This is a genomic window from Streptomyces diastatochromogenes, assembly GCF_002242805.1.
GTDB lineage: Bacteria > Actinomycetota > Actinomycetes > Streptomycetales > Streptomycetaceae > Streptomyces > Streptomyces diastatochromogenes.
The window spans coordinates 132,726-248,068 of record NZ_MCGQ01000010.1 but is presented as its reverse complement, the minus strand read 5'-3'; the positions used below and the strand labels follow the sequence as shown (position 1 = coordinate 248,068).

General features: G+C 69.9%; 91 protein-coding genes, 2 pseudogenes and 1 riboswitch (1 of these 94 only partly in view). Of the genes and pseudogenes, 57 read left to right on the top strand and 36 right to left on the bottom strand.

Features of this window, described 5'->3' with window-relative positions; translation table 11 throughout:
* Both BEK98_RS11895 and BEK98_RS11890 read left to right on the top strand, forming a co-directional pair.
* Window positions 1-418, top strand: partial view of a citrate synthase/methylcitrate synthase gene (locus BEK98_RS11895; RefSeq protein ID WP_094216417.1) — the 3' end only. It extends 746 nt beyond the left edge of the window; 418 of the gene's 1,164 nt are visible here — the last part of the coding sequence; its start codon lies off the left edge, out of view; it ends in the stop codon at window positions 416-418.
* A gap of 101 nt (window positions 419-519) precedes the next feature.
* On the top strand, window positions 520-1,602 hold the full coding sequence (locus BEK98_RS11890; RefSeq protein ID WP_094216416.1) for a CobW family GTP-binding protein: 1,083 nt from the start codon (window positions 520-522) through the stop codon (window positions 1,600-1,602).
* On the opposite strand, the gene BEK98_RS11885 is transcribed toward BEK98_RS11890, so the two are convergent.
* Window positions 1,599-4,058, bottom strand: coding sequence for a DNA gyrase/topoisomerase IV subunit A (locus BEK98_RS11885; RefSeq protein WP_094216415.1), 2,460 nt, complete (start codon window positions 4,056-4,058; stop codon window positions 1,599-1,601). The two genes, BEK98_RS11890 and BEK98_RS11885, sit on opposite strands and share 4 nt — an antisense overlap.
* 262 nt (window positions 4,059-4,320) lie before the next feature.
* Here BEK98_RS11885 and BEK98_RS11880 point away from each other — a divergent pair, with 262 nt between their 5' ends.
* The 4 genes from BEK98_RS11880 (at window position 4,321) to BEK98_RS11865 (ending at window position 9,159) form a co-directional block, all read left to right on the top strand.
* The gene (locus BEK98_RS11880; RefSeq protein WP_094216414.1) at window positions 4,321-5,715 is read left to right on the top strand and encodes a M16 family metallopeptidase; all 1,395 of its coding nucleotides are present in this window, start codon (window positions 4,321-4,323) and stop codon (window positions 5,713-5,715) included.
* Window positions 5,712-7,100 carry a M16 family metallopeptidase gene (locus tag BEK98_RS11875; RefSeq protein WP_094216413.1) on the top strand — a complete coding sequence of 463 codons (1,389 nt, stop codon included), beginning with the start codon at window positions 5,712-5,714 and terminating at the stop codon, window positions 7,098-7,100. The genes BEK98_RS11880 and BEK98_RS11875 overlap by 4 nt, the downstream gene beginning before the upstream one ends.
* Before the next feature lie 231 nt (window positions 7,101-7,331).
* Window positions 7,332-7,494: riboswitch (cyclic di-AMP (ydaO/yuaA leader) on the top strand.
* Between the two features lie 12 nt (window positions 7,495-7,506).
* A complete protein-coding gene (locus BEK98_RS11870) occupies window positions 7,507-8,265 on the top strand; it encodes a M23 family metallopeptidase (protein WP_094216412.1) in 759 nt (252 codons plus the stop codon).
* Window positions 8,266-8,463: 198 nt separating this feature from the next.
* A complete protein-coding gene (locus BEK98_RS11865) occupies window positions 8,464-9,159 on the top strand; it encodes a GntR family transcriptional regulator (protein WP_094216411.1) in 696 nt (231 codons plus the stop codon).
* A 181-nt stretch (window positions 9,160-9,340) separates the two neighbouring features.
* On the opposite strand, the gene BEK98_RS11860 is transcribed toward BEK98_RS11865, so the two are convergent.
* Entirely contained in the window at window positions 9,341-9,622 is a 282-nt protein-coding gene (locus BEK98_RS11860) for an HPr family phosphocarrier protein (protein ID WP_094216410.1), read from the bottom strand.
* A 178-nt stretch (window positions 9,623-9,800) separates the two neighbouring features.
* Here BEK98_RS11860 and BEK98_RS11850 point away from each other — a divergent pair, with 178 nt between their 5' ends.
* Genes BEK98_RS11850 through BEK98_RS11830 form a run of 5 tightly spaced genes read left to right on the top strand, consistent with a single transcriptional unit; the run spans window position 9,801 to window position 15,389 of the window.
* Window positions 9,801-12,647, top strand: coding sequence for a bifunctional acetate--CoA ligase family protein/GNAT family N-acetyltransferase (locus BEK98_RS11850; protein WP_208643082.1), 2,847 nt, complete (start codon window positions 9,801-9,803; stop codon window positions 12,645-12,647).
* Window positions 12,648-12,666: 19 nt separating this feature from the next.
* A complete protein-coding gene (locus BEK98_RS11845; RefSeq protein ID WP_094216409.1) occupies window positions 12,667-12,900 on the top strand; it encodes a hypothetical protein in 234 nt (77 codons plus the stop codon).
* 1 nt (window position 12,901) lies between these two features.
* Window positions 12,902-13,498, top strand: coding sequence for a DUF5998 family protein (locus BEK98_RS11840; RefSeq protein ID WP_094216408.1), 597 nt, complete (start codon window positions 12,902-12,904; stop codon window positions 13,496-13,498).
* On the top strand, window positions 13,498-14,688 hold the full coding sequence (locus BEK98_RS11835) for an alkaline phosphatase family protein (protein WP_094216407.1): 1,191 nt from the start codon (window positions 13,498-13,500) through the stop codon (window positions 14,686-14,688). Before BEK98_RS11840 ends, BEK98_RS11835 begins: the two co-directional genes overlap by 1 nt.
* A gap of 50 nt (window positions 14,689-14,738) precedes the next feature.
* Window positions 14,739-15,389 (top strand): thymidine kinase, encoded by a 651-nt coding sequence (locus BEK98_RS11830; protein WP_094216406.1) that lies wholly within the window; start codon window positions 14,739-14,741, stop codon window positions 15,387-15,389.
* 16 nt (window positions 15,390-15,405) lie between these two features.
* Here the strand turns inward: BEK98_RS11830 and BEK98_RS11825 are convergent, their stop codons facing one another.
* Window positions 15,406-16,197, bottom strand: a complete 792-nt coding sequence (locus tag BEK98_RS11825) for a VOC family protein (RefSeq protein WP_094216405.1) — start codon at window positions 16,195-16,197, stop codon at window positions 15,406-15,408.
* Between the two features lie 318 nt (window positions 16,198-16,515).
* Between BEK98_RS11825 and BEK98_RS11820 the strand changes: the two genes are divergently transcribed.
* Window positions 16,516-17,367, top strand: a complete 852-nt coding sequence (locus BEK98_RS11820) for a sulfurtransferase (RefSeq protein WP_094216404.1) — start codon at window positions 16,516-16,518, stop codon at window positions 17,365-17,367.
* 60 nt (window positions 17,368-17,427) lie between these two features.
* Here the strand turns inward: BEK98_RS11820 and sepH are convergent, their stop codons facing one another.
* From sepH to BEK98_RS11805, 3 genes are all read right to left on the bottom strand, one after another.
* Window positions 17,428-18,468: a septation protein SepH gene (gene sepH / locus BEK98_RS11815; RefSeq protein WP_094216403.1), complete on the bottom strand. Its 1,041-nt coding sequence runs from the start codon at window positions 18,466-18,468 to the stop codon at window positions 17,428-17,430.
* Between the two features lie 485 nt (window positions 18,469-18,953).
* Window positions 18,954-20,273: a D-arabinono-1,4-lactone oxidase gene (locus tag BEK98_RS11810; RefSeq protein ID WP_094216402.1), complete on the bottom strand. Its 1,320-nt coding sequence runs from the start codon at window positions 20,271-20,273 to the stop codon at window positions 18,954-18,956.
* Window positions 20,233-21,471 (bottom strand): MFS transporter, encoded by a 1,239-nt coding sequence (locus BEK98_RS11805; protein ID WP_094216401.1) that lies wholly within the window; start codon window positions 21,469-21,471, stop codon window positions 20,233-20,235. Before BEK98_RS11805 ends, BEK98_RS11810 begins: the two co-directional genes overlap by 41 nt.
* A gap of 171 nt (window positions 21,472-21,642) precedes the next feature.
* Between BEK98_RS11805 and BEK98_RS11800 the strand changes: the two genes are divergently transcribed.
* Both BEK98_RS11800 and BEK98_RS11795 read left to right on the top strand, forming a co-directional pair.
* Window positions 21,643-22,770: a ferrochelatase gene (locus BEK98_RS11800; RefSeq protein WP_094216400.1), complete on the top strand. Its 1,128-nt coding sequence runs from the start codon at window positions 21,643-21,645 to the stop codon at window positions 22,768-22,770.
* 8 nt (window positions 22,771-22,778) lie between these two features.
* Window positions 22,779-23,594 carry an inositol monophosphatase family protein gene (locus BEK98_RS11795; RefSeq protein WP_094216399.1) on the top strand — a complete coding sequence of 272 codons (816 nt, stop codon included), beginning with the start codon at window positions 22,779-22,781 and terminating at the stop codon, window positions 23,592-23,594.
* A gap of 76 nt (window positions 23,595-23,670) precedes the next feature.
* Here BEK98_RS11795 and BEK98_RS48950 read toward each other — a convergent pair whose 3' ends face one another.
* Complete coding sequence (locus BEK98_RS48950) at window positions 23,671-23,844, bottom strand: hypothetical protein (protein ID WP_167444141.1); 174 nt, start codon at window positions 23,842-23,844, stop codon at window positions 23,671-23,673.
* Window positions 23,845-24,257: 413 nt separating this feature from the next.
* On the opposite strand from BEK98_RS48950, the gene BEK98_RS11790 reads away from it, so the two are divergent.
* The 4 genes from BEK98_RS11790 (at window position 24,258) to BEK98_RS11775 (ending at window position 27,786) form a co-directional block, all read left to right on the top strand.
* A complete protein-coding gene (locus tag BEK98_RS11790) occupies window positions 24,258-24,911 on the top strand; it encodes a response regulator transcription factor (protein WP_094216398.1) in 654 nt (217 codons plus the stop codon).
* A 6-nt stretch (window positions 24,912-24,917) separates the two neighbouring features.
* Window positions 24,918-26,162 (top strand): sensor histidine kinase, encoded by a 1,245-nt coding sequence (locus BEK98_RS11785; protein ID WP_094216397.1) that lies wholly within the window; start codon window positions 24,918-24,920, stop codon window positions 26,160-26,162.
* A gap of 393 nt (window positions 26,163-26,555) precedes the next feature.
* Window positions 26,556-26,852 (top strand): DUF4193 domain-containing protein, encoded by a 297-nt coding sequence (locus tag BEK98_RS11780; protein WP_037654155.1) that lies wholly within the window; start codon window positions 26,556-26,558, stop codon window positions 26,850-26,852.
* A gap of 13 nt (window positions 26,853-26,865) precedes the next feature.
* The gene (locus BEK98_RS11775) at window positions 26,866-27,786 is read left to right on the top strand and encodes a hypothetical protein (RefSeq protein WP_208643081.1); all 921 of its coding nucleotides are present in this window, start codon (window positions 26,866-26,868) and stop codon (window positions 27,784-27,786) included.
* A 15-nt stretch (window positions 27,787-27,801) separates the two neighbouring features.
* Here BEK98_RS11775 and BEK98_RS11770 read toward each other — a convergent pair whose 3' ends face one another.
* Window positions 27,802-28,290: a DUF3093 domain-containing protein gene (locus BEK98_RS11770; RefSeq protein WP_094216396.1), complete on the bottom strand. Its 489-nt coding sequence runs from the start codon at window positions 28,288-28,290 to the stop codon at window positions 27,802-27,804.
* 58 nt (window positions 28,291-28,348) lie between these two features.
* On the opposite strand from BEK98_RS11770, the gene BEK98_RS11765 reads away from it, so the two are divergent.
* The 9 genes from BEK98_RS11765 (at window position 28,349) to BEK98_RS11725 (ending at window position 36,962) form a co-directional block, all read left to right on the top strand.
* A complete protein-coding gene (locus BEK98_RS11765) occupies window positions 28,349-28,933 on the top strand; it encodes a PaaI family thioesterase (RefSeq protein WP_094216395.1) in 585 nt (194 codons plus the stop codon).
* 23 nt (window positions 28,934-28,956) lie between these two features.
* Entirely contained in the window at window positions 28,957-29,508 is a 552-nt protein-coding gene (dut, locus tag BEK98_RS11760) for a dUTP diphosphatase (protein WP_094216526.1), read from the top strand.
* Between the two features lies 1 nt (window position 29,509).
* Window positions 29,510-30,271 carry a DUF3710 domain-containing protein gene (locus BEK98_RS11755; RefSeq protein ID WP_094216394.1) on the top strand — a complete coding sequence of 254 codons (762 nt, stop codon included), beginning with the start codon at window positions 29,510-29,512 and terminating at the stop codon, window positions 30,269-30,271.
* Between the two features lie 157 nt (window positions 30,272-30,428).
* Window positions 30,429-31,598 (top strand): alginate lyase family protein, encoded by a 1,170-nt coding sequence (locus tag BEK98_RS11750; RefSeq protein WP_094216393.1) that lies wholly within the window; start codon window positions 30,429-30,431, stop codon window positions 31,596-31,598.
* 77 nt (window positions 31,599-31,675) lie between these two features.
* On the top strand, window positions 31,676-32,368 hold the full coding sequence (locus tag BEK98_RS11745) for an ABC transporter ATP-binding protein (RefSeq protein ID WP_094216392.1): 693 nt from the start codon (window positions 31,676-31,678) through the stop codon (window positions 32,366-32,368).
* Window positions 32,369-32,492: 124 nt separating this feature from the next.
* Window positions 32,493-35,051 carry a sensor histidine kinase gene (locus BEK98_RS11740; RefSeq protein ID WP_094216391.1) on the top strand — a complete coding sequence of 853 codons (2,559 nt, stop codon included), beginning with the start codon at window positions 32,493-32,495 and terminating at the stop codon, window positions 35,049-35,051.
* A complete protein-coding gene (locus tag BEK98_RS11735; protein WP_094216390.1) occupies window positions 35,045-35,764 on the top strand; it encodes a response regulator in 720 nt (239 codons plus the stop codon). Before BEK98_RS11740 ends, BEK98_RS11735 begins: the two co-directional genes overlap by 7 nt.
* Before the next feature lie 43 nt (window positions 35,765-35,807).
* Entirely contained in the window at window positions 35,808-36,206 is a 399-nt protein-coding gene (locus tag BEK98_RS11730; RefSeq protein ID WP_094216389.1) for an OB-fold nucleic acid binding domain-containing protein, read from the top strand.
* 3 nt (window positions 36,207-36,209) lie between these two features.
* On the top strand, window positions 36,210-36,962 hold the full coding sequence (locus BEK98_RS11725) for a DUF3159 domain-containing protein (protein WP_094216388.1): 753 nt from the start codon (window positions 36,210-36,212) through the stop codon (window positions 36,960-36,962).
* A gap of 152 nt (window positions 36,963-37,114) precedes the next feature.
* Here BEK98_RS11725 and BEK98_RS11720 read toward each other — a convergent pair whose 3' ends face one another.
* On the bottom strand, window positions 37,115-37,783 hold the full coding sequence (locus tag BEK98_RS11720) for a potassium channel family protein (protein ID WP_094216387.1): 669 nt from the start codon (window positions 37,781-37,783) through the stop codon (window positions 37,115-37,117).
* The gene (locus BEK98_RS11715; protein WP_014675526.1) at window positions 37,783-38,454 is read right to left on the bottom strand and encodes a potassium channel family protein; all 672 of its coding nucleotides are present in this window, start codon (window positions 38,452-38,454) and stop codon (window positions 37,783-37,785) included. The genes BEK98_RS11720 and BEK98_RS11715 overlap by 1 nt, the downstream gene beginning before the upstream one ends.
* Before the next feature lie 436 nt (window positions 38,455-38,890).
* On the opposite strand from BEK98_RS11715, the gene BEK98_RS11710 reads away from it, so the two are divergent.
* The 6 genes and pseudogenes from BEK98_RS11710 to BEK98_RS48545 all read left to right on the top strand — a co-directional run bounded on the left by BEK98_RS11710 (window position 38,891) and on the right by BEK98_RS48545 (window position 47,382).
* Window positions 38,891-40,939: an APC family permease gene (locus tag BEK98_RS11710; RefSeq protein ID WP_094216386.1), complete on the top strand. Its 2,049-nt coding sequence runs from the start codon at window positions 38,891-38,893 to the stop codon at window positions 40,937-40,939.
* A gap of 186 nt (window positions 40,940-41,125) precedes the next feature.
* A complete protein-coding gene (locus tag BEK98_RS11705) occupies window positions 41,126-42,454 on the top strand; it encodes a class I SAM-dependent RNA methyltransferase (RefSeq protein ID WP_094216385.1) in 1,329 nt (442 codons plus the stop codon).
* A gap of 1,073 nt (window positions 42,455-43,527) precedes the next feature.
* Window positions 43,528-43,650, top strand: a pseudogene (locus tag BEK98_RS11700) (winged helix-turn-helix domain-containing protein); the annotation flags it as partial.
* Between the two features lie 819 nt (window positions 43,651-44,469).
* Window positions 44,470-44,634, top strand: coding sequence for a hypothetical protein (locus BEK98_RS48945; RefSeq protein ID WP_167444140.1), 165 nt, complete (start codon window positions 44,470-44,472; stop codon window positions 44,632-44,634).
* Window positions 44,635-44,967: 333 nt separating this feature from the next.
* Window positions 44,968-46,149: a hypothetical protein gene (locus BEK98_RS11690; RefSeq protein ID WP_244201838.1), complete on the top strand. Its 1,182-nt coding sequence runs from the start codon at window positions 44,968-44,970 to the stop codon at window positions 46,147-46,149.
* A gap of 747 nt (window positions 46,150-46,896) precedes the next feature.
* Complete coding sequence (locus BEK98_RS48545; protein ID WP_143684109.1) at window positions 46,897-47,382, top strand: hypothetical protein; 486 nt, start codon at window positions 46,897-46,899, stop codon at window positions 47,380-47,382.
* Between the two features lie 352 nt (window positions 47,383-47,734).
* Here the strand turns inward: BEK98_RS48545 and BEK98_RS11685 are convergent, their stop codons facing one another.
* On the bottom strand, window positions 47,735-49,042 hold the full coding sequence (locus BEK98_RS11685; RefSeq protein ID WP_094216383.1) for a hypothetical protein: 1,308 nt from the start codon (window positions 49,040-49,042) through the stop codon (window positions 47,735-47,737).
* 228 nt (window positions 49,043-49,270) lie between these two features.
* Here BEK98_RS11685 and BEK98_RS11680 point away from each other — a divergent pair, with 228 nt between their 5' ends.
* The 3 genes from BEK98_RS11680 to BEK98_RS11670 all read left to right on the top strand — a co-directional run bounded on the left by BEK98_RS11680 (window position 49,271) and on the right by BEK98_RS11670 (window position 55,623).
* Window positions 49,271-50,371 carry a hypothetical protein gene (locus BEK98_RS11680; protein ID WP_143684108.1) on the top strand — a complete coding sequence of 367 codons (1,101 nt, stop codon included), beginning with the start codon at window positions 49,271-49,273 and terminating at the stop codon, window positions 50,369-50,371.
* 427 nt (window positions 50,372-50,798) lie between these two features.
* Entirely contained in the window at window positions 50,799-54,227 is a 3,429-nt protein-coding gene (locus BEK98_RS11675; RefSeq protein WP_094216382.1) for a serine/threonine-protein kinase, read from the top strand.
* A 148-nt stretch (window positions 54,228-54,375) separates the two neighbouring features.
* Window positions 54,376-55,623 carry a phospholipase D-like domain-containing protein gene (locus BEK98_RS11670; protein ID WP_244201837.1) on the top strand — a complete coding sequence of 416 codons (1,248 nt, stop codon included), beginning with the start codon at window positions 54,376-54,378 and terminating at the stop codon, window positions 55,621-55,623.
* 62 nt (window positions 55,624-55,685) lie between these two features.
* Here BEK98_RS11670 and BEK98_RS11665 read toward each other — a convergent pair whose 3' ends face one another.
* Both BEK98_RS11665 and BEK98_RS11660 read right to left on the bottom strand, forming a co-directional pair.
* Window positions 55,686-56,225, bottom strand: coding sequence for a GNAT family N-acetyltransferase (locus BEK98_RS11665; protein WP_033308375.1), 540 nt, complete (start codon window positions 56,223-56,225; stop codon window positions 55,686-55,688).
* A complete protein-coding gene (locus tag BEK98_RS11660) occupies window positions 56,222-57,469 on the bottom strand; it encodes an NsdA family TPR-like regulatory protein (protein WP_483027324.1) in 1,248 nt (415 codons plus the stop codon). Before BEK98_RS11660 ends, BEK98_RS11665 begins: the two co-directional genes overlap by 4 nt.
* 277 nt (window positions 57,470-57,746) lie before the next feature.
* Between BEK98_RS11660 and BEK98_RS11655 the strand changes: the two genes are divergently transcribed.
* The 7 genes and pseudogenes from BEK98_RS11655 (at window position 57,747) to BEK98_RS11625 (ending at window position 66,743) form a co-directional block, all read left to right on the top strand.
* Window positions 57,747-58,193: an ATP-binding protein gene (locus BEK98_RS11655; RefSeq protein ID WP_094216380.1), complete on the top strand. Its 447-nt coding sequence runs from the start codon at window positions 57,747-57,749 to the stop codon at window positions 58,191-58,193.
* A 226-nt stretch (window positions 58,194-58,419) separates the two neighbouring features.
* Window positions 58,420-58,608, top strand: coding sequence for a hypothetical protein (locus BEK98_RS11650; protein WP_033308377.1), 189 nt, complete (start codon window positions 58,420-58,422; stop codon window positions 58,606-58,608).
* A gap of 188 nt (window positions 58,609-58,796) precedes the next feature.
* The gene (locus BEK98_RS11645) at window positions 58,797-58,976 is read left to right on the top strand and encodes an FxLD family lanthipeptide (protein WP_016825826.1); all 180 of its coding nucleotides are present in this window, start codon (window positions 58,797-58,799) and stop codon (window positions 58,974-58,976) included.
* A gap of 157 nt (window positions 58,977-59,133) precedes the next feature.
* A complete protein-coding gene (locus BEK98_RS11640) occupies window positions 59,134-62,148 on the top strand; it encodes a lantibiotic dehydratase (RefSeq protein ID WP_094216525.1) in 3,015 nt (1,004 codons plus the stop codon).
* Complete coding sequence (locus BEK98_RS11635; RefSeq protein ID WP_094216379.1) at window positions 62,145-63,419, top strand: lanthionine synthetase C family protein; 1,275 nt, start codon at window positions 62,145-62,147, stop codon at window positions 63,417-63,419. Before BEK98_RS11640 ends, BEK98_RS11635 begins: the two co-directional genes overlap by 4 nt.
* 21 nt (window positions 63,420-63,440) lie before the next feature.
* A pseudogene (gene fxlM, locus BEK98_RS11630) lies at window positions 63,441-65,521 on the top strand (methyltransferase, FxLD system).
* A gap of 88 nt (window positions 65,522-65,609) precedes the next feature.
* Window positions 65,610-66,743, top strand: coding sequence for a hypothetical protein (locus BEK98_RS11625; protein ID WP_094216378.1), 1,134 nt, complete (start codon window positions 65,610-65,612; stop codon window positions 66,741-66,743).
* Window positions 66,744-66,750: 7 nt separating this feature from the next.
* Here BEK98_RS11625 and BEK98_RS11620 read toward each other — a convergent pair whose 3' ends face one another.
* The 5 genes from BEK98_RS11620 to BEK98_RS11600 all read right to left on the bottom strand — a co-directional run bounded on the left by BEK98_RS11620 (window position 66,751) and on the right by BEK98_RS11600 (window position 72,185).
* Window positions 66,751-68,457, bottom strand: coding sequence for a relaxase/mobilization nuclease domain-containing protein (locus BEK98_RS11620; protein WP_094216377.1), 1,707 nt, complete (start codon window positions 68,455-68,457; stop codon window positions 66,751-66,753).
* Window positions 68,454-69,101 carry a MobC family plasmid mobilization relaxosome protein gene (locus BEK98_RS11615; protein ID WP_078625265.1) on the bottom strand — a complete coding sequence of 216 codons (648 nt, stop codon included), beginning with the start codon at window positions 69,099-69,101 and terminating at the stop codon, window positions 68,454-68,456. Before BEK98_RS11615 ends, BEK98_RS11620 begins: the two co-directional genes overlap by 4 nt.
* A 37-nt stretch (window positions 69,102-69,138) precedes the next feature.
* Complete coding sequence (locus tag BEK98_RS11610; RefSeq protein WP_208643080.1) at window positions 69,139-70,470, bottom strand: hypothetical protein; 1,332 nt, start codon at window positions 70,468-70,470, stop codon at window positions 69,139-69,141.
* 93 nt (window positions 70,471-70,563) lie between these two features.
* Window positions 70,564-71,262 (bottom strand): ATP-binding protein, encoded by a 699-nt coding sequence (locus BEK98_RS11605; RefSeq protein WP_094216376.1) that lies wholly within the window; start codon window positions 71,260-71,262, stop codon window positions 70,564-70,566.
* Complete coding sequence (locus BEK98_RS11600) at window positions 71,259-72,185, bottom strand: hypothetical protein (protein WP_094216375.1); 927 nt, start codon at window positions 72,183-72,185, stop codon at window positions 71,259-71,261. The genes BEK98_RS11605 and BEK98_RS11600 overlap by 4 nt, the downstream gene beginning before the upstream one ends.
* A gap of 513 nt (window positions 72,186-72,698) precedes the next feature.
* Here BEK98_RS11600 and BEK98_RS11595 point away from each other — a divergent pair.
* From BEK98_RS11595 to BEK98_RS11585, 3 genes are all read left to right on the top strand, one after another.
* Entirely contained in the window at window positions 72,699-72,941 is a 243-nt protein-coding gene (locus tag BEK98_RS11595; protein ID WP_094216374.1) for a helix-turn-helix domain-containing protein, read from the top strand.
* Window positions 72,942-73,480: 539 nt separating this feature from the next.
* The gene (locus tag BEK98_RS11590; protein WP_094216373.1) at window positions 73,481-73,687 is read left to right on the top strand and encodes a helix-turn-helix domain-containing protein; all 207 of its coding nucleotides are present in this window, start codon (window positions 73,481-73,483) and stop codon (window positions 73,685-73,687) included.
* A gap of 165 nt (window positions 73,688-73,852) precedes the next feature.
* Window positions 73,853-74,839, top strand: coding sequence for a tyrosine-type recombinase/integrase (locus tag BEK98_RS11585; RefSeq protein WP_244201836.1), 987 nt, complete (start codon window positions 73,853-73,855; stop codon window positions 74,837-74,839).
* Window positions 74,840-74,901: 62 nt separating this feature from the next.
* Here the strand turns inward: BEK98_RS11585 and BEK98_RS48540 are convergent, their stop codons facing one another.
* From BEK98_RS48540 to BEK98_RS11555, 7 genes are all read right to left on the bottom strand, one after another.
* Window positions 74,902-75,150, bottom strand: a complete 249-nt coding sequence (locus tag BEK98_RS48540; RefSeq protein WP_143684107.1) for a hypothetical protein — start codon at window positions 75,148-75,150, stop codon at window positions 74,902-74,904.
* Window positions 75,147-75,710: a hypothetical protein gene (locus BEK98_RS11580; RefSeq protein ID WP_244201835.1), complete on the bottom strand. Its 564-nt coding sequence runs from the start codon at window positions 75,708-75,710 to the stop codon at window positions 75,147-75,149. The genes BEK98_RS48540 and BEK98_RS11580 overlap by 4 nt, the downstream gene beginning before the upstream one ends.
* Before the next feature lie 134 nt (window positions 75,711-75,844).
* Window positions 75,845-78,091 carry a hypothetical protein gene (locus BEK98_RS11575; RefSeq protein WP_244201834.1) on the bottom strand — a complete coding sequence of 749 codons (2,247 nt, stop codon included), beginning with the start codon at window positions 78,089-78,091 and terminating at the stop codon, window positions 75,845-75,847.
* A 54-nt stretch (window positions 78,092-78,145) separates the two neighbouring features.
* The gene (locus tag BEK98_RS11570) at window positions 78,146-78,961 is read right to left on the bottom strand and encodes a hypothetical protein (RefSeq protein ID WP_094216369.1); all 816 of its coding nucleotides are present in this window, start codon (window positions 78,959-78,961) and stop codon (window positions 78,146-78,148) included.
* Window positions 78,962-79,063: 102 nt separating this feature from the next.
* Window positions 79,064-79,633: a Crp/Fnr family transcriptional regulator gene (locus BEK98_RS11565; protein ID WP_279635462.1), complete on the bottom strand. Its 570-nt coding sequence runs from the start codon at window positions 79,631-79,633 to the stop codon at window positions 79,064-79,066.
* Between the two features lie 133 nt (window positions 79,634-79,766).
* On the bottom strand, window positions 79,767-80,258 hold the full coding sequence (locus BEK98_RS11560; protein WP_128430942.1) for a Pycsar system effector family protein: 492 nt from the start codon (window positions 80,256-80,258) through the stop codon (window positions 79,767-79,769).
* 414 nt (window positions 80,259-80,672) lie between these two features.
* Window positions 80,673-81,608, bottom strand: coding sequence for a LysR family transcriptional regulator (locus tag BEK98_RS11555; RefSeq protein WP_094216366.1), 936 nt, complete (start codon window positions 81,606-81,608; stop codon window positions 80,673-80,675).
* A 133-nt stretch (window positions 81,609-81,741) separates the two neighbouring features.
* Between BEK98_RS11555 and BEK98_RS11550 the strand changes: the two genes are divergently transcribed.
* A complete protein-coding gene (locus BEK98_RS11550; RefSeq protein WP_094216365.1) occupies window positions 81,742-83,007 on the top strand; it encodes an MFS transporter in 1,266 nt (421 codons plus the stop codon).
* A gap of 57 nt (window positions 83,008-83,064) precedes the next feature.
* On the opposite strand, the gene BEK98_RS11545 is transcribed toward BEK98_RS11550, so the two are convergent.
* From BEK98_RS11545 to BEK98_RS11530, 4 genes are read right to left on the bottom strand one after another with little or no spacing between them, the layout of a single operon-like run.
* A complete protein-coding gene (locus BEK98_RS11545; RefSeq protein ID WP_094216364.1) occupies window positions 83,065-83,733 on the bottom strand; it encodes a response regulator in 669 nt (222 codons plus the stop codon).
* Complete coding sequence (locus BEK98_RS11540; RefSeq protein ID WP_094216523.1) at window positions 83,730-85,094, bottom strand: sensor histidine kinase; 1,365 nt, start codon at window positions 85,092-85,094, stop codon at window positions 83,730-83,732. Before BEK98_RS11540 ends, BEK98_RS11545 begins: the two co-directional genes overlap by 4 nt.
* Window positions 85,095-85,119: 25 nt before the next feature.
* A complete protein-coding gene (locus BEK98_RS11535) occupies window positions 85,120-86,004 on the bottom strand; it encodes an ABC-2 transporter permease (protein ID WP_094216363.1) in 885 nt (294 codons plus the stop codon).
* A complete protein-coding gene (locus BEK98_RS11530) occupies window positions 86,004-86,957 on the bottom strand; it encodes an ABC transporter ATP-binding protein (protein ID WP_094216362.1) in 954 nt (317 codons plus the stop codon). Before BEK98_RS11530 ends, BEK98_RS11535 begins: the two co-directional genes overlap by 1 nt.
* A 256-nt stretch (window positions 86,958-87,213) precedes the next feature.
* Between BEK98_RS11530 and BEK98_RS48535 the strand changes: the two genes are divergently transcribed.
* From BEK98_RS48535 to BEK98_RS11515, 3 genes are all read left to right on the top strand, one after another.
* Window positions 87,214-88,407 (top strand): M48 family metallopeptidase, encoded by a 1,194-nt coding sequence (locus BEK98_RS48535; RefSeq protein ID WP_143684106.1) that lies wholly within the window; start codon window positions 87,214-87,216, stop codon window positions 88,405-88,407.
* 84 nt (window positions 88,408-88,491) lie between these two features.
* On the top strand, window positions 88,492-89,190 hold the full coding sequence (locus tag BEK98_RS11520) for a hypothetical protein (protein WP_143684105.1): 699 nt from the start codon (window positions 88,492-88,494) through the stop codon (window positions 89,188-89,190).
* 191 nt (window positions 89,191-89,381) lie between these two features.
* A complete protein-coding gene (locus tag BEK98_RS11515; RefSeq protein WP_279635460.1) occupies window positions 89,382-89,738 on the top strand; it encodes a hypothetical protein in 357 nt (118 codons plus the stop codon).
* Between the two features lie 10 nt (window positions 89,739-89,748).
* On the opposite strand, the gene BEK98_RS11510 is transcribed toward BEK98_RS11515, so the two are convergent.
* Entirely contained in the window at window positions 89,749-91,518 is a 1,770-nt protein-coding gene (locus BEK98_RS11510; protein WP_094216358.1) for a non-ribosomal peptide synthetase, read from the bottom strand.
* Window positions 91,519-91,707: 189 nt separating this feature from the next.
* Between BEK98_RS11510 and BEK98_RS11505 the strand changes: the two genes are divergently transcribed.
* Entirely contained in the window at window positions 91,708-92,454 is a 747-nt protein-coding gene (locus BEK98_RS11505; protein WP_094216522.1) for a tryptophan 2,3-dioxygenase, read from the top strand.
* A 22-nt stretch (window positions 92,455-92,476) separates the two neighbouring features.
* On the opposite strand, the gene BEK98_RS11500 is transcribed toward BEK98_RS11505, so the two are convergent.
* Together BEK98_RS11500 and BEK98_RS11495 are read right to left on the bottom strand one after the other, a co-directional pair.
* Window positions 92,477-94,060, bottom strand: coding sequence for a (2,3-dihydroxybenzoyl)adenylate synthase (locus tag BEK98_RS11500; protein WP_094216357.1), 1,584 nt, complete (start codon window positions 94,058-94,060; stop codon window positions 92,477-92,479).
* A gap of 13 nt (window positions 94,061-94,073) precedes the next feature.
* Complete coding sequence (locus BEK98_RS11495; RefSeq protein ID WP_094216356.1) at window positions 94,074-95,279, bottom strand: cytochrome P450; 1,206 nt, start codon at window positions 95,277-95,279, stop codon at window positions 94,074-94,076.
* Between the two features lie 153 nt (window positions 95,280-95,432).
* On the opposite strand from BEK98_RS11495, the gene BEK98_RS11490 reads away from it, so the two are divergent.
* The 4 genes from BEK98_RS11490 to BEK98_RS11475 are packed head-to-tail and all read left to right on the top strand — an operon-like array spanning window position 95,433 to window position 98,950.
* On the top strand, window positions 95,433-96,179 hold the full coding sequence (locus tag BEK98_RS11490) for a thioesterase II family protein (protein ID WP_094216355.1): 747 nt from the start codon (window positions 95,433-95,435) through the stop codon (window positions 96,177-96,179).
* On the top strand, window positions 96,176-97,264 hold the full coding sequence (locus BEK98_RS11485; RefSeq protein ID WP_094216354.1) for an isocitrate/isopropylmalate dehydrogenase family protein: 1,089 nt from the start codon (window positions 96,176-96,178) through the stop codon (window positions 97,262-97,264). The genes BEK98_RS11490 and BEK98_RS11485 overlap by 4 nt, the downstream gene beginning before the upstream one ends.
* Window positions 97,251-98,630, top strand: a complete 1,380-nt coding sequence (locus tag BEK98_RS11480; protein WP_094216353.1) for an FAD-dependent oxidoreductase — start codon at window positions 97,251-97,253, stop codon at window positions 98,628-98,630. The genes BEK98_RS11485 and BEK98_RS11480 overlap by 14 nt, the downstream gene beginning before the upstream one ends.
* The gene (locus BEK98_RS11475; RefSeq protein WP_094216352.1) at window positions 98,621-98,950 is read left to right on the top strand and encodes an antibiotic biosynthesis monooxygenase family protein; all 330 of its coding nucleotides are present in this window, start codon (window positions 98,621-98,623) and stop codon (window positions 98,948-98,950) included. Before BEK98_RS11480 ends, BEK98_RS11475 begins: the two co-directional genes overlap by 10 nt.
* A 52-nt stretch (window positions 98,951-99,002) precedes the next feature.
* Here the strand turns inward: BEK98_RS11475 and BEK98_RS11470 are convergent, their stop codons facing one another.
* From BEK98_RS11470 to BEK98_RS11455, 4 genes are all read right to left on the bottom strand, one after another.
* A complete protein-coding gene (locus BEK98_RS11470; RefSeq protein WP_094216351.1) occupies window positions 99,003-99,959 on the bottom strand; it encodes an FAD-dependent oxidoreductase in 957 nt (318 codons plus the stop codon).
* An 81-nt stretch (window positions 99,960-100,040) separates the two neighbouring features.
* Window positions 100,041-102,419, bottom strand: a complete 2,379-nt coding sequence (locus tag BEK98_RS11465; RefSeq protein ID WP_094216350.1) for an ATP-binding cassette domain-containing protein — start codon at window positions 102,417-102,419, stop codon at window positions 100,041-100,043.
* 40 nt (window positions 102,420-102,459) lie between these two features.
* Window positions 102,460-103,776 (bottom strand): hypothetical protein, encoded by a 1,317-nt coding sequence (locus tag BEK98_RS11460; protein ID WP_094216349.1) that lies wholly within the window; start codon window positions 103,774-103,776, stop codon window positions 102,460-102,462.
* Window positions 103,777-103,909: 133 nt separating this feature from the next.
* Window positions 103,910-104,608, bottom strand: a complete 699-nt coding sequence (locus BEK98_RS11455; protein ID WP_208643079.1) for a class I SAM-dependent methyltransferase — start codon at window positions 104,606-104,608, stop codon at window positions 103,910-103,912.
* Between the two features lie 268 nt (window positions 104,609-104,876).
* Here BEK98_RS11455 and BEK98_RS11450 point away from each other — a divergent pair, with 268 nt between their 5' ends.
* Window positions 104,877-112,631, top strand: a complete 7,755-nt coding sequence (locus tag BEK98_RS11450) for a non-ribosomal peptide synthetase (RefSeq protein WP_094216347.1) — start codon at window positions 104,877-104,879, stop codon at window positions 112,629-112,631.
* Window positions 112,632-112,638: 7 nt separating this feature from the next.
* Window positions 112,639-115,343 (top strand): non-ribosomal peptide synthetase (locus BEK98_RS11445; protein ID WP_143684104.1); only part of this gene is annotated, 2,705 nt, incomplete at its 3' end.

The following is a 115,343-nucleotide window of genomic DNA, read 5'->3' as shown; positions in this document are numbered from 1 at the left end:
GCCCGACCGCATCGACTCCTGGATCCGGGAGCGGGTGCTCGCCGGCGACCGCATCATGGGCTTCGGGCACGCCATCTACCGCACGGAGGATCCCCGTTCGCGGATGCTGCGCGAGATCGCCGAGGGCTTCGGGGGCTCGCGCGTCGCCTTCGCCGTCGAGGTCGAGCGACAGGTCGAGGCGATCCTCGCCGAGCTGAAGCCCGGCCGCGAACTGCACACGAACGTCGAGTTCTACGCGGGCGTGGTCATGGAACTGTGCGGCCTGCCCCGGGAGATGTTCACCCCCACCTTCGCGGCGGCCCGGGTGGTCGGCTGGAGCGCCAACATCCTGGAACAGGCGGAGGACCCGAAGATCATCCGGCCGGTCGCCAGGTACGTCGGCCCGGAGCCGCCGGTGGCGGTGCCGGCACAGCGCTGAGGGACCCCGGAAGCCCCAGGCGGGCCCCGGCGGCGCCCCGCCCCGGGGCGCCCCGCTCTTATCCTGGTCCGGCAGTCGGTCCACATGAGAGAGGGCGCCCGTTGGGCAACAGCCGCACCCCGCAGCAGATCCCCGTCATCGTGCTCGCCGGATTCCTCGGCTCAGGGAAGACCACGCTCCTCAACCACCTGCTGCACCGCAGCGGAGGCAGCCGCATCGGGGCGATCGTCAACGACTTCGGCGCCATCGAGATCGACGCCATGGCCGTCGCCGGCGCCCTCGGCGACTCGACCGTCTCGCTCGGCAACGGCTGCCTGTGCTGCGCCGTCGACGCGAGCGAACTCGACGTCTATCTGGACCGCCTGGCCGCGCCCGCCGCCGGCATCGACGTCATCGTCATCGAGGCCAGCGGACTCGCCGAGCCGCAGGAACTCGTGCGGATGGTGCTCGCCAGCGAGCATCCCGGCATCGTCTACGGCGGCCTCGTCGAGGTCGTCGACGCCGCCGAGTTCGACGGCACCCGAGCCCGGCACCCCGAGATCGACCGGCACCTCGCCCTCGCCGACCTCGTCGTGGTCAACAAGCTCGACCGGGCGCCGGACGCCGATCGCGTCCTTCGCCTGGTCCGCTCGCTGACCGACCGGGCCGTCGTCGTCCCCGCCACCTACGCCCGCGTCGACCCGGAGTTCCTCTTCGACTGCAGGCCGAGCGAGGAGCGCATCGGGCAGCTGTCCTTCGACGACCTGCACGACCTGCACGACCCGCATGAGCCCGACGACGACCACCATGGCCACCTGCACACGGGCTACGACAGCCTGTCCTTCACCTCCGACGTACCGATGGAGCCCCGTCGGCTGATCCGGTTCCTGGACAGCCGGCCGGAGGGGCTGTACCGGATCAAGGGATACGTGGACTTCGGGCCGTACGACGCCGTCAACCGCTACGCCGTCCACGCCGTCGGCCCGTTCCTGCGCTTCTACCCCGAACCGTGGCCGCCCGCCGACGCCCGCCTCACCCAGCTCGTGCTGATCGGCTCCGGCATCGAGGCGGACGCGCTCGGGGAGGAACTGGAGGGGTGCAAGAGCGACGACGCCCCACACGCCGACGAGCACGGCATGTGGGGCGTCCTGCGGTACGTACAGGGCTCCGAGGAGGAGCCCGACGCGGCGGCGTACGCGGTCTAGAACACCGGTCCCGCGACCACCGACACCGTCTTCGCCAGCGACGTGCCCGAGCCGTCCCGGCGCGGGTCCAGCTCCGGCAGCTCGGCCGGGGTGCCGTTCTTCTGCGCCGCCCGGGCCGGGACGGGGCCCGCCCAGCCCAGCGACAGGCAGTCCTCGCCCTTCAGGAACCGCTGGCAGCGCACGCCGCCGGTGGCCCGGCCCTTGCGCGGGTACTGGTCGAACGGGGTCAGCTTGGCCGTCGTCTGCACGGAGTCGTCCAGCGTGCCCCGCGAGCCCGCCACCGTGAAGACCACCGCCTCGGCGGCCGGGTCGACCGCCGTGAACGAGATGACCTTGGCGCCCTCGGTGAGCTTGATGCCCGCCATACCGCCGGCCGGGCGGCCCTGCGGACGGACGATGGAGGCCTGGAAGCGCAGCAGCTGCGCGTCGTCCGTGATGAACACCAGGTCCTCCTCGCCGGTGCGCAGCTCCACCGCGCCGACGATCCGGTCGCCCTCCTTGAGGGTGATGACCTCCAACTCGTCCTTGTTGGACGGGTAGTCGGGCACCACACGCTTGACGACACCCTGCTCGGTGCCCAGCGCCAGACCCGGGGACGACTCGTCCAGCGTCATCAGGCAGACCACCGTCTCGTCGTCCTCCAGGGAGACGAACTCCGCGAGCGGCGCCCCTCCGGCGAGGTTCGGCGCAGCCGCCGTCCCGGGCAGCTGCGGCAGGTCGACCACGTTGATCCGCAGCAGACGGCCCGCCGAGGTCACCGCGCCGACCTCGCCGCGCGTGGTCGCCGGGACCGCCGAGACGATCACGTCGTGCTTGGCGCGCCTCGCGTCGGTGTCCTCCGAGAACGGCTCGTTGTCCGCCGTGCGGGCCAGCAGGCCCGTGGAGGACATCAGCACCCGGCACGGGTCGTCGGCGACCTGGAGCGGCACGGCGGCCACCGGGGCTCCCGCCGACTCCAGCAGGACCGTACGCCGGTCGGTGCCGAACTTCTTGGCCACGTCGGCCAGTTCGGCCGAGACCAGCTTGCGCAGCTCCGCGTCCGAGTCCAGGATCCGGGTCAGCTCCGCGATCTCCGCGGTGAGCTTCTCCTTCTCCGCCTCCAGCTCGATGCGGTCGTACTTGGTGAGCCGGCGCAGCGGCGTGTCGAGGATGTACTGCGTCTGGATCTCGCTCAGCGAGAAGCGCTCCATCAGGCGCTCCTTGGCCTGCGCGGAGTTCTCGCTGGCCCGGATCAGCCGGATGACCTCGTCGATGTCGATGAGCGCGGTCAGCAGGCCCTCGACCAGGTGCAGCCGGTCACGGCGCCGGCCGCGGCGGTACTCGCTGCGGCGCCGTACGACGTCGAAGCGGTGGTCGAGGTAGACCTCCAGCAGCTCCTTCAGGCCCAGGGTGAGCGGCTGACCGTCCACCAGGGCCACGTTGTTGATGCCGAAGGACTCCTCCATCGGGGTCAGCTTGTACAGCTGCTCCAGGATCGCCTCCGGCACGAAGCCGTTCTTGATCTCGATGACCAGACGCAGGCCGTGCTCGCGGTCGGTGAGGTCCTTGACGTCGGCGATGCCCTGGACCTTCTTCGAGTTGACCAGGTCCTTGATCTTGGCGATCACCTTCTCCGGACCGACCGTGAAGGGCAGTTCGGTGACGATCAAGCCCTTGCGGCGGGCGGTCACGCTCTCGATCGAGACCGTCGCGCGGATCTTGAAGGTGCCGCGGCCCGTCGCGTACGCGTCCCGGACGCCGTCCAGGCCGACGATCCGGCCGCCGGTGGGCAGGTCGGGGCCCGGGACGTGCCGCATCAGCGCGTCCAGGTCCGCGTTCGGGTACCTGATCAGGTGGCGGGCGGCCGCGATGACCTCGCGCAGGTTGTGCGGCGGCATGTTCGTCGCCATCCCGACCGCGATGCCCGAGGAGCCGTTGACCAGCAGGTTCGGGAAGGCGGCGGGCAGCGCCACCGGCTCCTGCTCCTGGCCGTCGTAGTTGGGCGTGAAGTCGACCGTGTCCTCGTCGATCGACTCGGTCATCAGGCTCGTCGCCTCGGCCATCCGGCACTCGGTGTACCGCATGGCGGCCGGCGGGTCGTCGTTGCCCAGCGAGCCGAAGTTGCCGTGGCCGTCGACCAGCGGGAGGCGCATCGAGAACGGCTGGGCCATGCGCACCAGGGCGTCGTAGATCGACGCGTCGCCGTGCGGGTGCAGCTTGCCCATGACCTCGCCGACGACCCGGGCGCACTTCACGTAGCCGCGGTCACGGCGCAGGCCCATCTCGTTCATCTGGTAGACGATCCGGCGGTGCACCGGCTTGAGGCCGTCACGGGCGTCCGGCAGGGCGCGCGAGTAGATGACCGAGTACGCGTACTCAAGGTAGGAGCCACGCATCTCGTCCACGACGTCGATGTCGAGGATCTTCTCCTCGTACGAATCGTCGGGCGGCGGGGTCTTCGTGCTGCGGCGGGCCATCGCTGCCGGCTCCTTGCTACTGAAGCGTTTGATGGATCTGACGCGGACCATTGTGGACCGAGGCACTGACAAGCCGTGCCACGACCCGGTCCCAGCGGGATTCCCGCGCCCGCGGAGCCGGGTCCGGCGCAGGCTACGCGATCCGCTCTGGGCGTACGTCCGGCGGGAACTTCGCCGAGGCCCCGCACGCTTTGCATACAGTGGCAGGACCGGCAGGAAAACAGCGGTTTCGACGACCGCCTCCGCTCTCGAAGGGACGTACATGCCCATGGGTCACACGACCACAGCCGAGGCAGGCTCCGGGGGCCTGACAGCGACCGAGCACCGCCTGGCCAACGGTCTGCGCGTGGTGCTCTCCGAGGACCACCTGACCCCGGTGGCGGCGGTGTGCCTCTGGTACGACGTCGGCTCCCGACACGAAGTCAAGGGACGTACCGGCCTGGCTCACCTTTTCGAGCACCTGATGTTCCAGGGGTCGGGGCAGGTCAAGGGCAACGGCCACTTCGAGCTGGTGCAGGGCGCCGGCGGCTCGCTGAACGGCACCACCAGCTTCGAGCGCACCAACTACTTCGAGACCATGCCCGCCCACCAGCTGGAGCTCGCCCTCTGGCTGGAGGCCGACCGCATGGGCTCCCTGCTCGCCGCCCTGGACGACGAGTCCATGGAGAACCAGCGGGACGTCGTCAAGAACGAGCGCCGTCAGCGCTACGACAACGTGCCCTACGGCACCGCCTTCGAGAAGCTGACCGCCCTCGCCTACCCGGAGGGCCACCCCTACCACCACACGCCGATCGGCTCGATGGCGGACCTGGACGCGGCCACCCTGGAGGACGCGCGCCAGTTCTTCCGCACCTACTACGCGCCCAACAACGCGGTGCTCTCCGTGGTCGGCGACATCGACCCCGTGCAGACCCTCGCCTGGGTCGAGAAGTACTTCGGGTCGATCGCCTCCCACGACGGCAAGCCCGAGCCCCGCGACGGCTCCCTGCCCAAGATCATCGGCGAGCAGCTGCGCGAGGTCGTCGAGGAGGAGGTCCCGGCGCGCGCCCTGATGGCCGCCTACCGGCTCCCGCAGGACGGCTCCCGCGAGTCGGACGCGGCCGACCTGGCCCTGACCGTCCTCGGTGGCGGCGAGTCCTCCCGCCTGTACAACCGGCTCGTGCGCCGCGACCGTACGGCCGTCGCGGCCGGCTTCGGCCTGCTGCGCCTGGCCGGCGCGCCCTCGCTCGGCTGGCTGGACGTGAAGGCCTCCGGTGACGTAGAGGTGCCGGTGATCGAGTCCGCGATCGACGAGGAGCTGGCCCGGTTCGCCGAGGAGGGCCCCACGGCCGAGGAGATGGAGCGCGCCCAGGCCCAGTTGGAGCGCGAGTGGCTGGACCGGCTCGGCACGGTCGCCGGCCGCGCCGACGAACTGTGCCGGTTCGCGGTCCTGTTCGGCGACCCGCAGCTCGCCCTCACCGCCGTCCAGCGCGTCCTGGAGGTGACCCCCGAGGAGGTCCAGGAGGTCGCCAAGGCCCGCCTGCGCCCCGACAACCGCGCGGTCCTCGTCTACGAGCCGAAGCACCCGGAGACGGTCCAGGACGCCGACGTCCCCGAGGACCCGGAGCAGGAAGCGACCGTAGAGGCCGGTAACGACAACGAGGAGACGGCCAAGTGACCGAGCTCGCCACGATGGACTTCCACCCCCAGCCGCAGCCGGGCGAGGCCAAGCCCTGGGCGTTCCCGGCCCCCGAGCGCGGCACGCTGGACAACGGCCTGACCGTGCTGCGCTGCCACCGCCCCGGCCAGCAGGTCGTCGCCGTCGAGGTACTGCTGGACGCGCCCCTGGACGCCGAGCCGGCCGGCCTGGACGGCGTCGGCACGATCATGGCGCGGGCCTTCTCCGAGGGCACCGACAAGCACTCCGCCGAGGAGTTCGCCGCCGAGCTGGAGCGGGCCGGCGCCACGCTCGACGCGCACGCCGACCACCCCGGCGTCCGCCTCAGCCTGGAGGTCCCCGCCTCCCGCCTGGCCAAGGGCCTCGGCCTGCTCGCCGACGCCCTGCGCGCGCCCGCCTTCGCCGAGAGCGAGGTCGAGCGGCTGGTCCGCAACCGCCTGGACGAGATCCCGCACGAGCTGGCCAACCCCGCCCGCCGCGCCGCCAAGGAACTCTCCAAGGAGCTGTTCCCGGCGACCTCGCGCATGTCGCGCCCGCGCCAGGGCACCGAGGAGACGGTCGAGAAGATCGACGCGGCGGGCGTACGCGCCTTCTACGACCGCCATGTGCGGCCCGCCACGGCCACCGCGGTGGTGGTCGGCGACCTCACCGGCACCGACCTGGACGCGCTGCTCGCCGACACCCTGGGTGCCTGGACCGGCACCGCGGGCGCGCCGCGTCCCGTGCCGCCGGTGACGGCCGACGACACCGGCCGGGTGGTCATCGTCGACCGGCCGGGTGCCGTTCAGACGCAGCTGCTCATCGGCCGGATCGGACCGGACCGGCACGACCGCGTGTGGCCCGCCCAGGTGCTCGGCACCTACTGCCTCGGCGGCACCCTCACCTCCCGCCTGGACCGCGTCCTGCGCGAGGAGAAGGGCTACACCTACGGCGTGCGCGCCTTCGGACAGGTCCTGAGGTCCGCGCCGGACGACACCGGCGCCGCGATGCTCGCCATCAGCGGTTCCGTGGACACCCCCAACACCGGTCCCGCGCTGCAGGACCTGTGGACGGTGCTGCGCACGCTCGCGGCGGAGGGGCTGACCGACGCCGAGCGGGACGTCGCCGTGCAGAACCTGGTCGGTGTGGCGCCGCTGAAGTACGAGACCGCCGCGGCCGTCGCGGGCACGCTGGCGGACCAGGTCGAGCAGCACCTGCCCGACGACTTCCAGGCGACGCTGTATCAGCAGCTCGCCGGCACCGGCACCGTGGAGGCCACCGCGGCGGTCATCAACGCCTTCCCGGTGGACCGCCTGGTGACCGTCCTCGTCGGTGACGCGGCCGAGATCAAGGCGCCGGTCGAGGCGCTCGGCATCGGCGAAGTCACCGTCGTGGCCGCCGAGTAGCAGCCGGACGGCGCTCCGCGCGCGTGGGGCCCTGATGGCCGACGGGTCGTCAGGGCCCCTTGCTGTGCGCGACGCTGGAGCACCTTCCCCAGATGTCCGAATTGGGGCAGAGGTTGCCTGTCTGACCTGTGGGATGCGCTACAAAAGCCCGGATCCGTTTGGGGATCGAAAGTCGGGCCCTTTAGCGTCTTCCGGGCTGTTCGTCACGCAGTGCGCCGCGCCCGCGGCACCGGACAGTCATCGCCGAGTCCCCGTACGGCGCGAGCCAGGGGAGCCGGGGACCCACGCAGTCCCTGGGGTGAATCGGACGCCCGCGCGCGAGCGAGGGGGTCCGTAGGAGACCTTCCTGCTCCGAACCCGTCAGCTAACCCGGTAGGCGAGAGGGAAGGAAAGGACCAGCCACTTCATGGCGTTCATGTGCGCCACCGGGAAGCACCGCAAGCCCGGTCGGGTCAAGCGCACCACCGCTCAGGCGGCCGGTGTCGCGGCCCTCACCACCACCGGTGTCATCGGCACCCTGGCGGCCACCCCGGCGCTCGCCGCGGACAACTCCGTCGAGGACACCGGCCTCACCCCGGTCATCACCGTGAGCGACAAGGTCGCCGAGCAGATCGACGCGCAGGCCGAGGCCCAGCAGGAGGCCGCGCAGCAGAAGGCGGCCGAGGAGGCCGCGGCCAAGGCGGCCGCCGAGGAGGCGAAGAAGGAGCGCCGCGAGGCCCAGGCCCGCGCCGCGCGTGAGGCCGAGCGCAAGCGCCTGAACGCCTTCGTCGCCCCGATCGCGCACTCGTACGTCTCCACCGGCTACCGGGCCAGCAGCTCCCTGTGGTCCTCCGGCTCCCACACCGGCATCGACTTCCACGCGGCCAGCGGGACGTCCGTCCACGCGGTCGGCTCCGGCACGGTCGTCTCCACCGGCTGGGGCGGCGCGTACGGCAACCAGATCGTGATCCGGATGGCCGACGGCATGTACACCCAGTACGGCCACCTGTCGTCCATCGGCGTCACCGTGGGCCAGAAGGTCCTCCCGGGCCAGCAGATCGCCCTGTCCGGCGCGACCGGCAACGTCACCGGACCGCACCTGCACTTCGAGGCCCGTACGACCCCCGAGTACGGCTCGGACGTCGACCCGATCGCCTACCTCCGCCAGCACGGCGTGAACGTCTGACGCTCCGGCGCACGACATCCCGAAGCCCCGGCTCACGAGCCGGGGCTTTCGTCGTTTTTCGCAGTGCCTGCCGCATCTGCTGTCCAAAAAATATCCCTGGATTCCGGCCTGCCGTCGGAAATTCCGGCTCATTGCAATAGAGTCACGGAACACACGTCCATCGTCGACGTTTCACGGGGATTAAGGCGGAGGTCGGTCATGCGTATTCCGGCGCACTCGGTGTGCACGGCCATCCGGGACGACATCGTCGCGGGTGTCTACGAGCGCGGCAGCCGCCTCACCGAGGAAGTCCTGGCCCGTCGCTACGGCGTCTCGCGCGTCCCCGTCCGTGAGGCCCTGCGCACCCTGGAGGCGGAGGGCTTCGTGGTGACCCGGCGGCACGCGGGCGCGTGCGTGGCCGAGCCGACCGAGCAGGAGGCCGCCGACCTGCTGGAGATGCGCACGCTGCTGGAGCCGCTCGGTGCCTCCCGGGCCGCCCAGCGGCGCACCGAGGCCCATCTGAAGGTGCTGCGCGGTCTGGTGCGGCTGGGCCAGGAGCGGGCCAGGAGGGGCAACAGCGAGGATCTGCGCTCGCTGGGCGGCTGGTTCCACGAGACACTGGCGCAGGCCGCCGGCAGCGCCTCGCTGACCTCGACGCTGACCCAGCTGCGGCACAAGATCGCCTGGATGTACACGGTGGAGGCACCGCCGAGCCCGGTGGACTCCTGGGCGGAGCACGGCGCGATCGTGGACGCGGTGGCCCGCGGCGACAGTGAGCGCGCGCGGGGGATCACGGCGCTGCACACCGAGCGCTCGACGGGCGCGCACCGGTTGCGGTTCACCTCGGGCGGGGACCGCTCCGAGCGTGTGAGGAACTCGCAACATGCCGTAAACATGTCGAGCCTGCGGCATTAACACGGGCGCCGTATACAAAGAGGGGATATTCAGCGGAGCGATATTTCCGCTGCCCTTTTCCGGCGCGCCGTGAATTCACGGTCGCGTGCCTTTCGTGTGCCTGTGGTGAATTCCTCGAACCGGGTGCGAAAACGCGGAAGCCGCGCCACCCGGAAAGGGCGACGCGGCTTCCTGGCACACCTCAGACGGTCTCGGGAAGCTCTTCCAGACCCTCGGAGACCAGCTTGGCCAGACGGTCCAGGGCGACTTCGGCGCCCTCGGCGTCGGAGGCGAGGACGATCTCCTCGCCGCCCTGGGCGCCCAGGCCCAGGACAGCCAGCATGGAGGCCGCGTTGACGGGGTTGCCGTCAGCCTTGGCGATCGTCACCGGGACACCTGCGGCCGTGGCGGCCCGGACGAAGATGGAAGCGGGGCGGGCGTGGAGGCCCTCGGCCCAGCCGACGTTGACGCGGCGCTCAGCCATGTGTTGCTGCCCTTCAGTGTTCAGGGTTGTCTAGACCAGTTTCCCATATCGTGAAGCGTGCCCGGAGCTGGGTGTTCGTCCTGCTCCGGTGTGACATCGGACCGCGGCCTCGGTCCGACTTCCGTCCTCCACAGACTGCCTCGCGCCGTTGTCGGACGCGAGCCGTACTCTGGGGCCCATGCAGAGCCCGGCGGACCGGCAGGACCGGCACGAGTACCCCGCCCACTGGGAGGCGGACGTGGTGCTGCGCGACGGGGGTACCGCGCGCATCCGGCCCATCACCGTTGATGACGCCGACCGCCTGGTCAGCTTCTACGAGCAGGTCTCGGACGAGTCGAAGTACTACCGCTTCTTCGCGCCGTACCCGCGACTCTCCGCCAAGGACGTCCACCGCTTCACGCACCACGACTTTGTGGACCGGGTGGGACTCGCGGCCACCATCGGCGGCGAGTTCATCGCCACCGTACGCTATGACCGCATCGGTGCCGACGGTCTGCCCGCGTCCGCGCCCGCCGACGAGGCCGAGGTCGCCTTCCTGGTGCAGGACGCCCACCAGGGCCGCGGGGTCGCCTCGGCCCTCCTGGAGCACATCGCGGCCGTCGCCCGCGAGCGCGGCATCCGCCGCTTCGCCGCCGAGGTGCTGCCCGCCAACAGCAAGATGATCAAGGTGTTCACGGACGCCGGGTACACCCAGAAGCGCAGCTTCGAGGACGGCGTCGTACGCCTGGAGTTCGACCTCGAACCCACCGACCGCTCCCTCGCCGTGCAGCGCGCGCGGGAGCAGCGCGCCGAGGCCCACTCGGTACGGCGGCTGCTGGCACCCGGCTCCGTCGCGGTCGTCGGCGTCGGCCGCGCGCCCGGCGGGGTGGGCCGCAGCGTCCTCGGCAACATTCGGGACGCCGGCCATCCCGGCCGCCTGTACGCCGTGAACAAGGCCTTCCCCGAGGACCTCAAGGAGGTCGACGGGGTGCCCGCGTACCGCTCGGTGCGGGACATCGAGGGGCCGGTCGACCTCGCCGTCGTCGCCGTACCGGCCGAGCACGTGCCCGCCGTGGTCTCCGAGTGCGGCGAGCACGGGGTGCAGGGGCTGGTCGTGCTGTCCGCCGGGTACGCCGAGAGCGGGCCCGAGGGGCGCGAGCGGCAGCGCGCCCTGGTCCAGCTCGCGCGCGCGTACGGCATGCGGATCATCGGCCCGAACGCCTTCGGCGTCATCAACACCGCGCCCGACGTCCTGCTGAACGCCTCGCTCGCCCCCGAGATGCCCCGCCCGGGCCGCATCGGCCTGTTCACGCAGTCCGGGGCCATCGGCATCGCGCTGCTGTCCCGGCTGCACCGGCGCGGCGGAGGCGTCACCGGGGTCACCGGGGTGTCCACCTTCGTCTCCGCCGGGAACCGGGCCGACGTCTCCGGCAACGACGTCCTCCAGTACTGGTACGACGACCCGGAGACCGACGTCGCCCTGATGTACCTGGAGTCCCTCGGCAACCCGCGCAAGTTCACCCGCCTCGCCCGGCGCACGGCGGCGGCGAAGCCGCTGGTCGTGGTGCAGGGGGTCGGCTCCGCGCCGCAGGGGCACGCGGTACGGGCGACACGGCTGCCGCACGCGACCGTCTCCGCGCTGCTGCGGCAGGCCGGGGTGATCCGGGTCGACACGATCACCGAACTGGTCGACGCGGGGCTGCTGCTGGCCCGGCAGCCGCTGCCCGCGGGGCCGCGCGTGGCGATCCTCGGGAACTCGGAGTCGCTGGGGGTGCTGACGTACGACCGGTGTCTCGCGGAGGGGCTGCGGCCGTCGCCTCCGCTGGACCTGACGACCGGGGCGACGGCGGAGGACTTCCATCGGGCGTTGTCGCGGGCGCTGGCGGACGAGACGTGTGACGCCGTCGTCGTCACGGCGATTCCGGCGATCGGGGAGGGGTCGCCCGGGGACGCGGAGCTGGCGGAGGCGCTGCGCTCGGCTGCGGCTGCGGTTCCGGGGAAACCGGTGCTGGTGGTGCATGTGGAGCTCGGGGGGCTTGCGGAGGCGTTGTCGGCTGCGGCGAGTACGTCACCCCAGGCTCTTGCGAAGGCGCCCGGCGCTGAGGGCGATGCCCACCTGGTCCGCCCTGCGGAACCATTGCCCACCGCGGTACCGGAAGCACCCGAAGCCTCGCAAAGCTGCTCCCGTCTCATCCCCGCCTACCCCGCCGCAGAACGTGCCGTCCGGGCCCTCGCCGAAGCGGTCAAGTACGCGCAGTGGCGGCGTGAGGCCGCCGATCCGGGCAAGGTGCCGGAGTACGACGACATCGACGAGAAGGGGGCCGCCCAGCTGATCGGCGGGCTGCTGGAGCGCGGGCAGGGGCTCACGCTCGGGCAGGCGGAGACCTGCGAGCTGCTCGACCGGTACGGCATCCACGTGCGCCGGGCGCTCCCCGCGCCCACCCCGGACGCCGCCGCCGAGGCCGCCCGCACCCTCGGCTACCCCGTGGCCCTCAAGGCCACCGCCCCGCACCTCAGGCACCGGGCCGATCTGGGCGGCGTACGCCTCGACCTGGCGGACGAGGAACAACTGCGCCGGGCCTACACCGAGTTGACCGAGCTGTTCGGGCAGCCCGAGGAGCTGCGGCCGGTGGTGCAGGGGATGGCGCCCCGGGGAGTCGACACGGTCGTCCGGGCCGTGATCGACCCGGCCGCCGGGGCCGTGCTCTCCTTCGGCCTCGCCGGGGCCGCCTCACAGCTGCTCGGGGACATGGCGCACCGGCTGATCCCGGTCACTGACCGGGAGGCGACCTCGCTGGTGCGGTCGATCCGCACCGCCCCGCTGCTGTTCGGCTGGCGCGGCTCCACGCCCGTGGACACGCCCGCGCTCGAGGAGCTGCTGCTGCGGGTCTCCCGGCTCGTGGACGATCACCCCGAGGTCGTCGCCGTCACCCTGGAGCCGGTGGTCGTAGCCCAGCACGGCGTGAGCGTCCTCGGCGCCACCCTGCGGCTCGCACCGCCCCCCGCCCGCGACGACCTCGGCCCGCGCACGCTGCCGGCCTACTGAGCGGGGGAGGGGGGACCGGATGGAGATCGCCGGACGGGAACTGCCCGAGGGCAGTCGACAGGCCCTGGGCGAAGCACCGCCCCTCGTCGTCGCGTTCGAAGCGGACGCCGGCGGTCGCGAACCCGTCTCCTGTCTGGTCGGCGCCGAGCGGCTGGACATCCTGCCGGGGCTCGTGCCACGGCACCCGCGCACGGGTGCGAAGGCCGCCCCCGGTGCCCGCGACTGGCCCGGACCCCCCTTGCCCACGGATTAGGATGGACGCCATGGCCAAGACCAGTACGACGAACCAGGGGCTGCGCACGGCGATCGAGCGCAGCGGCTACTACCCGGCCCTCGTTTCCGAGGCGGTGGAGGCCGCTGTGGGCGGCGAGCCCGTCCGGTCGTACCTGGTCCACCAGGAGACCACGTTCGACCAGAACGAAGTGCGCCGGCACGTGACCGTCCTGGTCCTCACCGGCAACCGCTTCATCGTCAGCCACACCGACGAGCAGGCCGCCGACAGCACCTCCCCGACGCCGTACGCCACGACGTCCACGGAGTCCGTGAAGCTCGGCCGGATCTCGTCGGTCGTGGTCAGCCGGGTGGTCGCGAACCCGGAGCAGTACACGCCGGGCACACTGCCCCGTGAGGTCGTCCTGACCATCGGCTGGGGCGCGGTCAGCCGTATCGACCTGGAGCCCGCCGCCTGCGGCGACCCCAACTGCGAGGCCGACCACGGCTACACGGGCAACTCCACGGCGGACGACCTCAGCCTGCGCGTCAGCGAGGCAGGGGACGGCCCGGAGACGGTGCGCCAGGCGCTCGCCTTCGCGCAGGCCATCTCCGAGGCGACCGCGGACGTCACACGCTGATGGCCCTGCCTACCCCCTGGGACCACCCGGAACCGCTCGCCCTGGACACCGCACCGCTGCCCCAGTACGGCACCGGCTCCCTCGCCGACCTCCTGCCGACCCTGGCCGCCGGCCTCGGCGTCCCCGGTACGACCGCCACGATCACGGAGCTGACCCCGGCCGACCGGGTCTGTGTCTTCCTGATAGACGGGCTCGGCTGGGAGCAGCTGAGGGCGCACCCCGACGAGGCCCCGTTCCTCACCTCCCTGCTCGGCAGCTCGCGCGGCGGCACCGGACGCCCGCTCACCGCCGGCTACCCGGCGACCACCGCGACCTCCCTGGCCTCCGTCGGCACCGGCCTGCCCCCGGGCGCCCACGGCCTGCCCGGCTACACCGTCCGCAACCCGGCCACCGGCGAGCTGATGAACCAGCTCCGCTGGCAGCCGTACACCGACCCGCGCCCCTGGCAGCCGTACCCCACGGTCTTCCAGCTGGCCCACGAGGCCGGCGTGCACTCCGCCCAGGTGTCCTCGCCCGCCTTCGAGCACACCCCGCTGACCAAGATCGCGCTCAGCGGCGGCCGCTTCCACGGCCGGCTGACCGGCGAGGACCGCATGGACCTCGCCGCCGAACAACTGGCCGCCGGCGACCGCTCCCTGGTGTACACGTACTACGCCGAGCTGGACGGCGCCGGACACCGCTACGGAGTCGCCTCCGACACCTGGCGCGGACAGCTCATGTGCGTCGACCGGCTCGCCCAGCGCCTCGCCGAGCAGCTGCCCCCGCGCAGCGCCCTGTACGTCACCGCCGACCACGGCATGGTCGACGTTCCCTTCGACGAGCAGCACCGCATCGACTTCGACGAGGACTGGGAGCTGCGCGCCGGAGTCGCCCTGCTCGGCGGGGAGGGGCGGGCGCGGCACGTGTACGCGGTGCCGGGCGCCGAGAACGACGTACTGACCGTGTGGCGCGAGGTGCTCGGCGAGCAGTTCTGGGTGGCCTCGCGGGACGAGGCGATCGCGGCGGGCTGGTTCGGGCCGCAGGTGGACGACCGGGTGTACGCGCGCCTCGGGGACGTGGTCGCGGCGGCGCACGACGACGTGCTGATCATCGCCTCCGAGCGGGAGCCCAAGGAGTCGGCGCTGGTCGGCAACCACGGCTCGATGACCCCTGCCGAGCAGCTGGTCCCGTTGCTCGAAGTACGCTCCTGACGCCTCCCTGCTCCCTGCCCCATCTCTTGCCGAAAGGTGCTCAACTCCTCATGCCCGAGCTGGTGTTCTTCTCCGGAACGATGGACTGCGGGAAGTCGACGCTGGCTCTGCAGATCGAGCACAACCGCTCCGCGCGGGGCCTCGTCGGCATGATCTTCACCCGGGACGACCGGGCGGGCGAGGGCAAGCTCTCCTCCCGGCTGGGCCTGGTCACCGATGCGGTGGAGGTCGAGGACGGCCAGGACCTGTACGCCTACCTCGTCGAGCACCTCTCGCAGGGCGGGCGCGCGGACTATGTGATCGCGGACGAGGCGCAGTTCCTCGCGCCCGAGCAGATCGACCAGCTCGCGCGTGTGGTGGACGACCTCGGCATGGACGTCTTCGCCTTCGGGATCACCACCGACTTCCGCTCCAAGCTCTTCCCGGGCTCCCAGCGGCTGGTGGAACTGGCCGACCGCATAGAGGTGCTGCAGGTCGAGGCGCTGTGCTGGTGCGGCGCCCGCGCCACGCACAACGCCCGCACGATAGGCGGCGAGATGGTCGTGGAAGGCGCCCAGGTGGTCGTCGGCGACGTCAACCAGTCCGCGGGCGAGGTCGGCTACGAGGTGCTGTGCCGCCGTCACCACCGGCGCCGGATGACCGCCGCGTCGGCCCGCGCGGCGGCCCTGTCCCCGGACGTCCTGCCGGTGTCCGCGGTCTGAGGTCACCGCACACGGCTCAGCGCGGGCTCTGGACCACCGAGAAGACCGCTCCCTCCGGATCCGCCACCGTGGCGACCCGCCCGTGCTCGCTGTCGTGGGCCGGCCTGACCACCCGACCGCCCAGTTCGGCGACCTGCCGCAGCGTTCCGTCGGCGTCCGCGACCTCGAAGTACGTCAGCCAGTGCGGTCCACGGTCCCGGGGCAGACCGTGCCCGATGCCGTGGATGCCGGCCACCGGGCGGCCCCCGATGTGCAGGGTCACGTAGTCGAAGTCGGCGGACACCACCGGCTCCTCCGCGTACCCGAACACGGTCTCGTAGAACTTGGTGACGCTCTCCGTCTCGAAGGTGAGCAGCTCGTTCCAGGCGGGGGTGCCGGGGACGCCGCTGAGCGCCGTGCCGAGGAGGGCGGACGCCTGCCAGATCCCGAACACCGCCCCGGCGGGGTCGGACGCGATGGCCATCCGCCCGGCCTCGGCCGCGTCCAGCGGTCCGACGGCCACCGTGCCGCCGCACAGCCGCACCATTTCGGCCGTGTGGTCCACGTCGTCCGAGGCGAGGTACGGCGTCCAGGCGACCGGCAGCCGGCGGTCCGGCGGCAGCTGGCCGATGCCCGCCACCTCGTGCCCGTCCAGCAGCGCCCGCACATAGGGGCCGAGCTGCTGCGGGCCCGGCCGGAACTCCCAGCCGAACAGCTCCCCGTAGAACTCCTCGGTCGTGGCCAGCCCGTGCACCATCAGGCTCACCCAGCAGGGCGTGCCCGGCGTGCGCCGCGCGTGCGGACCGGCCGACTCCCGTGCCTCGGTCATCGATCACTCTCTCCCCGGCCCCTCGCGGTGGCCGTGTCGCTTCCGCTCCCCGGAAGGGGTGTGCCGCTGGCGCGCGCACGCCCATGCCAGGTATCCGCATCCTCCGGCGTGCCGCGTACCGTGCGCGCCGACGCCCGGGCGGTACGTCTGGGAGGATGTCCGATCTGCCGTCTTAGGACGCTTCCTGACGATGGCCGACGGGTGTCCGTCAGCTGTACAGCGTGTGCCCGATCCCGTACGCCTCGTGATCGAGCCTGTCCGGCGGGAGAGTAGCCGGACCTGGACGCCGCGGCCACCCCTGACGTAAGGATGGACGCCATGACAGCCATCATCACCGCAACCGAACTCGCCGCCGAGCTGACCGGGGAGCGCCCGCCCGTCCTGCTGGACGTCCGCTGGCAGCTGACCATGGCGAAGGCGGCGGGCGCCCCGGCCTTCGACGGCCGGGCCGAGTACGCGGCCGGGCACCTGCCCGGCGCGGTCTTCGTCGACCTGGACCGGGAGCTGGCCTCGGCCCCCGGATCACACGGTCGCCATCCGCTGCCCGACCTCGCGGAGTTCGGCGCGGCCATGCGCCGCGCGGGCGTGTCGGCCGGCCGGCCGGTCGTCGTCTACGACGGCGGACAGGGCTGGGCGGCCGCGCGCGCGTGGTGGCTGCTGCGCTGGACGGGTCACCCGGACGTGCGGGTTCTCGACGGCGGGTTGCCGGTCTGGCAGGGCCCGCTGTCGACGGACGTACCCGCCCCGTCGGAGGGCGACTTCGCACCGGCGCCGGACGCGGCCGGGCTGCTCGACGCGGACGGGGCCGCCGCCCTGGCCCGCGCGGGCGTGCTGCTCGACGCCCGCGCGGGGGAGCGGTACCGGGGTGAGGTGGAGCCGATCGACCGGGTCGGCGGGCACATCCCGGGTGCGGTGTCGGCGCCGACGAACGAGAACGTGGGCCCGGACGGCCGTTTCCTGCCCGCTGCGGACCTGAGGGACCGCTTCAAGGCCTTGGGCGTGTCCGAGGAGGCGCCGGTGGGCGTGTACTGCGGCTCGGGCGTCTCGGGCGCTCACGAGGTGCTGGCCCTCGCGGTCGCGGGCATTCCGGCGGCGCTGTACGTCGGCTCCTGGTCGGAGTGGTCCTCGGACCCGTCCCGTCCGGTCGCGGTGGGGCCGGACCCGCAGTAGGCAACAGGAAAAGTGGGGGCACGCGCGCGTGCCCCCACTTCATACGGCCGTACGGCCGGTTTACTCCTGCTTCTTGCGTCGGGTCCCGAACACGATCTCGTCCCAGCTCGGGACCGCGGCGCGGCGGCCGGGGCGGACGCCGTCGGCCTCGGCCTGGCGGTCGGTCGCGCCGGTGAGCCGGTCGCGGTGACTGCCCACCGAGCGCGGCATGAGGACGTCCGCGTAGGCGGAGCCGGCCGAGGCGGCGGGCGCCGGGGGCTCCTCCGCCGCGGGTTCCTCGGGGGGCTCCTCCGGGGACTCCGTGAGCCGTTCCGGGACCACCAGGTCGCCCCGGAAGCTCGGCACCGCCTCCAACAGGCTGGTGAGTGAGTCGCGTTCGCCCGTGCTCTCCTCGGCGGGCTCGGACGACTGGGCCGGCAGGCTCGGCCGCTCCCGGTCCCCGCGGTCGAGGGCGCGGTCCATCGAACGCTCGCGCGGCAGCCGGGCGATGCGCGGGACGAACGGGAAACTCGGTTCCGGTACGGCGAGGTCGTCGGACTCGCCGATCAGCGAGCGCGCCTCGTCGTCCACGGCCTGGACGAGCCGCCGGGGCGGGTCGTAGGTCCAGCTCGCCGAGTGCGGTTCGCCCGCTACCAGGTAGACGAGAAGGACCTCCCAGGTGCCGTCGTCGCGGCGCCAGGAGTCCCACTGCACGGTGTCCTTCTCGGCACCGCGCAGCAACAGCCGCTCCTGCACGGCCTCGCCGAGCAGCGGACCGGAGTTCTCGCCGGGGCGGCGGACCGGGGTCTTGCGGGCCCGCTCGGCCATGAAGGCGCGCTCGGCCAGCACCGGACCCTCGAAGCGCCGCACCCGGTCGACGGGGATGCCGGCGAGCTGGGCCACCTCTTCCGCGGTGGCACCCGCACGTATACGGGCCTGGATGTCTCGGGGGCGGAGATGGCTCTCCACCTCGATCTCGATCTGGCCGAGGCGGGGCCGGTCGCCCCGCACGGCGGCGCGCAGGCGTTCGTCGATCGGAAGCGTGTACTCCGTAGAGTCGGCAGCCTTGAGCACCAGCCGTGTGCCGTCATTCGAGACGGCCACGACACGCAGTTCGGGCATGGGGACCTCCCGGGTGGTGCCTGCCGACGTCACGTGCGTCGCTGCTTCCGCTAGTCGAGTGTGGCCTGCCCGGGTGCAGCCTGCCACAACCTTGCCGAGTTGCCCGGCGTGTCGGGCATGGGCCCTGGGTCGCCGTTATGGCACGGTTACCTATTCGCAACGCTAAGTGACGAACTTCATCACCCTGTGCAACTAGCCCCCTCCCAGCGGTCCTGCGAGGCCGCGGACACCCTGGTGGGAAACCGGACCCAGGGCTCGCAACAGTACTCCATTTGGACCATGTGCGTGGATGGGCGCGCCGCCCAACTTCTCGCAAGGGACGCGACTTGGCCGTACGCAACCGGGTTTGGTGATCGCGAACGTGGCGAACTTCACGCAATCCCCAGAAACGGAACTAATGGTTTCGTCCGTGCGTCCCTTTCTCGTGCAGCCGTGCGCACCGGCGGCGGCCGCGGCCGCCGAACCGGCTTCGTACTTGGGAGTGCCTATGCCCCCAGAACCCTCCGCAAGTAGTCGTTCTGGAACAGGCGTTCCGGGTCGAGGCGGTCCCGCAGTGCCGTGAACTCGCCGAAGCGCGGGTACGCCTCGGCGAAGTACTCCGCGTCCCGTGTGTGCACCTTGCCCCAGTGCGGCCGGCCCTCGTGCGCCGTGAAGATGCGCTCGGCGGCCGTGAAGTAGGCCTGGTACGGCGTGCCCCGGAACATGTGGACGGCGATGTACGCGCTGTCCCGTCCGGAGGCGGTGGACAGGGTGATGTCGTCGGCCGGGGCGGTGCGCACCTCGACCGGGAAGCTGATGCGCAGACCGGAGCGGTCGACCATGGCCTTCAGTTCGCGCAGCGTCTCGGTCAGGGCCGCGCGCGGGACGGCGTACTCCATCTCCACGAAGCGCACCCGGCGCGGCGAGGTGAAGACCTTGTAGGGGATGTCGGTGTACGTCCGCGCGGACAGGGCCTTGCTGGAGATCCGGGCGATCCCCGGGATGGTCGAGGGCGCGGCGCGTCCGACCCACTGGGCCACCTGGAAGACGCCGTTGGAGAGGAACTCGTCCTCGAACCAGCCAGCCAGCTGCCCCACCGGCTGCTCGGGGCCCGCGCTGCGGTTGTTGCGCTTGGTGTTGGTGTTGCCGGTGTGCGGGAACCAGTAGAACTCGAAGTGCTCGTTCTCGGCCCACAGTTGGTCGAACTCGGCCAGCGCCCGCTCGAAGGACATCGGCTCCTCGCGCGCGGTGAGCAGGAAGAGCGGTTCCACGGCGAAGGTGATCGCGGTGACGATGCCGAGCGCGCCGAGGCCTATTCGGGCGGCCGCGAAGACCTCGGGATTCTCCTTCTCGGAGCAGCTGAGCACCGAGCCGTCGGCCGTGACGAGTTCGAGTGCCTTGATCTGGGCGGCGATCGAGGCCGACTCCCGGCCGGTGCCGTGGGTGCCGGTGCTGGTCGCCCCGGAGACGGTCTGCTCCATGATGTCGCCCATGTTCGTGAGCGAGAGGCCCTCGCGCGCGAGGGCCGCATTGAGTCTCTTGAGCGGAGTGCCGGCCTCGACCGTGACGGTCATGGCATCCCGGTCGATGTCGCGGATGCCGGTCAACAGTTGAGGGCGGATCAACACACCGTCGGTGGCGGCGATGGACGTGAAGGAGTGCCCGGTGCCGACCGCCTTCACCTTCAGGCCGTCCTCCGCGGCCTTGCGCACGGCCGCGGCCAGTTCGTCCACCGAGGCCGGCTCGACCTGCCGGGCGGGGCGGGCGGCGACATTGCCGCCCCAGTTACGCCAGGTGCCGTTCTTCGCGCTCGCTGTGGTGCTCAACGGTGCCTCCCCGACCCGCGGCCGGCCTGCGGAGCCGGCGGTACCCGAGGAAACCGACCGCGACCGCGACGGCTCCGGACACGGCCGGAACCCCGTACCCGGCACGCGCGCCGGCTGCGTCGATCACCCAGCCGGCCACGGAGGAGCCGAGCGCGACGCCGACCGCGAGGCCGGTGCTCACCCAGGTCATGCCTTCGGTGAGCTTCGCGCGAGGTACGTGCTCTTCGATGAGGGACATCGTCGTGATCATCGTCGGTGCGATGGACAGCCCCGCAACGAACAGCGCAGCGGCCAGAAGCGGCAAGTTTCCGACCAGTAGGAGGGGGATCATACTCACGGCCATCGCCCCCACGCCCAGCAACCAGCGACGTTCCGGCGCTCCCGAGAACCGCAGTAGTCCGAAGACGGCGCCCGCGACGCAGGAACCGGCCGCGTACAGCGCCAGCACCACACTCGCCGCCGCCTTGTGGCCGCGCTCGTCGGCGAAGGCGACGGTGACCACGTCGACCGACCCGAAGATCGTCCCCGTCGCCACGAAGGTCGCCACCAGGACCTGGAGCCCGGCCGAGCGCAGCGCGCTGCCGCCGCCGTGCCGCTCGCGCGGGTGCGGCTCCGGCTCGGTGGCGCGCTGGGCGGTCAGCCAGAAGACGCCGACGGCCAGGAAGCAGGCCGCCAGCAGGGGGCCCGCCTCCGGGAACCAGGCCGTGGACAGGCCGATGGAGATGATCGGCCCGAAGATGAAGCACACCTCGTCCACCACCGACTCGAACGAGTAGGCGGTGTGCAGCTTCGGCGTGCCCCGGTACAGGGCCGCCCAGCGGGCCCGGATCATCGCGCCCAGGCTCGGCACCGTGCCGATGCCGGCCGCGCAGACGAACAGCGTCCAGTCCGGCCACTCCAGATGCGCGGCGAGCAGCAGGCCGGCGGCCGCCAGGAGCGTCACCAGGGTCGCGGGGCGCAGCACCCGGCGCTGGCCGTGCCGGTCCACCAGCCGGGATATCTGCGGCCCGACCGCGGCGGCGGACAGGGCGATGGTGGCCGACAGCGCGCCCGCGAGGCCGTAGCGCCCGGTGAGCTGGGAGATCATCGTGACCACGCCGATGCCCATCATCGACAGTGGCATCCGGCCGAGGAAGCCCGCGGCGGAGAAGCTCTTGGTGCCGGGCTCGGCGAACAGGGCGCGGTAGGGGCTGGGCACGTGGTCTCCGGGGCGGTCGGTAAGGCGCGAATGCAGCCGATACAGATTACGAGTGAGGTGACCCTAATTGCACCAGGAATCACAGCCGGAAATAACGGACTAAACCGTCTGGAACTCGACTCTTCACCCTGCTGTTGCCCGGCTGTCAGAGCCGGGTGGCAGGATCGAGTCATGCCAGACGCGCTCGATGCCACCCCCTACGACGCCCTGCTCCTGCTCTCGTTCGGCGGCCCCGAAGGCCCCGACGACGTGGTCCCGTTCCTGGAGAACGTCACGCGTGGGCGTGGCATCCCCAAGGAACGCCTCAAGGAAGTCGGGCAGCACTACTTCCTGTTCGGCGGGGTCAGCCCGATCAACGACCAGAACCGCGCCCTACTGGACGCCCTGCGCAAGGACTTCGCCGAGCACGCCCTGGACCTGCCGGTCTACTGGGGCAACCGCAACTGGGCGCCGTATCTGACGGACACCCTGCGGGAGATGGTCGCCGACGGCCGGCGCCGCATCCTGGTGCTCGCCACCAGCGCCTACGCCTCCTACTCCGGCTGCCGCCAGTACCGCGAGAACCTCGCCGACGCGCTGGCCGCCCTGGAGGCCGAGGGCCTCGAACTGCCGAAGATCGACAAGCTGCGGCACTACTTCAACCACCCCGGCTTCGTCGAGCCCATGGTCGACGGGGTGCTGCGTTCGCTCGCCGACCTCCCCGAGGACGTCCGCGACGGCGCCCACATCGCCTTCACCACCCACTCCATCCCGACCGCCGCGGCCGACTCCTCCGGCCCGGTCGAGGCCCAGGGCGAGGGCGGCGCGTACGTCGAGCAGCACCTGGACGTGGCCCAGCTGATCGCCGACGCGGTCCGCGAGCGCACCGGCGTCGACCACCCCTGGCGGCTCGTCTACCAGTCCCGCTCCGGCGCCCCGCACATCCCCTGGCTGGAGCCGGACATCTGTGACCACCTCGAGGAGCGGCACGCCGCCGGCGCCCCGGCCATGGTCATGGCGCCCATCGGCTTCGTCTCGGACCACATGGAGGTCCTCTACGACCTCGACACCGAGGCCACGGCCAAGGCCGAGGAGCTGGGCCTGCCGGTGCGCCGCTCGGCCACCGTGGGCGCCGACCCGCGGTTCGCCGCGGCCATCCGCGACCTGATCCTGGAGCGGTCCGCCGTGGAGCGCGGGCAGGAGGTCACCCCCTGTGCCCTGGGCGCGCTCGGCGCGAGCCACAACCTCTGCCCGGTCGGCTGCTGCCCGTCCCGTGCCCCCCGCCCGGCCGCGGCGGGCGCCGACAGCACCTACGCGTGAGGAGACCCGTGACCGACCCCCTGCACAGGGAACTGCTCGACCTGGCCCAGGAGGCCGCCCGCCGCGCCGGCGAGCTGCTGCGGGACGGCCGCCCCGCCGATCTGGCGGTGGCCAGGACCAAGTCGAGCCCGATCGACGTGGTCACCGAGATGGACATCGCCGCGGAGAAGCTGATCACCGATCTGATCTCCGGCCGGCGCCCGGGTGACGGCTTCCTCGGCGAGGAGGGCGCCGACACCGAGGGCACGAGCGGCATCCGCTGGGTGATCGACCCGCTCGACGGCACCGTCAACTACCTGTACGGGCTGCCGACCTGGGCCGTGTCCATCGCGGCCGAGCAGGACGGCGAGACCGTCGTCGGGGTCGTCGCGGCGCCGATGCGCGGCGAGACGTACCACTCGGTACGCGGCGGCGGTGCCTGGGCCACGGGCGCGTGGGAGGGCGAGCGGGCGCTGTCCTGTCGCCCCGCGCCCCCGCTGGACCAGGCGCTGGTCTCCACGGGCTTCAACTACGTCGCCGAGGTCCGCGCCCACCAGGCCGAGGTGGCCGGCCGGCTCATCCCGCTGCTGCGGGACATCCGGCGCAGCGGGTCGGCCGCGGTCGACCTGTGCGACGTGGCCTGCGGTCGGCTGGACGGGTACTACGAGCGCGGACTCAACGCCTGGGACTTCGCCGCCGGGGACCTGATCGCCCGGGAGGCGGGCGCCCTGACCGGTGGACGGCCCGGAGAGGGCCCGGCACGTGATCTGACGGTCGCCGGTACCCCCGGGGTCTTCGAGCCGCTCCAGCGGCTGCTGGAGGACTTCGGGGCGTGGCACGACTAGGCCTGCGCAGAGCGGACATGGACGGAACCCCCGGCGCTGGATTCGCCGGGGGTTCCGCTGTCGTGCCTCGGGCCGATCAGACGCGTGACGCGCTGACTTCCACACCGTGTTCGGCGGCCAGACGGCGCAGGTCGTCGAGCTCTCCCTGCTCCACCTCGGCGAGGAAGTCGTCGCCCTCGTCACGAGCCCGCGACAGGTCGGACTCGGTCGCCTTTATGCGCTGCAGAAGTCCTGCGGTGAATGCGTCCATGCTGCGCCCCCTCGTCCTGGGTCGTGGGTCGGTGGCACGGGGGTGTGCCGTTCGGAAGGGGTGATCACGTCTCTCGCGGGTGCCCAGCGCTGCCCTGCTGGGCGGCGACGGTGCCGGACACCCACGCCCGCTCTGCGGAAGCGGATCGCGACGTACCGCATGGTGTTGCGGCACATGCAGAGCGTGATCGCGGGGTGTAAAGCCGTCCTCCCCCCGCGCCCTTCCGTGGAAACCTCAACCGCCTGAGAAAATCCCGCATTCCCGCCCCAGGAGGCGGATCCCTGCGGCCGGGACCCCGTCTTACAGCCGACTTATGGCCGAAAAGGGCAGGATGGAGGTCACATCCCACGGACACCCCTGCCCGCACGCGCTCACGGAGCGCTACGCGGGTGGACACAGGAAGGACAAGCGACGTGCGCGTACTCGTCGTCGAGGACGAGCAGCTGCTCGCCGATGCGGTGGCCACCGGACTGCGCCGGGAGGCCATGGCCGTCGACGTCGTGTACGACGGTGCGGCCGCCCTGGAGCGCATCGGCGTCAACGACTACGACGTGGTCGTCCTCGACCGCGACCTCCCGCTCGTGCACGGCGACGACGTCTGCCGCAGGGTCGTGGAGCTGGGCATGCCCACGCGCGTGCTCATGCTCACCGCCTCCGGTGACGTCAGCGACCGTGTCGAGGGCCTGGAGATCGGCGCCGACGACTATCTCCCCAAGCCGTTCGCGTTCAGTGAGCTGATCGCGCGCGTGCGTGCCCTCGGACGCCGTACGAGCGTGCCTCTGCCCCCGGTCCTGGAGCGCGCCGGGATCAAGCTCGACCCCAACCGCCGCGAGGTCTTCCGCGACGGCAAGGAGGTCCAGCTCGCGCCCAAGGAGTTCGCGGTGCTGGAGGTGCTGATGCGCAGCGAGGGCGCGGTCGTCTCGGCCGAGCAGCTGCTGGAGAAGGCCTGGGACGAGAACACCGACCCGTTCACCAACGTGGTGCGTGTGACGGTCATGACGCTGCGCCGCAAACTCGGCGAGCCGCCCGTGATCGTCACCGTGCCCGGCTCCGGCTACCGGATCTGATCCGCCGTGGCCACGACACCGGCGCCGCCCCAGACGCCCCCGAAACCCACCTGGGACCCCCGGCGGCCGCAGCCCCCCTTCCCGTGGCTGCGCCCGACCATCCGGATACGCCTCACGCTGCTGTACGGCGGCATGTTCCTGATCGCCGGCATCCTGCTGCTGTCGATCATCTATCTGCTGGCCGCGCAGGCGATCAACACGGGCAACCAGCCGCTGTTCAAGATCGTCGGCTTCAACAGCCTGAACGTCGCCAGCCCCAGCTGCCACGCGATCACCAACGGCCTGTCGCTGCAGGCCTTCAACGACGCGGTCCGCGAGTGCATGGACAGCCAGCGCCAGGCGGCCCTGGACGACCTGCTCAGCCGCTCGCTGCTGGCCCTGCTGGGCCTCGCCGTGATCGCCTTCGCCTTCGGCTACGCGATGGCGGGCCGCGTGCTGTCCCCGCTCGGCCGGATCACCCGCACCGCCCGTCAGGTGGCCGGTTCCGACCTGTCCCGCCGGATCGAGCTGGACGGCCCGGACGACGAGCTGAAGGAGCTGGCCGACACCTTCGACGACATGCTGGAGCGCCTCCAGCGGGCCTTCACCGCCCAGCAGCGCTTCGTCGGCAACGCCTCCCACGAGCTGCGCACACCGCTCGCGATCAACCGCACGCTCCTGGAAGTGCACCTGTCCGATCCGAACGCCCCGGTGGAGCTGCAGCAGCTCGGCAAGACGCTGCTGGCCACCAACGAGCGCAGCGAGCAGCTGGTGGAGGGCCTGCTGCTGCTCGCCCGCAGCGACAACCAGATCGTCGAGCGCAAACCGGTCGACCTGGCCGAGGTGGCCTCCCAGGCCATCGACCAGGTGCACGCCGAGGCGGAGGCCAAGGGCGTCAAGATCCGCGGCGAGCGCAGACCGGCCGTGGTGCAGGGCAACGGTGTGCTGCTGGAGCGGATCGCGCTGAACCTCGTACAGAACGCCGTGCGCTACAACATGGCCGAGAATGGCTGGGTCGAGGTCACCACGGAGGTGGAGCACGGGCAGGCGGTGCTGACCGTCTCGAACACCGGGCCGGTCGTGCCGGCGTACGAGGTCGACAACCTCTTCGAGCCCTTCAGACGGCTCCGTACGGAGCGCACGGGCAGTGACAAGGGTGTGGGCCTCGGCCTGTCCATCGTCCGGTCCGTGGCCCGCGCGCACGGCGGCCACATCGTGGCGCAGCCCCGCGAGGGCGGCGGTCTGGTGATGCGCGTCACCATGCCGTTGTGACGAAGATCCGACACACGCGGAGGATGTTCGCTTTGCGCGGAATTTTCCGGGCGCTCGATCGGGTTTACCCTGTGTGATCGATCACATGGGCGGATTTCCGGCCATGTACTCTCCGTGATCATGACAGGAGTCGTAAAGCCGGGAAAATCCTGGTTTTCAGGGCACTTGATCACGGGAAGTACACGGTGAGGCGCCTTTGAGGTGCGGCATTCGAACCGTGTACGGTCCTCACCGCCATCCAAGCCGATCACTCTCGGGAGATCGGATTGGGTGTCGATTGAGTAACAGACCTTGATGTGAGGCAAAATCTCCGCCTCAGGTCGGGCACAAGTCCGGCCTCTCACGCGTTACGTGCGCTGGAGACACCGCAGACACCCAGAGGGGGAGAGCGACATGGCAACCGATTACGACACACCACGTAAGACCGACGACGACGTCGATTCCGACAGCCTCGAAGAGCTGAAGGCCCGCCGGAACGACAAGACCACCTCCGCGGTGGACGTCGACGAGTTCGAGGCCGCAGAGGGCCTCGAGCTGCCGGGCGCCGACCTCTCGAACGAGGAGCTGGCCGTCCGTGTGCTGCCCAAGCAGCAGGACGAGTTCACCTGCATGAGCTGCTTCCTGGTGCACCACCGCAGCCAGCTGGCCCGGGAGAAGAACGGTCAGCCGATCTGCCGCGACTGCGACTGAGGACGGGTCGGCCGTGACTGGCTCGACCCCTCCACGGAAGCGCCGCTTCCCCCTGCCGGGAGCGGACAAGGGGCCGTACGACGGCCCGCACGGCGCGCGTGACGGCGAGCGGGGCTCACCCGACGTGGGAGCCTCGCTCGAACCGGCGTCGGGCCCAGAAGGCCTGCCGACGCCGGTGCGGCGGCCCGCGCCCGTCGCCAGGCGACGGGCCGCGGTGATCCGTGACAAGGCCCGGGATCTGGCCCGGGAAGGCGCCCGTATGGGCGGCAGCCGCGCGCGGGCGGGGCTGGCGTACCTCACGGACCGGATCATCGAGATCGCCCCGCGTATCCCCGTGCGCGACCTCGCGACGCTGCGCAGGCAGTTCCCGGGTCTCGGGCCCGAGGAGATCGCCGACAAGCTCGTGGCGGGCGCGGCCGGCGCGACCTCGACGGTCGGGGCCGGGATCGGGGCGGCGGCGATGCTGCCGGTGCCGCCTGCCATGCCGACCGAGCTGGCCGCGGAGATCACCGGGGTCGCGGCGATCGAGCTGAAGCTGATCGCCGAGCTGCACGAGGTGTACGGCCTGCGACCGCCGGGGAACCTGATGGCCCGCAGTACCGCGTATCTGTCCTCCTGGTCAGGAGAGCGCGGGATCGACGTGATGAAGCCGTCGACGATCAACTCGGCCCTCGGGGGCCAGATGAAACGCGAGCTGCGTCAGCAGATCATGAAGCGGATGGTCCGGGACCTGCCCAACCTCATGCCGTTCATGGTGGGCGCGGCGGTGGGGGCGGTCATGAACCGCCGGGACACCAGAAAGCTCGCCGCGCGGATCCGGTCGGACCTGCGGAAGATCCAGGTGCCGTGGGACGCGCTGCCTGAGCTGCCGCCGCTGGAGAAGCCCGCGAAGCCCCTGAAACTGGCCGAGCCTCCCGAGGAGTGGGGGGACTGACGTCCCCGCACCCGGTTATGCCTGCTGGTCCCCGGCCTGGTCCTTGGCCTGGTGCTTGGCCGCCTCGATGGCCGCCGCCAACTGTTCCGGCTCGCGCGTCGAGAGGTACAGGTACGGCGTCGGGTCCTCCGGGTCCGTGACCTCCACCCGCAGGGCCCTGGGGATGTAGGCGCGCAGCAGCAGGAACGCGCGGGTGTCGGCCTTGTACGTGCGCCAGGCGCGGGCCTCCTCCGGGTCCAGGATCTCCGCGTCGCCGAGCGCCGAGACCGGGATCTTCGCCTCGCCCGCGATCAGCGAACCGCCCACGACACGGATGCGCAGGGAGCCGTAGGCGCTGGCCACCACCGCGGCCGCGGCCGTACCGCCGACCAGGCCGCCGAGCAGCGGCAGGGTGCCGAACGGGAGCAGGATCAGGGCGAACGAGACGCCCACGAGGAAGCTGATCAGCCACCACGAGCGGGGGGCGGTGAGGCGTTCTTCGTAGAGGGTGGCGGAGAGCTGCATGGGGGCAAGCTTGGCACGGTATCTGGATATGGCCGACGCGCGGGTAAGGTCTGCGGCTGTGAGTGGTAGTTCCGCAGCTCTTCAGCCCCCCGCCGACGCGGTGAAACCGGTACGGCACCCCGACGCTCCCGCACCCGGTGAGCTTCTCGGTGCCCACTACGAACACTGTTTCGGTTGCGGTCCCGCGCAGCCGCACGGTCTGCACCTGGAGGCGCGCGCCGGTGCGGGTGTCTCGCTGACCGCCGAGTTCACCGTCCAGGCCGCCCATCAGGGCGCCCCCGGCCTCGCGCACGGCGGAGTGCTGGCCAGCGCCCTCGACGAGACCCTCGGCTCGCTGAACTGGCTGCTGCGGACCATCGCCGTCACCGGCCGGCTGGAGACCGACTTCGTGCGGCCGGTCCCGGTGGGCACCGCGCTGCATCTGGAGGCGGAGGTCACCGCCGTGGCCGGGCGGAAGATCTACTCCACCGCCACCGGCCGGATCGGCGGCCCCGACGGACCTGTCGCCGTCCGCGCGGACGCCCTCTTCATCGAGGTGAAGGTCGACCACTTCATCGACCACGGCCGCGAGGAGGAGATCCAGGCCGCCATGAGCGACCCGGACCAGATCCGCCGGGCCCGCGCCTTCGAGGTGAACCCGTGACCTTCGAGCACTCCCTCGCCCCGCTGCGCCGCGACCCCCTGGACGTGCTGATCCGCCGCGTCGACCCGGACGTACCGCTTCCGGCGTACGAACACCCCGGGGACGCCGGAGCCGATCTGCGCACCACCGAGGCCTGCGAACTGAAGCCCGGTGAGCGGGCCGTGCTGCCCACGGGTGTGTCGATCGCCCTCCCGGAGGGGTACGCGGCCTTCGTGCACCCGCGGTCGGGCCTCGCCGCACGCTGCGGTGTCGCCCTCGTGAATGCCCCGGGGACGGTTGATGCCGGGTACCGTGGGGAGATCAAGGTGATCGTGGTGAATCTCGACCCGCGCGAGGCCGTGCGGTTCGAGCGCTTCGACCGGATTGCCCAACTGGTCGTCCAGCAGGTCGAGAAGGTCCGCTTCCAGGAGGTGGCGGAACTTCCCGGCTCGGCGCGGGCCGAAGGGGGCTTCGGGTCCACCGGTGGCCACGCCTCGGTGGGCGGCGAGAGCGGCACAAGCGGTCCGGCCGCCGTGAGCGGCGGGACGGGTGGGAATCGATACGCTTCGGTCGTATCCGACCGGGAAGGACAGTGACGTGTTCGGACGTCGCAAGAAGAAGGGTGCCGCCGAGGACGCGGCCGGCGAGGCCGAGCAGGTCGTCGACAGCGTCGACACCGAGGCGGACGAGGAAGAGGCCGGGCGCGAGCGCGTCCGGCTGGAGCCCGAGCCCCGGCCCGACGGGCCGTGGGACAGCACCGAGGTGCGCGAGCCGGGCGAGGGCCGCGTGGACCTCGGCGGTCTTCTGGTGCCGGGCGTCGACGGCATGGAACTGCGGGTCGAGGTCGCCGGTGACGCGATCGTCGCGGCGACCGTCGTGCTCCGCGACAGCGCCATTCAGCTCCAGGGCTTCGCGGCGCCCAAGCGCGAGGGCATCTGGGGCGAGGTCCGCGAGGAGATCGCGGGCGGCATCACGCAGCAGGGCGGCATCGTCGACGAGGTCGAGGGTCCGCTGGGCTGGGAGCTGCGCGCCCAGGTGCCGGTGCAGCTGCCGGACGGCACCGGCGGCTTCCAGGTCGTGCGGTTCGTCGGCGTCGACGGCCCGCGCTGGTTCCTGCGCGGTGTGATCTCCGGCCAGGCCGCCGTGCAGCCGCAGGCCGCAGGCCTGCTGGAGCAGATCTTCCGGGACACCGTCGTGGTCCGCGGTGAGGGCCCGATGGCGCCCCGCGACCCGATCGTCCTCAAGCTGCCGAACGACGCCCAGATGGTTCCCGAGGGCGTCCAGCAGGAGGAGGGCTCGCGCTTCTCCGGTGGCATGGGCCAGCTGCAGCGCGGACCGGAGATCACCGAGGTTCGCTGACAACGCTACGACGAAGGGCCGTACCCCACGGGGTGCGGCCCTTTCGCATGCGCGCGTGCGGGACCCCTTGACGGCGGATTGGTCTGTACCTACGGTCTCGGCTCAACGCCTGCGTTCACAAAGGCGCTCCACGTTCACATACAAGAACGGAGTCGCTATGCGCCGTACCGGCCTGCTCGCCGCCCTGGCCGCCCTGCTGCTGGGCGCCCTCACGGCACCCGCCGCCCACTCCGCCCCCACCGCCTTCGTCCACCCCGGAGTCACCGTCTCCCAGAGCCAGCTGGACTTCGCCCGCGGCAAGGTGCTGGCCGGCGCCCAGCCCTGGAAGGGCGCCTACGACCAGATGATGGCGAGCCCGTACGCCGACCTGAACCGCACACCCAAGCCGCGGGCCACCGTGGAGTGCGGCTCCTACTCCAACCCCAACTACGGCTGCACCGACGAGCGCGAGGACGCGATAGCCGCCTACACCGACGCGCTCGCCTGGTACGTCACCCGCGACCCGCGTTACGCCCAGAAGGCCATCCAGATCATGGACGCCTGGTCGGCCACCATCACCAGCCACACCAACAGCAACGCGCCCCTGCAGACCGGCTGGGCGGGCTCCTCCTGGCCCAAGGCCGCCGAGATCATCAAGTACACGTACACGGGAAGCTGGGCCAATTCCGGCCGCTTCGCGACCATGCTCCGCAACGTCTATCTGCCGGTCGTCATCAAGGGCTCCAACTCCAACGGCAACTGGGAACTGTCGATGACGGAGGCGGCCGTCGGCATCTCCGTCTTCCTCGACGACAAGGCGTCGTACGACACCGCCATGGCCAGGTTCCGCACTCGTGCGGCCGCCTACGTCTACCTCGCCTCCGACGGCGACCTGCCGAAGACCGTGCCCAGCCAGAACCTGGACACCCGCGACAAGATCGTCTCCTACTGGCAGGGCCAGTCCACCTTCGTCACCGGGCTCACCCAGGAGACCTGCCGGGACTTTGTGCACACCGGGTACGGCATCTCCGCGATCTCGCACGTCGCCGAGACCAGCCGGATCCAGGGCCAGGACCTGTACGGCACCGATGTCGGCGAGCGGCTGCGACAGGCGCTCGGCTTCCAGGCCAAGTATCAGCTCGGCGCGGCCGTTCCCAGCTGGCTGTGCGGAGGCTCCCTCAAGCTCGGGCTCGGCCCGGTCACCGAGGTCGGCTACAACGCCCTGCACAACCGCCTCGGCATCGCCATGACCAACACCCAGACGCTGACCCAGAACAACCGCCCGGCCGGCAGCAACAACCTCTTCGTCGCCTGGGAGACCCTCACCCACGGCGACAACCCGAACTGAACCGTTGAACGGCCGGGCGTCCCGCGGCGATACTGGCGCCCGGCCCACGGGGGACGCGGGGACACGGGGGAGGCGGAATGAGTCAGGTGCTCACCGAGACCATGGTGCGCGTCGAGGACGTCCACAAGTCGTACGGGCGCGGCGCCGCCGCCGTCCACGCCCTGCGCGGGGTCTCCTTCGAGGTCCCGCGCGGCGAACTCGTCGCCCTCAAGGGGCGCTCGGGCTCCGGCAAGACCACCCTGCTGAACATCGTCGGCGGGCTCGACACCCCCGACCGGGGGCGGGTCGAGGTCGGCGGGCAGGACCTGGCCGGGCTCGGCGAGAACGGGCTGCTGGAGCTGCGCCGGGACCGGATCGGCTTCGTCTTCCAGTCCTTCGGGCTGATCCCGATCCTCACCGCCGCCGAGAACGTCGGCGTACCGCTGCGGCTGCGCCGGGCCGACCCGAGCGAGCGCGAGGAGCGCGTCGAGCTGCTGCTCTCCCTCGTCGGGCTCGCCGACCACGCGGCCCAGCGGCCGGGCGAGCTGTCCGGCGGCCAGCAGCAGCGCGTCGCCATCGCCCGCGCCCTCGCCAACCGCCCCGCTCTGCTCATCGCCGACGAGCCCACCGGCCAGCTGGACGCCGAGACCGGCCACGCCGTCATGGAGCTGCTGCGGGCCGTCGTCCGCAGCGAGCGGGCCACCGCGCTGGTCGCCACGCACGACGCGACCCTGCTCGACCTCGCCGACCGGGTGCTGGAGCTGCGCGACGGGGAGATCGTGCAGCACTGAGGCCGTCCGGCCGTCAGAGTTGCGTCAAAGACCCCCGCTGACCGGGCCATCGTCCCTTTTGTCCGCATCGCTGGCCGTAAGGTCGACGCTGCGTACGCAACAGTCACCGGAAGACAATGGGGCCATGGCACGCGGCAAGCTTCGGATCTACCTCGGCGCGGCACCGGGCGTCGGTAAGACCTACGCCATGCTGTCCGAGGCGCACCGCCGGGTGGAGCGGGGCACCGACTGCGTCGTCGCCTACGTCGAGCACTACGGCCGGCCGCGCACCGAGGTGATGCTGCACGGCCTGGAGCAGATACCGCGCAAGGAGATCGAGTACCGGGACAGCGCCTTCACCGAGATGGACGTCGACGCGGTCCTCGCCCGCCGTCCCCAGGTGGCCCTCGTCGACGAGCTGGCGCACACCAACGTCCCCGGCTCCCGGAACACCAAGCGCTGGCAGGACGTCGAGGAGCTGCTGGCGGCCGGGATCGACGTGATCTCGACCGTCAACATCCAGCACCTGGAGTCGCTGGGTGACGTGGTGGAGTCGATCACCGGGGTGCGGCAGCGGGAGACGGTGCCCGACGAGGTCGTGCGGCGGGCCGACCAGATCGAGCTGGTCGACATGTCACCGGAGGCACTGCGCCGGCGTATGGCGCACGGCAACATCTACAAGCCGGACAAGGTCGACGCGGCCCTGTCGAACTACTTCCGGCCCGGCAACCTGACCGCCCTGCGCGAACTGGCGCTGCTGTGGGTGGCCGACCGGGTCGACGAGTACCTGAACGAGTACCGCACCGAGCACCAGGTGTCGACGATCTGGGGTTCGCGCGAGCGGATCGTGGTCGGTCTGACCGGCGGCCCCGAGGGACGCACCCTGATCCGGCGCGCCGCGCGGCTCGCCGAGAAGGGCGCCGGCGGAGAGGTGATGGCGGTCTACATAGCCCGCAGCGACGGGCTGACCTCGGCCTCCCCGAAGGAGCTGGCCGTCCAGCGCACCCTCGTGGAGGACCTCGGCGGCACCTTCCACCATGTGGTCGGCGACGACATACCGGCCGCGCTGCTGGACTTCGCGCGCGGCGTCAACGCCACCCAGATCGTGCTCGGCTCCTCGCGCCGCAAGGCCTGGCAGTACGTCTTCGGGCCCGGCGTCGGCGCCACGGTCGCCCGGGAGTCCGGCCCCGACCTCGACGTCCACATCGTCACCCACGAGGAGGTCGCCAAGGGCCGCGGACTGCCCGTGGCCAGGGGTGCGCGGCTCGGCCGGGCCCGGATCATCTGGGGCTGGCTGGTGGGTCTGGCCGGCCCGGCGATCCTCGCGGTACTGCTGAACACCGTCGACCTCGGCCTGGCCAACGACATGCTGCTGTTCCTGGCCGTCACCGTCGCCGCGGCCCTGGTCGGCGGTCTGCTGCCCGCCCTGGCCTCGGCGGCCTTCGGCTCCCTGCTGCTGAACTACTTCTACACCCCGCCCCTGCACCGGCTGACCATCGCCGACCCCAGGAACATCGTCGCCATCGCGATCTTCTTCGGGGTCGCCGTGTCGGTCGCGTCGGTGGTCGATCTGGCGGCTCGCCGCACCCATCAGGCGGCCCGGCTGCGCGCCGAGTCCGAGATCCTCTCCTTCCTCGCCGGCAACGTGCTGCGCGGCGAGACCGGCCTGGAGGAGCTGCTGGAGCGGGTCCGGGAGACCTTCGCCATGGAGTCGGCCGCCCTGCTGGAACGGGCGAGCGACGTCGAGCCGTGGACCTGCGCGGGCCGCGCCGGATTCGGGCCGTCCCTGGAGCGGCCCGAGGACGCCGACGTCGACATGCCGATAGGCGACCACATGGCGCTCGCGCTGACCGGCCGGGTACTGCCCGCCGAGGACCGCCGGGTGCTCGCCGCCTTCGCCGCGCAGGCCGCCGTCGTACTGGACCGCCGGCGCCTCCAGGAGGAGGCCGACCAGGCCCGGACGCTCGCCGAGGGCAACCGCATCCGCACCGCCCTGCTGGCCGCCGTCAGCCACGACCTGCGCACCCCGCTCGCCGCGATCAAGGCCGCCGTCTCCTCGCTGCGCTCCGACGACGTGGCCTGGTCCGAGGAGGACCAGGCGGAGCTGCTGGAGGGCATCGAGGAGGGCGCCGACCGGCTCGATCACCTGGTGGGCAACCTGCTCGACATGTCCCGGCTGCAGACCGGCACCGTCACCCCGCTCATCCGCGAGATCGACGTGGACGAGGTGGTCCCGATGGCCCTGGGTGGTGTGCCCGAGGACAGCGTCGACCTGGACGTCCCCGAGACGCTGCCCATGGTCGCCGTCGACCCCGGCCTGCTGGAGCGGTCGGTGGCCAACCTGGTGGAGAACGCGGTCAAGTACAGCCCGCCCGGACAGCGCGTCCTGGTGTCCGCCAGCGCCCTGGTCGACCGCGTCGAGGTGCGCGTCGTGGACCGCGGGCCCGGGGTGCCGGACGAGGCGAAGGATCGTATCTTCGAGCCCTTCCAGCGGTATGGCGACGCCCCGCGCGGCGCCGGGGTCGGCCTCGGCCTCGCGGTGGCCCGCGGCTTCGCCGAGGCGATCGGCGGCACCCTGAACGCCGAGGACACGCCGGGTGGCGGGCTCACCATGGTGCTCAGCCTGCGCGCGGCAGGATCGCGTCCCGAGCCCCTCCCCCTCGCGGAGGCCGGCACAGAACCAGAAAGGCAGACCCTATGGTGAGCACCACTGGGGGGACCCCCCAGACCTCCACGAGGGTGCTCGTGGTCGACGACGAGCCGCAGATCGTGCGCGCCCTCGTGATCAACCTCAAGGCGCGCAAGTACGAGGTGGACGCGGCCGCCGACGGCAGGACCGCCCTCGAACTCGCCGCCTCCCGCCACCCCGACGTGGTCGTCCTCGACCTGGGCCTGCCGGACATGGACGGCGTCGAGGTGATCAAGGGGCTGCGCGGCTGGACCCGGGTGCCGATCCTGGTGCTGTCCGCCCGTCACTCCTCCGACGAGAAGGTCGAGGCACTGGACGCGGGCGCCGACGACTACGTCACCAAGCCCTTCGGCATGGACGAGCTGCTGGCCCGGCTGCGGGCCGCGGTACGCCGGGCCGAGCCGGTCGGGCCGGGCGAGGACGACGTGACGACCGTGGAGACCGAGGGCTTCACCGTCGACCTGGCCGCCAAGAAGGTCAACCGCTCCGGCAAGGACGTCCGGCTCACCCCCACCGAGTGGCACCTGCTGGAGGTGCTGGTCCGCAACACCGGCCGCCTGGTCAGCCAGAAGCAGCTGCTGCAGGAGGTGTGGGGGCCGTCGTACGGGACGGAGACCAACTACCTGCGGGTGTACATGGCCCAGCTGCGGCGGAAGCTCGAGGCGGATCCGTCGCACCCGAAGCACTTCATCACGGAGCCCGGGATGGGGTACCGGTTCGAGAAGTGAGCTGCACTACGGCGCCGTCGGTGGGCCCCGGTACGCTTCAGATATGACTGCTGTTCCTCGTTCCGAAAAGCCGGCCGGCCGGTTCCGGCGCATGCTCGACCGGCTCTCCACCTCGCAGGAGGACCTGGAGTCCGAGGAGCTGCGGGAAGACGCCGAGACCGCGGGATGTACCCGGATCGGTGACTGCCTGGACCGGCAGATCGTCACCGTAACTGGTACCTTGCGCACGGTCACCCTGCGCCCGCGCGCCGGAGTGCCGGCCCTGGAGGCCGAGCTGTTCGACGGCTCGGCCGCGCTGGACGTGGTGTGGCTCGGCAGGCGCTCCATCGTGGGCATAGAACCGGGGCGCAAGCTGATCGCATCGGGCCGGATCTCGATGAGCCGGGGCCGCCGGGTGCTGTTCAATCCGAAATACGAACTGCGACCCCTCGGACGGGAGTAGCCGGTGACGTCCCTCGACAAGCCGACCGAAGACACCGAAAAGACTCAGTCGGACGACGCCCGCGCGGTCACCGAGGCCGCGCTGTTCGAGGCGTTCGGCGGTGTCCGAGGCATGGTCGAGACGGTCCTGCCCGGCCTTCTCTTCGTCGCGATCTTCACGGTCAACAAGGACCTGCACATCTCGGCGATCGCCGCGCTGGCGGTGTCCCTGGTGCTGGTCGTGGTCCGGCTGGTGCGCAAGGACACCGTCAAGCACGCCTTCAGCGGTGTCTTCGGCGTGGCCTTCGGCGTCCTGTTCGCGATGTTCACGGGCAATGCCAAGGACTTCTACCTCCCCGGCATGCTCTACACGCTGGGCCTGGCGCTGGCCTACATCATCACGACCCTCGCCGGTGTCCCTCTGATCGGTCTCATCCTCGGCCCGGTCTTCAAGGAGAACCTCTCCTGGCGCACCCGCAACCCCGGCCGCAAGAAGGCCTATGCGAAGGCCAGTTGGGCCTGGGGTCTGATCCTGCTCGCCAAGTGCGCGATCCTCTTCCCGCTGTACTGGTGGGCCAACACCGCCCAGCTCGGCTGGGTGCTGGTCGCCCTGAAGATCCCGCCGTTCCTGCTGGCGGTCTGGCTCACCTGGGTCTTCCTGGCGAAGGCGCCCGCGCCGATCGACGTGTTCGCGGAGATGGAGGCGGAGGAGAAGGCGGCCGAGGAGAAGAAGGCGGCAGCTGCGGAGGCGGCGGGTCGGCACCGTCGGCAGGGGTGACCGTCCCTGGGGGCTCCGCCCCCAGACCCCCGGGCCTATGCCCACCCTCCCCCACGCTCGGCTGCGCTCGCGCGGGGGGACCCCCATCCCGACTCGGTAGTTCAAAAGTGAAAGGGCGCCCTAGGGTTTCCAGGGCGCCCTTTCTCATGGGTTCAGCTCTCGCGTCGCACCGACAGCAGGTCCTCCAGCTGCTCCTCCCGGGCCTGCGCGGCCACGAAGAGGAGTTCGTCGCCCGGCTCCAGGGAGTCCTCCTTGGACGGGGTCAGAACGCGGGTGCCGCGGATGATCGTGACCAGCGTGGTGTCCTGCGGCCACTCCACGTCGCCGACCTGGGTGCCGGCCAGGGCCGACTCCTCCGGAAGGGTCAGCTCGACGAGGTTGGCGTCGCCGTGGCTGAAGCGGAGCAGGCGGACCAGGTCGCCGACGCTCACCGCCTCCTCGACCAGGGCGGACATCAGACGCGGCGTGGACACGGCCACGTCGACGCCCCAGGACTCGTTGAACAGCCACTCGTTCTTGGGGTTGTTCACCCGGGCGACGACGCGCGGAACGCCGTACTCCGTCTTCGCGAGCAGCGAGACGACCAGGTTGACCTTGTCGTCACCGGTCGCGGCGATCACCACGTTGCAGCGCTGCAGCGCCGCCTCGTCCAGGGACGTGATCTCACAGGCGTCGGCCAGCAGCCACTCCGCCTGCGGCACCCGCTCCACCGAGATGGCGGTCGGGGCCTTGTCGATGAGCAGGATCTCGTGGCCGTTCTCCAGCAGCTCGCCCGCGATCGAGCGGCCGACGGCGCCGGCTCCGGCAATGGCGACCCTCATCAGTGACCGCCCTCCTCTTCCGGGCCTCCGGCGAACGCCGCCTCGACCTTGTCGACGTCGTCCGTCCGCATCATCACATGAACGAGGTCGCCCTCCTGCAGCACCGTCTGCGAGGTGGGCAGGATGGCCTCGCCCAGGCGGGTCAGGAACGCCACGCGGACGCCCGTCTCCTCCTGCAGCTTGCTGATCTTGTGGCCGACCCACTTCGGGGAGGCGTGCACCTCGGCGAGCTGGACGCCACCGGTGGGGTCGCGCCACAGCGGCTCGGCACCCGAGGGCAGCAGGCGGCGCAGCATCTGGTCGGCCGTCCAGCGGACCGTGGCCACGGTGGGGATGCCCAGGCGCTGGTAGACCTCGGCACGGCGGGGGTCGTAGATACGGGCGGCCACGTTCTCCACGCCGAACATCTCGCGGGCCACGCGCGCGGAGATGATGTTGGAGTTGTCGCCGCTGGAGACGGCGGCGAAGGCGCCGGCCTCCTCGATGCCCGCCTCGCGCAGGGTGTCCTGGTCGAAGCCGACCCCGGTGACCCGGCGGCCACCGAATCCGGGGCCCAGCCGACGGAAGGCGGTGGGGTCCTGGTCGATCACGGCGACCGTGTGTCCCTGTTGCTCCAGGGTCTGGGCAAGAGCGGAACCCACTCTTCCGCAGCCCATGATGACGATGTGCACGACCGTCCTTCCGGTGTCCAAAAGTTACTGCTCAGCATCAGGGTCTCAGACCGACGCCCAAAGCTACACACGAGCGGTTCGGGGCGGGCACCCCTGTGTCAGGGTTTCCTGTGCTCACCTGCTGTGATCGCCCGGTGGCGATCACGGGGCACCGCTCACCGGCGCGTGCCCGACGGCGCCGACCGGCGAGTGATGCTGCGCACGCTGAACAGGGTCAGGATTCCGAGGCCGACCAGGGCGACCGTGGCCCCGATCAGCTCTGCGGGCGCGGGCATGGGACCTCCGAGGTGCGATGACTGGCGGGGTCTGCCATCTAGACACGGAGGGCGCGCGGACCACGGAATCCGCAGTTCCGTGCGCCCGCGATTTCACTCATGAGGCAGAACCGGGATGCCGGGTGGGCGGCTGCCAGTTCGAAGGCCTACCATCCTCTGTCGTGTCCAAACTGACCGACGTGCCCAAACGGATCCTGATCGGGCGCGCACTGCGCAGTGACCGGCTGGGCGAAACGCTCCTGCCGAAGCGCATCGCACTCCCCGTCTTCGCCTCCGACCCGCTGTCCTCCGTCGCCTATGCGCCGGGGGAGGTCCTGCTGGTCCTGTCCATCGCGGGCGTGTCGGCCTACCACTTCAGCCCCTGGATCGCGGTCGCGGTCGTCGTGCTGATGTTCACGGTCGTCGCCTCCTACCGGCAGAACGTCCACGCCTACCCGAGCGGCGGTGGCGACTACGAGGTCGCCACCACCAACCTCGGCCCCAAGGCCGGCCTCACCGTCGCGAGCGCGCTCCTCGTCGACTACGTTCTGACCGTCGCCGTCTCCATCGCCTCCGGCATCGAGAACCTCGGCTCCGCGATCCCCTTCGTGGTGCAGCACAAGGTGCTCTGCGCCGTCGCCGTGATCGTCCTGCTGACGCTGATGAACCTGCGTGGCGTGAAGGAGTCGGGCAAGCTCTTCGCGATCCCGACGTACGTGTTCGTCGGCGGCGTCTTCATCATGATCGCGTGGGGCGCGTTCCGGGGCCTGGTCCTCGGCGACACCATGCGGGCGCCCACGGCCGACTACCACATCAAGGCCGAGCACCAGGGCCTCGCGGGCTTCGCCCTGGTCTTCCTGCTGCTGCGCGCCTTCTCCTCCGGCTGTGCCGCGCTCACCGGCGTGGAGGCGATCTCCAACGGCGTCCCGGCCTTCCGCAAGCCCAAGTCCAAGAACGCCGCGACCACGCTGGCGGCCATGGGCCTGCTGGCCGTGACCATGTTCTGCGGCATCATCGCCCTCGCCATGGTGACCAAGGTCCGCATGGCCGAGAACCCGGCCACCGACCTGATCCACAACGGCATCGCGCTCGGCTCCGGCTACGTCCAGAACCCGGTGATCTCCCAGGTCGCCGAGGCGGTGTTCGGCAAGGGCAGCCTCCTGTTCATCGTGCTCGCGGCGGCCACCGCCCTGGTGCTGTTCCTGGCCGCGAACACGGCGTACAACGGCTTCCCGCTGCTCGGCTCGATCCTCGCCCAGGACCGCTACCTGCCGCGCCAGCTGCACACCCGCGGTGACCGCCTCGCCTTCTCCAACGGCATCGTGCTGCTCGCCGGCACGGCGGCCCTGCTGACGGTCATCTACGGCGCCGACTCCACCCGCCTGATCCAGCTGTACATCGTCGGCGTGTTCGTGTCCTTCACGCTCAGCCAGACCGGCATGGTCAAGCACTGGAACCGCCACCTGGCGACGGAGCGGGACCCGGCCAAGCGCCGCCACATGGTCCGCTCCCGCGCGATCAACGCGTTCGGCGCCTTCTTCACCGGCCTGGTGCTGGTCGTCGTCCTCGTCACGAAGTTCACGCACGGCGCCTGGGTGGCCCTGCTGGGCATGTGCATCTTCTACGCGACGATGACCGCGATCCGGAAGCACTACGACCGCGTCGCCGACGAGATCGCGGCCCCCGAGGGCCCGACCGACGACAGTGTCCGCCCCTCCCGCGTCCACTCGGTCGTCCTCATCTCCAAGATCCACCGCCCCACCCTGCGCGCCATGGCCTACGCCAAGCTGATGCGCTCGGACACCCTGGAGGCGCTCACCGTCAACGTCGACCCGGCGGAGACCAAGGTGCTGCAGGAGGAGTGGGAGCGGCGCGGCATCGACGTACCGCTGAAGGTCCTCGACTCGCCGTACCGCGAGATCACGCGGCCGATCATCGAGTACGTCAAGGGCCTGCGCAAGGAGTCCCCGCGCGACGCGGTCTCCGTGATCATCCCCGAGTACGTGGTCGGCCACTGGTACGAGCACCTGCTGCACAACCAGAGCGCCCTGCGCCTGAAGGGCCGCCTGCTCTTCACTCCCGGCGTGATGGTGACCTCCGTCCCCTACCAGCTGGCCTCTTCCGAGGCGGCCAAGCTGCGCGCCCGCAAGCGGCAGGAGTGGAGCGCGCCGGGTGCGGTGCGGCGCGGTCCGGCGGCGGAGCGGCCCAAGGAGGCGGCGGGCAAGGACTGAGGCGTGCGGGGCTGAGGCGCCGAGGACTGCGTCGCGTAGGACTCAGGCGCCGAGGACCGAGCCGTCCGGGGAAGGCCGTAGACTGGTGGGCTGTTGTCAGCCCCACCGGCCTGCGGCCTCTCTCTTTCCCGCAGCCCAGTCCCGCACCGTCCCCGCAGTCCCCTCCCGATCTGGAGTCACCCCACCATGCAGGCAGAACCGACCAAGTCTCTGGTGGGCGAGGAGTACGAGGTCGAGATCGGCCCCGTCGCCCACGGCGGCCACTGCATCGCCCGTACCTCCGAGGGCCAGGTGCTGTTCGTCCGGCACGCGCTGCCCGGCGAGCGGGTGGTGGCCCGGGTGACCGAGGGCGAGGAGGGCGCACGCTTCCTGCGGGCGGACGCCGTCGAGATCCTGGACGCCTCCAAGGACCGCGTCGAGGCCCCCTGCCCCTTCGCCGGCCCCGGCCGCTGCGGCGGCTGCGACTGGCAGCACGCCAAGCCGGGCGCCCAGCGGCGGCTGAAGGGCGAGGTGATCGCCGAGCAGCTCCGACGGCTCGCGGGCCTCACCCCGGAGGAGGCGGGCTGGGACGGCACCGTCATGCCGGCCGAGGGCGACAAGCTCCCGGCGGGTCAGGTCCCGCAGTGGCGGACGCGGGTGCAGTACGCGGTGGACGCCGACGGCAACGCCGGACTGCGCCGCCACCGCTCGCACGAGGTCGAACCGATCGATCACTGCATGATCGCCGCGCCCGGTGTCAGCGAACTCGGCATCGAGGACCGGGACTGGGCCGGCATGGCGTCCGTCGAGGCGATCGCCGCGACGGGATCCCAGGACCGCATGGTGATCCTGGAGCCACGGCCCGGTGCCCGGCTGCCCCTCGTCGAGCTGGACAGGCCCGTCTCCGTCATGCGCGTCGACGAGAAGGACGGCGGCATCCACCGTGTCCACGGCCGCGCGTTCGTCCGCGAGCGCGCCGACGGCCGCACCTACCGCGTCGGCAGCGGCGGCTTCTGGCAGGTCCACCCGCAGTCGGCTGACACCCTGGTGAAGGCGGTCATGCAGGGCCTGCTGCCCCGCAAGGGCGAGATGGCCCTGGACCTCTACTGCGGCGTGGGCCTCTTCGCCGGCGCCCTCGCCGACCGCCTCGGCGAGAAGGGCGCGGTCCTCGGCATCGAGTCGGGCAAGCGGGCGGTCGAGGACGCCCGTCACAACCTGGCCGACTTCCCGCGCGTCCGCATCGAACAGGGCAAGGTCGAGTCCGTCCTCCCGCGCACCGGCATCACCGAGGTCGACCTCATCGTCCTCGACCCGCCCCGCGCCGGCGCCGGCCGCAAGACGGTCGAACACCTCTCCTCCCTCGGCGCCCGCCGCATCGCCTACGTCGCCTGCGATCCCGCTGCGCTGGCTCGGGATCTGGGGTACTTCCGGGACGGTGGGTATCGGGTGCGGATGCTTCGGGCGTTCGATCTGTTTCCGATGACGCACCACGTGGAGTGTGTCGCCATCCTCGAACCGGCCGCGAAGGGCTCCTGACCTGCGGTTTTGTGCGTGCGCATTATGTGCGGTGTGGGCGTTACGGGCGATATCTTGACGCTGAAATGACGCTCGTGACGCTCATTTGACGCTCGTTCTGATGGGGTGTCAGGTGGCCTGTTGGGCAGGTCAGGTCTTGTCGGGATAGCGAATATCGATGCTGAACCGAGGGCCGGCGACGCTGCGCGCAGAGTTGCTGGATCCTGCTGGTCGGATGTCCCGGAAGAGACCAGGGAGCGCTGCGATTTGCCGCGTTGGGTGACCGTGTGTCGCTGACCCGCACATATGACCTTTCGGCTGTCTCGCGCTCGTGCCAGTTGATGGAGCTGGAGGAGGATGCCGCCCCGTGCCTGCGGAACGCCATCCTGGGCGAAGGCTCAACGCCCCTCGCAGCCATCAGCAGTTACGCTCCGCGCGACGGGTCAGGTAGGGTCGCGGCGACTGTCATAGGCGACATCGAATTGATGCTGGCCAGGCGGCTGCCAGAGCCCCGCCCGTCCCTCCGGGTGCGAGCCGTGGGCTTCTTCGGGGCGAAGGCTCTGGCCTTGATGGTGCGGCCTCAGCTTTCAGCTGAGGCCGCGGCCCTTAGGGTCACTTCCACCGGTCGTAGAAGTACGCGACGACCAGCAGAACCTCGCAGGCCGCGGACACGGTGTCTGGCCTGAAGCGGAGTGGGATGTCCCTCTTGAAGCGACTCCTCCACTTCCCCTTCGCTTTCGGCTGGCGGTCTTTCCCGGATCGACGGGACGGCATGAGAGCCGACCCCCCTTCGGCCGGACGGGGAAGCGCCCCGCGTCGCTGAAGGCAGTTCGTCACGCCCCCAGCTGGCCTGGGCGTGCTGAGCCCTTCCTGTTGAGCCTTTCTTGAGGAAGAAGGTAGACACCCCCTCCGACCTGCGTCATTACATCTGAGGGGAATCTGAGCATCACGATCCGATAGCAATCGCACACGCGTCGTGGCAGTTGCTGGAAGGCACGCATCGGCTGGATGACGGAAGCCATGAGCAGCCGGAACCCACTTGACGTCGCCCTCGTTTATCAGCGTGACTGCGTTGACACACACGCGCGTGCACGCAGATCATCCGCGAGGTGTGGCGCACCAGTTGGGAGGGGACTGGACGCAACCTGGAGGTGCATGTCGCGTCCCTGCGCGCCAAGTTGCGCATGCCGGCCCTGATCGAGACCGTACGCCGGTGAAGGAGACGCTTCGGCACTCCACCATCATGCTGACCTCGGACACGTTCACGAGCCCGCTCCCTGAGCTGGACCGTGAGCCGCCGAGAAGGCAGCCAAGCTGATCCCCCGGTCGCGTCCGGCAGCTGCTGATTCGTCCGCCCAAGCGGCACCGATCCGCAGGCCACATCCGCTCTCGCGCTGGCTCGAAACGACGCAGCGCCTGAGCCAACCGGAGCTGGCTCAGGCGCTGCGTAGCAGGTCAGAAGGCGTTTACCTCCCCGCCACCGGTAGGCCCTGTGGGACTCGATCCCCCAACCAATGGATTAAATGTCGTGGCCAAAGCTTGCTGGGTGGTTCCGGACGGTTCTTCGGTGTCCGGAACCACCAGGTCAGAGCGCATGCGCCGTAAGCGGCGATCCACCTACCGATGGGTCGTGCCACACCGTCCGCTCACGGATCGCTCACGCAGGGCACCCCGCATGAACTGCACGGAACACTCTGGGCGGGCCACGCTTGCGGATCCATCCAAGATCGAAAAAAGTGGGCTCGACCCTACAGACGCCAGCCCGTTCGACGGGCAGCCTGGGTGTATCGGCTCAGCCACGTTCCCGTGGCGTAGATCTTCAAGATCAGCAAAGGCATCAACTCTGATGCTGACCCGCGCCCTCACGGCGGCAAGTGTTGTACGTGGTGCCTCAAAGTGGCTCGGCTCGTTGAGTTCAGCCGCGTGTCCGTCCAATCGTGCGGGTGAAGCCGAGGGTGATCACGAAATGTACCCAGCGGGGTACAGACTTCGCGGTGTGAGACGGAGAGGCTGGTGCCCGAGGTGGGGAGCAGCCGATGAGCGGGCTCGCGGTGGAATTCGAAGTAGCTACTGCCATTTGTGCTGCGCGGGTTCTCATTCGCCAACTTCGAGGGCTGTTGATGGACATCGGTAACGCAATCCGCGCCTGGCGCTCCGTGCGCGACGCCTTGCGGGACGATCAGGAGGAAGACCAGGGCTGACCTCTGCCCTCGCACCGCCTGGGCGGCGGGCGGACGGCGCCAGTCCCAGGGCGCTCAGCAGCCGAGACCGCTGTCACCGCCGAGCTGAATCTCTGCGGCCGGCCTGGTGACGAAAGGGCGCGGCGTTCCGTTTCGGAACAGCCGCAGGTGCTGGTCAGTTCTGAACGGGCACTGCTGATCATTTGCTCCGCGTCTCCGTCGGCAGCGAGTGACGGCGCACGATCATCAAGGGCGTGCGGACGACGGCGACAGCTCGGACTCAACCCAAGCGTCGCCGGGACGCTCCAGAAAACCCGTGGGAGCAGCGCACGGAGCAATCTATGATCGTTCGTCATGGGCGTGTACATAAGCCGACATCGGACAGATGTGACACCGAAGCGAGCATCGGAGTCGGATGCCGAATTCTTCGAACGGATCGCCGGTCCGTTCTGGGACCAGGTTCGAGATGTGATCAACGAGTGGTGGTCACACCTGCCCCCCGATGCTCAGCCCGGCCTGCGCAGTCGGCTACGCGATCGCAATTCCGACGCGAACGTCTTCTCCGCGCTGTGGGAGCTGTACGTGCACGAGATGCTGCGCGGATCCGGTTGCACCGTGGAGATCGAGCAGCAAATAGGCACAGGGGGAAAGTACCCAGACTTCCTGGTCACCCGTGGCGACCAGCAATTCGTTGTCGAGGCGATCTGGACGGCCGAGAATCTGGACGCAACCGGGAGCCGCTCGCTCCCGCCTCAGGTGGTGGACGTGATTGACCGCGTTCCGAGCCCAAACTTCTACGTGGCGTACAAGGTTGACAGCGTTGGCTCGACCACACCGCAGCAACGGCGGTTGAAGAACGAGTTGACACGATGGCTGGCAAGCTTGGACCCCGACCAGGTCACTGCCGAGTATGAGCAGAAGGTGCCGCTACCCAGGCATACCTGGCAGGAGGCAGGTTGGCGCCTCAGCTTCGAGGCGATCCCCCGCAGCCCCGGCAGGCGAGGCGATCCGACGAGCAGGACAATCGGCTTCCATCCCTCGGTGTGGGTCGCCGATGACTCAGATCGGGTACTCAAAGCCGTGAGAAAGAAGGGCAGGAAGTACGGCGAATTGGGGCTGCCATTCATCGTGGCGGTTGGCAATTCAGCGGTCTTTCCCGAGGATGAGGACACCGAAAGCGCGTTGTACGGGACCTCGGTCGAGTACGCCCACCACACCGGATCGACCTTCGGTCGCAATGCCGACGGCTACTGGACTGCTGCGCAAGATCAGACCCATAGCCGGGTCAGCGGCGTACTGACCGTCGACAATCCGGCACCTTGGACATGGGCGAAGAAGGCCCCAGTCCTCTGGCAAAGCCCCGCACCTGACTCGCTCCCGGCCCCCGTTCTCCCCACCTGGGAAACAGTGCAATTGGTTGATATTCACGTCGAACGTCAGTCAGCGGCTCGCCCCATCCGCACGTCTCTTGGTCTGTCTGAGGATTGGCCGATCGGAGATGCTTTCCCCCGGCGTCGGCCAAGCGCCGAAAGCTGAGAGCTCGACGCAAACGGGCGGATGCCCCACGTATGTAGAGTGCCCGGGGACCAGAGCAGGTCCCCTCGTCATACCGAGCAAGGGTGTCTTCACAGCCCAGTAACCGGCTGCCCTGTGGGCGCCCGGGCGATCTGCCAGACGGCAGCATGCTCCTGCACTTCACGTGGGATCGCGGACTTGTCGGCCGGCTACTGCTCACCGTCGTAGGTGCCGACCGCATCTATACCAAGACAGGGGCCACCGTTCCCAATGCGTCGCTACAGGTCGCATCTCCTCCTGTATGCCCTACCTCGCACCCCCCAACTGCCCCACTGCAAAGTTCTGTTGTGCGCCCTCAGCAGGCTGACCTCGCTGCTCGGCGCGACCCAGGCACTGTTCGGCTCGTAAACTTCGCTGTCCACTACTACGGCACCAACTCCTCGTGCATCATGGCCTCTTGTGGATGAGGGAGTCGTCGCACTGATAGCGGCAGGTTGCGGGCTTCTCGGCTCGATACTGGGAGCTGCTTTCACGGCATGGGCCACCAAGGCCGGAGCAGACAAGAGCGCTGATGCTGTGCGTGGACAGGCACACGACCAGGCTGCGAACGAACACGCCCATTGGCTACGGCAACAACGTCTTTCCGCCTGCGAGGGATTCCTCGACGCTTGGGACGAGTGCACCCGCAGGCGAAAGGAGCTGGCCCGTCCAGCAGAGGAGGGCCAACATAGGTCCTATCGTACAGAACTGCATCAAGCTGCCACTCGCATGCTGGAACGTGCGCGTCGCATATCTATTCTTGGCCCTGAAGAAGTCGCTCAAGCCTCTCAGGCGATCTCTGACGCAACCATGGAGAATATCGAGAGAGAAGAAAAGTTCGGCCAATACATCGAGGCAGCTATCGCACGCCTACGGGAGCAGGAAAGACATATCCGCGAACTCTCGCCAGATCTCAAATTTGAGCAGCTGAATCAGGTACTCGCCCACGCTGGCGACCTAGAGACCTTGCAGGAACGCTATTCCATAGAGGATCTGGAGCGGATTCTTGAAAATGCGGAGCACTCCATGGGAGAGGGGGAAGAGTGGCTCAGCAGGATGACCGCATTCGGGGAACTAGGGGACGAAATAAACAACGAAGGAGCGCGCTTCCTGGAGGGCTTTAAACGCAACATTCAGGTGACCGAAGAGAATAGGGCGGTATTCGTTCGCACCGTGCGGAACTCAATCGCAAGTCCGCCGATGCGTAACGACTGATCAGCCTCGTTCTGCCGCAGGAGATGAGCGCATACCCATCTCCCTCAACTCGTCGAAGACCACGCGGGAGTCACCCGTGGTCTGTACACGGACACCAGGAACTGGCTCCTGCAGCCCAACGCGCGGCAGCTCGGCGAGGTCGCCGCCACCACGGTCTCCGACCACTGCGGAACACCGGTGTTGTCGAGTTCTCCATGTACGGCGCCGCCGGCAACCTCGCGCTGCACGAGCGCGGCGACTTCCCCGGTCATCAACACGCGCGAACGCATCAGGCACCATCACGACCGTTAGCGGGACTTCGTGATCATCGAGCACCGCATCCTTGCCATCAGCTAAACGGCGAAGACCGCGCTCAGGAAGCTTCGGCGGGCTGGGGATTCCAGAGCTCGGTGTATCGCTCCACTTCCTCGGAGCTCAGTTCATTGTCGCCCTCGGTGCGCAGCAAGGTGGTGTCCCATGGCCGGCTGCCATCGGTGCGCGGGGTAAGCAGCACGCCGAGGGTGGAGCTCTGTTCGGCCAGGCCGGTCTGCTGGTGGAGTTGGTGGTGGCGCAGCAGTACGTACGACTGGAAGGCGGCTTCCACCTCGGGACCGAAGCGCGTGGCACATCCGAAGATGAGCTGGCGGGTGCCGGACGGGTCGATGGAACGGCGCCAGCGCCACTTGGATTCGTCAGCGGGCACCTCACGCACGTCGGCCAGCATGTCCAGCAGCAGTTGTCCCCACTCAGCGCGCGCTCCGACCGGCAGCTTGTCCAGGTCGGAGAGGAGGAGCTGCTGGTTGGGCTCACTCATCTGTGAGCGGATGGCGCTGGTGGCGACGTCCTCCATGATGATTCGCATAACCCGGTGAGCATGATCTGACCCCACCGGAGCCTGCGGGAGCAAGGGGGTGGAGAAGTGGCTCCCGCCGAGTCCGGCGACATCTGGGTTGAGGGGGCCGGGGGGTGCCTCGGCGTCGGCCGCGGCGAACTCGTAGTACCGCACGGGCTCTTCGCCCAGGGCTACAGGAGGCTCGACGGCGGCGCGGAAGAGGTAGTCGAGGACAGCGGTGGTAGAGCGCAGCTGGTCGAAGAGGAAGTCCCAGTCCCTCCGTGTCAGGGCGATCGTGGGGATACCGATCGGCTCCAGCGAGCAGATCGTGCCCTCGGGTACTTGCTCGTGATCCAGCAGGAACACCCCGATCCACTCGTAGGCATTGCCGTCGACAGACAGCGTGCGATCGCGGCCGTTGGCCATGTCTGCGGGCAGCATCCGCAACTGACGCACGGTGCCCTTGGCCTGACGTACAGCCTTGGTCGCCACCTTCTGGATCCAGGCCACCTCGCTGTCCGCGTCCTTGGGCTGGATCGTGCGCGCCTTGACCTGGATCACCGCGCCACGCCCTCCGGCGAGCAACAGCCTGTCGCCGAGCTCGCGTCGACCGGAGCCCTTGCTGACGTAGGCGGACTGGAAGACGAAATCGGGCAGACCCCAGGTGGCGGCAGCGGTGTGTGCCGCCACCTCGGCACCCGGGCCATGCTCCACGCCGGACGGCAGCGGTAGCGCTGGACGTATGCGCCGCACGTACTGCCCGTTCGCGGTTTCCACAATGAGCGTGAACGCGTCGGGGTCGTCGTCCTGGATGAACCGCCACAGCGCGGGAGAAGCCTGATCAGTCACGCCCTCTATTAGACGCAACGCACGGCCGCCGACACCTACCCTTTTCTCGTAGTACGTGTCACTCGGCAGCTTTCCGGCCCGGCATGAAGATGAGGGCCGCCCTGCAGGGCGGTCGTGCGGGCGTCCCAGGCACGCCGAGCAAGGCCGGTGCCCACGGACCCGAAACACGATATGCCCCAGCTGGCGGCACCTCTATCCTGGTCCGTTGCCCACCTGGAGATAGACGCCATGACCGCCCTGACAGACCCGCTCACCGAGGAGCAACGGCTCCTCCTCGACATCGTGTGGACGACGTTCGTCGAACACGAGCGCTTCCCGAACTTTTTCCACGTCGCTTACCGCATGCGAAAGCACGGCCACGACGCCGCGAAGGTCCTCTACAGCTTCCCCGTGATTGGCCACGATCAGGTCTCAAACGGCTACCGGGCCGTCGGGTGGTGGGGGCACGGCTTCACCCCGCAGTCCGACGGGCCGGTGTACCTGACCATGGCGGGGCTCTACCACCTGCAGCATGATCAGATGGCCCGCGATCTTGCCCGTGGCCTGCTGGCGTATATGCAGCAGATGACCCGGGAGCAGGACAGGATCCTCGACAGCCCCTTCGACCTGCCCGATATCGACGTGAACCTCGGCGAAGTCCTGAAGGAGATCGACGGCACCAGTCCCCTGCTGGAGCGCATGGCGCAGATCGCCGACCGAGAGTGGCCGGGCATGCGCTTCAACAAGACATCCCTCACGGGCCGAATCGGCGCGCTGCCATCCGCCGACTGCGACACCCTCGACCACTACCTCGCCGATATCGCCGCCCACCTGTCGCCGCCTGCGCCGCCGGAGGCGCTGTCCTTCACCGAGCCGCGCTCCTTGTTGCGCGCGCTGAACTTCCTCGACGTCACCTACGAGCTGGTCTTCGGCGAAGCCCTGGTTGTCCCGCCGCCCATGGACCGATCCAGCCTCCTCGCCTTGGACGTCGACGACGAAGCGGCCTACAACTCCGGGCTGGTCGTCCTGACCGACATCCTGCGCGACTTCAAAGTGCCCGGCCGCAGTCCAGGCTCGGGCCTGCTGCGACTAGAGGAACATCTCGCCGACGAGCTACCCGCGCTCGACCGCAACGCGGTCCACCAAGCCGTGCAGCTCCTGGACCAGATCCGTGTCATCCGCAACTCCGCCGTCCACCCCAAGCCGCGGCCGGAACTCGCCGCCGCCCACCACGCGCTTGGGCTGGGCTTCCCGGTCCGCGACTTCACCGCTGCCTGGGACAGCGTCCGCGCGCACGCTGAGCGGGCCGTGAGCAACCTGCAGGAGGCAATCCAGTCCGCTAGGCCCTAAGACCAGTCGCCGCGGAGGGTGTTTCTATCTGTTCGGTCAAGGTCTGTGGGCTTGGTCAGGAGAAAAAAGGTAGCCAGAAGGGGCATGATCTTGATGGGTGGTTCCGGACGCTTCTTCGGTGTCCGGAACCACCTCGTCAGGTCAGGTTCGATGTGACCTTCGATCCGATCCCTCGCCGCCGCCGCTGCATCGTCCGCTCACGCATCACTCAAGCACCCAACGCGTTCTACCGTGGTCGAGGGGCCGACTCCGATCACGCCTCGCTGCTTGGGTCAAGGGGGGCGTCCTCTCGCAGAGCCACTCCGAAGGGACCATTACTCGCCAAGTCCGTATCGCCCTGGGCAAACTGCTGATCCGATGGGAAAGCCGCTGGCAAGATGGCCGCTTGGGTGGACTGCGCGGCAGTCGGGGGAGCAAGGAGCAGTGGGTGGGGACGACGATTAACGGCCGGTTTCTGTTGCTCCCTCAGGAGGCCCGCCCGGGGGGGTTGTCCGAGGTCCGCAAGGCCGTGGACATCAAGAGCGCTGGCGGTGACCACGTCGCCGTGAAGCTGCTCAAGCAGCGGGAGGACGACGCGATCACCCGGATCTTCCTGGAGCGGGAGACCTCGGCGCTCAAGGCACTGAACCACCCCCATATCGTGCGGATGCTCGACTCTGGCTGGGATCAAGGGCTGGAGCGGTACTTCATCGCCCTGGAGTGGATTGACCGCAGCCTCAAGGACGAGATGGCAGATGGCCGTCCCCTTGACTGGCCGGCCTACTTCACACGCATAGGCGGACCGTTGGCTTCCGCCCTCGCGTATGCCCACGAGAAGGAGATCGAGCACCGTGATCTGAAACCGGGAAATGTCCTGCTGACCGGCGACGGCACGGTCAAGCTCGCCGACTTCGGGATCGCCAAGATCTTGTCCAAGGCCGCAGCCGTGACCGACGAGACGGTCGCGGACTTCCGATCCGCTCTGTACTCGCCGCCCGAGCAGAGCGAGGCAGTCCCGTACGTCCGTGACGTGTACGCCTACGCGGTCCTGGCCATTCAGGTCCTCTCCCGCAGCCAGGCACGTGACTACCACGATCTGGCGACGGTACTCGACGGTCTGGAACTCGACACCGAGATCCGCAACGTCCTCAGAACCTGCATCGACCTTGACCCGAAGAAGCGGCCAGCCAACGCTATCGTCCTCGAACACCGGCTCCTGGAGGCCGAACGGGTCTGCGAAAACCGTGATGCTCGCCAACGCAACGCGCTCTGGCTGAAGATGACCCGTCGCGCGGCCGAAAGCTTGAGCACCACCCCGGCCGGAGAAGAGATCGACTGGGATGCGGTGAAGAACACGGTGCTCGCGGACATCTCCGGCACGGTTCATGTCGACTACGGCTACAACGCGCAGAGCGACGAAGTCGACACCGGCACGGTGCGGGTGTTCGGCCAGAGTCTGTTCCTGCGCCTGGTCAACGACGAGGATCAAAGCGACCGATGCGTCATCGTTTCGGCCGAGGAACGAGCAGAGGAATGGATGGCCAAGCGCCGTGCGTCCGCCCTCAAACTCGGCCCCATCCTCACCTGGACGTTCAACGATCCGGGCGAGGACCCGGCGTACGACGGCCTCAACCTGCTGCTGGACAGCCTCAACGAAGAACTTGACGCACGCGAGACACAGGCCAAGGAGGGTAAGCGCCAGCAGCTCGGCGACCTGTTCGACGGCTGGCGCCGCGTCCTGGAAGCCCGTGAGGAAGCGGCGGCCAACGGGCGGCAGCCGATCCAGTACGAACGGCTGGAAGGCGGCGGCCGCACCCGAGTCTTCCATCTCGCCGCGCCCGACACTACCGCCGAAATCGGTGAAGAGTGGTCCGTCGCGGAGTACCCCTACAGTCGGCCCATCGACCGTGGCGAGATCACCAACCGCACTGACGACACCGTCGTCCTGCGAATGACGCGTCCCCAGGCCGTCCTGCCCGCCCGGGGGGTACTGCTCCCCTTCCTCGGACCCAGCCAGAACGCGATCAACCGGCAGCGCGACGCACTTACCGCGGTCGCCGCCGGCCAGACCGCAAATCTCGACCTGCGGCAGATCATCGATAACCCCGGAGTCCTTGAGGTCGGCCCGCCCACCGAAGTCACCACCTGGGTCCGCGCCGACCTCGACCAGAGCAAACGGGACGTCGTCGCCCACGCCCTGGGCACCCAGGACCTACTGCTCGTCGAGGGACCACCCGGCACTGGCAAGACGACCGTGATCGCTGAGATCGTCGAGCAGACCCTCAGCCGGCATCCCACCGCCCGCATCCTCATCGTCAGCCAGACCCACATCGCCATCGACAATGCCCTCAAGCGCCTTGAAGACGCAGGCATCACCGAACTCGTCCGCCTCGGCCGCGTCGACGATCCACGCGTCGCTGAAAGCGCACAGCCGCTGCTGCTCGACCGGCAAGTCAAGAAGTGGACCCAGGGTGTCCGGACGCGCGCAGAACGGCATCTGGAGAGCGTGGCCGCCAACAGCGGCCAGCAGCCCAGCCACCTCAAAGCGGCCCTGGTGCTGGAAGAACTCGCCGCCGTGGCCGCCGACCTCGCCCATGTGACGGCCCGCCTCGACGAGCTGGCGAACCAGCCTGTGCCTGAGCGCACCACCTCCGCCAGAGAGCTCGGCGAGGAAGTCGTCACCACCCGAGCCCGTCGAGAACAGCTCCTCGAACAGCGGGCAGAGCTGTTCGCCGAAGTGCAGACCATGCTCGACGGCGAACTCACCCTCCGCGAGGAAATGAGCGCCGCAGACGCCCGCGACGTGGTCGAGGCGCTCCTCGGCCCGGCCGGGACCGGCAGGGAACTGATGCACCTGCTGCGCCTCCAGGGCGAATGGCTGCAGCGAATCGGCACCGACCAGAACCTGATCGCGGGCTTCCTGCGCACCCGGCGCGTCATCGGCGGCACCGCGCTCGGCTTCCTCGGCCACCCGGCGGCCCGGGATCTCGAATTCGACCTGTGCATCTTCGACGAGGCGTCCAAGGCGACCGCGACCGAGGCGTTGGTGCCAATGGCCAGGGCCAAGCGATGGGTGCTGGTCGGCGACACCAACCAGCTGCCTCCCATCGATGAGGATCTGCTGCGCGATGAAAAGATCATGGCCGATCACCAGCTCATCCCCGAGCTGGTGAAGACCACCCTGTTCCAGTACTTCGCCAACTCCACCAAGGCACCCGTCAAGCACCTGCTGCGCGAGCAGTACCGGATGACCCCGGCGATCGGCAACATGATCAGCAGCTGCTTCTACGACAACAAGCTAATCTCGCCCAACGACCATGTCCTTCCCGGCTACAGCACGGTCAACAAACCCGTCCTGTGGCTGGACACCAGCGCTCTGCCGAACCGCCGCGAGGACGAGCAGTCCGCCGCACAAACCAGCGTTTCAAACCGCCTTGAGGGCCAACTCGCGATGCGACGCCTGGAAGTCATCGACCGGGCCATCGACAAGGGGGTGATCAAGACTCCCGACGGCAAGCGCCTCGACGTCCTGCTGATCGCCCCCTACGGCCGCCAGGTCGAAGAACTCACCAAACGCCTAGCCTCCCTGAGACTCAAGCACATCGCTCCAGAAGTGCTCTCCGTCGACGCGGTACAGGGTCGAGAATGCGATCTCGTCGTGTTCTCCGTGACCCGAAGCAACATCAGCGGTCGCTTCGGATTCCTTGGCCAGCCCTACTGGCGCCGCATCAACGTCGCTCTCTCCCGCGCCCGCTACGGCTTGATCATCGTTGGCGACGCTGGCTTTTGCCGCAGCAAGCCCGGCGCCCTGCGCGACGTCCTCGACTACATGAGCGGCCACCCGGAAGACTGCGAGATCCGCAATGCCTACCTCTAGCCCCACCTTCGGCGACGACAGCCTCCTGGCCCTCCGCTTCCACAACACCCGTCCCGGACTCGAACTCATCCAGATCGCCGACGCCGCACTGCCTGTCGCCCGGATCACCGCCGAGGTCCTCGCCCAGGACAGCAAGGACCTCCCGCTTATGGAGGAATTCGTACTGCGGCTGGTCGACCACAACGTGAGCAACACGCGTGGTATCGCCGGCCTACTCGGCCTGCCCGAAAACATGGTCGACCGGACCGTCGCCGTGCTGTTCGGCTCAGACGACCTCAAATGGGCCCGCCCCACCCCCGCAGACGCAGGCCGGGCTCCCGGCCTGCGGCTCACAGACAAGGGCCACCTCACTGCCCAGAAGGCCGCCGCCGTAGCGCCCGTGCGGGTCAACCAGCCGCTCGTCTACGACCAAATGCTGTGGAAGGTAGCCCCCTACGACCGCCGCACCACCATCCCGCGCGGGCAGGCCGAGGAAAACGGCATGATCATGCTGCCCGCCGCAAGGTCCGGGCCCGTCAACGACGGAGACATCACCGCAGCGGAAATCACCGCTCTGCTCCGCGAGAACGGCAACAACAAACGCGAAGTCCTCCAGGTCAAAGGCATCTCCCAGGCCCCGGCCCGCCGTGTCCTGCCGGTCAAGCTCCTGGTGTATGCCGACGCAGACCGTACCGACGTCGAAGTCGGCATCGTCGTCGACGGCGAACTCAGTCAGGCCCACGAACTCGCTCTCATCGGCCACGGTGGTGCCAAGGCCCTCGGCATCTCTGTCGCGCCGCCCCCCGAACGCCCTCTTCTCGACCCCGACCTCGAAAAGGCCCGCGTACCGCTGCAAGAGGTCACCCAGCACCGTGCAGAACAGGCCGCATTCCAGCTCGGCGCTCACGCCCCCATGCCCGGTCCGCCGGCAGTTCAGCAGCCACAGGCAGACGAGATCCGAGCCATCGGAGTCTTCGAGCATCCGGACGTCCTCGACGACGCACTCACCAACGCCCGCCGCCGACTCTTGATCATCTCCCCGTGGATCAAGAACGCGATCATCACCACCGACTTCCTTAGCAAACTCGAACGCCGGGTCAAACAAGGCGTCAAAGTGGACATTGCCTACGGCTACGAGGAAAACGACACCAAGACCGACCCTGCCTCCGTCCGGAAACTCACCAACCTCGCCGACCGCTACCGCGACAAACTCAGCTTCACGCGTCTGAAGAGCACCCATGCCAAGGTCCTCGTCTACGACGACGTTTGGGTGACCACGTCCTTCAACTGGCTCTCTTTCAAAGGTGATCCCGAACGCACCTACCGCATGGAGGAAGGAAGCCTCGTCCGCAACCGCCAGATCGCCGACACCCAGTACGCCCGCTACCTTGAGCTGATCGCCGACCAGCGCCGATAACTGTCAGCGGTGGTGCCTCCCGCATGCCGCTGCACCTTTGCACCGGGTCTTGTGAGCGTCGGTCAGCCGCTGGCTCGGATCATTACGGTGAGGACCGGTGAGGCCGGTGACGGCTGGCTCTGTCCGATGTCCTGGTACCCCCACAACTTGTAGAGCGCGTGGACCTTTCCGTCGCCAGCGGCCGGGTTGACCATGAGCGTGACGTACGGCTCGTCGCGTGTGGCGAGGAGGGCGTCATGGATACGCCGGGCAGTACCGGTCTTCCGCCAGGTCGGTCGGACGCCGATCTCTTTCAGGGCCACGGCCGGACGCTCGGTGTACATCTCCGCCGGCGTCGGGCTGGTGCGCTGCCAGTAGCGGTCGCCGTGCTCGATGGTGTTGCCGTAGGCGTAGCCGACCGGGTGCCCGTCCGCGTACGCGAGGACGGCCGTGAACCCCGGCTCGGTGCCGTGCCGGTCCAGGCGTTCGCCGAACGCGGTGACCGCGTAATTCGGCAGGTGGAGGAGCGGGGCGCGCACGTCGGCGTACACGTCGAGGAGGTCGCCGCGGGCTGTGTCGAGGGTGGTGAAGGTGCGCAGTTCGATGGCGGGCGCCGTGGTCATGCGGCCATCCTCCAGGTGGCGGTGTGCTCGGTCCAGGTCTGCACGGTGGAGCTGGCCGGCGCGGTGGCGCGCAGTGCGGCCCCGAACTCCTGCAGCATGCGCGTGACCCGGGCGTGCTGGGTGGCAGCCTCAGCGGGGACCTTCATCGCGGTGGCCGTGGCGGCTTCGGGGGCGCCCTGGGCGAGCTGGGCGTGGGCGAGCCGGGTGGTGGTGATGGCCCGGGACCGGATCATGTGGGGCCGGAGGGCGGACAGGCAGCGGTGGGCGTGGTACTCGGCGGTCGAGTAGTCACCGAGAGCCAAGTGCGCGGAGAGGGCCAGGGAGTCCAGTTCGGCCTGGTCGTAGAAGGCGAGCATCCACACCGGGCGGTAGTCGGTGGGGTCGGCGCGCACCATGGCGTCCTGGGCCTGTTCGAAGGCACGGCGGGTGCCGGTGCGGTCCTGGGCTGCGCCGTGGATGGCGCCCTGGCGGGCCAGGCCGAGGGAGGCGAACAGGGGGTCACGGCGGGTGAGGTGCAGGTTGCGGGCGACGTCGTTGGCGGCGAACGCGTCCGCCGGTCGGCCCATGTGGCGGTACATGGTGCCGGCGTGGCTCCAGATGCGGAACTTGATGGCCTGGTCGCCGGACATCTCGGCGAGGGCCTGGGCCTCGCGCATGTGTGCCTTGGCGACGTCGTAGCGCCGGCCGTCGATGGCGGCCCACATCGCCGAGGAGCGGAAGGCGGCCGCTGAGGCGTAGAGGTTGCTTCGTACGCGCTGGGTGGCGCTGCCTGCGTTCTGGAGGTTGAGCGCCTCGTCGGCGAGGGCTGCGGCCCGCTGTTCGATGCCGAGCTGTCCGCCGTGGCGGTGGTCGCTGGCGATGATCTCGGCGAAGCGCTTGTTGAGGCGGTTGACGTCGCTCATGCCGATCCGGCGCGGCGATGCTGTACCGGGTGCGGCTGCTGCTGCGGCTACCGCCGCGATGCTGCCGACGAGGGTGCGGCGCTTCATGTCGGGGTCCTCCTGCTGTGGTGGGGCCGGGGTGGACGAAGGCCGGCTCCGTGGCACGAACCCTAAGGCGATGGCGGGTAGTCCGGTGACGTCCTCAAGTGCCTTGCGGGCGGCTGCCTTTGGCCAGGTGACCCGGCCCGATTTCCATGCCCGGACCGATGAGCCGTCGAGTCCTCCAGGGCGCCCGACCAACCGTTCAATGGCCCTGTTCACGGCCTCGGCGAGGTTGTTGGAGCTGTAGCCGTGTTCGGTCATCCACGCCTCAAGAACGGTGTTGCGGGTGGTGTCCATGCGGGCACGGTAGCCCTCGCTATCCCCGCCCGCCAGGTAAAGGGGAAGTCAAAACACCCTAGGTGAGTCCGTCGACTAAGTACCTGAATGTCCTAACCAGCTTGCTGGAAAAAAGAGTTGTCTGGGTGCTGGTCGCCCGCCACGCCCCACCGTGCGGGCGGCTGTTGACGGCCCGGTCCGCCCCTGAGGTTCCCTCGCGAGGGTGGGTCGGGCACCGAGACGACACGAAGGCTCCACCCCAATGACGAGTCTGAGAACACCAGTTGAGGCCCTCTCCACCGGCCACCCCACGTACAGCCAGACCTTCCCGTGCAAGCCGTCCACAGCCGAGCTCGGCCGCGAACTCGTCCGAGACATCCTCGGCGTGTGGCACCTCGACGGTCTCGCCGACCGTGCCGCGCTGATCATCACGGAACTCATCGCGAACGCCTCCAGGCACACGCCGTGTCCCGAGATTCGCCTCACGGTTGGACGGCCAAGCGCGACTCGACTGCGTGTCGGGGTCGTGGACCGGGAACCGTCGCGTCTTCCCATACTCAGCCAGGCGGCTGACGACGACGAGTCGGGGCGCGGGCTGCTCCTCGTCGATGCTGTCGCCGACCGCTGGGGCTACGACCTGCACGGCTCGGACAGACGCCCTTGGGGCAAAGAGGTCTGGGCGGAACTCCGTACCGAGGGCAGCAAGTGAGCATCCCGGCCACGGCATCCTCGCCCCTTCCGGATCTGGCCCGACTCCAGCCCGCCAGCAGATGGCCATGGACTGTGCCCTCTGCACCCGGCCACTGGGAGCGAGCGGTCGATGACTGGGCGAGATACGCCACCGGGGCCTGCCGTTCCAGCTCTGGGCCTGCGCTCCCAACTGCCAGGCCGCCAGATCGACTATCCCGACCAGTTGAGAAGGGGGACGTTCTTCCATGGAGTGGCCGTGGATCACCGGTGACTGCTGGCTCGGCTGCGGGCGTACCGGCGTCCTGGTGATCTGGCTCGGTCCGGTGCAGTGGGACGGGCAGCACGCTCCCTTCTACGCGTGCGAGTCGTGTCTCGATCGTCTCAAGGCCCAGGCGCTCGCCTACTTCATGGAGCGGCGACCGGCATCTGCTTGATCAGAATCCCGGCACATGACTTCCCGGCGTGAGGCAGGCACCCCGCGAGGACTTCTACGCGGAGTACGTCCCCTCCTGCCGGGCAGCCAGGGGCCGTCCGGTGAGCAGCCCTCTGGCAACGCTCCCGCGGCGGCACCTGGTGGGCGCTCCAGCCCAGTAACACCACAACGATTACGAGGAGTTGAAGCATGACTCGCAGCACCGTAGTTCCCAGCCGCACCGAAGTACGCCCGCAGATCCCTGGGGCATCGGACGGCTTCGACCTGGACGTCTCCCTCGTCGAGATCGCCGACCCGGCGGGCCTGGTGAACCTGACCGACGACAACTGCGGGTCCACCTGCGGCGCCTGCACCACCAACGTCGCCTGACCCGGTCCCGAGATCACCCCGGTCTGGTGCCGCCGCGTCTCCGCGCGGCGGCACCAGCCGCCGGCCCCCTCACCTACGGAGGTACTTGGTGATTGCTCCGACTGCAGCGTTCCGCACCGGTTCCACCGCTCTGGTGCGCGCCGTGGCCCGGCCCTCGTTGCCGTTCCCTCCGTGCCCTGACCTCGATGACCGCTCACCCAGCGGTTCGTCTGCCCGTTTAGCGTGGCTACGCACGGTATGGGCGGACAGTGACGTCGCCGAGGCACTCCACCACTCCAGCCCGGCCCTGGCCACGCAGGTACGGGCCCTGTGTACGGCCGAACGCCCCGCCCTCCGTGACGTGCAGCGCACAGCGCTGTCCGTGGCCCGCTACCTGCTGCGGGCCCAGCACCGGGCGACGCCCTTCGGCCTGTTCGCCGGCGTGGCCACCGCGGAGTTCGGCCCGCAGGCACGGGCCGACTGGGGCGAGGAACACGTGGCCGTCGGTCGCGCGGGGGCGGAGTGGCTAGCTGCCGTCGTCGAGCGGTTGGAGTTGTGTCCGGACCTGCTCGAACGGCTACCCGTAGTCGTCAACAACACCGTGACGTACCGGGGAGACCGGCTCGTCGTGCCGTTTCAGCCCGACGTCCACGACGACCGGACACGTGCGGTCGAGGCGTCTCTGGCCTTGACCGGACCGGTGCGCGCGGTCCTTGCCGCGGCCCGGCTGCCGATCCGGTTCGGAACCCTGGTGGACAAGCTCCAGGCGGAGTTCCCCGAGGCCGGTCCCGAGAAGGCACGTCAACTGCTGGCGGAGTTGGTCCAGCAGCGGGTGCTGATCACGGGCCTGCACGCTCCGAGCACCGAGACCGATGCCCTCAGGTATCTGGTGGGCCAACTCGACGCAGTCGACGCTGGAAGCCTCGCCCCGGTCGCGGAGACCGTACGCGAACTCCACGCGGTCCGGGCGGGCCTGAAGGAATGTGCCACGCATGGCGGCCGGAACAGCGTCGCGGCGCGGATGCGAGACCTCGTCCCCGGCCTGCGTCGCCACTCCGTCGCGCTCGACCTCCGCCTGGACGCACAGATCGTTCTGCCGCAAGCGGTCGCCCGAGAGATCGAGCGCGCCGCTCTCATCCTGACCCACTTGAGCAGCCGCCCGTACGGGACCGCCGCCTGGAACGAGTACCACCAGCGGTTCTACGAGCGGTACGGCATCGGCACGATGGTGCCGCTCGCGGAGGTCGTCGCGGACAGCGGCACCAGCTATCCCGACGGCTACCCAGGCGCTCCGGCCAGCCCACGCAGGCCCCGCGTCTCCGCTCGGGATGACGTCCTCGTACGGCTGGCCCAGGCCGCCGCACTCGACGGCCGTGACGAAGTGATCCTCACGGACGACCAGATCAAGGCCCTGGAAGTGGGCCCCGACGAGCCTCGGCTGCCGCCGCACTTGGAGATCGGGGTGCGGGTACACGCGGCCAGCCTGGAGGAGTTGCAGCGCGGGCGGTTCCGGCTGGAGGTCATGAGCGTGTCCCGAGGCGCCGGCGTCTCCACGGGCCGGTTCCTCAGCGTGCTGGCCCTCGCGGACCGGGAGGCACTGGTCGCAGAGCTTGCCGACCTCCCGGCCGCAGACGGGAACACCGTGCCCGCGCAGCTGTCTTTCCCGCCCCTGCTCCCGGAGAGCGCCCACGTCACCCGCTCCCCACAGGTTCTCCCCACCGTGATCAGTCTTCAGGAGCACCGCGCCCCGCAGGACACCGTCCTGTCCCCGGAGGACTTGGCTGTGGGGTGCGACGGCCGCCGCATGTACCTCGCTGTCCCCGAGCGAGGCCACCGTGTTGAGACCGTCGGGATGCACGCGCTGAACCTGCGCACCCACACCCCGCCGCTGGTGCGGTTCCTCACCGAACTGTCCCGCGCCCAGTGCGCGCAGGTCACCGTCTTCGACTGGGGCGCCGCAGCTGCGATGCCGTTCCTTCCACGTCTGCGGTACGGCCGGACCGTACTGGCCCCGGCGCGCTGGCGGCTGGAAGCGTCCGAACTGCCCGGCCATGCCCGCCCTCGGGCCGAGTGGGACACCGCGCTCAGCGACTGGCGTGCCCGGCGGAGGCTGCCGCACCGCGTCCATCTCGTTGAGGACGACCGACGCCTCTTCCTCGACCTCGACGAGGCCGGCCACCGTGCGCTCCTGCGCAGGCACCTCGACCATTCGCGCCTGGCCGTGCTCGTCGAGGCCCCGGAACCGGAGGCGTACGGCTGGTGCGGTGGGCGAGCCCACGAGGTCGTGGTACCCCTCAAAGCAACCAGGCCGTCGGCATGGCCGCCACTGCCAGCCCCCACCCGGGCTCGTGCCCTGTCGGTGACCCAGATGCAGACACCTGCCGCTTCCCCGGTTCTTCTGGCCGCCCTGTACGGTGACCCCCGCCGCCAAGACGTCTTACTCTCCCGGTACTTGCCCGGCCTACTCGAACAACTCGGCAACCCGCCATGGTGGTTCATCCGCTTCCGCGACCCGGACCAACACCTCCGCGTACGCATCGCCCTCCCCGCCCTGGAAGCCTTCGCCGACACGGCCCGAACGGTGAGCGCCTGGGCCGACGAGCTACGAAGCATCGGCCTGCTGGCCGACCTGCGCTATCCCACCTCCTACCGGGAGATGGGCCGCTGGGGCTCCGGCACCGCATGGGAGGCGGCCGAGGAGGTGTTCCGGGCGGACTCGCGCGCCGTCCTGGCCCAACTCGCGCAGCCACGGCGTCCGGGCCAGCGCACGCTGGTGGTGGCCCACACGGTCGCCATCGCCTCCGCTTTCCTGGGCACCACCGAGGCTGGGATGCAGTGGCTGATCGACCATGTCTCGCCGATCGCACCCGTGCCCGTTCCGCGCCCGCAGTTCACCGAGGCCGTACGGCTCGCCGACCCGAGCGACGACTGGTCGGCCTTGCGCAGGGTCCCGGGCGGAGACGCCATCGTGTCCGGATGGACTGACCGGGATACGGCGCTTGCCGCGTACCGGCCGCACCTTCCCGGCCCGGACACCCAGGGCATCGCCCTCGACGACGTTCTGACCTCCCTGTTGCACGTCCACTTCGTGCGCCACGTCGCCGTGAACTTCCTGGAGGAAGAGGTGTGCCTCTACCTGGCGCGCGCCGCCGCCCTGGCCTGGACGGCTCGCACTCGGGGGAGAACCTCGTGAACGCCCACCCTGCGCTCGGTCTGGTCGACACCATCGCCGCCCAGCTCGCCGACCCCGAGACCATGCCATGCGGCTCTAGGACGCTGTCCTTGGATCGGCAGCATCTTGCCTACGGGCCGCCCGGCATCGCGCTCCTGCACATTGAGTTGGCCGCGAACGGCCTCGGCCCGTGGCACCGCGCCCACGACTGGCTCACCGCCGCCTCCCGGCAGCCGCTCACCAGCGGCCCGGACAGCCACCCGTTCTACGGAGTGCCTGCCTTCGCCCACGCCCTGTCCTGTGCCGCCGACCACCTTCCCGGCTCCTACCACCGCGCCCTCGACGCGATGGACGCCCAGATCACGGTCGACGTCGGACGCCGTCTCGACGCGGCCCACCGCCGCATCGACGCCAGACGCCTGCCGCAGCTCGCCGAGTTCGACGCCATCCGGGGTCTCACCGGATACGGCGCCTACCTACTGCGCCGAAGCCCCGGCAGCTCCACGACGCGCGCCGTTCTCGACTACTGCGTGCGCCTCACCGAACCGATCACCCACCACGGCGAGACCCTTCCGGGCTGGTGGGCGGAGACCGGGCCCTCGGGCAGCCCGGACGACCGATTCCCCGGCGGGCACGCCAACACCGGTATGGCGCACGGCATCGGCGGCGTCCTCGCACTCCTAGCCCTTGCCGCTCGGGACGGCTCCGTCACCGATGGGCACCACGCAGCACTGCACACCATCCTGGCATGGCTGGACCGCTGGAAGGAGGAGGTCGACGGCGGACCGGTCTGGCCGTACTGGGTCACTCAGGGCGAGCTGCGAAGCTGGCATCTCGCCCCGTCCGCACCCCGGCGACCATCCTGGTGCTACGGCACCGCCGGCCTCGCCCGCGCCGAGCAACTTGCCGCGCTTGCCCTCGGCGACACCCGCCGCCAGATTGCCGCGGAGAAAGCACTCGTGGCCGCCCTTACCGCCCCCGAGCAGCTGAAGGCCACGACGGACAACGGCCTCTGCCACGGGTTCGCCGGCCTCGCCCACGTCGCCACGCGTACGGCCGACGACGCCCACCCCTCGACCGCGGAGAAACTCCGCGCCGCGATCCCGGCCCTCCTGGCTGCGGTCATGCCACCGGGCACCGACCCCGAACTCACGGCCACGGCGCTCATCCAGGACGAGGAAGGCGGCCCCGGCTTCCTCGACGGCGCCGCCGGCATAGCCCTGACCCTCCTCGCGTCCAGCACCGCCGCACCACCCCGGTCCGCCTGGGACGCATGCCTCCTCATCGCTTGATCCACCGACCGAAGGACCTCAATGCCTCCCGACCGCTGGCAGCAGCACAACATCGCCTTCGCCGACCGCGAGATTGCCCGACGCACCATCGCCGAACGCCTTGGCCCCGCCCTGATCGAGGCCGAGGCCGACGGCCAGCTGACCGGCTGGTGGTTCATGAACAAACGCCCTGGCCGCTGCGTTACCTCGCGGACAAGCCCTCAGCAGCCATCGAGTCGCTCCTGAGCGATCTCATCGGCGACGGCGTGGCCGTGTCGTGCCTGCCCTGCGTCTACGAGCCCGAGACCGACACCTTCGGCGGCCCGGAGGCCATGGACACAGCCCACGAACTGTTCCACAGCGACTCCCGCCACCTGCTCACCTACCAGCCGAGCCCGATGCACCTGGGACGCCGGGAATCCGCCGTCCTGCTGGCGAGCGTCATGATGCGCGGTGCCGGACTCGACTGGTTCGAACAGGGCGACGTATGGGCGAAGGTCGCGACCCTTCGACCAGCCACCGCTCCACAACCGTCCGAACGAGCCGCCGAACTGGCTCCGGCCATGCGCAAGCTCATGACCGCAGACGCCCACAGCCTCTGCCGCCCTGGTGGCCCACTCCACGCGCACGAGGAATGGGTGACCGCCTTCGAACGGGCCGGCGCCACGCTCGCCGACCTCGCAGGCCGCGGCGCCCTCACCCGCGGCCTGCGAGCCGTCATCGCCCACCACGTGATCTTCCACGCCAACCGCGCCGGTCTCCTCCGGTACGACCAGAGCGCCCTGTCCCACATCGCACGAGAGGTAGTCATGGGAACGAGTGACCACACCGAGTCGCCCACCGAGGCAACGGGCGACATCGATAGCGTCAGCGCGGTGAACACCGACGCGATCACCACCCCGAGGGCGGACGCCGAGCGCCTCCGCAACGCCCTGGTCGACCAGCTTCGGGCGGACGGACCCGCCCGCACGCCCGCCGTCGAGACCGCGTTGCGGACCGTTCCCCGCCACGTGTTCGTGCCCGACGCGTCACTCGAAGACGCCTACGCCAACGCACCGGTGCACATCAAGTACGACACCGACGGCACATCCATCTCCTGCGCCTCCCAGCCGGGCGTCGTCGCCCTCATGCTGGACCAGCTCGAAGCCCAGCCCGGCGAGCGCATCCTCGAACTCGGCGCAGGCACCGGCTACAACGCCGGTCTGCTCGCCCACCTGGTTGGCGAGAGCGGACACGTGACCACCCTCGACGTCGACGACGACCTCGTGGAGGGCGCCCGTGCGCACCTCGCCGCCGCCGGGATCACCAACGTCGAGGCCGTGACCCGCGACGGAGCACTCGGCTACGCCGAAGCAGCGCCGTACGACCGGATCATCGCCACTGTGGGCGCGCACGGCGTGCCGCACGCCTGGCTGCAGCAGCTCGCTCCCGGCGGTCGGCTCCTCGTCCCCCAGCGCCTGAAGGGCACGGTGTCCCGCTCCATCGCCTACGAGCAGCGCGACGGCCGGTGGGTCTCCCTCGGCAGCGAGATGAACACCTTCATGCCCCTTCGGCGGGGCATCGCCGATGACGACCGCCGAGTCATCCCGCTCAGCACGGACGGCACCGTACGACTCCAGGCCCCCGCCGGGCTCAGCATCGACGCCGATGCCCTCGCAGGTGTACTCGCCCAGCCGCGCACCGAGGAGTGGACCGGCATGACGGTCCGCGCCATGGAGTCGCCGGAGTGGATGGAACTGTTCGTCACCTGCTCCCTCCCCTCTGGTCTGATCCGGATGCTGTTCCCCCAGAGCGCCAAGGGCACGCTGCTCACCGAGGACCCCTACCCCTCGTCAACTGCGGTCGTTGACAAGGGTGCCGTTACCTACCTCGCCCGGCGCGTGTCCAATCAGAAGACCCCCGAGGGCGACAGGCTCTGGGAGTTCGGCGTCATCGGCCACGGCCCCGGCAGCGACGAGCTGGCCGCGAAGGTCGCCGACACCATCCGTACCTGGGACAGGGAGTACCGAGGTCGTGAGGCCACGTTCGAGATCCAGCCCCTCGACACCCCCGCCATCGAGCAGCGCCCCGGTCTCTTTGCCCTCGACACACCGCTGAACCGCATCGTCGTCGACTGGCGATGACGCCCCACGCGTAGCGGACGGTGCCCGTCGGCGTACAGCTGGCGGACACCGGCGCCTCATCAGTCTTCGCTCTCGACCTGGGGGATCCATGGACCCATACGGCCCCATAGCCCAGCGTTTCCCGCTCGTCGCCCGCTTCCGCCCCGCCTGCCTGCCCCTGCCTGAACGCGTACGCGCACTCGTCGACCTGGCCGACAACGCGGTGAAAAGGACCGACCAGGGGCTCGCCTCGGCCGTCTACAACCAGGCCGCGCTCATCGCCTCCGACCTCGACCTCCCCGAGCTCGCCCGCGAGATGTGCCACCAGCACGCCGCCGCCTACCTGTACGCCTGCCCCCTGCCCGGCATGAGCGCAATCCGCGGACTGGAACCGGCCGTCAACCTCGCTCGCCTCCAGATCCGCGCCGGCCACCCCGACGAGGGCCGTCAGCGACTCCTCAACCTGTACAAGGCCATCGAGACGGGCACAGCCGCCCGGTTCGAAGGCGTCAACGTACCTGCGAACCTCACTGCGACCGGCGAAGACCGCCAGGAGGTTCGCGCGTGGCTGTGGCGCGTCCTCCTCGCGGACGGCACGCGCACCCTCACCGCCGAGGGGCGATGGCCCGAGGCGCTGGCGCACATCGGAGCCCACCACGGCATCGGAAAGCGAATGCTCGACGGCCGACAGGTCGCCGTACTCGCCGCCCTCGTTGCGGGTGACACCGCGCGGGCCGCTGCCCTCCTTGCCGACACGATGCCCGGCGACCCGTGGGAACAAGCCGTCACGGCATGTCTGACCGTTCTATGCCGCCGCGACGCCGGGCAGCCGACCGACGGCCACCTGGCGGATCTGGTGACGGCCTACCTCGGACGGAAGGCCGAACCCGGGATGACCGTCTTCGACACCCGGCTCGGACTTACGGTCCTCGACGCATTCGGTTCCGCCGATGCGCTCGCCGCGCATCGCATCGTCGAGGGCCTCCATCGCAGGACGACGGACACCGAAGACGGCTATGCGGCCCGCGAGACCCTGGCTCACCCTCTGTTCACCGAGATCGCCACGGACCGGCAAATGCAGGACTGTCGCGTGCTGGTGCGCGCCTGCGCCCTCGGCTCAGGGACCCTTCCGAACGAGCTGCGAGGAGAACTGACGGCGGCTCTGCGCACCAGCGACCGCGTGATCCGGGAAAGCCTCGCACGTCCCTCAGATCCCGGAGGGACGCAGCCCCTGCGGCTCTGACGTCGTTTTACCGCCGCCGTCCTCGCGGTGCTTGCGGAACAACCGGGGCAGCCGTTGCCGTCGTCGGCAATGGCGCAGCGGACCGTTGTGTTGCGCTCCGGGCCTGCGCTGCCAGGGCTCGTGCAGTGGGCGCCGGCCTTGCGCTGAGGCGTTCGATTCGCCACGCCAGGGTCCTTGCGGGGGATCGGGCGTCCTCCAGGGTCCGCTGGTCGACAGCCTGCTGGAGAAGCTGCTCCGGGTTGTGGCCTGCTGCCTCGGCTTCGGCGAGGGCAGTGGTCAGGGCACCGAAGGCGGGATCTTCGGTGATCTGCTCGACGTGATCGGGCACGACTTGGTGCAGGTGGAGGATGTGCCTGTCCGCCGCCTGCTGAGGCGGTCGGCGCTGAGCGAGGGCGGCCAGTGGTGCGGCGGCTGCCTGGTCGTAGGCCGCCTGGAGGTGCAGCAGGGTCTGCTGGGCGGCGGCAACCTGCTGGTCGTGGTGGCGGAGCTGGTGCCAGCGAGCGGCGGCGATGACGACGAGGATCGCGGCGTCGAGGAACATCGCCAGGGCGGCGCCGTCCCTGGGTACCGGATCGCGGAGCATCGCCCGCACGGCACCACGCAGGGCGCGGGCGTGCTGGTGTTCGGCCTGGATGCGGGAGCGTGTGGCGCGCTCGAACGCCGTTGCCGCCTCTCGGAGCTGAGGCCGAAGAGCCTGGGGCGCGAGGAGAGGAAGGGCGTCGAGGGCTTCACCGAAGGCGGCGAGGTGGGCCTGGGAGGCTTCGTCGTCGGTCCGGTCGAGGTGGCGCGGGATGCGTTCTGCGGAAGCAGTGGCCTGGTGCCACGTGTTCGGCCTGCGCCGACCCGGCTGGGCGCCTGCCTGCGGTTCGGTGTTCTCCAGGCGTTCTCGGATCTTGGGGAAGGACAGGTCGGGGGCGAGTTCGGAGCCGGAGTACCAGACGGGCCTGTTGTCGGCGGTGGTGGTGTCTTCGGCAGCGACCTTGTAGCCGCGGACGTCGCCGGAGGGGAAGTGCACGATCTCGACGAGTACGCCGTCGATGTGGCTGAGCAGGTGGACGAACTCCTCCATAGTGGAAGCAGCGGCCACAGCGGTGCGCACGGTGGCACGCAGGCGCTCGCGAGCGGGCATTCGCTGGCCGGTACGGCGGGCCTTCTCCTGCTCGGCGCGGGTGGTCCGCTTGGCGGCGGTGCGGTCGCCGCGGGCGACGCGGAAGAGGCCGTATTCCTTCTCGATGGCGGCGAGTTCGCGGTCGGCGGTGAGGTAGTCGTTCCAGTGGCGTGCGGCGTGCAGATCTGCGCGGACCTTGGTGGCGGCGATGTGGATGTGGTCGGGGGCGTGGCGGACGGCGACCCAGCGGCAGCCGTCCGGATCACCGGCGGGCGCGATGCCGGTGGCCTCGACGACCCGGCGGGCGATGGCGGCCCACTCCTCGTCGCTGAGGTGGCGGTCGCTCTCGGCGGCCCGGATCGAGCAGTGCCACGTGTGCCGCTCCGGGGCACGGCCGAGCCGCCGGGCCTGCTTGACGTGCAGGTCGAGGTCGGCCACGAGGAGCCTCCTGGCCGCGTCAGGGTCCTCAGCGCGGCCGGGGTCGGGGGCGAAGCCGTCCCAGGAGGCGACCAGATGCGGGTCGGTGTGGTCCTTGGCCTTCTTCGTGTCGAACAGGTACCGGATCAGGCCCGCGGTCTCCTTGCCACCGCTGATCTTCGCGATCACCGGGCCGCCCGCTTGGCGACGGCCTGGTTCGCGGCGGCCGCGATGTGGCGGACGGCCGTGCCAACCGCGTCCAGGGTGCGCTCGGTCTGGGCCAGGACAGCGGTGTCCCCAGGGTGCGGGGGGCCGCCGGAGTTGAGCTTCTTGGTGATCTGGTTGAGGTTGCGGCCGATCCTGGCGACCTCGCTGCGCAGGGCGGTGAGCTCGTCGATGTAGTCGTCGAGCTCGGTGCGCTGGCCGGGCAGGGCGAGGTCGCCGTGGACGTGGGCCATGACGACGGCTCCAACGTAGTGGGCGCCGGCGATGTTCAGCGAGCGGGCCATGCGCTGGATGTCGGCCTTCTCCTCGACGCTGTAGCGGGCGTCGACTCGCTCCTTGCGTTGGCCGTTCGGATCGGGCTTGCGGCGTCGGGCGACGCGGTGCAGCGCGGCGGCTTCGGCGGCACGCGGCAGCGCGACGGCGGCGGTGTCGACGGGCTGTTCCTGCTCGGGCACCCCCTGGTGCCCGAGTGCCTCCGCCACCCCCGGGGCGGAGGCGTCCCCGCTGCGGCCGTCCCTGGACGGTCCAGCGGGATACCTTGCTCCCGCCGAGGTGGGGGTGGTCATCTCTGTTGGAGCGACCGGCAGTTCGTGGTGCGAGTCGTGCATTGATCGGTCTTCCATGAGGTTGGGGGCGGGGGCGGTCTCAGTGAGGGTGGTCGGCGCGCGCGGCCTGTTCCCTGGCCTTGACGGTGCGGACGACTTCTCCGGCGATGTCGCTGCCGACGCTGTAGCCGTTCGCGCGCACGGTCTCCTCCAGCAGGTCACGGGAGAGACGTCCGTGCTCGTCGTAGAGGTGATCTGCGTAGTCGATGAGGAGCTCGCGTGTGGCGCGCGGTTTGCGGCCCTGGCCATTCGGCTCCGCCCGCGAGGTCTTGCCCGGATCGTCGCCCTGCGGCTCCCCGCCCGGTTTCGATTCCGGGCTGGAGGTCGTGCGGGCGGGCTGCTGCGGGCGGTTCTCGGGCTGAGGGCGGGCTGCCCGGTCGGCAGTGTCACCGCCCGCGACCTTGGCGGGCGGGCGGCCCGGAGCCTCTGCCCGCTTCGCTGCCGTGGCCCGCGGGCGGGCGGTCACGGTGCCGCCCGTCGTGCGCTCGGCAAGATCGGGCCAACGGGCGGGCAACGGGACGGTGACCAGGGCGAGGGCCTGTTGGCGGGTGGCGAGCTTGCGCAGCAGCAGCTCGTCCTGGCGTTCGTCGCGGTCGACGTCGGCCTGCTCCAGGGCCTTGTGCAGGCGGCGGGTGAGGCGTCGGCCTCGCGGTTTGCTGCGTTTCTCGGGCTTCATGGTTTCTGCCCGGAGGATCAGGGTGACCGCCCGGTCGAGGGCGCGCTCGCGGATGATCCGGGCGGAGTCTGCGTCCCGGTCGGCGATCCCCAGGCGGGCCAGCAGCCGTTCGCGTGCCTGTCGGGTGAGGACGGCGGTCAGGCTGCGGGAGTCGGCGTGCGGGCTGCGGTTGCGTAGTTCGATGCCCATGGCCAGGTGCCACAGCACGGCCGCCAGCACCGGGCCGACGAAGGCGCGCACGGTTCCGCCGATCAGTCCGGACTCGGCGTAAGCGGGCACGATCTGCACGCCGGTGATCACCCAGGTGAGGGTGCCGGGCGCTCCGGGTGCCTGCTTGGGGCCGTTGAGGTTCTGCCGGGCCATCAGGGCGGTGGCGAACAGGGCGAGTTCGGCGGCGGCGAACATCGCGGCGCGCTCGACGGTGCCGCCCATGTCGAGGTAGTCGGCGGCGAACCGCCAGCTCGTGTCCGCGCTGTAGGCGGTGCAGCCGATCGCAGCGACGGCGGCGACCGGGACGGCGGCGGTGACACGTTGCTGCCTGTTGCCGCGCTTGCGGGCGCGCTGCCACAGCCATCCAGCGGCCAAGGCGAGGGCAACGAGTGGGGCTACGGCTGCTGTGGGTGAGGGGATCCAGTGCGCCAGGGACGCTGCCTGGGACTTTGCGGCGCTTGTGGCCACGATGCTGCCGGATGTCATGCAGGGGCTCTCCAAGGGCCCGCGCGATCGAGGGCATGCCTGTGCGCGGGCGGGTGAGGTGAAGGCAGGGGGGAGGGAGACGCGCGGCTGCCGTCAGGCGGCGGGCGCAGTACGGCGTCGGTCGGGGCCGGTGAGGATGACGCGTTCGGTCATCTCGGCGAGGCGGGAGGCGACGCGGTCGCCGAGCGCGGTGCGGAGCTCGGCGGTGGGGAGGTTGGTGGTGATGAGGGTGGGGAGCATGTGCTCGTACCGGTGGTTGATCAGCCGGTAGGTCAGCTCCTCGGTCCACTCGCTGGTCTTGGCCGCGCCGAGGTCGTCCAGGAGCAGAAGCGGGCAGCGGGCCAGCGTCTGCAGTTCCCGTTCTCCGTCGTGGCCGGCGCGGGGGCGGAGCCGCGCGTGGAGGTCGGCGGAGGTGGTGGCCTCCCAGCGCAGGCGGACGCCTCGGGTGAGGAGCGCGCGGACGGCGCCGTACGCCTGGTGGGTTTTGCCAGTGCCGGTGGGGCCGGCGATCAGCAGCGACGGGCCCTCGGCGATGCCGGGTCCGGTCGGGCCGGGGCGTCCGGCGCGGGCGATCTGGTCGGCCCAGGCGGTGATCTGGGGGTGGTTGGCCAGGGCGCGGCGGTAGCGGGCGGGGATGCGCGCGTCGGCCAGCTCCAGGGCGGTGACGCGCTCGGCAGGTGGTTCCTGGGCGGCAGCGGCGGTGGGGTCGATGCCGCGGCTGGCCAGGATGCCGTTGAGCCGGTCGGCGAGTGGGCCGAGCTGGCGAGGCTCTCGGCTGAGGGTGGCGGTCAGAGCTCATCTCCGTAGGCGGCGACGACGTCGGTGGGGTTCGTCCACGCCCGGTGGGCGGCGGGCGTGGCGGGGGAGGCGGCGTTCATGACCTCGTGGACGAGGCTGGGCAGGACGCTCGGGGACAGGCCCTTGACGCGATGGCGTTCGAGGGCGGCCCGGAGATGGGTGGGGGAGATGCCCTCGTCGAGCAGTTTGCGCACCTGTCCGCCGAGCTGGTTCAGAAAGGCATCCGGCGGGCGGTGGGTGCACGCAGCGACGTACTCGCCAAGGAGCTGCTTGGCCGAGACGGTGTCAGGCGCGAGGGCGCTTGCGCCCCCCGAAGGGGTATCTCCTAGATCCATGATCCTAGGTCCTAGATCCGGGCAGTGAGGCTTCACCGACGGCTCCGGGAGCTCTCCGTGAGTCCTCACTGAGGACGCCGTGAATCTGCCCTGACCTGCGACTTCGTCATCGGTGTCCGGATTCACTGCGGGCTCGCACATCTCCCCTGAGCCCTCACGGAGAGCTCCGCGAGGCGACAGTGAGGGCTCCGTGAAGCCGACCCCTGCGGCGCTTGGCATGGCTCCGGCGGCCGGGGTGTCGTGGTGCGGGCAGGAGGGGAGGCGGCTCTTGCTGGGCCGGTTGATCTTCTGGTGCCGGCTCCAGGTGACGATGTGCAGGTACCGCTTGTCGTCCGGCCCCGTGTAGCGGCAGATCAGCCCGGCGTCGGCGAGCTGGGCGAGGTCAGTCTCGACGTCCGAGGGCCCGTGTTCAGGGCGAAGCACCCACAGTTGTCCCGCGATGATCGCGGCGTGGTCGCGGTGGCGGCCCTGGTCGTCGGCCTGGGTGAGAAGGCCGAGGAAGGTGCGCTCGGCGGTCAGGGAGACGGCGGCCAAGGACTCGGAGACGAAGGCTTCGGGCTTGATGGTGCGGATTCGGGCCAAGAGGGGCGGTTCCTCACTCGGTTGCAGATGGGCGGGCACCCATTGCTCACCGTCGATGGGCGGTACGGGCTTCAGGGGTGGGGGAGTTGACTGGTTCTGCCGCGCGGGGCGCGTCGATGGCCACTCGCGCTTTCCGGGGGTGTCGTCAACATAGCCACACCCATGCGGCGCAAGTCCAGCCCTTTCCCGCGCAATCTCTCACGGCAGAAAGGCGCAGAGAAAGGAGTCGGGAAGGGGAGGTTGCAAAACTGTAGGGCACGATCGGCGGTTGACGAAATAGTTGCCTTGGTTGCCGAGCCAGAAGCATCACATAGAGAAGCCGTTGGCGCCCCGCCGAGAGGGAAGCTACAACACAACACCCCACGTCAGAGCACTCGCAGAGTGGCAGTAGATGTACCGGATTTCGATACATCCCGACCTTCCGCGGTCGCTTACCCGGCCAACCGCGCGAGCGCAACATAGACGACGATCGCCGGTTCACCAAACCGGCGAATGCGAGCTACAAATGGAGCCATGGCAGCACGACCCCTGGAAATCGGTCCGTACGGAATACGGGCCGCCCGCACCATCGAAATCCTCCGCACGGAACGCGGCCTCGCTCAACGCGAACTCGCCGCCCATGTCACCGCCCTCGGCCGCCCGATGTCCAACACGATGCTGTCCCGCATCGAACGCGCCCAACGCCGGCGCGACGTCGACGACCTAGTCGCTCTCGCCCAAGCCCTGGATGTCCCTCTCCTCACCCTGCTCCAGTGATCGGCTCGTGAGGCGAGAGGCAGCCGACTCCTGCGTGTCCGGCCCCCTGCCCTGTCGGCTCGTGAGCTGAGTCTGCCGGGGGCTTATAGCACCCGATCCCCGGTTACCGAAACCGGGGATTCTCCGGATGGTTTGAGGTGTCCAACGGGACCGACCCCTCTGTCCCACGTGGCTAGACGCGCCCCAACCCAACCAAGGGAGTACACGAAGTGCCTGCGCTTTCCCCGCGCTGCCGTACCGAAGAGTCGGCTGTCGCAGAGTTCCGCCCCCACTCCAGCGTCCTCCGACCGACCGTTTCGGCTCTTCCCCACGCCTTCAAGGCGTGAGATCAGCCCGAGGCCCCGCCTGACAACGGCGCGGTTGCCAGACGCCTGCCCCGCACATCGCCAGCCCTCGTGCCCACGACGCGTCACGCCGTAACCCCTGACGCCTCGATGCCCTGGCAAGGCTGATTGGCCTTCTGCTGAACCGGCCTACAGCCCGGCTGCCGAATCGCCGGGCCACTCATCCCACCCCACCTGCACCGCCAAGGACTCCCCATGCCTGCCCGCTTGCTCTCCATACCCGCTGTCGCCGCCGCTCTGGACGTCGACCGCCGCACCGTCTACCGCTTCATCGCCGCCGGCGACTTGCCCGTCGTCGATCTCCGTACCGGGCCCGGACGTTCCCGCGTGCGTGTACCCGCTGCCGGTCTGGAGGAGTTCATCAGCAGCAGGACCGTCACCCCGGCCATGGCCCGTCGCTGACCCACACCAGTTTCCGAATCCCTCGGCAGTCGAACAAGGAGTAGATCCACGTACCTCCGGAAACTGGCATCCGGCAAGTGGCAGGCGACCGTACGCAACAGAGCGGGAGACCGGTTCAGCGAGTCGTTCCCCCTCAAAGCACAGGCCCGAGCCTGGGGCGCCGACATGGAGACCCAGTTCTCTCGCGGCGCCCTGCGCGACCCGCGAGCGGGCGAGATCTCCTTCAGCGACTGGCACGACCGGTGGTGGAACGCCCGCATCGTCGAGCCCCACACCTTGCGCGGCGACGCCTCCTCCATCAAGAACCATGTCCTGCCCTACTGGGAGGGCTGGGAGATGCGGGCCATCACCCGCATGGACATCCAGAGCTGGATCCGCGCCCTGGTGGAGAAGGGCGCGGGAGCCTCCGCGATCAAGAGGGCGTACAACCTGACGTCCTCCATGATGCGCGCGGCGGTCGACGACGACATCCTCGCGGTGAGCCCTTGCCGCAACATCGACCTGCCGGCCATCGCGGTCAAGCCGCCGCAGTGGTTCGCGCTCGATCAGGCGCAGAGCATTCTGGACGAACTCCCCACGCCCTGGCGGACTATGTGCTTGCTCGGCTTCTACACCGGGCGGCGCTGGGGCGAGCTCTCCGGCCTTCACCGCCACCGCATCGACCAGCGCCGCTCGCGCCTCTTCGTCGTGGAGGTCAACACCAAGAGCGGCATCAAGGAGTATCCGAAGAGCTCCAAGAGCCGTCGCGAAGTCCCGCTCCCGCCCCACGTCCTGGAGACCCTCGAACGCCACATCCACCGGCTCGAACGGGACGCCGTGGTGTTCACCACCATCACCAAGGGTCGCGCCGGCCGCCTCCTCAGCGACAGCAACTGGCGCACACAGACGTGGTGGCCGGCCGTCGACGGCGCCCGCTACTTCGACGGCGACGGCGAGCAACAGCCTGTCCCGCACTACCCGCCGCACTCCATGCGCCACACCTGCGCCTCATGGCTGGTCCAGAAGGGAGTCTCGCTCTACGAGGTCCAGCACCTCCTCGGACACGAGAGCTTCCAAACCACCCAGCGCTACGCCCACCTGCAACCGGACGCGCACAAGGCCGTTCTCGGCGCCTGGGAGCGTTTGGACGCGCCCCTGACCATTGCCGCATGAACGTCCTTCGCCCTGTCCTCATGGACAGGGCGAAGGTGTTTGTGTGTTTGCAGAGACGTCGGTCAGGCGCGCCGGTCGGTCGGCTCGTCGTTTCTCGGCGCGGCCAAGCGCGACTGAGCACTGGATGCTTGGTCGGGTGCGGTGGCTCGGTGGCCGTGTAGTCGATAGACCATGTCGTCGGGACAACGGTCCAGGCGGGCCCGGCGCCAGGCGACGTCGTAGGACAGGGGTGTTGCGCTGCGCCGTTGAATGAACAGGGCTCGGAGGCTGGTCAGGGGTGCCAGCAGCATCCGCCACAGGGCGAGCTTCATGGGTGCGCCCTTCGGGGTGCTCCGTCAGACCCGGACATGTCCACTGCTGCGATGCCGCTGGGGAGACTGCCGCCGTTGAGAGCCTTAAGGGAGTCGGACAGCACGAGCATGGCCTGCTGTCGCTTCTCAATGTTCGTGAACCCTTGGCCGACCTGCTCCCATTGCTGCAGGAGCGGGAACCACCAGCGGTCGCAGGAGCAGATCAGGCGCGCAAGGCGCTGGAGTTCGGCAACATGCTCGTCGCCCAGGGCGCCGGGGGCGTGGTGTTCGAGTTGGTCCAGGACGACGAGGTCCGGGTGGTCGTAGAGGTTGTCCTTCAAGAAGCGCAGGCGGCGGACGCGTTGCTCGTCCGCTGCCCGCTGCGCCAGCAGCTCCTGTGCTGCGCTGGGCAGACCGAGAGTCGCCTTGACGTTCAGCAGGCAGTAGTTCAGGGCACGGCGGGGCAGAGTGCCGAGAGCCGCGTTGACGACGTCCTGTGCGGCGGGCACGTCCGAGGCGCGCAGACGTACAGCTGTCTCGGTCGCCGTGGCATGCACGGTGGCGCGTACCGTCTCCTCCACGCTGGGAGGCACCCGCCATAGTGGTCGCCAGGTGATTGTGTATAGGGCCTCGAAGGCGATGCCATCGGTGGCACTGGGCAGCAATCGTGGCTGGGCAGACCTGCTTGTACGGACGGCGCGGCGCCATGGCCACCTCATACGAGGTTCTCTTCGAGCGGGAAGACCGTGCGCACACGGCTGTCGACGAGGTGGTTGTAGAAGTCGTCGGCCACGCTGAAACCCTCAACGGTGGAGATGCCGCGCAGCCCGCTCATGAACCTCCAGCCGGCCTCGAACATGTTGTGGCCCCGCAGCGCCGGCAGAAGCTGGTCGCGCAACTGCATATAGGCGCTGGGATCGTCGGCACAAGCACGGATCCAGTCCGTCAGACGCGAGGTGACCTCGGCGGCGGTCTCCGAAGAGGACAGCAGGTCGTGGACGCCGCGCTGTACGTCGATGTCCGTGGGAGGGGTGTCCACGAGCCACGGCGTGCCGTCGTGGCCGAGGGTCATCAATGCTAGGAAGGCCAGGGCGCCGCTGCGAGCGGAGGAGACCTTGCCCCGCTGCCAGCTCACGACTTCACCGGCCAGTCGCAGGGCGACGGTGGGGTGAAGGACCAGAGAGTCGAAGGCAGCCTGGACTTGGCCGATCACGGTGCCGGAGGTGTTCTTGTGCGTGACCCGGCGCAGGCGCACCATTGCCCGCTTGGCCAGAGAAGTGGCGACGGAGGAGTCCTCCAGGATGCGTCGGCACAGTGTAATCACCGCGGGCGCGTAACTCTCCTTCTCTGCCCATCCGTACAGCGCCTCCCACGCCAGGCGTCCCACGTGTTCGTTATGCACGGCACGTTCCATGACCGCACCAAGCACCTTGGGATGACTGCTGCCGACCAGGCCGCCCAGTGTCGTGAGGTAGTCCACCGATCCGTGCCGCACGGTGAGCTCGGCCAACGCAGCCACCGCGTTGTCTTCCGGATCGGCGCTTTGAGCCGTCGCGACGAGCCAGGTCAGCAAGGGCTCACGCATGACGTCGTAGTTGTCCCAGACATACTCCAGCACGGCGCGTCCATAAGCAGGCCGGTCGAAGACCACGGTGTCCTGCAGGTCGACTTCACCCCCGACATCCTGGATGCGCCGACGCATTCCCCGTCCGGCCAGCGCACTGAGGGGCGGTGAGAATTTTGCTGCTGCGCCGGGAGCGTCGGGGGCGTCGCCGATGGCTTTCAGCAGAGCGGCCGCACTGCGCGCGACGACGGGCATGGGTGCCGTCTGCTGCACAGCTAGGGCCAGCAGCAGACAGCGGTCCTCCACGGTGAGTGAGGGGTTGTCGTGGGCGTACAGGCTGTTCATCTCGCCGAACCGGCCGTCGAGTTCGCCGCGCCAGTCGGTCAGAGCCGCGATGATGCGTTCTTCCAGCGTGGCCGGGGTTCCGCCGTCGGAGTCTGCCCGCACTCGCGACTGCTGGGAGCCGACGTGGATATGTTCCTTCCAAGCCGTCACGGCGGAGTACGCGGCCCGTACGGCGGCCACCGCCGTCAGTCCGCGCAAGGAAGCCGTGGCCTTGGGGAAGGAGCGAAGCGATGTGACCAGCTGTCCGTAGCCGTTGGCGTCCAGATGCGCCTCTACGACTTCCTGGGCATCGGGAGCCTCGTGCAGACGAACCACTTGGATGCCGTCGCGATCGCTGAGACGGTGATCCTTCCACAGGTCCTGTGCCACGGTCAGCGCCAGATAGGAACCGCAACCCCGGAGGTGGGCGGTGTGTTCCGACAGCGCGTCGAGGAAGTCGGCCGATACCTGATCTTTCTCCGGGTGCTTGAGGTCAAGCTGGTAGGCGTGCGCGATCTCCAGCGGCAGGCGTCCTTTGCTGGGGGTCTTCCAGTCTGCGTCCAACTTGACCAGGGTGGCGTCGTGAGCAGTGTGCTCGGCCAGAAGCCGCAGTGCGAGGGTTGTCGAGCCGAATGAGCGGGGCGCGACGATGATGATCACGGGCTGGTGGGGGCGGCTGGTGGCGGGATTGACGATCTGCTCCCAGATCGTGTTCCAGTGCGCGCTGCGAACGAACGGCTGATCGAGCAGTCGCTCGCGACTTTGCTCGACGCCCTCCAGTAAGTCCTGCTTTCGGGTCTCAAGGATCAGCTGTTTGATGTGGTGGGCGACGACATCGGGGTTCCCATACACGTGTGTCGCCCGGTCCTGCGTTTCATGCACGCGATGCGCGGGAGAGGCGGCATCCGGTGGTAGGGGAGCGAGGGAAGGAGATGGGGCGTCAGGGGTCGCGTCCCGTCGGTCGGGAGCGCCGGATCCGGGGCGCAAGCGATGCAGCCAGCCGCCGGAGCCGTTGGACTGGTTCTCGGTAGCTTCGCTGGTCGGTTGGATGGGGTCGAACGGCACGTCAGACATACGAGTGCTCCAGGGTGAGTGTGGGAAGAGTGGGAGGGCGGAAGGCCAGGCGACTCACCGCTGGCGGCGATCGATTCGCAGGGTGTCGATGCTGTTGGCGATCGTGGCGTCGCTGACCTGACCGTGGAACTGGAACGTGCCGCCGCTGCCGGAAACCGGTGTCACTGACGCGTCGCTCGGCTGCGCGGTGGAGGAGGGAGCAGCGGCCGGTGATGCGGCGTCCGTGACGTAGGGGCGTACGGCCGGCCCGGTCAGGCCCGGCACATGAATCCGGCAAGGCTGCTCGAAGCCGGGCTTGTCGCCGACGCGGGCAACCGCCTCAAGGAAGTGGTGTGGGCCCAGATCCTGCGTGCGGCCCGCGTGCACGGTGCGCTGGTAGACGATCTCGGAGAGCGCGGCAGCAAGGAAGCCGCCACTGTCCTTCGCGGCGGACAGCGCCTGGCGGTTCGCCTGGCTGTCGAGCAGCCGGGTGGTGTCATTGATGGCGTCACCGCGGTGGTCGGGCAGGGACAGCGGGCCGACGTGCACACTGGCCCGCAGCCGCAGGACGGGACTACTGGCCAGCCGCTGCCGCTCGTAGCGCACCAGAGCCGCATCGAGCCGGCCGAGCAGCGGGTCCACGAGACGTGCCAGCACCGAGGGCGGGAACAGCAGGATCGCCCCGTCGCCACTGTCCTTGTAGCCGCCGGGGAGTTCCTGTGGGTCGGGCAGCTGACATTCGGCGAGCACAGTCGCCACGATGTCGTCCACGTCGCACCGGGCGGCGGCCATCTTCGCCTCGGGGATCTGGCTGTACTTCTCCATGTCGATCGCCACAAGGGCGAGTTCGGCGGGCACATCCAGGGGCTCTGCGTGCAGCGGCGCATCCATTGAGCACCGTCCTTTCAGCACAGGCGGTCAGGGAAGTGCCCATGCTGATCAGGCGGGACGGCCGCCGCTGCCCAGTAGTGGGCACGCCTGAAGTGCGGCCCGTCACGCCTGCGTACGCGCGTGCAACTGAATCGAATGGATGTCGCGAACGAGGAGCCCACCGCTGGAGGTGGTGCGGACCCAGTCCTGCTCACGCCAGGGCTTGAGTGCGTTGACCACCGCGTTGCGGGAAGCGCCAATCATCTGAGACAGCTCCGTCTGGGTCAGACGCACGGCAAGATCCGAAGCCGAAGCGGATGCGGCCTCGACCAGCCGCGACAGAGCCGATGCCAGACGGAGCGGCACAGACGCAGTGGCCAGTTCGAGCCGCACGGCCTCGGATTCCCTGACTCGGGCGATGGCATGGCGCAGGAGCGGGGCCAGCAGATCATGCTCCTCAACGAACGTGAGGAAAGCGGCAGCCGGGATGATGCGGATCTGACAGGACTCGGCGGCGATGACCGTGGCCGTGCGAGGCTGGGAGTCCAACACGGCCAGTTCACCGAGTAACTCACCGGCGCCGCGCACGGCAAGAAGCGTCCTTTCTCCGCAGACCCCGGCCAGGGTGATCAGCGTTGACCCGGACTCCAGCACGATCACGTGAGTTGCTGGATCTCCCTGCCGGAGCAGCACACTCCGAGCCGGCCTGACGCGCTGCGGTGCGAGCGCCTTCAGGCGTGCCCATAACTTGTCGCCGATCACCGTGGCATGCGGCTGATACACGCGTCCCCCTGCTATGCGGCCCCAACACACTTAGGTGATCGTCTCAACTAACCAGAATGTTGCTCAATAGACACATTCCAGCCATCAGGAGTGCTGCTAGGGCAAAGTCGACGGCCAGGCGGGCCGCTCGCAGCTTCCTGTCCGCCAGCCAGGCCAGCACTTGTAGTCGGCGGCCCTCGACATGCCGTTCAAGCTCCCCACGAGCAGTCGTACTCACACCGGCCCGGTCGTGTACGAGTGCCTCGCCCATCAATTCGGTATGCAGCCCCGCCCTTGGGACCACGGGCCGCAGCGCGAGCAGCGCAGCCCCTATCGCGGCCATCAGCAACAGACACATCAGGACAAGGGAAAACACCGCGATGGGGGGCATGCCGTGTGCACTCGACAGCACGGCAACCCCTGCAGCCAGCAGGCCACCGGCTATTCCGCACAACGCCGTTGCTTTTGTATCGGCCCTCTGCACCTCGACGAAGGCGCGTTCAGCGTGCCCTTTCAGCCGGTCCATCTCCGTCGGAATACTGCCTGGCTCGCGCATGTCGTCCCACACCCCTCCGCGGCCGTCGCCTGCTTGTCGTGGCAGTTGCCAGCCTGCTCTCAGCTGACGAGGATTGATGCCAACCGCAGGGCATGAGGAGGGGTAGGTTCCTCACTCCATGGCCTTCCGTGGGGCGTAGTCACGGGGATGTGGGTCGACGTCGGCGGGGCGGCGCCAGCGCCTACCGCTGGCTGAGCCTCGTTGGGCGGAGGCCAGCTCATGCCTCGGCCGTGACGCTCGTTTGACGCTCCGGGCGTCCGTGGGGTCCTTCGGCGGGGCTACAAATGGCGGCTGACCTGCGAATACGTCAGGTCCTCCCCCTTCTGACGTCTTTCCGATGACGCATCATGTGGAGTGCGTGGCGATTCTGGAGCCTGCTGCAAAGGGCTCCTGACTCCTGACCTGCGGCTGCGTTCAGCGCGGAAGCACCCAGCCCGGTGCCCAGGTCCCGGCGGTGTCGTGGCCGGGCGCTGTGGCGGCGAGGTGGGTGCGGAGGGTGGTCAGCGCCGGGTGGGGGTTGTCGCGGTGCCAGAGGAGTGAGTGCGGGTAGACGGGCGTGGGGTCGGTCACCGGGATGCGGCGCAGGCCGTGGTCGGCGGGCCAGACGAGGCGGGTGTGCTCGCCCATGAAGGTGGCCAGGGCCGGGGTGTCGGCGACGGTGTCGAGGAGCGCGTCGGAGCCGAAGTTGGGGCCGGTCGCCTCGATGGTGAGGCCGAACTCGGCCACCAGGTCGTCGTAGTAGGCGGCCCACTCGGTACCGGGGACGATCCCGGGCATCCAGATCCGGTGCCCGGCGAGCTGGTCGACGGTCACCGACCGGGCGCCCGCCAGCGCGTGGGCGGGGCCGGTGAGCAGTTGGAGCGGCTCGTCGAGTACCCGGACGGACTCGATGTCCTCGGGAAGGGGCCGGCCGGGCGCGGCGACGGCGCGGAAGGACGCGTCGATCGCGCCGGACCGGATGGCGGTGACGGCCGTCTCGATGTCGAGCAGCATCACCACGTCGAGGTCGATCTCGGGGTGCGCGCGGTGGAAGCCGCGCATCAGGCCCGCCGCCGCGCCGCGCGAGGCGATCACGTCGACGCGTAGCGGACGGCGGCCGGGGCGCACGGACGCGACCGCGCGCTCGGCGACGCGCAGCAGCTCGCGCGCGTGGGGCAGGAACGCCTGCCCGTCGATGGTGAGTTCGGCGCCGCGCGCGGTGCGGGTGAACAGCCGCACGCCGAGGTTGCGCTCCAGCGTGGCGATGCGCTTGGAGACGGCCTGCTGGGTGACCGCCAGCTCGGCGGCAGCCTCCTGGAACTGACCCGCGTCGGCGGCGGCGACGAAGGTCCGGACGGTGTCGAGGTCCATGCCGACACCCTAGGGGTACAACCGATGGTTGTGGCCGGCTGCTCTGCGGTTGTTTGATCCCAGGGTATGGCGCTCGCTTTGATGCTTCTGATCGCGAATCGGTTGTACGAGCGAGTGGCGAGGGGTATCGGGAATGAGGAGCGGGCACCGGCTGGGACGGCAGTTCGGGTGGCTCTGGGGAGCGTACGGGACCAGTGCGCTCGGCACGTGGCTCGCCTTCGGCGCGTTCCCGCTGATCGCCGTCCGGGTGCTGCACGCCGGACCGGCCGAGGTCGCCGCGCTCTCCTCTGTGGGAGCCGCGGTGGGCGCGGCCGTGGCGGTGCCGCTCGGCCCGTGGGTGGAGTTCCGCCGCAAGCGGCCGGTGCTGATCGCGATGGACCTGGTGCGGTTCGCGGCGCTGCTGACGATCCCCGCCGCGTTCGCGCGCGGCGTGCTCACCTTCCTTCAGCTCCTGCTGGTCTCGGTCGTCGTCGCGGCGGCCGACATCACCTTCCGCGCCGCCTCCGGCGCGTACCTGAAAACGCTGCTGCCGGCCGAGGACCTGCTCGTCGCCAACGCCCGGTTCGAGTCCACGGCCTGGACGACCACGATCATCGGACCGCCGCTGGGCGGCGCGGCGATCGGGCTGCTCGGTCCGGTGGCGACGGTGGTGGCCGACGCGCTCAGCTACCTGCTCTCGGCCCTGGGCATCCGCGCGACGGGCGGGCACGAGCCGCGGCCCGAGCGCCGGGAGGCCGCGCGCATGCGGGCCCGGGACCTGCTCGACGGCTGGCGGTACATCCTCGCCGACTCGACGCTGCGTCCGCTGTTCTTCAACACCGCCTTGTTCAACGGCCTGGTGATGGCCACCCAGCCGCTGCTGGCCGTCCTGATGCTCGGCCGACTCGGGTTCGCACCGTGGCAGTACGGCCTCGCCTTCGCCGCGCCCTCGATCGGCGGGCTGCTCGGTTCGCGGCTGGCCCGGCCGCTCGTCATCCGGTTCGGACAGCACCAGGTCCTCGTCGCGGCCGGGGCGCTGCGCGCGCTCTGGCCCGTCGGCCTGGCCTTCCTGGGGCCGGGCACCGGAGGGCTGCTGCTGGTGATCGGCGTCGAACTCGGACTCATCTTCTGCTGCGGGGTCTTCAACCCCGTCTACACCACCTACCGCCTCGAACGCACCGCGACCGACCGGGTCGCCCGCACCCTGTCCGCCTGGGCGGTGACGACCAAGACCTCGACCGCGCTCCTGACGGCCGTCTGGGGCGTGCTGGGCGGCCTGCTCGGCCCGCGTACGGCCATCGGCCTGGCCGGCGTGCTCCTGCTGGCGACCCCGCTGCTGCTCCCCCGCCGCGCGGCAACGCATCTCTCCGAGCCGGAACCGGAACCGAACTGCGCTGCCGCTGGGCGGGGCGAAGGGTGACCGAGTACCAAGGCGATGGGCGCAGTAGCGCAGTAGTACGGACTCGGTGCGCAAGGTCTACGACTTGGCCTTGACCAGCCCGGCGTCGTACGCCGTGATCACGGCCTGGATGCGGTCGCGTGCCCCGATCTTGGCGAGGACGCGGCCGACGTGCTTCTTCACCGTGGACTCGGTGAGGACGAGGCGTTCGGCGATCTCCGTGTTCGTCCAGCCCTGGCCGATGGCGACCAGGACCTCGCGTTCGCGGTCGCTGAGGGTCCTCAGGCGGTGGTCCTCTGGGGTGGGGGCGTCGGCGGGTGCGAGGACCTGGTGGGCGTAGGCGTCCAGGAGGCGCCGGGTCAGGCGGGGGGCCACTACGGCGTCGCCGGTCGCGACCGCGTGGATGCCCGCGACGAGTTCTTCGGGGCGGGCGTCCTTGAGGAGGAAGCCGCTGGCGCCGGCGCGCAGACCTTCGTAGGCGTACTCGTCGAGGTCGAACGTGGTCACGATGAGGACGCGGGTGCGGCCGCCGGCGGCGATGATGCGGCGGGTGGCCTCGATGCCGTCCATGCCGGGCATGCGGATGTCCATGAGGACGACGTCGGGCCGTAGTTGCGCGGCCAGGCGGACGGCCTCGGCGCCGTGCTCGGCCTCGCCGACGGCATCCAGGCCGGGGGTGCCCTCGATGAGCATGCGGACGCCCATGCGCTGGAGCGGCTGGTCGTCGGCGATCAGCACGGTGGTCATGGCAGATGGTCTCCTGAAACCGACGGGGCGGGTGCGGAGGCCACGTCGAGCACGACGTCCACGAGCCAGCCGTGGCCGGTGTCGCGTGGTCCGATGATGACGGTGCCGCCGTACATGGCGGCCCGCTGGCGGATGCCGACGAGGCCGTGGCCGGGATCGTCGTTCCGTGTGCGCGGCTTCGCGCGCGGAGGTGTCCCGGGTGGTACGCCGGTGTCGGCGACCCGGATCCGCACCTCTCCCGCCTCGACGGCGATGGTGACCTCGGCGGACGCGCCGGTCCCCGCGTGCTTGAGCGCGTTGGTCAGCGATTCCTGGACGATGCGGTACACGGTGAGCTGCAGACCGCTGCTCAGTGTGCCGAGTTCGCCCACTGTCCGGTAGGTGACGGTCAGTCCCGCCGCGCGTACCCGCGCCACCAGGGGGTCAAGATCCGCGATGCCGGGCTGCGGGCTGAGCATCCGTTCGTCGTCCTGTTCCTCGCGCAGAACGCCCAGGACACGGCGGAGTTCGCTCATGGCCTGGCGGCCGGTGTCGCCGAGTACGCGCAGGGCCTCGGCGGACCGCTCACCCCGGTTGGTGGCGAGGGTCGCGGCGCCGTCGGCGACGCTGACCATGACGGAGAGGTTGTGGCCGACGATGTCGTGCATCTCGCGGGCGACCCGGGAGCGTTCGGCGGCGGCGGTGAGCCGGACGCGTTGGTCCTGCTCGATCTCCAGGCGTCTCGCGCGGTCCTCCAGAGCCTCCATGTACATCCCGCGGATCCGGAGGGTCAGGCCGATGGCGGCGGCCCCCGTCATGGTGCCCAGCAGGAAGAAGCTGCCGAGCAGCGGATGGTCGACCGGCACCAGGACGAAGACGGCCAGCAGCAGTTCGACGACGGTCAGCGCGACGGCCCAGCCCAGCACGCGCAGGGAACCGTTCCGGGCGAGGGTGTACAGGGCGATGAGCGCGCCGACACCGGCCGGCAGCCAGATGCCCAGGGACCACTGGGCGAGGGACACCAGCGCGATCACGAAGTACGTGACGGCAGGTGCCCTGCGGCGCCACCACAGCGGAAGGACAAGTGCGGCGACGAAGGCGAACAGGACGCCGGACGGCAGCTGGTCACGGGCGTCCTTGTCCCCGAACGGAGAGGTGCCGTTGCCCCAGAGCAGGTCGGGGAGGCTGATGGCGACGACGAGCAGTACCACCGCGGTGTCGAGCAGCCACGGATGCCGGCGGTCCAGCCGCTGCCGGCGGCTCTGGTCCCGCAGTAGACGGCCCAGGAGCGGGTGCGCCCAGGCGGCGTCGAACCCGGGGGACGGCGGGGCCGCCGTCCCCCGGGCGGCGTCCGCGGCGGCTGCCGCACGGTGCGGACTCATGGACACCATTGTGCTCGTGCCCAGGTCAGGCGTCGGTCTTGCGGAGCCGGTAGGCGGCCCCGGCGAGCGTCAGGGCCACCCAGCCGGCGAAGACCGCGAGTCCTGCCCCGGGGGAGAGGGCGTCCGAGGACTGGTGCAGGGCGTAGACGGCCGAGCCCGCGTTGCTGGGGAAGTAGGGACTGAGCGTGTCGTACCACGAGTCGGGCAGCAGCGAGGCGAGGCCGGGCAGGATGAGCAGGACTCCGACCAGGGCCGCGATGGCTCCGGCGGAGTTGCGCAGTAGCACGCCCAGGGCCACGCCGAAGACGGCGACCAGGCCGAGATAGAGGCCCGCGCCGGCCAGGCTGCGCAGTACGCCGTCGTCGCTCAGGGAGAGGGCGATCTTCTCGCCGTCCAGGCCCGGGCTGCCCAGCTGGAACGCGGCCAGCGCGCCGACGGTGGTGAGGACCAGGGCGATGGGCCCGATCACGGCGGCCTTCGACCACAGGACGGGCAGCCGGCGCGGAACCGCGGCGAGGGTGGAGCGGATCATGCCGGTGCTGTACTCACCCGCGGCCAGCAGCACCCCGAGCACGCCCACGGCCAACTGCGCGAAGGACACGCCGGTCAGCGCCAGGCTGACCGCGTCGCTGTCGCCGCCGCCGCTTCCCGGGCCGGGCGGCCCGCTGGTCGCGACGGCGTCGGGACTGTAGGTGTAGCTGGCGATCGCCCCGAAGAGGATCAGCAGGAACACGGCGACGCCCAGGGTGATCCAGCTGGAGCGCAGCGACCAGAACTTGCCCCACTCGGAGTGCAGGACCCGGGGGCCGGTCACCCTGTAGCGCGTGGCGGACGTCGTGGGCTCGGGCGCCGCTGACAGGTTGGAGCGCTTGCCGGGGCGCGGGCCGCGGCGGAGTGCGGTGGCGGGCATCAGGCGGCCTTTCGTTCGGTGTGGGCTTCGGTGTGGGCTTCGGTGTCGGCCGGAGCACTCTGGTACTCGACGACGTCGCGGGTGAGTTCCATGAACGCCGCCTCCAGGGAGACGGCCTGCGGGGTCAGCTCGTACAACGGCACCCCGTGCTGGGCGGCGATCGCCCCGATCTCCCGGGCGTCGCGCCCGGTGACCTGCAGTTCCTCGCCGGCGGAGGACGTGATCACGACGTCCGGGCCGGCCAGCAGCGAGCGCAGCCTCGTTGCCTCTACGGAGGCGACCTTCACGCCGCCGCCGCCGGCCTCCCGGGTGAAGTCGTCGACCGTCGTGTCGGCGAGCAGCCGGCCACGTCCGATGATCACCAGGTGGTCGGCGATCAGCGCCGTCTCGCTCATCAGGTGCGAGGAGAGCATCACGGCGCGGCCCTCGTCGGCCAGCCTCCGCAGGAGGGTGCGCACCCACAGCACGCCCTCGGGGTCGAGGCCGTTGACCGGTTCGTCGAGCATGATGATCGCCGGGTCGCCGAGGAGGGCCGAGGCGATACCGAGCCGCTGGCCCATGCCGAGCGAGAAGGCACCCACGCGCTTGTCCGCCACGCTGGTCAGTCCCGCCAGCTCGATGACCTCGTTCACTCGGCGTCGCGGAATGCCGTGGGTGCGTGCGAGTGCCATCAGGTGATTGAACGCGCTGCGCCCGGGATGGACGGACTTGGCCTCCAGCAGGGTGCCGATCTCCTGCAACGGTGCGACGTGCTTGGCGTAGGAACGGCCGCCCACGGTGACCGAGCCCTTGGTGGGGGAGTCCAGGCCGACGATCATGCGCATGGTCGTGGACTTGCCCGCGCCATTGGGGCCGAGGAAGCCGGTCACCTCACCGGGCTTGACGGTGAAGCTCAGGTTGTCGACGACGGTCTTGTCGCCGTAGCGCTTCGTCAGCTCGCGCGCTTCGATCATGGGGGTGGGCCTTTCCTGCCTCGAACTCGGCCGCGGATGCGTCGCGGTGTCTGCATTCGAAGCTAGGAGCGGGGCAGGCCTGGACTCTGGGACCGCGGGGGAATCTTCGGCGGGTCAGTGGTACTGGGGTACCAGCCGCGGGCCCGCCGGTGTCTCACCCGGCCCAAGGCGCACGGAGCAGATTCCGCGCACCTGGCGGCTCAGATGTTGCTCAGACCGCTTGCTCGGCGCTCCGCCGCGATGATCGGATCGGCACGTGTCCGAGCGGCACCGACCGTTCACCGCTGAGGGGGAGCATGTGGAACGTGATCGTCACAGTCGACCGGTAGGCGCTGCCCGCATCAACATCACGACAGCAGCCGCGTACGCCGTCGCCGGCATGGTCCATCTCGTTACGGCGGCGCTGTTCACCAGCAGCCTGTTGTTGATCGTTCTCGGGTTCCGCACCGTTGTTCAGCCCCTGGTGGGTCTGGTGCTGCTGGGCCTGGCTCTTGCACTGCGCCCACGCCCCGGACGGCTGAATCCTGACCTGCCCACGCTGCGGGAGGCAGATGCTCCGGCCCTGTTTCAACTGTTGAACGACATAGCGGACACGGGCGGAGTACGGCGCCCCGATACGGTCCAGTTCAGTCCGGAGTTCTCGATCACCGTTACCCACTACGGGTTTCTCCGGAAGAGCTGCCTTGTCCTCGGACTCCCGCTCTGGGCCGCTTACCCACCTCAGCAACGCATTGCCGCTGTGACCCATGCACTGGCTTACACAGCTCCTCACAACGTTCGTTCTCGCGCATTTGTCGCCACGGCCCTCGAGTCACTTACCGCCGGGTCGGAGACGATGCGAGCCAACGGCAATGCGTACATCACCTGGAATGCCAATGTTTATGCCTGGCGTGCGGACGATGTGGCAGACGGAGCACGGCGCTTCAACATCCGGGCCCGGACCAGCGAGTGGTTGCTGTGGATCCCAAGAGCGGCCACGGCCGCGACAGCGCGCTTGCTGCTCTGGCTCACGCTGCCGGCCACACAGAGTGCGCAGTTGGAGGCGGACGACGCGACTGCCCGTACGGCTTCCTCCGAGGCCGCTGTCGCCGCGCTGAACGACCGGCACCTTGCCCGCGCGATCTACCTGGAAGCGCATCGTCTGGTGATTGAGGCAAAAACACTTTCCAGAAACCGGTCCGCCACAACCCCCCAGTCGGACTTCTGGGAAAACGTCGCCCATCATGCGGAACGTCTACGCGAAGAACGAGGCAGTGGTCATTCCTCCGACCCCGACGCTCTCACTGATTCTTTCGATGCTTTGCGCAGGGCACGATTGACGAATACCCCGCAACACCGCGCAACGATCATCCTGAATGAGCCCAGCCTGACCCGTATCGCTGACGAACTCCGGCTACCCGAACAGGCAGTGCTGAGCAAGATGATGCGCGATGGCATCGCTGTGCCATGAGCCCATTGCGCTGCTGTCTCCTGGCTCGCCGGATGCCGACGCCTGCACCGCCGTTACGAACGCAAGGCCGACTAAGCTGTCGGGGTGAGCCCAACACTGGTACCACTCCTGCTGGCGGTCGGTGGTGGCCTTGTTCTGGGCCTGGTGGCACGACGGCTCGGCCAGGGTGGCAAGCACTTCACTCGCTCCCAACTACGGGTCTTCGCCGACGATTTGCGCCGTGAGCTCTACGTGCGGGCTACTGTCACGGGTGAGTGGATCGACGTCAGCGACTACCTGTCGCGGCAACCGTACTTCCCCGGAATCTGGTTTCTGCGAGTGCACAACATCCTCTACCGGGACGGGGTCACCCACGGACCGACTCCACGGGTCCTGGACGGCAAGGGGGCCCGCATTCGTCTTTCCGACAAGGCCGTTGATGAAGCGAGGGCGGAACGAATCGTGAGTGCAGCCGAGCAGCCTCGGACGGTGAACAACAACTACCAGGCCGGAGTGGTTCAGATCGGAGACCACAACCAGGCCCAGGACGTCACCACCCACTTCGGCACGGACCAGTCCGCGCTGCTGTCCCAGCTCATTGCCGCACTGGGCGCGGTGGCGCAGAACACCGAGCTTCAGCCGCAGCTCCAAGAGGCGGCCCGGCAGGCCGCAGATGACCTGCAGACGGCTGAACCCTCCCGTATCCCTGTCATCCTTGAGCGACTCAGAGGCATCGTGAGCGTCGCCGCGACCGGCTTCGAAGCGGTCCGCCCGATCCTGGACGCGATCGGCTCGGCGAGCTGAAGGGTCACGAGGCCAGGCCGGCCCACTCAGACGGGCGATGACGGGGACCCTCGGTACCAAGGACCGACCCCGACAAGCCCCGCCGGCCGCATGCGTACCCGGAGAGCCAAGCGACTCGATCAGGCCGATGTCGTCGACCGTGGCCGTCCGCGTGACCGTGGCTGTTCCCTCGGCGAGGAGGTCGTCAGCCTGTGTGTCCTGGTGCTCGGGTCGGGCCGGGACGCGCGCCGCTCAGCATGGCGGCGCGGTACTCCAACCGGATCGTGGTCGACCCCCGGGCCCTCACCGCCGTCCACGGAGACCTTGCCCGGGCCGGAACGGGCTTCCAGAACCTCACGGAACTCGGCGAGGTCCTCGTCGGCTCGGCGCCGGGCCGTGAACGGGACGACGAGATCACCGTCTGCAAGCTCATCGGCCTGGGCGTGCAGGACCTCGCGGCGGCCGAGGTCACGATGGACTGTCTCCTGGCCGTCGGCCCGCACCGCCGCCGGTCGCCCGCCTGCGCGACCGACCTCATGGCCGCTGATGGCTGCGCCTGCAGCCCCTGATGTGCCCCCATCAGGTGCTCTCCGGCCCCCTCGCCGCCTCCAGCGCGCTCGCCAGCTCCGCCAGTGTCGTGGCCTGGAATATCGTCCGCATCGGGATCGTGACGTCGAACTCCTTGCGGATTCTCCTGGCCAGGAGGGTGGCCAGGACCGAATGGCCGCCGAGTTGGAAGAAGTTGTCCTCGGGCCGGGCCTCCGGGATGCCGAGGATCTGCTGGACGAGGTCGTACAGGTCCGTGTCGGCGGAGGGGGCCGTTTCCGGCGCGGGCGGGTTGGCGGTGCCGGCGGTGCGGAGGGCCGTGCGGTCGACCTTGCCGTTGGGGGTGGTGGGAAAGCGGTCGAGGACGATGACGGTGTACGGCACCATGTGCTCGGGCAGCGACCTGGCCACGTACTGCCGTAACTCCGCGCCGGTGGTTTCCGCATCCGCCGACGTGGTCACGTAGCCGACGATCCGGGCGGTCGCGAGATCACCCTCCACCACGACACAGGCGAGGTCGACGGCGGGATGCGCGGCCAGGCGTGTCTCGATCTCTCCCAGCTCGATCCGGAAGCCGCGGAGCTTCACCTGGTCGTCCGCGCGGCCCGCGAAGAACAGCTCTCCGTCCGCGCGGCGCCAACCCCGGTCGCCCGAGCGGTACATCCGGCTGCCCGGCGGACCGGCGGGGTCGGCCACGAACCGCGTGGCGGTCAGCCCGGGCTGGTTCAGGTACCCGCGTGCCAGGCCCGGTCCTGCCAGGTACAGCTCGCCTTCGTCGCCGTGGCCGGTCTCCGCCAGCCGCTCGTCGAGGATGTGCACGGTGCTGCCGGGGAACGTCCGGCCGATGCTGATGTCGTCGGGTCCGGTGATCCGCCCGATGGAGATGCCGACGGTGACCTCGGTGGGGCCGTAGCCGTTCAGCAGGGACCTGCCCTCGGCCCAGGTCCGCACGAGGGACGGGGAGAGGGCGTCGCCGGTGGAGACGAGCGTCCCGCCGGGCAGTACGCCGTCCGCCTCGGTGACGCTGAGCGCCACCGGGGGCAGCGTGGCGTGCGTGACCTGGTTCTCGATCATCGTGTCCCGTAGCGGCTGGCCGGGCAGCAGGTCGTCGGCCGGTGCCAGCACGAGCGCCGCACCGGACAGCAGGGCCAGCGAGATGTCCCAGAAGGCGGCGTCGAAGCTGATCGACGCCCACTGCAGAACGCGGTCGCCCGGGCCCGCCCCGATCTGCTCGGCCTGGCTCGCCACCAGGCCGGTGACGCCGCTGTGCGTCACCGCGACGCCCTTGGGCCGGCCCGTCGAGCCCGAGGTGTAGACGACGTACATGAGGTGTTCGGCGCGCAGGGGGGCGAGGCGCTCCCGGTCGGACACGTCGTGGTCGGGGTGTGCCTCGCACTCCGTACGGAACGCGGGGTCGTCGAGGACGATCTCCGGCACGCTCTCGTCCCGCAGCGCGAGTTGCGTGTGCTCCGCTGCGCGGAGCAGCAGAACGGGCCGCGCGTCGGCCATCATGTGCGCCAGGCGTTCCACCGGATAGGCCGGATCGAGCGCGAGGTAGGCACCGCCCGCCTTGAGCACCGCGAGGAGCACCGTGATCAGGTCGGCGGACCGGGGCACGGAGACGGCGACCACCGAGTCCGGTCCCACGCCACGGGCGATCAGATACCTGGCGAGCCGGTTGGCCGCGGAGTTCAGCGCCGCGTAGCCGACGGCCTTGCCCTCGAACAGGACGGCGGTGTCGTCCCCCGCCTTGGCGGCGACGGCCTCGAAAAGCTGGGGGACGGTGTGCTTTGCATCGTCCATTTCGTTTCCATTCAGTAATGCATTGGAACGACGGCCATTTCTCCTGGCGTTCATGGCTCCTCATCATGATGGCCTGCCAGGGTGGTGAGCCTCTCCCTTGAATGAGAGGTGACAGATTCTGGCCTGCGGTCGGTTTCGCCGTGTTACCAAGGGGAGTCAACGCCCGGCGAGCGGAGGCCTCCACCCGTGATGAGTAATTCCCATTCCGCCTACTGCGGCTATCGTGATTACTTGGTTCTCGAAACGTTGCTCGACATTCAGAAGCCGATCACGGAACAGCATGACGAGTTGCTCTTCGTCGTCGTCCATCAGTCGCACGAGCTGTGGTTCAAGGAGTTGCTCCACGAACTGGACGCCCTCCAGGTGACGTTGAGCAAGGCGGACAGCGGCCCCGCCCTGCGGACGCTGCGCCGGGCCAGGGCGATCTTCCGGGCGCTGACGGCGCAGATCGACGTGCTGGAGACGATGACCTCCGAGCAATTCGACACGTTCCGCGACCAGTTGGTGGGCAGCGGCTTCTACTCGGCGCAGTTCCGTGAGATCGAGGTGGTGCTCGGCCGGCGTGACGGGACGGCGGCCGAGCACTTTCCCGAGAACAGCCCGGAGCGGGCGCGTATCAGGGCGAGGGCTGACGAGCCCACCCTCTTCGACGCCTTCCTCGCCTATCTCGACGCCAAGGGGTACGCACCCCACGACCTGCCCTCCGCATTGCACGGCCTGCACAGCGACGACGGCGTGGTGGAACAGATCTGCCAGGGCCTGGTCGATCTCGACCAGGCTTTTCAGGAATGGCAGTACCGGCATGTCGTTCTCGTCCAGCGGGTCATCGGCAACAAGATCGGTACGGGGGGCACTTCCGGTGCGGAGTTCCTTCGTAAAGCGATTTTCACGCCTTCTTTTCCCGCCTTGTGGCACATACGGCACGGCGAGAAGTAGGAGAAGGTGCGGGGCCCTCACCTCACCTCGCCGACGTCGCGGCGAGCGCACGCAGCGCCTTCTTGTCCACCTTCCCCATCGGGGTGCGCGGCAACTGGGCGAGCGGGACCAGCCGGTCGGGGATCTTGTACGTGGCCAGGCCGCAGCCCCGGAGGAACTCCTTCATCGCCGCCGGCCGGATCTCCGACCCGGTCAGCACGAGGAAGGCGTACGTCCGCTCGCCGAGCACGGTGTCCGGGACGCCGACCACGGCCGCGTCCTGGACGGACGGGTGGGTGCGCAGCTGTCGCTCCACCTCCTCCGCCGAGACCTTCTCACCGGCGCGGTTGATGACGTCCTTGATCCGTCCGACGATCGTGATGTTGCCTTCGGGGCTGCGCCGGACGAGGTCGCCCGTCCGGAAGAACCCGTCCGGCGTGAAGGAGCGGGTGTTCTCCTCGGGGGCCCGGTAGTACCCGCGGATCGTGTACGGGCCGCGGGCGATCATCTCGCCGGCCTCTCCCTCGGGCACCGGGTTCCCGGACTCGTCGACGATCAGGACCTCGTCGTCCTCCGTCATGGGCCGGCCGTCCGTGCCGGTGATCACGTCCTCGGGATCGTCGAACCTGGTGTGGGTCAGCAGGCCCTCGCTGATGCCGTACCAGCGCATGATCCGGCACCCGAGGACCTGTCCCGCCCGACTGGCGAGTGCGGGGTCGAGCGGGGCGCTGCCGACCTGGACGAGCAGGTGGGACAGATCGGGCTTCTGCCCGGAGTCGGCCCACAGCCGCAGCACGGAGGGCACGACCGTGGTCACGGTGACGTGCTCGCGGCGGATCAGCGGGAACACCTCGTCGGGCCGCACGCTCGACGTCAGGACCGCCTTGCCGCCCAGCAGGAGGCTCCCGAACACCCCCGGGCAGGCGAGCGCCGCCTGGTGCGCGACCGGATTGACGGCGAGGTAGGCCACCTCCTCGCCGACGTGCATCGCGTCCGCGGTGGCCCGCATGACGTGGGCGTAGTCGTCATGGGTGCGGGGGATCAGCTTCGGCAGTCCGGTGGTGCCTCCGGAGAGGAGGAAGAGCGCCGGATCGGACGGGTCGACGCGGGGCAGGGGGACGTTCTCGCTGCCCAGTGACTCCAGTGCGGTGAACTCCTGGGCGTCGCCGCTGACCAGCACATGCCGGACCGCGGGGATCTCCCGGGCGAGTGCGCGGTAGTCGAATCCGCCGAACTCGTCCTTCACGGCGTAGGCCACCGCACCGGAGTGGGCGCACAGGTGGGATATCTCGGACTTGCGGTGCCCGGGCAGCGCCAGGACCGGTATGGCTCCGGCCCGCAGCAGGGCGAAGACCAGGACGACGAACTCGGGGATGTTGGGCAGGTGGACGACCACCCGGTCGAGCGGTCTGATGCCCAGTTCGATCAGGCCGCCCGCCAGCCGGTCGGCCCGCCGGGACAGCTCCGCGTACGTCATCCCGCGCCCGTCGCAGACCACGGCCACCCGGTCGGCATGGCGCCGGCAGGAGTCGTACAGCAGGTCACCGAGCGGCCGGCCGAGCCAGATTCCCCTGCGGCGGTACTCCTCGGCGAGATGGTCGGGCCAGGGGACGAAACCGTCGAGCATGAGGCGTTCCCTTTCAGGAGGCGGACCGCGGACGGAAGGCGACGGGGAGACTGCCGTAGCCGTACAGGAAGTTGGAGTAGATGCGCTGCGGCTCCCCGTCCAGCTCGATGTCCCGTACGGACGTGACGAGCGCCCGCAGCAGCGCGCGCAGCTCGGCCCGGCCCAGCGCCGCGCCGACGCAGAAGTGCGGGCCGTGGCCGAAGGTGAGGTGCTTGTTGGGGCGGCGGGACAGGTCGAGGGCCCGGGGGGCGGAGAAGACCGTCTCGTCGTTGTTCGCCGAGGTGTTCCAGAACGTGACGATGTCACCGGCGCGCACCCGCTGCCCGCCGACGGAGAAGTCGCACAGCGCCGTGCGCCCGAAGTGCATGCCCGGCGTCGCCCACCGCAGCAGCTCCTCCACCGCGGTGTCGAGGTCGATCGTCCCCTCGCGCAGCCCGCGCCACTGGTCGGGGTACCGGGTGAAGGCCAGGACCGAGCTGATCGCGGTCATCCGCGACGACTCGTCCCCGCCCAGGAGCAGGCTGTAGCAGTTGAGCGCGATCTCCTCCGGGGTGAGCGGGCGGCCGTCGACCTCGGCGGTGGCGATCATGCTGATCACGTCGTCGCCCGGCTTCGACCGGCGCTCGAACGCCAGCTCCATCAGATAGAGCACGATCTCGTTGCGTGCCTCCAGGGCGTCCAGCCGGGCGCCTTCCTGATGCTCGGACGCCAGCGCCTCCTTGCTCCACAGGAGCAGCTGCTTGCGGTCCTGCGCGGGGATGGACAGCAGGTCGCAGATGGTGTTCATCGGGATGTGCTCGGCGACCTCGGCGGCGAAGTCGAAGGAGCCCAACTCCGAGACGGTGCTGATGAGTTCCTGCGCGCGCTCCTCGACCTTGCGCACCACTTCGCCCAGTACCCGGGGTGAGAAGGCGCGCAGCATCAGGTTGCGCAGATGCCGGTGCCAGGGCCGGTCCGAGACGGCGAGCATCTTCCCGCCCGCCGAGTCGCCCCCGCGCAGCAGGACGTCCAGGACGTTGCCGTGGGCGGAGCTGAGCCGCTTCCAGTCGCCGTAGCAGGACAGGACGTCGTCGTACCCCGCCACGACCCAGAAACCGGGCCGCTCCGCGGCGGACGGATGCCAGTACACGGGGCTCTCCTGGCGTACCCGGTGCCAGAACGCGTAGGGGTCGTTCCTGACGAAGGTGGCCGGGTCGGTGAGATCGAGCGACGGGCTCATCCGGGATCCTCCTTTTCCCCGCATCGTCATGCCCCGGCCCCACGGCGCCCCGGATGTCTTGCCGACATCTGTCGCGGATCCCGCGATTTCGTGCGCGGCGGAAAACATGGGACGGGACGGGGCAGCCGAGGGCCGAGGAGAGAGGCGGAGACGATGAGCCGGATACGGGAACGGGGCTGGGTGCGGTCTCTGACCACCGTCGAACGTCCCGAGCTTCGTGTGGTGTGCTTCCCGCACTCCGGGGGTTCGTCGACGGCCTTCGGCGAGTGGTCCACCGCGATGCCGCCCGGCGTTGAGCTGATGGCCGTCCAGTACCCCGGCCGCGGCGACCGGTTCGGGGAGCCGCTCGTGGACGACGTGGCCGCGATGGCCGGCCACGCGGCGGCGGACCTGCTGCGGCTTCCCCCGCGCGACTTCGTGCTCTTCGGGCACAGCCTGGGCGCGGTGGTGGCCTACGAGACCGCCCTGGTCCTGCGGGACGCGGGCGAGGAGCCGCGGAGTCTGTGCGTCTCCGCCTGCCAGCCGCCCGGAAGCGTGGAGGGCGGAGACCTCCACCTGGCACCCGACGACGAGTTCTGGTCGACGCTGGTGGGGCTCGGCGGTATCGAACCCGGCATCGCCGACCACGCCGAGCTGCGCGAACTCCTGCTGCCGACGCTGCGCTCGGACCTGCGGGCCCACGCGGAGTACCGGCCGCGCCCCGGGGCCAAGCCGCTGTCCTGCGCCGTGAGGTGCTACCACGGCGTGGGCGACCCGCTGGTGGACGAGACACGCCTGGGGGAGTGGGCGCAGGTCACCTCCGGCGAGTTCACGGTGCGCGCGCGGCCGGGCGGGCACTTCCACGTGACGACCGACCTGGCGGAACTGGTGGCGGACATCGTGAGCCAGGGCCGGCCATGAGCGGCGACTCGAAAAGGATCACCGTGATCCCCGGTGACGGCATCGGGCCGGAGGTGATCGAACCCGCGCTGGCCGTTCTCGACGTCCTCGCACTCGGTGTACGGCTGGACGTCCTCGACCAGGTGAACGCCGAGACGTACCTGAGCACCGGAAGCGCCCTGTCCCCCGCCGATCTCGACCGGATCCGGACCAGCGAGGCGACGCTGCTCGGCGCGGTCGGCGACCCTCGGCTGGGCGACACCGCGTACGTGCGGAGCGTGCTGACCACACTGCGCTCCGAGCTGGACCTGTACGCCAACTACCGGCCCGTACGGCTGTGGCACGACCGGCTCAGCCCCCTGCGCGACGACACGCGACGGGCCATCGACTGCGTGATCGTCCGGGAGAACACCGAAGGGCTGTACAGCGGTGTCGGCGGCAGCACGCGCACGGGGTCCCCGCAGGAGATCGCCATCGACGTGGACCTCAACACCCACCACGGTGTGTCGCGCATCCTGGACTTCGCCTTCTCCGTGGCACGACGGTCGGTGTGCGTGGTGGACAAGGCCAACGCCGTGCGCAACGGCGGGCAGTTGTGGCAGCGCTGCTGGCACGAGGCGGTCGAACGGCACCCGCAGTTCGACACCTCACATCTCTACGTGGACGCCGCCGCGATGAAGCTGGTGACCGACCCGACCGCGTTCGACGTCATCGTCACGAACAACTCGTACGGCGACATCCTGAGCGATCTCACCGCCGCCCTCGCCGGCGGCCTCGGCGTCGCCGCGTCGGCCAATCTCAACCCCGCAACCCGGCAGGGGCTCTTCGAGCCGGTGCACGGCAGCGCGCCCGACATCGCGGGAACCGGGATCGCCAACCCGTTCGCCGCCATTCTCTCCGCGGCCCTGCTGATCGAACACCTGGGCCACGCCGAGGAGGCCGACGCCGTGCGCCGGGCGGTCGCGGCCGCCGTCGAGGCCGGAAGAGTCACCCCCGACCTCGGCGGGTCCCTGAGCACGAAGGAGGTGGGCGCTGTGGTGCTGGCCGAACTGCGGCAGCCGAACGCGGGCCGGACGAGGGGACGGCGATGCCATGCGGGGGCCTAGCGAAGGCCGCGCCGAGCGGAATCCCGGGATCGTCGTCGTCGGGGGCGGCCTGGTCGGGGTGGTCACGGCCATGTATCTCGCCCGCCGCTTCGGGCCGGTCACGATTCTGGAGAAGCGGTCGGACCCGCGCCGCGGTGGCCGCGGACAGGGACGGTCCCTCACGGTGATGCTGTCCGCACGCGGCTGGCGTGTCCTGTCCGACCTGGGCCTCGAGCAGACGGTGCGCGAGATCTGCGTCCCCCTGCACGGACGCTGCGCACACCTGCCCGACGGCAGCTCCCACGTCACCCCGTACAGCAGGGACGGGCAGCCGATCTGGTCGGTGGAGCGCGAGCGGCTGCACCACATGCTGCTGGACGCCGCCGAGGCGACTCCCGGCATACGCGTCCGCTTCGAGCAGCGGGTGCGCTCCGTGGACCTGGACGAACCGGCCGTGCTCGTGGAAGACGGTGCCGGCACACAGCGGTTGACCTGCCGTCGCGTCCTCGGCTGCGACGGCGCGCACTCCACCGCCCGGGCCGCCCTCGCCGCGCGCACCGCACCGGCGGAGGTACGCAATCTCGAGCTGGCCTATCAGGAGATCGACGTGCCGGGCGGCTGGCTCGACAGCCGGACCATGCACTACTGGCCGACCGGAGACGCACTGTTCGCCGCGTTCCCCATGCCGTCGGGGGAGTACTCCGGCTCCCTGTTCATGCGTCGCGAAGGACCGGCGCCCTCCTACGCCACGGCCGACGGCGGCCAGGACCTGTACGAGGTGTTCGCCGACCGCTTTCCCGAACCTACGGCCGCCGTCCCGGACATCGCCGAACAGCTCGCCACCAAGTCCGTCTCCACCCTCACGGTCGTACGCTGCGACCGATGGGTCTGGCGGGACACGTTCGCGCTGCTCGGGGACGCCTGTCACGCGATGGCCCCCTTCATGGGGCACGGCATGAACTGCGGCTTCGAGGACGCCCGTACGCTCGTCGACTGCCTCGACGCCACCGAGGACTGGACGGCGGCCCTGGCCGCCTACGAGAAGTCACGGATCGAGGACGCCCACGCCATCTCCCACCTCTCCTACCAGCACTACCACATCATGGCCAACCCGCCGCAGGACGAGACCGCACACGACAGGGGAGTCCTGCGCAAGCGTCTCGTCGACCTCTTCCCGGACCGCTTCGTGCCCCTGTACGAGCAGTGCGCCTTCACGGAGGAGAGCTACGCCTCGGTCCTGAGGAACGACCAGCGCCTGGACCGACTCGTGGAGAGCCTGCTCAGCCGGCACGGCACGGAGCTGGTCACGGCGTCCGACAGCCGGCTGCGCGCCTGCCTGCCCCTCGACCCGAACACAGTCACCCTGGAGGACTCCGGATGTTCGTGATCCTGTTCAAGTCGCGCCTCACCGATCAGGCGGGCGAGGACTACTACGCCACCGAGGACGAGATGCGGCAGCGGGTCCGTGCCATCGCCGGGGACGATCTGGTGGACGTCCAGCACTACACGGGCGAGGACGGTGAGCGCCTCGCGGTCGTGCTGTGGCGCAACGCGGAGACCCTGGAGAAGTGGCGTGCCGACCCCGAGCACTTGGTGGCGCAGCGGCTGGGCCGGGAACGGTGGTACTCCTCCTACGAGTTGATGGTTGCCGAGGTGCTGCGCACCAGCTCGCACACGGCCACGGAGAAGCCGTCGGAGGAGTCGTAGCAGGACGCTACGCCGTGCGGCCGGTCCGTGGACCGGCCGCACGACGACGTGGTCAGGGGCGGACGGCGCTCAGGATCAGCGAGGCGTGGATGGCCTCGGCGGCCGTGGCACCCGCCGCGGCCGCCGAGGTGAACGACTGCTTCCACCGGGAGGCCAGGTCCCCGGCCGCGTACAGGCCCGGGACGTTGGTGCACTGCATGTCGTCGACGGTCAGGTAGCCCTCGTCGTCGGCCGTCAGTTTCAGCTCGTCGATGGCTCGGGCGACGACAGGCTGCTGCCGCTGCGCCGGCGTCCACACCAGCGTCTCCCGCTCCAGGACGCGGCCGTCGTCGAACTCGACCGCGTACAGCGCCCCTTGACGGTGGTGCAGGCGGCTGATCGTCCCCGTGACGACGTCACCGCCCATGCTCCGGGCAGCGGTGCGAGCGCCCTCGACGCCCGGCATCGACTCGCGGCAGATCGCGACCGTGTCGCTGCTCCACGCACGGAACGCCACAGCCGAGAACATGGCGAGTTCCGCGTTGTCCACGACGACGCCCCACCGCCGGTCGGCGTTCTCCTCGCCGAGGCAGAACGGGCAGTGGATCACGCTCTGGCCCCAGCAGGCCGAGAACCCCTCCACGTCCGCCGGATGGATGTCGACGACACCGGTGGCGAGCAGGACGGTCGAAGCCTCGACGGTGTCCCCGCTGTCGAGACCGACCTGGAAGCGGCCGCCGTCCGTGGTGCGCACGCCGTCGGCATCGGCTTCCACCAGCTCCACGGTGGCGTACCGGGAGAGTTCCTTCCACGCGCGCGAGCGGATCTCGGCGGGCGTGGCGCCGTCCAGCCCGACATGCCCGTGGACGCCTCCCGACGCGCTGTTGCGCGGTGCGCGCCGGCTGTCCACGAGGATCACGCGCTGGCGGTACCTGGCCAGGGCGAGCGCCGCCGTGAGCCCGGCGGGGCCGGCCCCCACGATGACCGTCTCGGTTTCGGTGTGCGCGGACAGGGGGGTGTTCGCAGACATGGGTCGGTACCTTCCGTCGAGAACTTGGCCGGGCCCCGTCCCGGTTCTGCCGGGACGGGGCCGCACAAGGCGAGGGGCTGCTCAGCCGCCGACGTAGGCCGCGAGGTGCTCGCCGGTGAGGGTCGAGCGGGCCGCGACCAGGTCGGCCGGGGTGCCCTCGAAGACGATCCGGCCGCCGTCGTGGCCGGCGCCGGGGCCGAGGTCGACGATCCAGTCGGCGTGCGCCATGACGGCCTGGTGGTGCTCCACGACGATGACCGACTTGCCGGAGTCCACGAGCCGGTCGAGCAGGGCGAGGAGCTGCTCGACGTCGGCGAGGTGCAGGCCGCTGGTCGGCTCGTCCAGGATGTAGACGCTGCCCGCACCGGCCATGTTGGTGGCCAGCTTGAGGCGTTGCCGCTCGCCGCCGGACAGGGTGGTGAGCGGCTGGCCGAGGCTGAGGTAGCCCAGCCCGACGTCGTTGAGCCGGTCGAGGACGGTGTGCGCGGCCGGGGTGCGCGCCTCACCGGTGCGGAAGAACTCCTCGGCCTCGATCACCGGCATCGCGAACACCTCGCTGATGTCCCGGCCGCCGAGGCGGTACCTCAGCACCGACTCCTGGAACCGCTTCCCCTCGCACTCCTCGCAGGTGGTGGCGACGCCGGCCATGATCGCCAGGTCGGTGTAGATGACGCCGGCGCCCTTGCAGGTGGGGCAGGCGCCCTCGGAGTTGGGGCTGAACAGCGCCGGCTTGACGCCGTTGGCCTTCGCGAACGCCTTGCGGATCGGTTCGAGCATGCCGGTGAAGGTCGCCGGGTTGCTGCGCCGGGAACCCTTGATGGGCGCCTGGTCCACCGTCACCACACCGTCCCGGCCGGCCACCGAGCCGTGGATCAGGGAGCTCTTGCCGGAGCCCGCGACCCCGGTGACCACGGTGAGCACGCCGAGCGGGATGTCCACGTCGACGCCCTGCAGATTGTGGGTCGCCGCGCCACGCACCTCCAGCACACCGGACGGCTTGCGCACCGACGGCTTCACCGAGGCCCGGTCGTCCAGGTGCCGTCCGGTGATCGTGCCGCTGCCCCGCAGCGCCTCCACCGTGCCCTCGAAGACCACCTCGCCGCCGGCCGTGCCGGCCTTCGGCCCGATGTCGACCACGTGGTCGGCGATCAGGATCGTCTCCGGCTTGTGCTCCACCACCAGCACGGTGTTGCCCTTGTCGCGCAGCCGCACCAGCAGGTCGTTCATCCGCTGGATGTCGTGCGGATGCAGGCCGACCGTGGGCTCGTCGAAGACGTAGGTGACGTCGGTGAGCGCGGAGCCGAGATGGCGGACCATCTTGACGCGCTGGGCCTCACCGCCCGAGAGCGTGCCCGACGCCCGTTCCAGCGAGAGATAGCCGAGGCCGATCGAGACGAACGAGCTGAGGGTCTCGTCGAGAACCTTCACCAGCGTCGCGACCGACGGGTCGTCGAGGGCGCGGATCCATGCGGCCAGGTCGCTGATCTGCATCGCGCAGGCGTCGGCGATGCTGACACCGTCGATCTTCGAGGACCGGGTCAGCGCGCTGAGCCGGGTGCCGTCGCACTCGGGACAGACGGAGAACGTCACCGCCCGCTCCACGAAGGCCCGGATGTGCGGCTGCAGCGACTCCTTGTCCTTGGACAGGAACGACTTCTGGACCCGGGCGAGCAGGCCCTCGTAGGTGGTGTTGATCCCCTTCACCTTGACCTTGACCGGGTCCCGGTGCAGGAAGTCGTCCCGCTCCTGGCCGGTGTAGTCGCGGATCGGCTTGTGCGGGTCGAGGAACCCGGACTCGGTGAACGACTGCACCACCCAGCCGTCGGGCTTCCAGCCGGGGACGGTGATCGCGCCGTCGGCGAGCGACTTGGAGTCGTCGTAGAGCTGGGTCGGATCGATGTCGGTGACGGAGCCCATGCCCTCGCAGCGCAGACACATGCCGCCGACGACGCTGAAGCCCTTCTCGATCTTCTTGCCGTTCACCACCAGCGTGCCCGACGCGTCGGCCGTGGCCACGTTGAAGGCGAACGCCTTCTGCGAGCCGATGTACGGCTTGGCGAGCCGGCTGAACAGGATGCGCAGCAACGCGCCCGCGTCGGTGGCGGTGCCGACCGTGGAGCGGGGGCTGGTGCCCATCGGCTGCTGGTCGACGATGATCGCGGTCGTCAGCCCGTCGAGGATGTCGACCTCGGGGCGCGCCAGTGTCGGCATGAAGCCCTGGATGAAGGCGCTGTAGGTCTCGTTGATCAGCCGCTGCGACTCGGCGGCGATGGTGTCGAACACCAGCGAGCTCTTGCCCGAGCCGGAGACTCCGGTGAACACCGTCAGCCGGCGCTTCGGGATCTCGACGTCGACGTTCTTGAGGTTGTTCTCACGCGCACCGTGCACGCGGATCAGATCGTGACTGTCGGCAGCGTGCAGCGCAGACGACTCTAAGTCCGTCCTCGTGCCGGGGGTCATGGTGTGCCTCCCATGTGTTCGTGAAGTTACCGCACCAGCACTACACCATGTACGAGTTGTCCTGCACCCAGTGGAAGCCACGGTCGACGAGCGGGAACGTGGCGAGATTCATTCGGTGCAGTCGTACCCGCAGCCGCTGTCCGTCGACTTCGCCGTCCAGGGTCAGCAGATCGTCCGCGGGGCGCTGCAGTGTGAAATGGGCGTTCCACTTCGGATCGGCCATCTTGAGCAGGGTCATCGAATGGCTTTCCGTGTCGACCGACGCGACATAGCCGCCGTCGAGGGAATCGTCCATGCGCTGGATGGTCACGGCGTCGGCGGAGTCGAAAACGACGCGCCGCCATCGCTTTTCGTCGGTCGTCAGCGGTGCGTGCTGCTTGCCGTCGACCGAGAATTCGTCCACGTTCCAGATGCCGTACAGTTCGGGCTTTTCCCGTCCGCCGCCGTACGTCTTCCAGACCGTCCAGTCGTTGCGCAGCTGTGCGCGGAGCAGCCACAGACCCGCGGCGACCTGCGCGGCGGTGGCGATCCGGTTCGCCCCGGGCGTGCGGAACAGTTCCTGTCGGAGCGACGGCGCGACCGTCTCGTTCGACAGGAAGGCCTGGGCGAGGCGCGCCGACTCCGGTGCCAGCAACACCAGGCTCAGCAGAAGCAGATGGAACGAATGGATCTTCACCGGGACGTCGAAGGTCATGTTCAGGATGAACACCTGGGTCAGTTCCATCGCGCACAGCAGCGCACCCAGGGTCGCCGTCCTCGGCAGGATCAGCAGCAGTCCGCCGGTGATTTCCGCGCAGCCCAAAAGGACTTGGTACGGTTTCGAGGATCCCGCCTGCGACCACAGCACACTCATCGGGCTGAAATTGCCGAACGGCTCGACGAGTTTGGTCAGCGGTACTTGAAACTGCAGCGGAATTGCCTTGGCGGCACCGTAGGAGAACATCTGCCCCGCGAGACAGAACCGGACGACCAGCCGGAACCACGAGTCCAGCGTCTCGTAGTTCGTCCGGCGCCGGTCCAGCAGGGACCAGATCGGGGTGGCCGCGGCGGCGCCCGCCAGCTGACAGAACTGTCCCACCCAGGCGTTCAGGTCGTCGCCGCCGTCGAAGCGCTCGCCCAGTTCCTTGTCGAATACGTGAGCGGCCACCCACTTCCGCACCGGACGCATCGACCAGAGTTTCGCCCAGGCGTCGGCCGCCTCCTGTTGGTGGCCCAGTCCGCCACCCCGCAGCGTCAGAAAGATCTGGGGCGTCGTCAGGCAGTAGGAACCGGCGTAGACGAAGGCGAATCGGAAGGCGCCCCGGGCGGCCCCGCTCCACCGCGGCGCGTTCGGCGAAGTGCCGGTCCGCAGGGTCATGCGTCTGGTCGCCCGGTTGGACTGTGCCGGGGCCAGGAGCCGTAGCAGTCTGCCTGCGCGTGCCTTCATGATGCATCACCTTCACACGGGCCGGATGCGCGGTTCGGACGTTCCCCGGTCGGTGGATCCCGGGTCAGGCGCGGCGGAAACGGCCGAGCCAGGCGGGCAGGTCGAGGGGTTCCGACGCGGACGGGAGGATCCCGTACAGGGTGGTGTCGGTGACGGACTCGACGGTCCAGCCGTCGGTGAAGCCCTTGCGCAGGTCGTCGGCGGTCCGCTTCGGGCCGGGCGGCTCCGACGCCGGTATCCCCTCGATCACTTCGGCGAGCCGCGCCTGCATCTTCGCGGCCCCGACATCGCTGACCTCCAGTACATGCACCAGCGCGCCCGGGCGGCAGACGCGGTGCAGCGCCGCCGCGTAGCTCCGTAGCCTGTCGGCGTCGAAGGTGTGCGCGAGGCCGCAGTCGATCACGGTGTCGAAACGTCGGTCGTAGCCCGCGAGTTCGAGGGCGTTGGCGACGGCGAAGGTGGCGTCGAGTCCGCGCTCCTCGGCCTTGTGCCGCGCGAGGGAAACCGCCTCCGACGACAGGTCGAGCCCCGTCACCGCATAGCCCTTGCTCGCCAGGTGGAGCACGTCCTCGCCGGTGCCGCAGCCCGCGTCGAGCACCGCACCGCTGATGAGTCCCGCTTCCTCGAGTGCGACGAAGGCCGGCTGCGGCGCACCGATGTCCCAGGGCGGACGTTTACCGAACGGGCTCTCACCGCGGTAGACGGCGTCGAAGACATGGGTCAGCGCGTCCATTCCGTCGGGCTGGGAAGCAGGTTCAGTCATGCGGCCATGATTGCGCCGCCCCCGGTTCCGCTTTCGGTCTCTTGCCGACTTCTGTCATCCGGTCGCCGGCCGCGGACGTACCGGACAGCCGTGGCGATCGCCGGGTTGATCAGGCCTTTCCCGCCTGGCCGCGGGTCGTACGTCCGGGTCTGGTCGGCTATCTGGCCGACATCTTTCACGTCGGTTGATCGGCCTCAGAGGGGCGACGACGATCAGGCACAGCGACTGGCCGCTGCTCTGGATACCACATGTACAGGGGGGACTCTGGATGGGTTGCACAGGCGTTACGGCCGTACAGGAGGCCATGTGGCTCCAACAGGAGCTGGCCCCCGACCGGCCGAACAACGTGGTGACCCTGTGGGACGTCGACGGTGACCTGGACATCCCCCTGCTCACCGAGGCGCTGCGTACGGCCGTGTCCGAGGCCGGGGCGCTGACGGTGAACTTCCGGCGGGGCGAGGGCGGTCTGCGGATGGTCGCCCGCGATCCGGAGAGGCCCGAGCCGTTCCACTTGGACGTCGGCGACGCGGACGACCCCGGCGACGCGGCCCGAGCCGTGGTCGCCGAGCTGGTGAGCCGGCCGTTCGACCTGGGCGAGGACGCCCTCTTCCGGATCGGATCCATCCGGCTGGGCGCCACCCGCCACCTCGTGGTTCTCGTCTTCCACCACATCGTCACCGACGCGTTCGGCGTCGTCACGCTGCTGTCGCAGCGGGTCGCGGAGATCTACCGCGCGCTGCGCACGGGTTCCGCCGTACCGGAACTGCCCGCGAACGCGCGCGGAGACGCGCAGCAGAAAGACGCCGCGTACCGGGCCTCCGAACGGTTCGCCCAGGCCGAGGAGTTCTGGCGGGACTACCTCGCCGACGAGCCGACCGCGGCGCGGCTGCCTGCCGGAGTCCGCCCCGCCGCCGAGGGCCGGCCGGCCGGGCACTGGGACGGCCTCACCGAACCGCTCGGCATGACCACCCGGACCGCGAGGATCCCGGCCGCCGAACTCGCCGTCTGGCGGCGCACGGCCGACGCCGTGGGGACGAGCCTGCCGGACCTGCTCGCGGCGGCGGCCACGGCGTTCCTGCGGCACATGTGCGCCGTGCCCGAACCGCTGCACGAGTTCACCGTCAACCACCGCGTCGGTCCCCTGCGGCGGTCGCTCGGCCTGCTCTCGAACCGGCTGCCGATCCGGGCGGAGGTGCCGCCCGCGGCGACCCTCGTGGAGCTGGCCGAGGCGCTCGGCCGGGAGCGACGGCGCGTGCTGCGGCACGCGGGCCACGACGTGTCCCTGATCAAGCGGGCGACGGGGTACGCCGGGTCGGTGCGCAGCCCGTTCGGCGCCCTCGTCAACGTGATCCCCTTCGTCGAGGCGCTCGATCTCGCGGGCAGCGTGGCGCGGTTCGCCGGTGGCACGTTCGGTGTGATCGACGAGGTGATGATCTCGACCTACACCGACGGCGCGGCCGACAGCGACCAGTACGTCCGCTTCGACGCCCCGCGGTCGCACTACGGGGACCAGGACGTCGCCGGACTCGCCGACAGATTCGTGACGTTCCTCCGGGCCGCCCTGGCCGACCCCCGCGCCCGCGCCGGGGACGTCAGCGTGCTCAGTGCCGGGGAACGCCACGCGCTCCTCACCGAGTACGCCGGTCCTGCGGTCACCCCGGCGGGCGTGACGCTGACGGAGCTGCTGGAGCGGCAGGCCGGGGCCACCCCCGACGCCCTCGCGGTGACCTTCGAGGACACCTGCCTGACGTACCGGGAACTCGCCGAACGGTCCGGTCGGCTGGCCCGCCTGCTGATCGAGGGCGGCGCGGGGCCGGAACGGTTCGTCGCGGTCGCGATCCCCCGGTCGCTGGAGCTGGTCGTCGCGCTGGTCGCCGTACTCAGGGCGGGCGCCGCCTACGTCCCGGTCGACCCGGACTACCCCACCGCCCGCGTGAAGTTCATGCTCGCCGACGCCAGGCCGACGCTGCTGCTGACGGTCAAGGGCACGGCGGACCGGCTGCCCCGGACGGACATCCCCCTGATCACGGTCGACGAGGCCCCGCTCACCGACGGTCCCACCGCGCTCGCGCCGCACTCCGTCGAGCATCCGGCGTACATGATCTACACGTCGGGATCGACCGGCCGGCCCAAGGGCGCCGTTGTCACCCACGCCGCGATCGTCAACCGGCTGCTGTGGATGCAGGACCGCTACCGGCTGGACGGCTCCGACCGGGTGCTGCAGAAGACCTCGGCCTCCTTCGACGTGTCGGTCTGGGAGTTCTTCTGGCCGCTGATCACCGGCGCCGCCCTTGTCGTGGCACGGCCGGACGGGCACCGCGACCCGGCCTACCTCGCCGAGGTGATCCGGCGCGCCGGGGTCACGACGCTGCACTTCGTTCCGTCGATGCTCGCCGAGTTCGTCAACGACGAGGCGGCGGGCGCCTGCACCGGCCTGCGCCGCGTCATCTGCAGCGGCGAAGCACTGCCGGCCGAACTCGCCGCACGGTTCCACGAGGTACTGGGTGTGCCCCTGCACAACCTGTACGGGCCGACCGAGGCGGCGGTGGACGTCACCGCCTGGCAGTACCGGCCCGGGGCGAGCACCGTACCGATCGGCTCGCCGATCTGGAACACCGCGCTGTACGTGCTCGACAGCCGGCTCGGACTGGTCCCGCCCGGCGTGTACGGCGACCTGTACATCGCGGGCGCCGGCCTGGCCAGGGGCTACCACGACCGCCCGGCCCTCACCGCGGAGCGCTTCGTCGCCTGCCCGTTCGGCCCGCCCGGGCGGCGCATGTACCGGACGGGCGACCTGGCGCGCTGGAACGGGAACGGCGAGCTGGAGTTCGCCGGACGCGCCGACCACCAGGTGAAGATCCGTGGCTTCCGGGTCGAGCCCGCGGAGATCGAGGCCACGCTGGCCGCACACCCCGGCGTGGCCCGGGCCGCCGTCCTCGCCCGGCGCGGCCGCGGCGCCGACGGGGCCGCCCAGCTCGTCGCCTACATCGTGCCGACGACCTCCGGCAGCATCGGCAAGCCCGGCGCCGACTGGGACCTCCACGCCGGGCTGGACATCGCCGAGCTGCGGAGCTTCGTCGCGGCCCGGCTGCCCGCCCACCTGGTACCCGCCGCCTTCGTCGCGCTGGACCGGCTGCCGCTGACCGCGAACGGCAAGCTGGACCGGGCGTCGCTGCCCGAGCCGGAGTTCGCCGGCCAGGCTCACCGGCCCGCCCGCACCAGCGAGGAGCAGGTCCTGGCGGCCGCGTTCGCCGAGGTGCTCGGGCTGAGCCGGATCGGGGTGGACGACGACTTCTTCACGCTCGGCGGCGACAGCATCCGGGCCATCCAGGTCGTGGCCCGCGCCCGCGCGGCCGGCCTCGCGCTCAGCCCGCGCACCGTGTTCGAGTGCCGCACCGTCGCCGCGCTGGCCGCGGCCGCGACCCGGGACACCGCCCCGACGGCACTCCCCGAACTCGACGGCGGAGGCGTCGGCCTGCTGCCCCTGCCACCGATGGCCCGGCTCGTCGCCGACCGCGGCCCCGGCCTCGACCGGCTCGCCCAGTGGCTGCTGCTGGAGGTGCCGGCCGAGACGGACCACGACAACCTCACCGCGACGGTGCGCGCCGTCCTCGACCGGCACGACGTCCTGCGGTCCCAACTGGTCGACGACGGGCTGCTGGTGCACCCGCCCGGCTCCGTCGACGCGGCCCGGCTCATCACACGGGTCGCCTGCCCAGGAGACTGGGGCGGCGACGCCTGGCAGACGCTGCTGCGCACCGAGGCGGCCGCCGCGGCCCGCGACATCAAGGCCTCGGACGGCCGCATGCTCCGGCTGGTGTGGTTCGAGCCGGCCACCGGCGGCCCCGGACGGCTGCTGGTCGCGGCGCATCACCTGGTCGTCGACGGAATGTCCTGGCGGGTGCTGCTGCCCGACCTGGCCGAGGCATGGCGGCAGGCCCGGACCGGCGAGACACCGGCCCTGCCGCCGGTGGGGACGTCGCTACGACGGTGGCTGCGCGCGCTGGCCGACGAGGCGGTACGGCCCGAACGGGCGGCCGAGCTGCCGCTGTGGCGCGACCTGCTCGCCGCCCCCGTGGCCCCGGTCGGATCCCGGCCGTTCGACCCGAAGACCGACGTCACCGCGACGACGGAAACCGTGCGCATCCAGCTCCCGGCCGACCTCACCGACGCCGTGCTGACATCGGTGCCGGCGGCGTACCGCAGCGGCGTCGACGACGTGCTGCTCACCGCCCTCGTCCTGGCACTGGCCCGGCACCGGCGGGGCGTGAGGGACGACACCACGGTCGTACGACTGGAGGGGCACGGCCGGCAGGAGGAGCTGGCCCCGGGCGCGGACCTGTCCCGCACGGTCGGCTGGTTCACCACCGTCCACCCGGTCCGGTTCGACCTCTCCGGCATCGATGTCAACGACGCGATCTCCGGGGGAGCGGCCGCCGGAGACGCCCTCAAGCGCGTGAAGGAGCAGCGGCGCGCGCTGCCCGACCAGGGCATCGGCTACACGCTGCTGCGCCACCTCAACGACGAGACCGCGGCGGCGCTGCGCCCGTACCCGGCGGACGAGATCGGCTTCAACTTCCTGGGCCACTTCTCCTTCGACAGCCCGGAGCCGGCACACGACTCCGGCTGGACACCGGCGCCGGAATGCCCCGAACTCGTCGCGGTACCCGACCCCGACATGCCCGCGCTCAGCGCACTCGAACTCAACTCCCTGGTCACCGACACCAGGGACGGCGCGCGACTCACCGCCCTGTTCACCTTCGCGACCGGCGTACTGCCCGCCGCCGAGGTCCGCGACCTCGCCGACACCTGGTGCGCCGCCCTGCGCGGCCTGCACACCCTGGTGACGACGGGCGCGACCGGGCTGACCCCGTCCGATGTGGCGCCGGTGCACGTCGGCCAGGCCGAACTGGACACCTGGCAGCAGCGTTTCGGCCAGGTCAGCGACGTATGGCCGCTCACCCCGCTGCAGGACGGCCTGCTGTTCCACACGATGCTCGCGGACACGGCCTCCGAGGCCTACCTCACCCAGTTCGTGTTCCGGCTCAGCGGCCCGGTGGACGCGGTCCGCCTACGGGCCGCGGGCCAGGCCCTGCTCGACCGCCACCCGAACCTCAGGGCGGCGTTCCTGTCGAGCGCGACCGGTGAGTCCGTGCAGATCGTGGTGGACGACGTCCCCCTGCCCTGGCGGCATGTGGACCTCACCGGCACGCCCGAGGCCGAGGCGCGGCTGGAGGAGATCCTCGCCGAGGAACGGGACACCCGCTTCCGCCCCGACAGCCCGCCCCTGCTCCGGCTCACCCTCATCACGCTCGGACCGGAACGGGCCGAACTCGCGCTCACCGCCCATCACGTCCTGCTCGACGGCTGGTCGGTACCGCTCATCGAGCGGGAACTGATGGACCTGTACGCGACGGGCGGCCACGACACCGACCCGCCACGCCCCCACGGCTACCGGGACTTCCTGCGCTGGCTGTCACGGCAGGACACGGCACGCTCCGCACAGGCGTGGGCCGCCGAGCTGGCCGGCGTGGCGGAGCCGACCCTCCTGGCGCCCACGGCACGCCCGGCCGGCGGCGGCAGCGGGCAGGTCGACGCGGCGCTGTCCGGCGAGGACGCCACCCGGCTGGCTCGCCGAGCCGCCGAGTGGGGCGTCACCCCCAACACCCTGGTGCAGGGCGCCTGGGCCGTCGTACTCGCCGAGCTGACCGGCGGCGAGGACGTGCTGTTCGGCACCACCGTCGCCGGCCGGCCGTCCGAACTGCCCGGTGTGGACGCGATGATCGGCCTGTTCATCAACACGGTGCCGGTACGGGCGCGGTGCACCCCGGCCGACAGCCTCCCGCGGCTGCTGGGGCGGCTGCAGGACGCCCAGGCGAGACTGCTGGACCATCACCACCTCGGGCTCGCCGACGTCCAGCGGTCGACCGGGCTGAGCGCGCTGTTCGACACGCTCGTGGTCTTCGAGTCGTTCCCCGTCGACCGGGTCGGCCTCTCGGCGGCGGGCGCGCAGGCGGAGCTGGCGGTGACCGGCATCCGCCCGTACGCCCCACCGCACTACCCGCTGACCGTCATCGCGGCGGCCGATCCGCTGCTGCGCCTCTCCTTCCAGTACCAGCGCGACGCCTTCGAGCACGCCGAGGTGGAGGTGATCGCCGATCGGCTGGTGCGGGTGCTGCGGCAGTTCGCCGCCGAACCGGAGACCACCGTCGGCGCGATCGACGTGCTGTCCGACGTGGAGCGCGAGCTGGTGCTGCACGGCTGGAACGCCACCGCGGCCGCGCTGCCCGAGCGGACCGTCCCCGAGCTGATCGCCGAGCGGGCGACGGCGACGCCGGACGCGGTGGCGGTCGAGTGCGACGGACACCGGCTGACCTACCGGCAGTTGGACGAGCGCGCCAACCGGATGGCGCACTGGCTGATCGAGCAGGGCGTGGGACCGGAGTCCCGCGTGGTGGTGCTGCTGCCCCGCTCGCTCGACCTGGTCGCGGCGCTGCTGGCGGTGTGGAAGGCCGGCGGTGCCTATGTGCCGGTGGACCCGGAGTATCCGGCCGCGCGGGTGCGGTCCGTGGTCGAGGACAGCGCACCGGTGCTGGTGCTGGACCCCCAGCGGCTGGCCGAGGCCGACCTGTCCGCGTATCCCGCCGACGACCCGAAGACCGCGGTCGGCCGCCACCACACCGCCTACGTCATCTACACCTCCGGCTCCACCGGCAAGCCCAAGGGCGTGGTCATCGAGCACGGCTCCCTGAGCAACCTGCTCACCGGCATGCAGGACCGTTTCTCGCTGTCACCGGACGACCGGCTGCTGGCCGTGGCCACCGTCGCGTTCGACATCGCCGCGCTGGAACTGTTCCTGCCCCTGCTGTCCGGTGCCCGGGTGGTGCTGGCCGGCAAGGACACCCTCACCCAGCCCTCGGCGCTGCTCGACCTCGTTCAACGCGCGGGCATCACCCACATGCAGGCCACCCCCGCCCTCTGGCAGGTGCTGGTCACCCACGCCCCGGCCTGCCTGACCGGCCTGCGCGTGATCACCAGCGGCGAGGCCCTGCCGCTGCCCCTGGCCCACACCCTGTACGACCACGCGGCCGAGGTCACCAACCTCTACGGCCCCACCGAAGCCACCATCTACTCCACGGCCGCCCGCCTCGACCCCGGCACCGCCGGCATGCCCCCCTCCATCGGCGGCCCCGTCACCAACGCGCAGATCCTCATCCTCGACCGCACGCTCCACCCCGTGCCCCCCGGGGTGACCGGTGATCTCTGGATCGCCGGGCACGGCCTGGCCCGCGGCTACCACGACCAGCCGGGCATGACCGCGGAGCGCTTCGTGGCCAATCCGTTCGGACCGGCGGGTACGCGGATGTACCGCAGCGGGGATCTGGCCCGCTGGACCAGCACGGGTGAGGTCGAGTACCTCGGCCGCTCCGACCACCAGATCAAACTGCGCGGGTTCCGCATCGAACCCGCCGAGATCGAGCGCGCCCTGTCCGGCCATCCGGCCATCCGCCAGGCGACCGTCATCGCCCGCGAGGACAACCCGGACGACCGGCAACTGGTGGCGTACGTCGTACCCGAGCCGGGCGCCGCCGTACCGCCGGCGGAGCAGTTGCGCACGCTGGTCGGGGAGCGGCTGCCGCAGTACATGGTTCCCGCGGCGATCGTGATGCTGGCGGAGCTGCCGCTGACCCCGAACGGAAAACTGGACCGCCCGGCACTGCCGCGACCCGAGTTCGACGGGGACGAGTACCAGGCTCCGCGTACCCCGCGCGAGGCAGTGCTGTGCGGGCTGTTCGCCGAGGTGCTGGGCGTGGAGCGGGTCGGCGTCGACGACGACTTCTTCGCCCTGGGCGGCCATTCGCTGCTGGCCACCCGTCTGGTGGCGCGGGTGCGCGCCGAGCTGGGCGTGGAGATCCCGATCCGGATCCTGTTCACCGCCCCCACCGTCGCCGAGCTGACCGACCGCTGGAACGAGATGTCGGCCTCTTCCCGAAAGCCGCTGCGCAGGATGACCGAAAGGTAGAAGCACCATGATTCCCCTCTCTTACGCGCAGCGGCGGATGTGGTTCATCAACCGCTTCGAGGGTCCGTCCTCGACGTACAACATCCCGCTGCTCCTGCGGTTCCACGGAGCGCTCGACACGGCCGCGTTACGCGCCGCGTTCCAGGACGTGATGGTCCGCCACGAGGTCCTGCGGACAGTCTTCGACGACGTGGACGGACAGCCGTACCAGCGCATCCTCGACCCCGCCGAGATCGAGCTGCCCTGGCAGGACTGGGGTCGGGTGGCGCCCGACCGGGTGCCGGGTGTGGTGTCGTCGGTGGCCGGCAGCTGGTTCGACCTGTCCGTCGACGTACCCCTGCGGGGATCGGTCGCCCAGTGCGGTGAACAGGAATTCGTGCTGGTACTGGTGATTCACCACATCGCCGGTGACGGCGGATCGCTGGCGCCGCTGGCCCGGGACATCTCGGTGGCCTACCGGGCGCGCGTGGCCGGGAACCCTCCGGAATGGTCCGAACTGCCCGTGCAGTACGCGGACTACGCGCTGTGGCAGCAGGAACTGCTCGGGGACGAGTCCGATCCGGAGAGCGTCCTGTCGGTCCAGGCTGCCTACTGGCGCGAGGAGTTGGCGGGGGTCTCGCGGCCGCTGCCGCTGCCCCTGGACCGGCCCCGACCCGAAGTGGCGAGCTTCCTCGGCGACTCCGTGCAGATCGGGCTCCCGAGCGAGGTGCGGACGCGGGTCGAGGATCTGGCGCGGGCCCGTGGCGTGACGGTGTCGATGGTGTTCCAGGCCGCACTGGTGATGCTGCTCCACCGGCTGGGCGGCGACGAGGACATCACGGTCGGGGCCCCGATAGCGGGCCGCACGGACGAGGCCCTGAGCGATCTCATCGGGTTCTTCGTCAACACCTGGGCGCTGCGGGTCCGGGTGACCGCGGACCGGTCGTTCGACCGGGTGCTGGAACAGGTCCGGCAGAAGGCGCTCGCGGCCTACGACAACCAGGACGTGCCCTTCGAGCGGCTGGTGGAACTGCTGCGGCCGGAGCGGTCGACCGCGCACCATCCGCTGTTCCAGGTCGTGCTCGCGTGGCAGAACAACGCTCGGCCGGAGCTGGATCTGCCCGGTGTGGCGGTGTCGATGGAGCCCGTCCCGACGGGCTCGGCGAAGTTCGACCTGTTCTTCAACCTGGCGCCGGACGAGTCCGACGGTTCGGTGATGGGGGAGATCGAGTACGCCACCGACCTCTTCGACCGCTCGACGGTGGAGGGATTCGCGGCGGGGTTCGTGCGGGTGGTGGAGCAGGTGGTGGCCGACCCGCAGGCCACCGTCGGCGCGCTCGACATACCGGCCGACGCACAGCGGGAGCAGGGCACCGCGGCCGTACTGCCGTCGGTCGCGCTCGACGCGGATGAGCGCCACAAGATCCTCGTCGAGTGGAACGACACGGCCCGCGACTTCCCCTGCCCGGGCCCGGTTCACCTGCTCTTCGAGGAGCAGGCCCGGCTACGGCCGGACGCGATCGCGCTGCGCTGGGCCGGCGGGACCATGACCTACGGCGAGCTGAACCAGCGGGCGAACCGGATCGCCTGGGATCTCAAGGAACGCGGCGTCGGCCCACAGACCGTCGTCGGGGTCGGCATCCGCCGCGGCCCGGTCATGATCGCCGCCGTCTTCGGCGTGCTCAAGGCGGGCGGGGCCTACCTGCCCCTCGAACCGTCGCTGCCGGCCGAGCGCGTCGCCGACATGCTCGCCGACGCCGGGGCGATCACGGTCCTGTCCACCTCGGACACCGAACGGTGGGCGGTGCCGCAGGGCGTCGAGGTCATCGAGGTCGACGGGGCCGAGGCGGCGCAGGCGGCGCTTCCCGATCCGGAACCGGTCGCCGGACCCGACAACACCGCGTACATCATCTTCACCTCCGGCAGCACCGGAAAGCCCAAGGGCGTCGAGGTCACCCACCGCCCCGTGCACAACCTGCTCAACTGGTGTTACCGCACCTTCGACTTCGGCCCCGACGACGTGGCGCTGTGCGTCACCTCGCTCGGCTTCGACCTCTCCGTCTTCGACATCTTCGGCCTCCTGGGCTGCGGCGGCGGCCTCTACATCGCGGACGCCACCCAGCAACGCGACCCCCAACTCCTGCTCGACGTGCTGCTCACCGAGCCGATCACCTTCTGGGACTCGGTACCCACCACCCTCAACCAGGTGGCCTCCCTGCTCTCCGGGAACACCGGACACGAGGGAACCGACGACCTCCGCCTGGTGTTCCTTTCCGGTGACTACACGCCGTTGTCCTTGCCGGACGAGATCCGCAAGGTGTTCCGGAACGCGGAGATCATCAGCCTTGGTGGGGCCACTGAGGCGACGGTGTGGTCGAACTACTTCCGCGTGCGTGAGATCGATCCGGACTGGCGCAGCATTCCTTACGGCCGTCCCATCGACAACGCCCGCTATTACGTCCTCGACGAGGACATGGAGCCGTGTCCGGTCGGCGTCGAGGGCGATCTCTACATCGGTGGGGACTGCCTGTGCGTCGGCTACGTCAACCGGCCGGATCTGACGGCGGAGCGCTTCGTCCGCGATCCGTTCAGCGAGCGGGAGGGTGACCGGCTCTACCGGACCGGTGACCGGGCCAGTTTCTTCCCTGACGGCAACATCTGCTTCCTCGGCCGCGCCGACAACCAGGTCAAGCTGCGTGGATTCCGCGTGGAACCCGGCGAGATCGAGCACAC

Coding starts and splice junctions, on each gene's coding strand:
- BEK98_RS11885 (WP_094216415.1), bottom strand. CDS start 4,058: ATGGCCCGCCGCAGCACGAAGACCCCGCCGCCCGACGATTCGTACGAG.
- BEK98_RS11880 (WP_094216414.1), top strand. CDS start 4,321: ATGCCCATGGGTCACACGACCACAGCCGAGGCAGGCTCCGGGGGCCTG.
- BEK98_RS11870 (WP_094216412.1), top strand. CDS start 7,507: ATGGCGTTCATGTGCGCCACCGGGAAGCACCGCAAGCCCGGTCGGGTC.
- BEK98_RS11865 (WP_094216411.1), top strand. CDS start 8,464: ATGCGTATTCCGGCGCACTCGGTGTGCACGGCCATCCGGGACGACATC.
- BEK98_RS11860 (WP_094216410.1), bottom strand. CDS start 9,622: ATGGCTGAGCGCCGCGTCAACGTCGGCTGGGCCGAGGGCCTCCACGCC.
- BEK98_RS11850 (WP_208643082.1), top strand. CDS start 9,801: ATGCAGAGCCCGGCGGACCGGCAGGACCGGCACGAGTACCCCGCCCAC.
- BEK98_RS11845 (WP_094216409.1), top strand. CDS start 12,667: ATGGAGATCGCCGGACGGGAACTGCCCGAGGGCAGTCGACAGGCCCTG.
- BEK98_RS11840 (WP_094216408.1), top strand. CDS start 12,902: ATGGACGCCATGGCCAAGACCAGTACGACGAACCAGGGGCTGCGCACG.
- BEK98_RS11835 (WP_094216407.1), top strand. CDS start 13,498: ATGGCCCTGCCTACCCCCTGGGACCACCCGGAACCGCTCGCCCTGGAC.
- BEK98_RS11830 (WP_094216406.1), top strand. CDS start 14,739: ATGCCCGAGCTGGTGTTCTTCTCCGGAACGATGGACTGCGGGAAGTCG.
- BEK98_RS11825 (WP_094216405.1), bottom strand. CDS start 16,197: ATGACCGAGGCACGGGAGTCGGCCGGTCCGCACGCGCGGCGCACGCCG.
- BEK98_RS11820 (WP_094216404.1), top strand. CDS start 16,516: ATGACAGCCATCATCACCGCAACCGAACTCGCCGCCGAGCTGACCGGG.
- sepH (WP_094216403.1), bottom strand. CDS start 18,468: ATGCCCGAACTGCGTGTCGTGGCCGTCTCGAATGACGGCACACGGCTG.
- BEK98_RS11800 (WP_094216400.1), top strand. CDS start 21,643: ATGCCAGACGCGCTCGATGCCACCCCCTACGACGCCCTGCTCCTGCTC.
- BEK98_RS48950 (WP_167444141.1), bottom strand. CDS start 23,844: ATGGACGCATTCACCGCAGGACTTCTGCAGCGCATAAAGGCGACCGAG.
- BEK98_RS11780 (WP_037654155.1), top strand. CDS start 26,556: ATGGCAACCGATTACGACACACCACGTAAGACCGACGACGACGTCGAT.
- BEK98_RS11770 (WP_094216396.1), bottom strand. CDS start 28,290: ATGCAGCTCTCCGCCACCCTCTACGAAGAACGCCTCACCGCCCCCCGC.
- BEK98_RS11750 (WP_094216393.1), top strand. CDS start 30,429: ATGCGCCGTACCGGCCTGCTCGCCGCCCTGGCCGCCCTGCTGCTGGGC.
- BEK98_RS11745 (WP_094216392.1), top strand. CDS start 31,676: ATGAGTCAGGTGCTCACCGAGACCATGGTGCGCGTCGAGGACGTCCAC.
- BEK98_RS11740 (WP_094216391.1), top strand. CDS start 32,493: ATGGCACGCGGCAAGCTTCGGATCTACCTCGGCGCGGCACCGGGCGTC.
- BEK98_RS11735 (WP_094216390.1), top strand. CDS start 35,045: ATGGTGAGCACCACTGGGGGGACCCCCCAGACCTCCACGAGGGTGCTC.
- BEK98_RS11730 (WP_094216389.1), top strand. CDS start 35,808: ATGACTGCTGTTCCTCGTTCCGAAAAGCCGGCCGGCCGGTTCCGGCGC.
- BEK98_RS11720 (WP_094216387.1), bottom strand. CDS start 37,783: ATGAGGGTCGCCATTGCCGGAGCCGGCGCCGTCGGCCGCTCGATCGCG.
- BEK98_RS11705 (WP_094216385.1), top strand. CDS start 41,126: ATGCAGGCAGAACCGACCAAGTCTCTGGTGGGCGAGGAGTACGAGGTC.
- BEK98_RS48945 (WP_167444140.1), top strand. CDS start 44,470: ATGAGCGGGCTCGCGGTGGAATTCGAAGTAGCTACTGCCATTTGTGCT.
- BEK98_RS11690 (WP_244201838.1), top strand. CDS start 44,968: ATGGGCGTGTACATAAGCCGACATCGGACAGATGTGACACCGAAGCGA.
- BEK98_RS48545 (WP_143684109.1), top strand. CDS start 46,897: ATGCTGGAACGTGCGCGTCGCATATCTATTCTTGGCCCTGAAGAAGTC.
- BEK98_RS11680 (WP_143684108.1), top strand. CDS start 49,271: ATGACCGCCCTGACAGACCCGCTCACCGAGGAGCAACGGCTCCTCCTC.
- BEK98_RS11670 (WP_244201837.1), top strand. CDS start 54,376: ATGGAGGAATTCGTACTGCGGCTGGTCGACCACAACGTGAGCAACACG.
- BEK98_RS11665 (WP_033308375.1), bottom strand. CDS start 56,225: ATGACCACGGCGCCCGCCATCGAACTGCGCACCTTCACCACCCTCGAC.
- BEK98_RS11660 (WP_483027324.1), bottom strand. CDS start 57,469: ATGACCGAACACGGCTACAGCTCCAACAACCTCGCCGAGGCCGTGAAC.
- BEK98_RS11655 (WP_094216380.1), top strand. CDS start 57,747: ATGACGAGTCTGAGAACACCAGTTGAGGCCCTCTCCACCGGCCACCCC.
- BEK98_RS11650 (WP_033308377.1), top strand. CDS start 58,420: ATGGAGTGGCCGTGGATCACCGGTGACTGCTGGCTCGGCTGCGGGCGT.
- BEK98_RS11645 (WP_016825826.1), top strand. CDS start 58,797: ATGACTCGCAGCACCGTAGTTCCCAGCCGCACCGAAGTACGCCCGCAG.
- BEK98_RS11625 (WP_094216378.1), top strand. CDS start 65,610: ATGGACCCATACGGCCCCATAGCCCAGCGTTTCCCGCTCGTCGCCCGC.
- BEK98_RS11615 (WP_078625265.1), bottom strand. CDS start 69,101: ATGCACGACTCGCACCACGAACTGCCGGTCGCTCCAACAGAGATGACC.
- BEK98_RS11610 (WP_208643080.1), bottom strand. CDS start 70,470: ATGACATCCGGCAGCATCGTGGCCACAAGCGCCGCAAAGTCCCAGGCA.
- BEK98_RS11595 (WP_094216374.1), top strand. CDS start 72,699: ATGGCAGCACGACCCCTGGAAATCGGTCCGTACGGAATACGGGCCGCC.
- BEK98_RS11590 (WP_094216373.1), top strand. CDS start 73,481: ATGCCTGCCCGCTTGCTCTCCATACCCGCTGTCGCCGCCGCTCTGGAC.
- BEK98_RS11585 (WP_244201836.1), top strand. CDS start 73,853: ATGGAGACCCAGTTCTCTCGCGGCGCCCTGCGCGACCCGCGAGCGGGC.
- BEK98_RS48540 (WP_143684107.1), bottom strand. CDS start 75,150: ATGAAGCTCGCCCTGTGGCGGATGCTGCTGGCACCCCTGACCAGCCTC.
- BEK98_RS11575 (WP_244201834.1), bottom strand. CDS start 78,091: ATGTCTGACGTGCCGTTCGACCCCATCCAACCGACCAGCGAAGCTACC.
- BEK98_RS11570 (WP_094216369.1), bottom strand. CDS start 78,961: ATGGATGCGCCGCTGCACGCAGAGCCCCTGGATGTGCCCGCCGAACTC.
- BEK98_RS11560 (WP_128430942.1), bottom strand. CDS start 80,258: ATGCGCGAGCCAGGCAGTATTCCGACGGAGATGGACCGGCTGAAAGGG.
- BEK98_RS11555 (WP_094216366.1), bottom strand. CDS start 81,608: ATGGACCTCGACACCGTCCGGACCTTCGTCGCCGCCGCCGACGCGGGT.
- BEK98_RS11550 (WP_094216365.1), top strand. CDS start 81,742: ATGAGGAGCGGGCACCGGCTGGGACGGCAGTTCGGGTGGCTCTGGGGA.
- BEK98_RS11545 (WP_094216364.1), bottom strand. CDS start 83,733: ATGACCACCGTGCTGATCGCCGACGACCAGCCGCTCCAGCGCATGGGC.
- BEK98_RS11540 (WP_094216523.1), bottom strand. CDS start 85,094: ATGAGTCCGCACCGTGCGGCAGCCGCCGCGGACGCCGCCCGGGGGACG.
- BEK98_RS11535 (WP_094216363.1), bottom strand. CDS start 86,004: ATGCCCGCCACCGCACTCCGCCGCGGCCCGCGCCCCGGCAAGCGCTCC.
- BEK98_RS11530 (WP_094216362.1), bottom strand. CDS start 86,957: ATGATCGAAGCGCGCGAGCTGACGAAGCGCTACGGCGACAAGACCGTC.
- BEK98_RS11510 (WP_094216358.1), bottom strand. CDS start 91,518: ATGGACGATGCAAAGCACACCGTCCCCCAGCTTTTCGAGGCCGTCGCC.
- BEK98_RS11505 (WP_094216522.1), top strand. CDS start 91,708: ATGAGTAATTCCCATTCCGCCTACTGCGGCTATCGTGATTACTTGGTT.
- BEK98_RS11500 (WP_094216357.1), bottom strand. CDS start 94,060: ATGCTCGACGGTTTCGTCCCCTGGCCCGACCATCTCGCCGAGGAGTAC.
- BEK98_RS11495 (WP_094216356.1), bottom strand. CDS start 95,279: ATGAGCCCGTCGCTCGATCTCACCGACCCGGCCACCTTCGTCAGGAAC.
- BEK98_RS11490 (WP_094216355.1), top strand. CDS start 95,433: ATGAGCCGGATACGGGAACGGGGCTGGGTGCGGTCTCTGACCACCGTC.
- BEK98_RS11485 (WP_094216354.1), top strand. CDS start 96,176: ATGAGCGGCGACTCGAAAAGGATCACCGTGATCCCCGGTGACGGCATC.
- BEK98_RS11480 (WP_094216353.1), top strand. CDS start 97,251: ATGCGGGGGCCTAGCGAAGGCCGCGCCGAGCGGAATCCCGGGATCGTC.
- BEK98_RS11475 (WP_094216352.1), top strand. CDS start 98,621: ATGTTCGTGATCCTGTTCAAGTCGCGCCTCACCGATCAGGCGGGCGAG.
- BEK98_RS11470 (WP_094216351.1), bottom strand. CDS start 99,959: ATGTCTGCGAACACCCCCCTGTCCGCGCACACCGAAACCGAGACGGTC.
- BEK98_RS11465 (WP_094216350.1), bottom strand. CDS start 102,419: ATGACCCCCGGCACGAGGACGGACTTAGAGTCGTCTGCGCTGCACGCT.
- BEK98_RS11460 (WP_094216349.1), bottom strand. CDS start 103,776: ATGACCCTGCGGACCGGCACTTCGCCGAACGCGCCGCGGTGGAGCGGG.
- BEK98_RS11455 (WP_208643079.1), bottom strand. CDS start 104,608: ATGACTGAACCTGCTTCCCAGCCCGACGGAATGGACGCGCTGACCCAT.
- BEK98_RS11450 (WP_094216347.1), top strand. CDS start 104,877: ATGGGTTGCACAGGCGTTACGGCCGTACAGGAGGCCATGTGGCTCCAA.